The 108,646-nt window shown below is 70.6% G+C and carries 80 protein-coding genes and 4 pseudogenes; 50 read left to right on the forward strand and 34 right to left on the reverse strand.

The window, feature by feature from the left end; all coding sequences use genetic code 11:
• The 3 genes from HLK59_RS04135 to HLK59_RS04145 form a co-directional block, all read right to left on the reverse strand.
• Window positions 1-428 (reverse strand): response regulator transcription factor (locus HLK59_RS04135; RefSeq protein ID WP_171139820.1); only part of this gene is annotated, 428 nt, incomplete at its 3' end.
• Window positions 425-1,633 carry a sensor histidine kinase gene (locus tag HLK59_RS04140; RefSeq protein ID WP_171139821.1) on the reverse strand — a complete coding sequence of 403 codons (1,209 nt, stop codon included), beginning with the start codon at window positions 1,631-1,633 and terminating at the stop codon, window positions 425-427. The genes HLK59_RS04140 and HLK59_RS04135, both read right to left, overlap by 4 nt.
• A gap of 106 nt (window positions 1,634-1,739) precedes the next feature.
• Window positions 1,740-4,145, reverse strand: a complete 2,406-nt coding sequence (locus tag HLK59_RS04145) for an MMPL family transporter (RefSeq protein ID WP_171139822.1) — start codon at window positions 4,143-4,145, stop codon at window positions 1,740-1,742.
• A gap of 230 nt (window positions 4,146-4,375) precedes the next feature.
• On the opposite strand from HLK59_RS04145, the gene HLK59_RS04150 reads away from it, so the two are divergent.
• The 3 genes from HLK59_RS04150 to HLK59_RS04160 all read left to right on the forward strand — a co-directional run bounded on the left by HLK59_RS04150 (window position 4,376) and on the right by HLK59_RS04160 (window position 7,407).
• The gene (locus HLK59_RS04150) at window positions 4,376-5,479 is read left to right on the forward strand and encodes a LacI family DNA-binding transcriptional regulator (RefSeq protein WP_171139823.1); all 1,104 of its coding nucleotides are present in this window, start codon (window positions 4,376-4,378) and stop codon (window positions 5,477-5,479) included.
• A gap of 55 nt (window positions 5,480-5,534) precedes the next feature.
• Window positions 5,535-6,368, forward strand: a complete 834-nt coding sequence (locus HLK59_RS04155; protein WP_346779644.1) for an alpha/beta hydrolase — start codon at window positions 5,535-5,537, stop codon at window positions 6,366-6,368.
• A gap of 154 nt (window positions 6,369-6,522) precedes the next feature.
• A complete protein-coding gene (locus HLK59_RS04160) occupies window positions 6,523-7,407 on the forward strand; it encodes a trypsin-like serine protease (protein WP_171139825.1) in 885 nt (294 codons plus the stop codon).
• A 39-nt stretch (window positions 7,408-7,446) separates the two neighbouring features.
• Here the strand turns inward: HLK59_RS04160 and HLK59_RS04165 are convergent, their stop codons facing one another.
• Window positions 7,447-7,875: a YjbQ family protein gene (locus HLK59_RS04165; protein WP_171139826.1), complete on the reverse strand. Its 429-nt coding sequence runs from the start codon at window positions 7,873-7,875 to the stop codon at window positions 7,447-7,449.
• Window positions 7,876-8,238: 363 nt separating this feature from the next.
• Here HLK59_RS04165 and HLK59_RS04170 point away from each other — a divergent pair, with 363 nt between their 5' ends.
• Genes HLK59_RS04170 through HLK59_RS04185 form a run of 4 tightly spaced genes read left to right on the forward strand, consistent with a single transcriptional unit; the run spans window position 8,239 to window position 12,008 of the window.
• Entirely contained in the window at window positions 8,239-9,114 is an 876-nt protein-coding gene (locus tag HLK59_RS04170; RefSeq protein ID WP_171139827.1) for an ABC transporter permease, read from the forward strand.
• Complete coding sequence (locus HLK59_RS04175) at window positions 9,087-9,827, forward strand: ABC transporter ATP-binding protein (protein WP_171139828.1); 741 nt, start codon at window positions 9,087-9,089, stop codon at window positions 9,825-9,827. The genes HLK59_RS04170 and HLK59_RS04175 overlap by 28 nt, the downstream gene beginning before the upstream one ends.
• A gap of 31 nt (window positions 9,828-9,858) precedes the next feature.
• Window positions 9,859-10,890, forward strand: coding sequence for an ABC transporter substrate-binding protein (locus HLK59_RS04180; protein WP_171139829.1), 1,032 nt, complete (start codon window positions 9,859-9,861; stop codon window positions 10,888-10,890).
• 50 nt (window positions 10,891-10,940) lie between these two features.
• On the forward strand, window positions 10,941-12,008 hold the full coding sequence (locus tag HLK59_RS04185) for an NAD(P)/FAD-dependent oxidoreductase (protein ID WP_171139830.1): 1,068 nt from the start codon (window positions 10,941-10,943) through the stop codon (window positions 12,006-12,008).
• A 12-nt stretch (window positions 12,009-12,020) separates the two neighbouring features.
• Here the strand turns inward: HLK59_RS04185 and mltG are convergent, their stop codons facing one another.
• Together mltG and HLK59_RS04195 are read right to left on the reverse strand one after the other, a co-directional pair.
• Window positions 12,021-12,878, reverse strand: coding sequence for an endolytic transglycosylase MltG (gene mltG, locus HLK59_RS04190; RefSeq protein ID WP_171139831.1), 858 nt, complete (start codon window positions 12,876-12,878; stop codon window positions 12,021-12,023).
• 43 nt (window positions 12,879-12,921) lie between these two features.
• Entirely contained in the window at window positions 12,922-14,733 is a 1,812-nt protein-coding gene (locus tag HLK59_RS04195; protein WP_171139832.1) for an ABC transporter ATP-binding protein, read from the reverse strand.
• 94 nt (window positions 14,734-14,827) lie between these two features.
• Here HLK59_RS04195 and HLK59_RS04200 point away from each other — a divergent pair, with 94 nt between their 5' ends.
• The gene (locus HLK59_RS04200) at window positions 14,828-15,286 is read left to right on the forward strand and encodes a MarR family transcriptional regulator (RefSeq protein WP_171139833.1); all 459 of its coding nucleotides are present in this window, start codon (window positions 14,828-14,830) and stop codon (window positions 15,284-15,286) included.
• Between the two features lie 70 nt (window positions 15,287-15,356).
• On the opposite strand, the gene HLK59_RS04205 is transcribed toward HLK59_RS04200, so the two are convergent.
• From HLK59_RS04205 to HLK59_RS04215, 3 genes are all read right to left on the reverse strand, one after another.
• Window positions 15,357-16,730, reverse strand: a complete 1,374-nt coding sequence (locus HLK59_RS04205) for a cation:dicarboxylase symporter family transporter (RefSeq protein ID WP_171139834.1) — start codon at window positions 16,728-16,730, stop codon at window positions 15,357-15,359.
• 190 nt (window positions 16,731-16,920) lie between these two features.
• A complete protein-coding gene (locus tag HLK59_RS04210; protein ID WP_171139835.1) occupies window positions 16,921-18,540 on the reverse strand; it encodes a peptide-N4-asparagine amidase in 1,620 nt (539 codons plus the stop codon).
• A 57-nt stretch (window positions 18,541-18,597) separates the two neighbouring features.
• Window positions 18,598-19,311 (reverse strand): L,D-transpeptidase family protein, encoded by a 714-nt coding sequence (locus HLK59_RS04215; protein WP_346779645.1) that lies wholly within the window; start codon window positions 19,309-19,311, stop codon window positions 18,598-18,600.
• Window positions 19,312-19,538: 227 nt separating this feature from the next.
• Between HLK59_RS04215 and HLK59_RS04220 the strand changes: the two genes are divergently transcribed.
• The 4 genes from HLK59_RS04220 to HLK59_RS04235 all read left to right on the forward strand — a co-directional run bounded on the left by HLK59_RS04220 (window position 19,539) and on the right by HLK59_RS04235 (window position 24,379).
• The gene (locus HLK59_RS04220) at window positions 19,539-21,353 is read left to right on the forward strand and encodes an ABC transporter ATP-binding protein (RefSeq protein WP_171139836.1); all 1,815 of its coding nucleotides are present in this window, start codon (window positions 19,539-19,541) and stop codon (window positions 21,351-21,353) included.
• Window positions 21,350-23,131, forward strand: a complete 1,782-nt coding sequence (locus tag HLK59_RS04225) for an ABC transporter ATP-binding protein (protein ID WP_171139837.1) — start codon at window positions 21,350-21,352, stop codon at window positions 23,129-23,131. The genes HLK59_RS04220 and HLK59_RS04225 overlap by 4 nt, the downstream gene beginning before the upstream one ends.
• Before the next feature lie 504 nt (window positions 23,132-23,635).
• On the forward strand, window positions 23,636-24,097 hold the full coding sequence (locus HLK59_RS04230) for a DUF5709 domain-containing protein (RefSeq protein ID WP_171139838.1): 462 nt from the start codon (window positions 23,636-23,638) through the stop codon (window positions 24,095-24,097).
• A 15-nt stretch (window positions 24,098-24,112) separates the two neighbouring features.
• Window positions 24,113-24,379 (forward strand): type B 50S ribosomal protein L31, encoded by a 267-nt coding sequence (locus HLK59_RS04235; protein WP_171139839.1) that lies wholly within the window; start codon window positions 24,113-24,115, stop codon window positions 24,377-24,379.
• Between the two features lie 80 nt (window positions 24,380-24,459).
• Here HLK59_RS04235 and HLK59_RS04240 read toward each other — a convergent pair whose 3' ends face one another.
• On the reverse strand, window positions 24,460-25,254 hold the full coding sequence (locus HLK59_RS04240; protein WP_171139840.1) for a metal-dependent hydrolase: 795 nt from the start codon (window positions 25,252-25,254) through the stop codon (window positions 24,460-24,462).
• A 145-nt stretch (window positions 25,255-25,399) separates the two neighbouring features.
• Here HLK59_RS04240 and HLK59_RS04245 point away from each other — a divergent pair, with 145 nt between their 5' ends.
• The gene (locus HLK59_RS04245; RefSeq protein ID WP_171139841.1) at window positions 25,400-27,913 is read left to right on the forward strand and encodes a DEAD/DEAH box helicase; all 2,514 of its coding nucleotides are present in this window, start codon (window positions 25,400-25,402) and stop codon (window positions 27,911-27,913) included.
• 19 nt (window positions 27,914-27,932) lie between these two features.
• Window positions 27,933-28,799, forward strand: coding sequence for an acyl-CoA thioesterase II (locus HLK59_RS04250; protein WP_171139842.1), 867 nt, complete (start codon window positions 27,933-27,935; stop codon window positions 28,797-28,799).
• Between the two features lie 22 nt (window positions 28,800-28,821).
• On the opposite strand, the gene HLK59_RS04255 is transcribed toward HLK59_RS04250, so the two are convergent.
• The 7 genes from HLK59_RS04255 to HLK59_RS04285 all read right to left on the reverse strand — a co-directional run bounded on the left by HLK59_RS04255 (window position 28,822) and on the right by HLK59_RS04285 (window position 35,381).
• Window positions 28,822-29,712, reverse strand: coding sequence for a DUF6397 family protein (locus HLK59_RS04255; RefSeq protein ID WP_171139843.1), 891 nt, complete (start codon window positions 29,710-29,712; stop codon window positions 28,822-28,824).
• Between the two features lie 126 nt (window positions 29,713-29,838).
• Window positions 29,839-30,252 carry a roadblock/LC7 domain-containing protein gene (locus HLK59_RS04260; protein ID WP_171139844.1) on the reverse strand — a complete coding sequence of 138 codons (414 nt, stop codon included), beginning with the start codon at window positions 30,250-30,252 and terminating at the stop codon, window positions 29,839-29,841.
• A 133-nt stretch (window positions 30,253-30,385) separates the two neighbouring features.
• Window positions 30,386-30,991 (reverse strand): ATP/GTP-binding protein, encoded by a 606-nt coding sequence (locus tag HLK59_RS04265; RefSeq protein ID WP_171139845.1) that lies wholly within the window; start codon window positions 30,989-30,991, stop codon window positions 30,386-30,388.
• Window positions 30,992-31,138: 147 nt separating this feature from the next.
• Entirely contained in the window at window positions 31,139-31,552 is a 414-nt protein-coding gene (locus HLK59_RS04270) for a DUF742 domain-containing protein (RefSeq protein ID WP_171139846.1), read from the reverse strand.
• Between the two features lie 23 nt (window positions 31,553-31,575).
• Window positions 31,576-32,010, reverse strand: coding sequence for a roadblock/LC7 domain-containing protein (locus HLK59_RS04275; RefSeq protein ID WP_171139847.1), 435 nt, complete (start codon window positions 32,008-32,010; stop codon window positions 31,576-31,578).
• Window positions 32,007-34,553, reverse strand: coding sequence for a nitrate- and nitrite sensing domain-containing protein (locus HLK59_RS04280; protein WP_171139848.1), 2,547 nt, complete (start codon window positions 34,551-34,553; stop codon window positions 32,007-32,009). The genes HLK59_RS04275 and HLK59_RS04280 overlap by 4 nt, the downstream gene beginning before the upstream one ends.
• A gap of 54 nt (window positions 34,554-34,607) precedes the next feature.
• Complete coding sequence (locus HLK59_RS04285) at window positions 34,608-35,381, reverse strand: MHYT domain-containing protein (RefSeq protein WP_171139849.1); 774 nt, start codon at window positions 35,379-35,381, stop codon at window positions 34,608-34,610.
• Window positions 35,382-35,533: 152 nt separating this feature from the next.
• On the opposite strand from HLK59_RS04285, the gene HLK59_RS04290 reads away from it, so the two are divergent.
• Window positions 35,534-36,133 (forward strand): class I SAM-dependent methyltransferase, encoded by a 600-nt coding sequence (locus tag HLK59_RS04290; protein ID WP_171139850.1) that lies wholly within the window; start codon window positions 35,534-35,536, stop codon window positions 36,131-36,133.
• 27 nt (window positions 36,134-36,160) lie between these two features.
• Here HLK59_RS04290 and HLK59_RS04295 read toward each other — a convergent pair whose 3' ends face one another.
• Window positions 36,161-36,916, reverse strand: coding sequence for an alpha/beta hydrolase (locus HLK59_RS04295; RefSeq protein WP_171139851.1), 756 nt, complete (start codon window positions 36,914-36,916; stop codon window positions 36,161-36,163).
• A 119-nt stretch (window positions 36,917-37,035) separates the two neighbouring features.
• Here HLK59_RS04295 and HLK59_RS04300 point away from each other — a divergent pair, with 119 nt between their 5' ends.
• The gene (locus HLK59_RS04300; protein WP_171139852.1) at window positions 37,036-37,560 is read left to right on the forward strand and encodes a PadR family transcriptional regulator; all 525 of its coding nucleotides are present in this window, start codon (window positions 37,036-37,038) and stop codon (window positions 37,558-37,560) included.
• 20 nt (window positions 37,561-37,580) lie between these two features.
• Here the strand turns inward: HLK59_RS04300 and pgm are convergent, their stop codons facing one another.
• Window positions 37,581-39,221 carry a phosphoglucomutase (alpha-D-glucose-1,6-bisphosphate-dependent) gene (pgm, locus tag HLK59_RS04305; protein ID WP_171139853.1) on the reverse strand — a complete coding sequence of 547 codons (1,641 nt, stop codon included), beginning with the start codon at window positions 39,219-39,221 and terminating at the stop codon, window positions 37,581-37,583.
• Window positions 39,222-39,367: 146 nt separating this feature from the next.
• On the opposite strand from pgm, the gene HLK59_RS04310 reads away from it, so the two are divergent.
• A complete protein-coding gene (locus tag HLK59_RS04310; RefSeq protein ID WP_171139854.1) occupies window positions 39,368-40,015 on the forward strand; it encodes a class I SAM-dependent methyltransferase in 648 nt (215 codons plus the stop codon).
• Window positions 40,016-40,060: 45 nt separating this feature from the next.
• Here the strand turns inward: HLK59_RS04310 and HLK59_RS04315 are convergent, their stop codons facing one another.
• Window positions 40,061-41,416 (reverse strand): FAD-dependent monooxygenase, encoded by a 1,356-nt coding sequence (locus HLK59_RS04315; RefSeq protein WP_171139896.1) that lies wholly within the window; start codon window positions 41,414-41,416, stop codon window positions 40,061-40,063.
• 189 nt (window positions 41,417-41,605) lie between these two features.
• Here HLK59_RS04315 and HLK59_RS04320 point away from each other — a divergent pair, with 189 nt between their 5' ends.
• The 3 genes from HLK59_RS04320 (at window position 41,606) to HLK59_RS04330 (ending at window position 43,676) form a co-directional block, all read left to right on the forward strand.
• Window positions 41,606-42,346 carry a hypothetical protein gene (locus HLK59_RS04320; RefSeq protein WP_171139855.1) on the forward strand — a complete coding sequence of 247 codons (741 nt, stop codon included), beginning with the start codon at window positions 41,606-41,608 and terminating at the stop codon, window positions 42,344-42,346.
• 50 nt (window positions 42,347-42,396) lie between these two features.
• On the forward strand, window positions 42,397-42,693 hold the full coding sequence (locus tag HLK59_RS04325; protein ID WP_171139856.1) for a hypothetical protein: 297 nt from the start codon (window positions 42,397-42,399) through the stop codon (window positions 42,691-42,693).
• Between the two features lie 134 nt (window positions 42,694-42,827).
• Window positions 42,828-43,676: a hypothetical protein gene (locus HLK59_RS04330; protein ID WP_171139857.1), complete on the forward strand. Its 849-nt coding sequence runs from the start codon at window positions 42,828-42,830 to the stop codon at window positions 43,674-43,676.
• 6 nt (window positions 43,677-43,682) lie between these two features.
• Here HLK59_RS04330 and HLK59_RS04335 read toward each other — a convergent pair whose 3' ends face one another.
• Window positions 43,683-47,051 (reverse strand): hypothetical protein, encoded by a 3,369-nt coding sequence (locus HLK59_RS04335; protein WP_171139858.1) that lies wholly within the window; start codon window positions 47,049-47,051, stop codon window positions 43,683-43,685.
• A 293-nt stretch (window positions 47,052-47,344) separates the two neighbouring features.
• Here HLK59_RS04335 and HLK59_RS04340 point away from each other — a divergent pair, with 293 nt between their 5' ends.
• Window positions 47,345-48,730 (forward strand): tannase/feruloyl esterase family alpha/beta hydrolase, encoded by a 1,386-nt coding sequence (locus HLK59_RS04340; RefSeq protein ID WP_171139859.1) that lies wholly within the window; start codon window positions 47,345-47,347, stop codon window positions 48,728-48,730.
• A 10-nt stretch (window positions 48,731-48,740) separates the two neighbouring features.
• Here HLK59_RS04340 and HLK59_RS04345 read toward each other — a convergent pair whose 3' ends face one another.
• On the reverse strand, window positions 48,741-48,923 hold the full coding sequence (locus tag HLK59_RS04345; RefSeq protein WP_171139860.1) for a hypothetical protein: 183 nt from the start codon (window positions 48,921-48,923) through the stop codon (window positions 48,741-48,743).
• 246 nt (window positions 48,924-49,169) lie between these two features.
• Here HLK59_RS04345 and HLK59_RS04350 point away from each other — a divergent pair, with 246 nt between their 5' ends.
• The 3 genes from HLK59_RS04350 to HLK59_RS04360 are packed head-to-tail and all read left to right on the forward strand — an operon-like array spanning window position 49,170 to window position 53,839.
• Window positions 49,170-52,052 (forward strand): DEAD/DEAH box helicase, encoded by a 2,883-nt coding sequence (locus HLK59_RS04350; protein ID WP_171139861.1) that lies wholly within the window; start codon window positions 49,170-49,172, stop codon window positions 52,050-52,052.
• On the forward strand, window positions 52,049-53,281 hold the full coding sequence (locus HLK59_RS04355; protein WP_171139862.1) for an SWF or SNF family helicase: 1,233 nt from the start codon (window positions 52,049-52,051) through the stop codon (window positions 53,279-53,281). Before HLK59_RS04350 ends, HLK59_RS04355 begins: the two co-directional genes overlap by 4 nt.
• Window positions 53,282-53,287: 6 nt before the next feature.
• A complete protein-coding gene (locus HLK59_RS04360) occupies window positions 53,288-53,839 on the forward strand; it encodes a GNAT family N-acetyltransferase (protein WP_171139863.1) in 552 nt (183 codons plus the stop codon).
• Here the strand turns inward: HLK59_RS04360 and HLK59_RS04365 are convergent.
• Window positions 53,826-54,230 carry an NUDIX domain-containing protein gene (locus HLK59_RS04365; protein WP_171139864.1) on the reverse strand — a complete coding sequence of 135 codons (405 nt, stop codon included), beginning with the start codon at window positions 54,228-54,230 and terminating at the stop codon, window positions 53,826-53,828. The two genes, HLK59_RS04360 and HLK59_RS04365, sit on opposite strands and share 14 nt — an antisense overlap.
• A 125-nt stretch (window positions 54,231-54,355) precedes the next feature.
• On the opposite strand from HLK59_RS04365, the gene HLK59_RS04370 reads away from it, so the two are divergent.
• Entirely contained in the window at window positions 54,356-55,696 is a 1,341-nt protein-coding gene (locus HLK59_RS04370; RefSeq protein WP_171139865.1) for an esterase-like activity of phytase family protein, read from the forward strand.
• Here the strand turns inward: HLK59_RS04370 and HLK59_RS50785 are convergent, their stop codons facing one another.
• Together HLK59_RS50785 and xylA are read right to left on the reverse strand one after the other, a co-directional pair.
• A complete protein-coding gene (locus HLK59_RS50785; protein WP_240982193.1) occupies window positions 55,697-56,293 on the reverse strand; it encodes a hypothetical protein in 597 nt (198 codons plus the stop codon). It lies immediately after the preceding gene.
• A gap of 440 nt (window positions 56,294-56,733) precedes the next feature.
• A complete protein-coding gene (gene xylA, locus HLK59_RS04380; protein WP_171139866.1) occupies window positions 56,734-57,900 on the reverse strand; it encodes a xylose isomerase in 1,167 nt (388 codons plus the stop codon).
• Window positions 57,901-58,062: 162 nt separating this feature from the next.
• Between xylA and xylB the strand changes: the two genes are divergently transcribed.
• The 6 genes from xylB (at window position 58,063) to HLK59_RS04410 (ending at window position 65,741) form a co-directional block, all read left to right on the forward strand.
• Window positions 58,063-59,517 carry a xylulokinase gene (gene xylB, locus HLK59_RS04385; protein ID WP_171139867.1) on the forward strand — a complete coding sequence of 485 codons (1,455 nt, stop codon included), beginning with the start codon at window positions 58,063-58,065 and terminating at the stop codon, window positions 59,515-59,517.
• A 112-nt stretch (window positions 59,518-59,629) separates the two neighbouring features.
• Window positions 59,630-60,838 carry an ROK family transcriptional regulator gene (locus tag HLK59_RS04390; RefSeq protein WP_171139868.1) on the forward strand — a complete coding sequence of 403 codons (1,209 nt, stop codon included), beginning with the start codon at window positions 59,630-59,632 and terminating at the stop codon, window positions 60,836-60,838.
• A gap of 203 nt (window positions 60,839-61,041) precedes the next feature.
• Entirely contained in the window at window positions 61,042-62,055 is a 1,014-nt protein-coding gene (locus HLK59_RS04395; RefSeq protein WP_171139869.1) for an acetamidase/formamidase family protein, read from the forward strand.
• A 43-nt stretch (window positions 62,056-62,098) separates the two neighbouring features.
• Complete coding sequence (locus tag HLK59_RS04400) at window positions 62,099-62,701, forward strand: peptidoglycan recognition family protein (RefSeq protein WP_171139870.1); 603 nt, start codon at window positions 62,099-62,101, stop codon at window positions 62,699-62,701.
• Between the two features lie 82 nt (window positions 62,702-62,783).
• Complete coding sequence (locus HLK59_RS04405; RefSeq protein WP_171139871.1) at window positions 62,784-64,100, forward strand: GAF domain-containing protein; 1,317 nt, start codon at window positions 62,784-62,786, stop codon at window positions 64,098-64,100.
• Between the two features lie 117 nt (window positions 64,101-64,217).
• Window positions 64,218-65,741 carry an aldehyde dehydrogenase family protein gene (locus HLK59_RS04410; RefSeq protein ID WP_171139872.1) on the forward strand — a complete coding sequence of 508 codons (1,524 nt, stop codon included), beginning with the start codon at window positions 64,218-64,220 and terminating at the stop codon, window positions 65,739-65,741.
• Window positions 65,742-66,188: 447 nt separating this feature from the next.
• Here the strand turns inward: HLK59_RS04410 and HLK59_RS04415 are convergent, their stop codons facing one another.
• Complete coding sequence (locus HLK59_RS04415) at window positions 66,189-69,452, reverse strand: hypothetical protein (protein ID WP_240982194.1); 3,264 nt, start codon at window positions 69,450-69,452, stop codon at window positions 66,189-66,191.
• Window positions 69,453-69,698: 246 nt separating this feature from the next.
• Between HLK59_RS04415 and HLK59_RS04420 the strand changes: the two are divergent.
• The 10 genes and pseudogenes from HLK59_RS04420 to HLK59_RS04465 form a co-directional block, all read left to right on the forward strand.
• Window positions 69,699-69,977 (forward strand): annotated as a pseudogene (locus HLK59_RS04420) (transposase); the annotation flags it as partial.
• Window positions 69,978-69,994: 17 nt separating this feature from the next.
• Entirely contained in the window at window positions 69,995-70,867 is an 873-nt protein-coding gene (locus HLK59_RS04425) for an IS3 family transposase (protein ID WP_171139874.1), read from the forward strand.
• 77 nt (window positions 70,868-70,944) lie between these two features.
• Window positions 70,945-71,121: a hypothetical protein gene (locus HLK59_RS04430; RefSeq protein ID WP_171139875.1), complete on the forward strand. Its 177-nt coding sequence runs from the start codon at window positions 70,945-70,947 to the stop codon at window positions 71,119-71,121.
• Window positions 71,122-71,382: 261 nt separating this feature from the next.
• Window positions 71,383-72,057, forward strand: a complete 675-nt coding sequence (locus HLK59_RS04435) for a VWA domain-containing protein (protein WP_171139876.1) — start codon at window positions 71,383-71,385, stop codon at window positions 72,055-72,057.
• Between the two features lie 33 nt (window positions 72,058-72,090).
• Window positions 72,091-73,512 (forward strand): lipopolysaccharide kinase InaA family protein, encoded by a 1,422-nt coding sequence (locus HLK59_RS04440; RefSeq protein ID WP_171139877.1) that lies wholly within the window; start codon window positions 72,091-72,093, stop codon window positions 73,510-73,512.
• A gap of 23 nt (window positions 73,513-73,535) precedes the next feature.
• On the forward strand, window positions 73,536-76,922 hold the full coding sequence (locus tag HLK59_RS04445) for an AAA domain-containing protein (RefSeq protein WP_171139878.1): 3,387 nt from the start codon (window positions 73,536-73,538) through the stop codon (window positions 76,920-76,922).
• 76 nt (window positions 76,923-76,998) lie between these two features.
• Window positions 76,999-78,351, forward strand: coding sequence for a hypothetical protein (locus HLK59_RS04450; RefSeq protein ID WP_171139879.1), 1,353 nt, complete (start codon window positions 76,999-77,001; stop codon window positions 78,349-78,351).
• 115 nt (window positions 78,352-78,466) lie between these two features.
• Window positions 78,467-80,719 carry a hypothetical protein gene (locus tag HLK59_RS04455; RefSeq protein ID WP_171139880.1) on the forward strand — a complete coding sequence of 751 codons (2,253 nt, stop codon included), beginning with the start codon at window positions 78,467-78,469 and terminating at the stop codon, window positions 80,717-80,719.
• Window positions 80,720-80,775: 56 nt separating this feature from the next.
• The gene (locus tag HLK59_RS04460; RefSeq protein ID WP_171139881.1) at window positions 80,776-82,653 is read left to right on the forward strand and encodes a DUF2357 domain-containing protein; all 1,878 of its coding nucleotides are present in this window, start codon (window positions 80,776-80,778) and stop codon (window positions 82,651-82,653) included.
• A 290-nt stretch (window positions 82,654-82,943) separates the two neighbouring features.
• Window positions 82,944-83,943, forward strand: a pseudogene (locus HLK59_RS04465) (metallophosphoesterase); the annotation flags it as partial.
• 324 nt (window positions 83,944-84,267) lie between these two features.
• Here the strand turns inward: HLK59_RS04465 and HLK59_RS04470 are convergent.
• Both HLK59_RS04470 and HLK59_RS04475 read right to left on the reverse strand, forming a co-directional pair.
• Window positions 84,268-85,506, reverse strand: coding sequence for an IS256 family transposase (locus tag HLK59_RS04470; protein ID WP_171139882.1), 1,239 nt, complete (start codon window positions 85,504-85,506; stop codon window positions 84,268-84,270).
• A 245-nt stretch (window positions 85,507-85,751) separates the two neighbouring features.
• Window positions 85,752-86,390 carry a TetR/AcrR family transcriptional regulator gene (locus HLK59_RS04475; RefSeq protein ID WP_171139883.1) on the reverse strand — a complete coding sequence of 213 codons (639 nt, stop codon included), beginning with the start codon at window positions 86,388-86,390 and terminating at the stop codon, window positions 85,752-85,754.
• Window positions 86,391-86,531: 141 nt separating this feature from the next.
• Here HLK59_RS04475 and HLK59_RS04480 point away from each other — a divergent pair, with 141 nt between their 5' ends.
• The 8 genes and pseudogenes from HLK59_RS04480 to HLK59_RS04515 all read left to right on the forward strand — a co-directional run bounded on the left by HLK59_RS04480 (window position 86,532) and on the right by HLK59_RS04515 (window position 99,992).
• Window positions 86,532-88,868 carry an MMPL family transporter gene (locus HLK59_RS04480; RefSeq protein WP_171139884.1) on the forward strand — a complete coding sequence of 779 codons (2,337 nt, stop codon included), beginning with the start codon at window positions 86,532-86,534 and terminating at the stop codon, window positions 88,866-88,868.
• Between the two features lie 455 nt (window positions 88,869-89,323).
• The gene (locus tag HLK59_RS04485; RefSeq protein WP_171139885.1) at window positions 89,324-89,728 is read left to right on the forward strand and encodes a GntR family transcriptional regulator; all 405 of its coding nucleotides are present in this window, start codon (window positions 89,324-89,326) and stop codon (window positions 89,726-89,728) included.
• Window positions 89,729-89,767: 39 nt separating this feature from the next.
• The gene (locus tag HLK59_RS04490; RefSeq protein WP_171139886.1) at window positions 89,768-90,715 is read left to right on the forward strand and encodes an ABC transporter ATP-binding protein; all 948 of its coding nucleotides are present in this window, start codon (window positions 89,768-89,770) and stop codon (window positions 90,713-90,715) included.
• A complete protein-coding gene (locus HLK59_RS04495) occupies window positions 90,712-91,728 on the forward strand; it encodes an ABC transporter (RefSeq protein WP_171139887.1) in 1,017 nt (338 codons plus the stop codon). The genes HLK59_RS04490 and HLK59_RS04495 overlap by 4 nt, the downstream gene beginning before the upstream one ends.
• A gap of 178 nt (window positions 91,729-91,906) precedes the next feature.
• Window positions 91,907-95,203 carry a S8 family peptidase gene (locus HLK59_RS04500; protein ID WP_346779646.1) on the forward strand — a complete coding sequence of 1,099 codons (3,297 nt, stop codon included), beginning with the start codon at window positions 91,907-91,909 and terminating at the stop codon, window positions 95,201-95,203.
• Between the two features lie 104 nt (window positions 95,204-95,307).
• A pseudogene (locus HLK59_RS50790) lies at window positions 95,308-96,082 on the forward strand (SWIM zinc finger family protein); the annotation flags it as partial.
• A complete protein-coding gene (locus tag HLK59_RS04510) occupies window positions 96,079-98,811 on the forward strand; it encodes a DUF6493 family protein (RefSeq protein ID WP_171139889.1) in 2,733 nt (910 codons plus the stop codon). The pseudogene HLK59_RS50790 and the gene HLK59_RS04510, both read left to right, overlap by 4 nt.
• 866 nt (window positions 98,812-99,677) lie before the next feature.
• Window positions 99,678-99,992 carry a hypothetical protein gene (locus HLK59_RS04515; protein ID WP_240982195.1) on the forward strand — a complete coding sequence of 105 codons (315 nt, stop codon included), beginning with the start codon at window positions 99,678-99,680 and terminating at the stop codon, window positions 99,990-99,992.
• A gap of 353 nt (window positions 99,993-100,345) precedes the next feature.
• On the opposite strand, the gene HLK59_RS04520 is transcribed toward HLK59_RS04515, so the two are convergent.
• Both HLK59_RS04520 and HLK59_RS04525 read right to left on the reverse strand, forming a co-directional pair.
• On the reverse strand, window positions 100,346-100,828 hold the full coding sequence (locus HLK59_RS04520; RefSeq protein ID WP_240982196.1) for a PASTA domain-containing protein: 483 nt from the start codon (window positions 100,826-100,828) through the stop codon (window positions 100,346-100,348).
• Window positions 100,829-100,881: 53 nt separating this feature from the next.
• Window positions 100,882-101,403, reverse strand: a complete 522-nt coding sequence (locus tag HLK59_RS04525) for a SigE family RNA polymerase sigma factor (RefSeq protein WP_171139891.1) — start codon at window positions 101,401-101,403, stop codon at window positions 100,882-100,884.
• 1,257 nt (window positions 101,404-102,660) lie between these two features.
• Here HLK59_RS04525 and HLK59_RS04530 point away from each other — a divergent pair.
• Window positions 102,661-103,566 (forward strand): hypothetical protein, encoded by a 906-nt coding sequence (locus HLK59_RS04530; protein WP_171139892.1) that lies wholly within the window; start codon window positions 102,661-102,663, stop codon window positions 103,564-103,566.
• Between the two features lie 92 nt (window positions 103,567-103,658).
• On the opposite strand, the gene HLK59_RS52315 is transcribed toward HLK59_RS04530, so the two are convergent.
• The 4 genes and pseudogenes from HLK59_RS52315 to HLK59_RS04545 form a co-directional block, all read right to left on the reverse strand.
• A complete protein-coding gene (locus HLK59_RS52315) occupies window positions 103,659-104,312 on the reverse strand; it encodes a hypothetical protein (protein WP_346779648.1) in 654 nt (217 codons plus the stop codon).
• Window positions 104,313-104,681: 369 nt separating this feature from the next.
• Window positions 104,682-104,921 (reverse strand): annotated as a pseudogene (locus tag HLK59_RS52320) (helix-turn-helix transcriptional regulator); the annotation flags it as partial.
• A 146-nt stretch (window positions 104,922-105,067) separates the two neighbouring features.
• Window positions 105,068-107,281, reverse strand: a complete 2,214-nt coding sequence (locus HLK59_RS04540; protein WP_171139894.1) for a bifunctional serine/threonine-protein kinase/ABC transporter substrate-binding protein — start codon at window positions 107,279-107,281, stop codon at window positions 105,068-105,070.
• A gap of 52 nt (window positions 107,282-107,333) precedes the next feature.
• Window positions 107,334-108,404: a branched-chain amino acid ABC transporter substrate-binding protein gene (locus tag HLK59_RS04545; protein ID WP_346779647.1), complete on the reverse strand. Its 1,071-nt coding sequence runs from the start codon at window positions 108,402-108,404 to the stop codon at window positions 107,334-107,336.
• Window positions 108,405-108,646: the final 242 nt, after the last annotated feature.

Below are 108,646 nucleotides of genomic sequence, written 5' to 3' on the forward strand. Positions count from 1 at the left end.
GCGGTGAGGAAGCGGGTGATGAGGGCGCGGGTGGCGGCGGGTGAGAGGAGGGCCTCGCCCGCGGCCACCGTGCGGATGCCGGCGAGGAGGGCGTCGGTGGTGACGTACTTGCCGAGGAATCCGCTGGCGCCGACGCGCAGCGCCTTGGCCACGTACTCGTCGGTCTCGAACATGGTGAGGACCAGCACCCGGGTGCCGGCCAGTCCGGGGTCGTCGCAGATCGTGGCGGTGGCGGCGAGGCCGTCCGTGCCGGGCATGCGGATGTCCATCAGGACGATGTCGGGGCGGTGGGTGCGGGCGAGGTCCACCGCCTCCTGGCCGTTGGCGGCCTCGCCGACCACCTCCATGTCCGCGCAGGAGTCGATCAGCAGCCTGAACGTGCCCCGCAGCAGGGCCTGATCGTCGGCGAGCAGGACGCGGATGGTCACAGGATTGCCTCGTTCTCGTCCGGGGCGCGGGGGTGCAACGGCAGCGCGGTGGCGACCTCGAAGCCGCCCTCGGGGCGAGGGCCGGCGTGCAGATCGCCTCCGATGGAGTGGGCGCGCTCACGCATGCCCATCAGACCGTAACCTCCGCCCGGGACCGACGACGTGGTGGCCACCGCCTCGTTGGTGACCGAGATCAGCACACGGGAGTCCGAGTAGGTCAGCCGGACGCTCGCCCCGGTGCCCGCGCCGTGCTTGGTGACGTTGGTGAGGGCCTCCTGGATGATCCGGTATGCCGTCAGGTCCACGCCGGGTGACAGCGGCCGGGGCTCGCCCTCGGTGACGACGGTGACCTCGACGCCGGCGCTCTCGCAGGTCGCGATCAGCTCGGGGAGGCGGTCCAGGCCGGGGGCGGGTTCCAGGGAGTCGGCGTCGCAGTCGTCGCCGATCTGACGCAACACCCCTACCGTGGCGCGGAGTTCGAGGAGCGCGGAGGACGTGGTGGCGGTCAGCTCGTCGAGCAGTTTCATCGCCTGTTCGGGATGGGTGGGGGCCAGGTGGCGGGCGGTGCCGGCCTGGGCGTTGGCGACGGCCATGTGGTGGGCGACGACGTCGTGGAGTTCGCGGGCGATCCGCAGCCGCTCCTCGGCGACCCGCAGCCGGGCCTCCTCCTCGCGGGTGTGCTCGGCGTACGCGGCGCGTGCGTGCACGGACTCCAGATAGGCGCGGCGCAGGCGGTTCCGGCTGCCTCCGACCAGGGGCAGCATGAGCCACAGCACGGGTCCGACCGTGCGCAGCACGATCATGTCGGTGGTCGGCTGGTCGGCCACGGAGGTGGTGACCACCACGGCGATGGTCGCGGCGCCCCACGCGCACGAGGTCCTGGCGTCGGTGCCGGTGGCCAGCCAGAACAGGGAGATCATCAGCGGGGCGAGCAGCAGCGGTGTCAGCACGAAGCCCAGGGCCACGGTGGCCACGGTGCAGCCCGCGCAGACCACCAGGGCGGCCCGCGGATACCTGCGCGCCCTCAGCTGGACCAGGCAGGAGACCGCCGCGAGGGCGACGGCGGGCCAGTCCTCCTCCGGTTGGCTCAGGCCGGGGATGGTGATCGTGGCGCCCAGCGACACACAGCCGACCAGGCCCAGGACCAGGAGGATGTCCGTGGCGGTGTGCCGAAGCCCCGCGGGGCGCTCCGGGCTGGTGGTCATCTGTCTCTCCGAGGGTCGGGGCCTGAGCCCATGGTGGACGACGTACGGCGTGCGGGCTGCCCGTGACCTTCGCCACGGGCAGCCCTGGGAGGGACGGTCGTCCCGGTCAGACGCGCGCCCCGACCGGTTCGTCGTCCGGGTCGCAGTCCCGGTCCGCCGTCTCGGGAACCGGGTTCCGGGTGAGGGCCTCGCCCTCCACGTCGACCCGGGGCAGCCACCGGTCCAGCCACGTCGGCAGCCACCAGGCCCGGTCGCCCAGCAGGGCGAGGACGGCGGGCACGATCGCCATCCGGACGACGAAGGCGTCCAGGAGCACGGCGGTGGCCATGCCGAAACCGATCATCTTGATCATGGAGTCGCTCTCCCCGATGAAGCCCGCGAAGACGGCGATCATGATGAGCGCGGCGGCCACGACGACGCGGGCGCTGTGCCGGAACCCCGAGACGATCGCCTGGTCGGCCGGTTCGCCGTGGACGTACGCCTCGCGCATCCGCGAGACGAGGAAGACCTCGTAGTCCATGGCCAGGCCGAAGACGATGCCCACCAGGAAGATCGGCATCAGGCTCATGATCGGACCGGTCTGCTCCACCCCGAACATGCTCGCCCCGTGCCCCTGCTGGAAGACCAGGACGACCGCGCCCAGTGCCGCGAGGACCGAGAGCAGGAAGCCGAGCGCCGCCTTGAGGGGGACGAGCAGGGACCGGAAGACCACCAGCAGGAGGATGACGGCCAGACCGACGACGGTGATGAGATACGGCACCAGCGCGGCCTGTACCTTCGTCGCGATGTCGATGTTCAGCGCGGTGGTACCGGTGACCTCGAAGGACGCGCCGGTCGCCGACTCGATGCCCGGGCGCTCGCCCCGGATGGTCTTGACGAGGGTCTTGGTCCTGTCGTCGGTCGGGCTGGTGGCCGGTGTCGCGGTGAACACGGCCGTGTTCCCGGCCTCGTTGAAGCGGGGCGCGGCGACCGAGACGACGCCCTTCGTGTCGGTGATCTCCTGGTGGACGGCGTTCACCGCGGCCTTGGCGTCGTCGGTCCCCTGGGCGTCGACCACGATGGTGAGCGGCCCGTTGAAGCCGGGGCCGAAACCTTCGGCGAGGGCGTCGTAGGCGCGGCGCTCGGTGGTGGACGTGGACTTGGCCTCGTCGCCGGGCATGCCGAGCTGCAACTGGGTCATCGGGATCGCGAGGGCGCCGAGGCCCACGACGCCCAGCAGCAGGACGGGGATCGGGCGGCGCAGTACGAACCGGGCCCAGCGGGTCCCACGGTTGTCGCCGGATCCCGTCCCGGCCCGGGCAGCCGCGTCGGATGCCGTGGTCCCGGCCGGAGCAGCCGCGTCGGGCGTCCCGGTCCCGGCCGGCGTCGGGCCGCCGGTCGAGACCCGCCGGCCCGCGACGGTCCTCTTCCCGGCGACGACGCGCTTCACGAGCAGGACCCTGCTCCTGTTCCCGCTCCGGGCCCGCGGCTTCGCGGCCCGCCCGGCGCCCTTGCGGGCCGCGCCCGACAGCACGGCGTTCGGCCAGAAGCCGACGAGTGCGGGCACGACGGTCAGGGCGATGACCACGGCGACGACCACGGCACCGGCGGCGGTCAGGCCCATCTTCGTCAGCATCGGAATGCCGACGACCGTCAGGCCGGCCAGCGCGATGACGACGGTCAGGCCCGCGAAGACGACCGCCGAACCGGCCGTACCGACCGCGAGACCGGCCGCCTCCTGCGGCGCGTGTCCCTTGTCGCGCTCCTCGCGGTAGCGGGAGACGACGAACAGCGCGTAGTCGATGCCGACCGCGAGGCCCAGCATCATCGCCAGGGTGCCGGTGCTCGTGGACAGTCCGAACGCCTCGGCCAGCATGGTGATGGTGAACATGCTGACGCCGACGCCGAGGATCGCCGTCAGCAGCGGCAGTCCGGCGGCGGCCAGCGAGCCGAAGGTGATCAGCAGGACGAGGGCGGCCACCGCGATGCCGATGATCTCGGCGACCCCGCCGGGCCCGCCGCCGCTGTCCATGGCGCTGCCGCCCGTCTCCACGGTCAGGCCGCTCTCGCGGGCCTGGTCGGCGGCCTTGTCCACCGCCGTCCGGCTGGCGTCGGTGACCTCGGACGACGTCACCTTGTAGGTGACGGTGGCGTAGGCGGTCGTACTGTCCTTGCTGACCTCCTTCGTCTCGAAGGGATCAGCGACGCCGGCCACCTGCGAGCCGTCACCGAGGGCGGTCACCGTCTCCTCGATCGCCTGCCTGGTGGCGGTCGCGGTGACCTTCTGCCCGTCGGGGGCGACGAACACCACCCGGGCGGTGGCGCCGTCGGCGGCGGCTCCGGGGAAGCGCTCCTGCATCAGGTCGTACGCCTTCTGCGACTCGATGCCCGGCATCGAGAACTCCTCGTCGGAGGCGCCCGGCGCCTGGAGGGCACCCAGGCCGACGGCGGTCAGCACCGCCAGCCATATCAAGGCGACGTAACCGCGCCGCCGGAAGGCCAGCCGGCCCAGTCGATACAGAAAAGTAGCCACGTCAGGGAACTCCGCATCTGCTCTCGTTTACCCGATCAGGCTGTCGTGGCGGACCCCCTCCCGTCGTCGTGCGGCTACTGGCACTGCCGACCACCGCATCCGGAGGACCCTCTACTGAAACCGCAGTACATGTCCGGGCCGCCGGGTCCTCCGCCGGTACGACGTCCACGCGGTCGGGCGAGGGCGTCTGACATCATTGCGGCTCGATCTTGTGGTCACCGGGAGACACCATGAAGCGAGGCACGGGACGGAGCGGCAGCTCCGCGGCGCCGAACAGTGTGGATGTGGCGCGTCTCGCCGGGGTCTCCCAGAAGACGGTGTCGAGGGTCTTCAACGAAGAGCCCTATGTCTCCGCCGAGGCGCGCAGACGCGTCCTCGAAGCCGCGGAGCAGCTCGGTTACCGGCGCAACAACGCCGCCCGGGCGCTGGCGTCGGGACGGACGCGCTCGATCGGTGTGATCACGCTCGGCACCGCGCTGTACGGGCCCGCGTCCCTCCTCATGGGCGTCGAACGGGTCGTCCGGGACACGGGGTACGCGCTGCGCGTGGTCAACACCGTGGAGGGCGACCCGGGCGGGCTCGCCGGTGCCGTGGACTCGCTCCTCGACCAGGGCGTGGACGGCATCGTGATCTCCGAGCCGATCGACGAGCAGGGCGGCGGCGAGGCCGAACCCCTCCGTGTCGACGTCCCGGTCCTCGTCATCGGCGCTCCGCCGCCGCCGCTCAGCTCACCGGCGGTGCTGACCGCGGGCCGGGGTGCCGATCTGATGGCCGGCGCCGCCACCGAACACCTGCTGGGACTCGGCCATGTGACGGTCCATCACCTGGCGGGCCCGCAGCGGTGGTTCGCCGCCCAGGACCGGCTGGAGGGGTGGCGGACCACCCTGACCTCGCACGGGAGGGACGTACCCCCTGTCGTCGAGGGCGACTGGTCGGCCGCGTCCGGATACGCCGCCGGACGGGAGTTCGCCCGGATCCCCGACGTGACCGCCGTGTTCGCCGCCAACGACGACATGGCGATCGGGCTGATCCGCGCGCTGGCGGAGGCCGGGCGGCATGTGCCCGACGACGTCGCCGTGGTGGGCTTCGACGACATTCCGGTCGCCGCCTACGTCACTCCGCCACTGACCACGGTGCGGCAGCCCTTCGACGCCGTGGCACACGAGGGCCTGGAGCGTCTGGTGCACGCCATCGAGAACCCGGGCGCCGCCCCTTTGCCGACGAGCGCCCCGCCGATCGACCTCATCGTCCGCGCCTCGACGGCGCCCCCGCACTCGACGACGACCTCGCTCCCGCCCTCGCCCTCGCTCCCGGGCGAAGGCCCTCGGTCTTGACATTCCGGCTCCACGACAGAAGGCTGACCGACCAGTCGGTATGAAGGAGTCGGCCGTGACCGAGCTGAGCATCCCCACTTCCGCGGGTGCGTTCGACGCCACCGTGGCGGGGCCGCCGGACGGTCGCCCGGTACTGCTCCTGCACGGCTTCCCGCAGACGAGGCTGGCGTGGCGGCACCAGATCACGACGCTGGCCGCGCACGGCTACCGCGTCGTCGCGCCCGACCAACGCGGCTACTCCCCCGGGGTCCGCCCCGAGCGGCCCGAGGACTACCGCGTCGACGTCCTGGTCGACGACGTCGTCGCGCTCACGGAGCGACTGGGCTGGACGACGTTCGACCTGGTCGGCCACGACTGGGGAGGCGCGGTGGCCTGGTGGACCGCCGATGCCCACCCCGCCCGTGTACGCACACTGACGGTCGTCTCGACCCCGCACCCCCGCGCCCTCGCCGACGCCCTGCGCACCGACGAGGACCAGCGCACACGGTCGCGCTACATGCTCGACTGGCGCGAGACGCCCGCGACCGAGAACCAGATGCTGGCCCATGACGCCGAGAGGCTGCGCGCCTTCTACGCCGGCAAGGTCCCGCAGACCAGTGCCGAGGCCTACGTACGGCAGCTGTCCCGACCGGGCGCGCTCACGGCGGCGCTGAACTGGTACCGGTCCGGCCGCCCCGAACACGCCATCGGTGTCGTCGACGTACCCACGCTGTACGTCTGGAGCACGGCGGACACGGCGTTCGGACCGGCGGCCGCGCGGGAGACCGCGCAGTGGGTGAAGGGGCCGTACCGGTTCGAGACCCTCGTCGGCGTCAGCCACTGGATCCCCGAGGAGGCGCCCGAGGCGCTGAACCATCTGCTGCTCGAACACCTCACCGACTCCGCCTGACACCCCGGCTCCAGGTCGGCCGACGACCGTCTGTCCTCGCCGGGCGCCGCCGGGCACACTGGGGCCGCGTCCCACCACGGCACGGAAGTACAGCACGCCCGATGACCCTTCGGGCCCGCTGCGAACCCCACCTACCGACCTCGGGGAGACTTCGGTGATCAGAGCACGCCGTACCACGAACAGACGTCCACGGCTGATCGCCTCGGTGCTGAGCCTGCTCGTCGTGACCGCTCTCGCGGTGTCCGACGCCGGCGCGGCCGCAGAGCCCACGGCCGCCACCACGGTGTCCGACGCGGCCTCGGCCGTCGGTTCCCTGGGAATCGCGGGGACGAGTTGGGCGGTCGACGAGCGCACCGGGACGTTGCGGGTTCTCGCCGACTCCACGGTCGCCGAGGCCGACCTGGCCCAACTCCGCCGCGCCACCGGGCGTTTCGCGGATGCCGTGAGCCTCGAACAGCTCGACGGCCGGCTCCGCACGCTCCTCTCGGGCGGCGACGGCATCTACACGGCCGGTTGGCGCTGCTCGGCCGGGGTCAATGTGCAGAGCGGATCGACGTACTACTTCGTCACCGCGGGCCACTGCACCGAGGGCGCGACCACCTGGTACACCGGCTCCGCCCTGACCACCACGATCGGTTCCACCACCGCCACCAGCTTCCCCGGCGACGACTTCGGGATCGTCCGGTACACCAACCCGGCCGTACCGCACCCCGGCTCCATCGGATCCGTCGACATCACCGGCACCGCGACCGCCTACGTCGGCCAGAGCGTCTGCCGTCGGGGAGCGACCACCGGCGTCCACTGCGGCAGGGTCACCGCGCTCAACGCGACCGTCAACTACGGAAGCGGAGACGTCGTTCACGGTCTGATCCAGACCAACATCTGCGCCGAGCCCGGCGACAGCGGCGGCCCCCTCTACGCCGGCGACAAGGTCATCGGCATCCTCTCCGGCGGCTCCGGCAACTGCACGGTGGGCGGCACCACGTTCTACCAGCCGATCCAGGAAGCCCTCAGCGCCTACGGGCTGTCCGTGTACTGACCGGGACCTGCGGCGGACAGGCGAAGACCGGCACCGGCGTCAGGAGCCGGCCAGAAAGGAGAAGCGGACCTTTCGCTGCGGGTTGTCCTTGTTCGTGTCCACCAGACACACCGACTGCCAGGTCCCCAGTTCCAGCCGCCCGCCCACCACCGGCAGCGTCGCGTGGGGTGGTACGAACGCGGGGAGGACGTGGTCGCGGCCGTGGCCCGGGCTGCCGTGGCGGTGCTGCCAGCGGTCGTCGGAGGGGAGGAGGGTGTGCAGGGCGGCGAGGAGGTCGTTGTCGCTGCCGGCGCCCGTCTCGATGATCGCGATGCCCGCGGTGGCATGCGGGACGAAGATGTTGAGGAGGCCGTCGCGGTCGGCGGCCGCCTCCCGCAGGAAGGCCTCGCAGTCGGCGGTGAGGTCGACGACCCGCTCCGTGGAGCCGGAGGCGACGTTCAGGACCCGTGTGGTGAAGGCGTCTGGCATGCGCCCATCCTCGCCCATGCGCACGGCGCCACGCGCGACCGGCCGCCCGGTGGCTGATACGGATGGTCCACTCCGCGAGACGCCATTGACCATGGCCACGCCATCTCGCTACTTTCGGCCGCATGTTGCGTTCAGCCCTGCTCACCACGCGCGGTCACATCGACCTGCTGCGGGTGGCCTCCGCCGCGTGTCGCCGCGGCTGCTGACGCCCTTTTCCCGCACCCCCTCGCGCCCTGCGCTCCGCCCCTGCCCGCACGTCTGATCCGCGCGCACCCCTGACCCCGGTGCACGCCTGAGGCGGCGGCACACGGTCGCGGTCCCCCCACTCCCCTCAACGGCCGTCCTCCCCTCCGTGGAGCACTCATGAGCATCAGCCATGCCCCACCACACCCCCACGAACCCGATATTTCGGTTAACTCCGAGTCGGATGCCCCACTGGACCTCGAACCCATCGTCCCCGCCTCCTCCCGACGCACCCGCGTCCCCCGCTGGCTGCGACGCACCACCGGCCCGCTCCTCCTGCTGCTCCTGTGGCAAGTCCTCAGCGCCACAGGTGTGCTGGCATCCGACGTACTCGCCTCACCGGGCCGTATCGCGCAGGTCGCGGGCGATCTGGTCTCCAACGGTTCGCTCGCCTCCGCCATGACCGTCTCGCTCCAGCGCGTCGCCGCCGGTCTGGTCCTCGGCACCCTCGTCGGCACCGGACTCGCCCTCGTCTCGGGCCTGTTCAGGATCGGCGAGGACCTCGTGGACGCCCCTGTGCAGATGCTGCGGACGGTGCCGTTCGTCGGTCTCATCCCGCTGTTCATCATCTGGTTCGGCATCGGCGAGGCGCCCAAGGTCGCGATCATCACGCTCGGTGTGACCTTCCCGCTCTACCTCAACGTCTACGCCGGTATCCGCGGCGTGGACGCCCAGCTGATCGAGGCCGGTGAGTCCCTCGGCCTCTCGCGCTGGGGGCTGGTACGGCATGTCGTCCTGCCGGGGGCGCTGCCCGGCGCCCTGACCGGCCTGCGCTACTCCCTCGGTATCGCGTGGCTCGCGCTCGTCTTCGCCGAGCAGGTCAACGCGGACTCCGGGATCGGGTTCCTCATGGTGCAGGCGCGGGACTTCCTGCGGACCGACGTGATCGTGGTCTGCCTGATCGTCTACGCCTTCCTCGGCCTGCTCGCCGACTTCATCGTCCGCTCCCTCGAAAGGCTGCTGCTGCAATGGCGACCGACGTTCACCGGCCGGTGACGGCCGCACACGCGGTGCGCGTCGAGGGGCTGACCCGCTCCTTCGACGGCCGTGCCGTCATCGACCGCCTCCAACTCGACGTCCGTCCCGGCGAGTTCGTGGCCCTTCTCGGCCGCAGCGGCTGCGGCAAGTCCACCCTGTTGCGCATCCTCGCCGGCCTCGACCGGGAGATCGAGGGCACCGTCCTGGTGCCGCGCCGCAAGGCCGTCGCCTTCCAGGCACCCCGGCTGATGCCGTGGAAGAAGGTGTGGCGCAACGTCCTGCTCGGGCTGCCGGGCAAGCCCGGACGCCAGGTCGCCGACAAGGCCCTGGAGGAAGTCGGGCTGAGCCATCGCGCCGACGCCTGGCCCAAGACCCTCTCCGGCGGCGAGGCCCAACGCGCCTCCCTGGCACGGGCGTTGGTCCGCGAACCCGATCTCCTGCTCCTGGACGAGCCGTTCGGCGCGCTGGACGCGCTCACCCGCATCAAGGCCCAGCGTCTGGTGGGCGAGTTGTGGCAGCGCCGCGGCTGCGCCGTGCTGCTCGTCACGCACGACGTCGAGGAGGCCGTACTGCTCGCCGACCGCGTCCTGGTGATGGACGACGGGGTCATCGCCCACGAGGAGCGGATCGACCTCGACCGGCCTCGCGACATCACCGACCCGCGCTTCGCGGAGATCCGCGGCGCCCTGCTGGAACGGCTCGGCGTCGACACCGCCGCCGAAGCCGCCTGACCGACCTCGCGAGAAACAGAAACGGACCCCCATGCGACGACGCCGCGTCCCCGCCGCCCTGCTCCTCCCGCTCGCCCTTCCTTTCGCCCTGCTGCTCACCGCCTGCGGCGGGAACTCGTCGGCCAGCACCTCCACGGACACCGACGGCAAGGGCTCCCTGACGCTCGACGTCGGCGACCAGAAGGGTGGTTCGGAGGCGATCCTGCGGGCCGCCGGTGAACTCGACGACCTGGACTACAAGATCAAGTGGTCGACCTTCACCTCCGGTCCGCCCCTGCTGGAGGCCGTCAACGCCGAGGCCGTCGACATCGGCGGGGTCGGCAACACGCCGCCCGTGTTCGCCGCGGGCGCCGGGTCGAAGATCAAGGTGGTCGCCGCCTTCCACGGCACGTCCAAGGGCGACGCCCTCCTGGTGCCGAACGACTCCGAGCTGACCGAGCCCGAGCAGCTCAAGGGCAGGTCCATCGCCGTCGCCCAGGGCTCCTCCGCCCACTACCAGCTCGTCGCCTCCCTCGAAGCCGCAGGCCTGAGCCTGAGTGACGTCGACGTCAAGTACCTCCAGCCGGCCGACGCGCTCGCCGCGTTCACCTCCGGCAAGGTCGACGCGTGGGCGGTCTGGGACCCGTACACCTCCCAGATCCTCCAGGCGAAGCAGGGCCGGGTCCTGACCACCGGCGACGGGATCACCAACGGGCTCGCCTTCCAGGTCGCGGCGCCCGCCGCGCTGCGGGACAAGGAGAAGACCGCCGCGATCAAGGACTATCTGGAGCGGCTGCGGCGGGCCACGGCGTGGGTGTACGACCATCAGGAGGAGTGGGCCAAGGTGTGGGCGAAGGACACCGGACTGCCCTACGAGGTCGCGCTGGCCTCGGTGAAGCAGACCAACTCCACGCGGATCTCGGTCGCGGTGGACAAGCCGTTGATCGCCTCCGAGCAGGAGATCGCCGACACCTTCACCGAGCTGAAGCTGATCCCGAAGAAGGTCGACTTCGCGGACTTCGTGGACACGCGCTTCAACGGTGACCTGCCGCCGTCGACGACGTCGGCACGCGGGGAGGAGTAGCGGGGAGGGGCGGCGGGAAGATCCTGGGCGCGACCCCTGTTGGTAGAAACGTGAACAACACCGAGGTCGTCGTCATAGGCGCTGGTCAGGCAGGTCTCTCCAGCGCCTATCACCTGCGCCGCACGGGTTTCGAGCCGGACCGTGACTTCGTGGTGCTCGACCACTCCCCCGGCCCGGGCGGCGCCTGGCAGTTCCGGTGGCCCTCGTTGACGTACGGGAAAGTGCACGGGATGCACGCGCTGCCGGGCATGGAGCTCACCGGCGCCGATCCCTCACGGGCGTCCTCCGAGGTGATCACCGAGTACTTCGACACCTACGAGCGGACCTTCGGCCTGCGGGTGCGGCGGCCGGTCGATGTGCACGCGGTGCGGGAGGGCACGGACGGACGTCTGCTCGTCGAGACCTCCGACGGGACCTGGGCGACCCGGGCGCTGATCAACGCGACCGGCACCTGGGACCGGCCCTTCTGGCCGCGCTATCCCGGTCAGGAGACGTTCCGGGGGCGGCAGTTGCACACCGCGCAGTACCCCGGGCCCGAGGAGTTCGCCGGGCAGCGGGTGGTCGTGGTGGGCGGGGGTGCGTCGGGCACCCAGCATCTGCTGGAGATCGCCCCGTACGCGGCCTCCACCACATGGGTCACACGGCGCCCGCCGGTCTTCCGCGAGGGTCCGTTCAGCGAGGACGTGGGCCGGGCGGCCGTCGCGCTCGTCGAGGAGCGGGTACGGCAGGGGCTGCCGCCGAAGAGCGTGGTCTCGGTGACCGGGCTGCCGCTCAACGACGCGATCCGGCAGGGCATCGAGGACGGGGTCCTGGATCGCCGGCCCATGTTCGACCGGATCACTCCGGACGGTGTGGAGTGGAGCGACGGGCGGCGCGCGGACGCCGACGTCATCCTGTGGGCGACCGGATTCCGGGCCGCCGTCGACCATCTGGCGCCGCTGAAGCTGCGCGAGCCGGGCGGCGGGATCCGCGTCGAGGGGACGCGGGCGGTCGCCGACCCCCGGATCCACCTCGTCGGCTACGGCCCGTCGGCCAGCACCATCGGCGCCAACCGGGCGGGCCGTGCGGCCGTACGGGACATCAGGCGGCTGCTGGAAGGGGAACCGGTCGCCGTCTGACGTCCCGCGGGGTCACTTCGCCGGCTGCGGTGAGGCGGCTGAACTGCCGCTCTTCTGCTGGGCGTTGAACTCGGCCACGTTGCGCAGGTGCTCCTCGTAGCTGGCCGTGAAGCGGGTGTCGCCCGGCTTGACCGTGACGAAGTACAGCCAGTCACCGGGCGTCGGGGTGATCGCCGCGCGCACGGCCTCCTCGCCCGGGTTGTCGATCGGGGTCGGGGGCAGGCCCATGCGCTGGTACGAGTTGTAAGGGCTGTCGATACGGGTGTCCGCCTCGCTCGTCCTGAGCGTGGAGCGGTTGAGGGCGTAGTTGATGGTGGAGTCCATCTGGAGAGGCATCCCGCGTTCCAGGCGGTTGAAGACGACCCGGGCCACCTTGCCCATGTCGGCCTTGGAGGCGGCCTCGGCCTGGACGATGCTCGCGATGGTGACGGCCTGGTAGACGTTCATGGCGTTGCGCTGGGCACCGGCGGCGATCGGGGCGCCGTTGAACTTCTGGTGGGCCGTGTCGGCCATGAACGTCAGCAGCGACTCGGGCGTGGTCTTGTCGTTCAGCGGATACGTCGCCGGGAAGAGATAGCCCTCCGGGTTGCCCTCGGCGTCGTTCGGCAGCTTCAGGTTCGCCTTGGCGAGGGCCTTCTTGGTGGTGCCGGCCGGGCGGACGAGGACCTTGTCGACGGCGTCGTAGATCTGGCTCGCGCGCCAGCCCTCCGGGATCACCAGCGAGGTGGGCTTGGCGTCCTTGTCGCTGTCCAGGCCCAGCAGCGGCACCGCCACGGCGGTGCCGGCCACGACGGCCCCGGTCGCGATGAGGACGAGGCGGCCCCGGCGGGTCAGTCGAATCGAGCTCCGTGACGGAGTGTTCTGGTACATGCGGGCACGGTAACCCCCATATCATGCCAAACCCGGCATATTTTCAGCTTGTCGGTTCCAGTTGAGCATCCCGGCGTACGAGGGCGGCGTACCGTCCGTCCTTCTCCAGCAGTTCCTCGTGTGTACCGCGCTCGGCCACGCTCCCGGAGTCCAGGACCACGATCTGGTCGGCACCGCGGACGGTGGACAGCCGGTGCGCGATGGTGAGCGTGGTGCGGTTGGCGGACAGGGCGTCGATGGCGTCCTGGACGGCCGCTTCGGTGCGGGTGTCCAGGGCGCTGGTCGCCTCGTCCAGGATCAGGACCGGCGGGTCGCGCAGGATCGTCCGGGCGATGGCCAGGCGCTGCTTCTCGCCACCGGAGAAGCGGTGCCCGCGCTCGCCGACGACCGTGTCGTAGCCGTCGGGCAGGCCGGCGATGTGCTCGTGGATCTGGGCCGCCTTCGCCGCCGCGTGCAGTTCCTCGTCGGTGGCGTCGGGCTTGGCGAAGCGCAGGTTGTCGGCGACGGTGGCGTGGAAGAGGTACGTCTCCTGGGAGACGACCCCGACCGCGCGGGCGAGGGTGTCGAAGTCGAGGTCGCGCACGTCGATCCCGTCGAGGGTGACGCGGCCGCCCGTCACGTCGTACAGCCGCGGGACCAGGTGGCCGAGCGTCGACTTCCCGGCGCCGGTCGGGCCGACGACGGCGAGGCTGCCGCCCGCGGGGACGGTGATGTCGATACCGTCGAGGATGGCGGCGCCCTTGCCATCGTTGTTGTCGTATCCGAACTCCACCTTTTCCAGGCGGACTTCGCCCTTGATGGTGTCGAGGTGGACCGGGTTCTCGCGCTCGGTGATGTCGATCGGCAGGTCGAGGTACTCGAAGATGCGCTGGAAGAGCGCGAGCGAGGCCTGGATCTGGACGCCGGTGCCGAGGAGGCTGACGGCCGGGCGGAACAGGCCCTGCTGGAGCGAGACGAAGGCGACGATCGTGCCGATCGAGACGTCCGGGCCGCCCGTCTGGAGGGCGAGGCCCGCGGTCCAGTAGATGACGGCGGGCATCGCGGCCATGACGATCGTGATGACGGCCATGCGCCAGCGGCCGGCCATGTTCGCGCGGACCTCGAGGTCGACCAGGCGCTCGGACTCGTCCGAGAAGGCCTGGGTGAGCGAGTCGGAGCGGCCCATGGTGCGGCCGAGGAGGATGCCGCTGACCGAGAGGGACTCGGTGACCGTGGCGGCCATCGCGGCCATCTGCTTCTGGCGCTGGGTGGTGATCTTCTTGCGTTCGTTGCCGACGCGGCGGCTGATCCACACGAAGACCGGCAGCAGAAGCAGGGACACGACGGTCAGACGCCAGTCGAGGGCGATCATCGCGACGATCGTGGCGACCACGCTCGTGGCGTTGGAGACCAGCGAGGTGGCGGTGGAGGTGACGGTCGCCTGCATACCGCCGATGTCGTTGGCGATACGGGACTGGACCTCGCCGGTGCGGGTGCGGGTGAAGAACGCGAGCGACATGCGCTGGAGGCGGTCGTAGACGGCGGTGCGCAGGTCGTGCATGACGCGCTGGCCGACCGTCGTGGAGATCAGGGTCTGCAGGACGCCGAAGATGCTGGTCAGCACGGCGCTCAGGATCATGCCGAGCGCGAGCAGGCTGAGCAGCCCGGTGCGGCCCTCGGGGATCGCGACGTCCAGCGTCTCCTTCAGCATGAAGGGCGTGGCGACCGAGACCAGCGACGCGGCGCCGACGAGGACGCCGACGACGGCGAGGCGGCTGCGGTAGGGGCGGAAGAGTTTCAGGATGCGGCGCACCTGCCGGGGCTGCTCCTCGGAGCCGCCGGGCGATGGCCGGGTGGGTGCGTTGTCGGGGTGCATGGGCTCCTTCGGGAGTCTCGTCGTGAGGGACTTACGGACCTTAGCTCATTGTTACCTATACTCACAATGAAGATGGTCCTGTTATTGTTCCCGTATGACCACCCCCGATTCCGACGGCCCGCTCGCCGAGCAGCTGCTCCGGTTCACTCGGCGTGTGCACCGCATCCAGAAGCGGCACATCGAGCAGAGCGGCCTGGGCGTCACCCCTGCCCAGTCGAGGCTGCTGCGCACGCTCGCGCACTACGGCTCGCCGCCGCGCATGGCCGATCTGGCCGAGCGGCTGGAGGTCGTGCCGCGCGCGGTGACGTCACTGGTCGACGGTCTTGAGGCGAGCGGCAAGGTGCGGCGGGTGCCGGATCCGACCAACCGGCGGGTCATCCGGATCGAGCTCACGGACGACGGGCACAAGGCGCTGCGGGAGCTGCGGGGGGCTCGGAGGTCTGCCGCTGCGGAGATTCTGGCGCCGCTGACGGTGGAACAGCGGGAGGTGCTGGGCGGACTGCTGGACACCTTGGTGGACGGGACGGTGCCCGAGCCGGGGAAGCCGTGTTGAGAGCGTGAAAGTGAGAGCATGAAAGAAGGCTGCGGCAAGGAGCCGCGGCCTTCTTCTATGGGTGCTGGGGTCAACTCGCCTCGGAGGCGGTCTCCTTGGTCTTCTGGGCAGGGACGGTTGCGTCTGCGTCTTCAGGCCCGGACTCGGACTCGGGCTTCCCCTCGTCCAGTACCTTCTTCGCCTTGTCCAGGTCCAGCGCGCCCTCCCAGCGGGACACCGCGAAGACGGCGACACAGTTGCCGAGCAGGTTCGTCACGACGCGCATCGAGTCCATGATGCGGTCCACGCCGAGCAGCAGGGCGACGGCTCCGGCCGGGATCGCGCCCAGCGAGGAGGCGGTCGCGGACAGGGCGAGGAAGGCCGAGCCGGGGATGCCCGCCATGCCCTTGCTGGTCAGCATCAGCACCAGGATCACGGTGATCTGCTGGCCGAGGCTGAGGTCGACGCCGACCGCCTGGGCGATGAACAGCGTGCCGATGGACAGGTAGAGCGAGGCCCCGTCGAGGTTGAAGGAGTAGCCGGTCGGCAGCACCAGGCCCACGGCGTCGTCACGGGCGCCGGCCTTGCGCAGTTTCTGCATGACACGCGGCATGACGGACTCGGTGGACGCGGTACCGAGGGCGAGCAGCATCTCCTCGCGGATGTAGCGCAGGAACTTCCAGAGGCTGAGCCCGGTGACCACCTTCAGGGCGACGGCGAGAAGGGCGATGAAGAACGCCGCGGCCGCGTAGCACAGGATGATCAGCTTGGCGTAGGTCTCGATGACACCGAGCCCGTACTGGCCGATCAGGACGGCCATCGCGCCGAACACCGCGATCGGGGCGAGGCGCATGATGAAGCCGACGACCGCGAAGATGATCTCCTGGGCCTGCTCGATGGCGGGCAGTACCTTCGGCACCTTGGTGTGGCCGAGGTGGAGCAGCGCGGCCCCCACCAGGCAGGCCAGGATGAGCACCTGGAGGAGTTCGTTCTCGGCGAAGGCGCCGATGAAACTGGTGGGGATCGCGTTGACGACGAACTCGGTCGTCGAGGGCAGCGAGCCGCCGCCGGTCTTCGCGTCGACCGCCGCGCTGTTCAGCGTGGCCGGGTCGACGTTCATCCCCGAGCCGGGCTGGACGACGTTGGCCGCGAGGAGACCGATGATCAGGGCGAGGGTGCTCGCGACCTCGAACCAGATCAGGGCCTTGAGCCCGATCCGGCCGAAGGCCTTGAGGTCACCGGCCTTGGCGATACCGACGACGACCACGCAGAACACGAGCGGCGAGATGATCGTCTTGATGAGCCGGGTGAAGCCGTCGCCGAGCGGCTGGAGGTCGGAGGCGAAGTCGGGCCAGAGCTTTCCGACAACGATGCCGAGGACCAGGGCGACGGCGACCTGGGCGAAGAGTGAGGTACGCAGTATGCGTGCGACGCGTCGCGGCAGGGACGGGACGGACGGCGGCACGGGCACTCCTTGTGGGGGACGTCGATGCACAGAGGCCTCAAGGGGACGATCTGAGACTTCTGCGATACGGAAAGCGGCTTCCGTGGCGATCACTGGCGATCACTGTGAAGGCGCCGTTGATCTCCCGCGAAACCGACGTGTTTCAGCCGCGTAAATCACTCCCCGAGTGACGCATCGCACACAACTCCCCTCAGTGGCCTCTGCAGCCTCGGCGGTCCTCGGTGAGCACCCCCTGCACGGTGGTCAGGGAGCGGTCGTGGCAGCCGTCCGATCCGTACAGCCGGTAGCGCTCGCTCGTCGTACCGACCGCGTGCCGTTGGTCGCGCGGGACGTTGACCGTCCAGGTGGCGTCGCCGGTGTAGGTGTCGTCGAGCCGTGACCAGGCTGTTCGGCGGCCGTCGTGCGTGACGGTGGCCGTGGCCCGGTCGCCGAGCGTCAGCACGGTCCGCAGCCGGTCGTCCGTACCGAGCGTGGTGGTGCCGTCCATGGTGTACGTCCGCTGGGTGCGCGTCGTGCGGGCCGGGCCCCGTCCGTCGACGGTGACCGACTCGTCGTCCCCCCAGTCGGCCCGGAGCGCGTCGAAGTTCTCGCCGTCGGTCCAGCGGTGCGTGGAGGTGTTGGTGAGCGCGCGCCGGACGGTGGTGGTGACACGGCCGTGCGAGGTGTCGACGTATCCGGCGACGGTGAGCCGGTGCGCGCCCTCGGTGTCCAGGCGGTGCTCCGAACCGGGGGTGTACGCCGAGGAGTTGGCGAGGTCGCCGACGGTGTGCGTGGTGAGCCCACCGGTGACGTGCTCCCTCTTCGCGTCCTGCCAGACGAGGACGTTCACGGGGGCGCTCCAGCCGGTCTGCCCCTCGGGGACGCCGACGACATCGACCTCGACGCGGTGGGGCCGGCCGTCGTTGAGGATCCCGGCGAACGGCGTCAGGTCGTATTCGATCGGCTTGATGTCGAAGGCGCGCGGACCCGGAACGACGTACCAGAGGAAGGGGTTGGACCAGCCGCCGGTCCACACGTGCGGGAACGGCACGGCGATTCCGGCGAGTCGGCCGTCGACCTTGATCTGCACCTCGCGGTACGGACCGCCCGTCGCCTTGCAGGAGTACGGCGCCTCCTCGGGCACCGTGAGATACCAGTACTCCTCGCAGCCGCCGCCGGATCCGGTGGCGTACACCTCGGCGACGATGCGTTCGCTGTTGCGCGGGGTGGTGAGGGTGCCGTCGGTTGGGGTGAGGACCCGGTCGGGGGTCGTGGCGGGGCGGCCGGCGTAGAAGGTCAGGGTGACCTTGACGTCGATGACGCCGGTGTACGTGTCGTCGACGACGTTCCCGATGAGCATCTCGACGTCGTGGCTGCCGCGGAGGGTGTCGCTGTAGCGCGTGACGTCCTTCTCGACCGACCACTCGATCCCGTCGGGTGACGGCTGCGGGGTCGACGTACGGAAGATCTCGATCCCGCCGACGTGCAGATAGCCGAGCCGGTCGTACTGACGTCCCTTCACCTTGCCGTCCAGCCGCAGCACGACCTTGCTCCAGCGGTCGCCGCAGCCGTCGGGCGGGGTGTAGACGCCCTTGTACGGGGTGAAGTCACGGAACTGCGCCTCGGCGAGGGTGACTTCGCAGGACTTGCCGGAGGGCTTGGTGACGGGCGGGGCGGCGGTGACGGGGTCGTGCCAGTCGGAGCCGAACTCCGCCGGGACGTCGGCGGACGAGGCCGGCCCGTCGGCCGATCGGGCGGGTGCCGCCCCGAGGAGGGTGCTCGCCAGGAGGGTCGCTCCGGCGAGCATGGACATGATGATCCGTCTCTTCATGGCCGGTGTTCTACGGCGAGTTGGGCGCCCTCCGCAATGAGGCCTCCCCCGCGAGTGCTAGCTCGCCAGGTCGGCCCTGTCCCCCATCACCACCACAGGATGCCGGTCCGGGTCGAGCGTGCGCAGCAGGTACCGCATCGCCGGTCTGGACAGGCTGACGCAGGCGGACGTACCGCTGCCGTGGTCCATGTGCAGCCAGATGCCGCCGCCCTTGGCATCGCCCCCGGGCCGGGTGGGGTCGTTAGGCGGGGTGCCCTTGACCCGGTTGTAGTCGATGGCGATGACGTAGTCGAAGTCGTGCCAGTGGGACTCGGCCCACCAGCGCGGGGCGGCGAAGGCGGCGGAGCGGGTGTAGGGGAGTTTCGAGCCGGGGTCCTTCAGGACGCCGCCCGCGTCGGTGAGGGTGAACACACCGACGGGGCTGCGCCGGTCACCCTCACGGTGATCGGTCGTCCAGCCCTTCTTGCCGTTGTGCGCGGGCCAACTGCGGGTGCGTTCCCAGACGGAGCCGCGTTTCGTGAAGAGGACGACTGTGGAGTCGGGCGAGTTCCTGCCGTCGCCGTAGACCGCGACGACCTGGCCGGAGTCGTCGGGGATCAGCCGCCGGAGACGGTCGCCGACGTCCGGGACACCGGTGGGGGCGGCGGCCGTCGCGGGCCTCGCGGCGGGTCTCTCGGCGGATCTCACCGGGTCGGTCCGGGGGCTCGCGCAGGCGGCCAGGGCCGCCAGGAGGATCCCGCAGGCCACCGCACGTCGTACATCGCTCGACACCCCGCCATGGTCGCATCCGGACAACCGGCGCGGTCGCATCCGTCCGGCCGCCACGGTCACATGCGGACAACCGTCACGGTCGCATCCGGACAACCGTCACGATCGCGTCCGTCCGGCCGGAAAACCGTTTGCCTCCGACCACGCGATGACGCGAACCTTTCACGGTTTGCTACCGCCGTCCGCGGTCCCTCCACCCCCTGACACGAGCCACTGGGACGTCATCCGTCATGCAGATTCACGACCTTCCGTATCCCGACCCGGGTGTGCCGGACGCGCGCTCGGGTCCCCGATTCCTGTGGTGGCTCTTCCGGAATCAGCTGGGCGGACAGCTCAAGTCCCTGGCCTGGGGACTGGTGCACTTCGTGTCCGTCTCCGCCCTGCCGTTCTGTGTGGGCGTCGCCGTGCAGGCCGTCGTCGACCGCTCCGGCAGCCGGCTCGCCCTCGCGGGCGGGCTGCTGGCGCTGGCCTGCGCCGGCAACGCGATCGGCGACACCTTCCTGCACCGCACCGCCATCACCAACTGGATCACCGCCGCCGCCCGTGTCCAGCAACTGCTGGCCCGCAAGGCCTCCTCGCTGGGCTCGGGGCTCACCCGGCGGGTCTCGGCCGGTGAGGTCGTGGCCGTCTCCACGGGCGACATCGAGAAGATCGGCTGGTTCGTGGAGGCCGTCTCCCGGTTCACCGCCGCGGCGCTCACCATCGTGATCGTCTGCGTGGGCCTGGTGGTCTACCAGCCGGCGCTCGGCGTCGTGGTCGCCGTGGGCCTGCCGGTCCTCGCGGTCGCCGTACTTCCGCTGCTGCCCCGCGCCACCCGGCGTGCCGACTTCCAGCGGGAGAAGGCGGGCCGCGCCACCGAGCTGGCCTCGGACACGGTCGCCGGACTGCGGGTGCTGCGCGGCATCGGCGGCGAGGAGCTCTTCCTCGACCGCTACCGCAGCGCCTCGCAGGAGGTGCGCCATGCCGCCGTGCGCAGCGCCCGCATGTGGTCCCTGATCTCGGCGATCCAGGTGCTGCTGCCGGGGCTGCTGCTGATCGCGGTGGTCTGGTACGGCGTCGGGCTGGCCCGCGAGGGCCGGATCACCATCGGCGAGCTCGTCACCACCTACAGCTCGGTCATGATCCTCACCTATCCGCTGCGGCACTTCGAGGAGATCGCCATGGCGTACTCCTTCTCGCGTCCGTCGGCCCGCCGGGCCGCGCGGGTGCTGTCGCTGGAGCGCGCCACGTCCGAGGAGGGTTCGCTGGCCGGTGACGCGCCGTCCGGAGACCTGTACGACCCGGTGACCGGTCTGCTCGCGCCCTCCGGCCGACTCACCGCCGTGGTGTGCGGCGACCCGGACGTGGCGGGACAGCTGGCGGAGCGTCTCGGCGGCCACCCCTCCGAGGAGGCGACGTCCGTACTGCTGGGCGGGGTACCGCTGGACGAGCTGCCGCTCTCCGTCGCGCGGACCGCCGTCCTCGTCCAGGACAAGGACCCGGTCCTGCTGTCCGGCACGCTGCGCGAACTGCTCGACGTGCCCGCCTCGGGTGACGTCGACCCTCGTGGCGCGCTGGACGCCGCGCAGTGCGGGGATGTCCTGGCCGCCCTGGTCCAGGGCTCGCTCGGCGCCGAGGACCCGATGGACGCCCGGATCACCGAACGCGGGCGCTCCCTGTCGGGCGGCCAGCGCCAGCGGCTCGCCCTGGCCCGGTCGCTGATCACGGACCCCGAGGTGCTGGTCCTGGACGAGCCGACCTCCGCCGTCGACTCGCACACCGAGGCCCGGATCGCCGACGGCGTACGCGCCCTGCGTTCCGGCCGCACGACCGTGGTGTTCACCTCGTCGCCGCTGCTCCTGGACCGCGCGGACCGGGTCGTGCTGGTGCACGAGGGCGAGGTCGTGGCCGTGGGTGTGCACCGCGAACTGGTGCACAAGGAACCCCGGTACCGCGCGGTCGTGACCCGCGAGACCGAACCCACCGAACCCACCGACGACACCGAGGACACCCAAGACGACCACGCCCTGTCGGGCGTACTGGAAGAGATCGAGGAGACGGCATGATCGGCGTGGCGCCACCGGCGTACGACCCGGCGGCCCCGACGACGGCGAACACCCTGCCCGTCGGAGGCGCCTCGACCGTACGCGCCTATGTGACCGAGCTGTTCCGCCGGCACCGCCGTGCCTTCCTGCTGCTCATCGCCGTCAACACGGTGTCCGTGGTGGCGTCGATGGCGGGGCCGTGGCTCCTCGGCGGGCTCGTGGAGCGGGTCTCGGAGGAGGCCCGTGACCTTCATCTGGAGCTGACCGCCGGGCTGTTCGTGCTCGCGCTCGTCGTCCAGGCCGTGTTCGTACGGCAGGTACGGCTGCGCGGCGCGATGCTCGGCGAGCGGATGCTGGCCGACCTGCGCGAGGACTTCCTGGTGCGGTCGGTCGGGCTGCCGCCGGGCGTCCTGGAACGGGCCGGCACGGGTGATCTGCTGTCCCGGATCACGACCGACATCGACCGGCTGGCCAATGCGATGCGCGAGGCCGTGCCCCAGCTGTCGATCGGTGTGGTGTGGGTGGTCCTGCTGCTCGGCGGGCTCGTCGTCACCGCGCCGCCGCTGGCCGCCGCCGTGCTGCTCGCTCTGCCGGTGCTGGTGGTCGGGTGCCGCTGGTACTTCAAGCGGGCGCCGTCCGCCTACCGCTCGGAGGCCGCCGGGTACGCGGCCGTCGCCGCCGCGCTCGCCGAGACCGTGGACGCCGGGCACACCGTCGAGGCACACCGCCTCGGTGCGCGCCGCGTCGAACTGTCGGAGCAGCGGATCAAGGAGTGGACGGCCTGGGAGCGCTACACGCTCTACCTGCGGTCGGTGCTCTTCCCGTTCATCAACGTCGCCCACGTGCTGATCCTCTCCTCGGTCCTGATGGTCGGCGGTGTGTTCGTCCTCAAGGGCTGGATCGACGTCGGTCAGCTGACGACCGGTGCGCTCATCGCGCAGATGCTCGTCGACCCGGTCGGGCTGATCCTGCGCTGGTACGACGAGCTCCAGGTGGCCCAGGTGTCGCTGGCCCGGCTGGTCGGCGTCCGGGACGTCGAGCCGGACGCCGGTGACGACTCGGTGCGTCCCGACGGGCGCGAGGTGCACGCGGACCAAGTGCACTTCGGCTACCTGGAGGGCGTGGACGTGCTGCGCAAGGTGTCCCTGGAGGTCGCCCCGGGCACGAGGCTGGCCCTGGTCGGCCCGTCCGGGGCGGGCAAGTCCACCCTGGGCAGACTGCTCGCCGGGATCTACGCGCCCCGGGACGGCCGCATCACCCTGGGCGGTGCGGAACTGTCCCGGATGCCGGCCGAGCGGGTCCGCTCGCATGTGGCCCTGGTGAACCAGGAGCACCACGTCTTCGTGGGCTCGCTCCGCGACAATCTGCTCCTTGCCCGTACCTCCGCCGTCGACGCCGAGCTGTGGGCGGCGCTGGGCGCGGTCGACGCGGACGGCTGGGCGCGGGCCCTGGACGAGGGGCTGGACACGGAGGTCGGCTCGGGCGGGCTGGCCCTCACCCCGGCCCAGGCCCAGCAGATCGCGCTGGCCCGCCTGGTGCTGGCCGACCCGCACACGCTGGTCCTGGACGAGGCGACGTCCCTCCTCGACCCGCGCGCGGCCCGGCACCTGGAACGGTCCCTGTCCCGTGTCCTCGACGGCCGCACGGTCGTCGCCATCGCACACCGGCTCCACACCGCCCACGACGCCGATGTCATCGCGGTCGTGGAGAACGGCCGCATCAGCGAGCTGGGCAGCCACGACGAGCTGGTGGCGGCGGACGGGGCGTACGCGTCGCTGTGGAGGTCGTGGCACGGGTGACACCGCCGTCCGGCGGTCCGGGAGCCGTCGTACTTCGGTACGGCGGCTTCCGGACGTCGGGGGCGGGGGGGGCCGCCTGCCGGTCGGCCCGGGCGGGCCGGCGCCGCGGCTCCGGTTCGGTCGGTGGATGGGGGCGGCGGCACCCGGACAGCCGGTCCGCGTGTCCGCCACTTTTCGGGACGGTCGTCGTCGGGGTCCGGGATGGCCCGACCCACGGCGCACCGGATTGCTCCGCCGACCGCCTGGTGAGGCGCTGATCAGGAGCCGGCGGTCCTCGCTGTCCGGGGGCCGTCCGACTGGCCGCGTCCCCGCTCCGGCCCTCCGCTCGGGGCCCTCTCCACGGTCCGTGCCGTTGCGCGGTGCCGAAAGGGGGTGGAAGGCTGGAGAGCGGCACCGGTTCGGGGAGCGTCCGGACACCACGCGTTTCGCGCCGGACGCAGCCTGTGCCCGCACCGCGGACGGCCGCGGTGGCCACGGGCCCGGCCTCACCACCTGGAGGTATCCGTGAACAGCGCCGACGGATGGGGAGACGACGTCTACCAGCCCGACGGGTCCGAGGTACAGGACGACGCGGGCCTGCTGGACGCGGAGGACACCCTCGACGACGACGGTGTCGGCGACCCCCTCGACCGGGGCTGGTCTCCTCCTGAGCGTCCCTGGGCGGTCGAGCACACCGGGGTGACGGCGGGCGAACGCGAGACCCTGGACCAACGGCTCGCCGAGGAGCTGCCGGACGCCTCCGTACCCGACGGTGACGGCCTCGGCGACTGCGACGGCAGTGACGGCGAGCTCCTGGACAACGAGGTCGGTGCCCGCCGCTCCGGCCGGCTCGTGGCCCCCGACGAAGGCGCCCACGAGGACGACGAGAGTGGGCTGATCGCGACGGATGTGGGCATCGACGGTGCGGCGGCGTCGGCCGAGGAGGCCGCGATGCACATCGTCGACGAGGACGCCCTGTCCGGCTGACCCCGAGGAGTACACATGCCGCAGGACAAGCACCCCGACTACCGCGAGGTCGTCTTCCGCGACCGCTCCGCCGGTTACGCCTTCCTGACCCGGTCCACCGCCACCAGCGACCGGACCATCGAGTGGGACGACGGCGAGACCTACCCCGTCGTGGACGTGGAGATCTCCTCGGAGAGCCACCCCTTCTACACCGGCAAGGCCCGGACGGTGGACTCGGAGGGACGGGTCGCCCAGTTCGAGCGACGGTACGGAGGTGGGACGGGGCCGGGCACCGAGGGGTGAGCGCCGGCCGAGGCGGGCCGGGGCGGCATCGGGCGAGCGCCCCTTGAGGCCGTCCCGGTCACCCGCTCCCGGCCGCTTCCTCAGATGAAGTTCAGCGCCGCCGCGCAGCCCACCCCGCCGAGCAGCATGAACGCCGGCATCAGCACCTTCAGCTCGACCCAGCTGCCCGCCCGGAACCGCAGGGCCTTGGGCGGCCCGATCGGGTACCAGCGCTTGCGGCCCACCGGGATCGGCCACAGGATCGGGCAGCCGGAGACCGTCAGCGCGTCCCCGATGTCGTGCACCAGCGCGCCCAGCAGAACGGGCAGCCCCAGCCACAGGTACTCCTGGCCCGGCGCGGTGAACAGCCAGTCCGAGCCGTTGCCCGGCTTGTCCAGGACACCGGCGATGATCCACGAGCTGGTCGCGGCCAGCAGCCAGACCAGGATGTCGGCGCTGGAGCCGCGGGTCGCCCGCCACAGCAGTCCCTCGATGGCCAGCACCATGTGCACGAAGAGCAGTGCGAGGACCGCCCAGCGCCCGCCCGTGATCGCCGCGACCGACGCGCCCGCGCCGATCATCACCGCCCACAGCCAGGTGTGGGTGAGCGTGCGGTGGCCACCGGAGCGACGGGGGTCGCCCTGCTTCTTCGTCGCCTTGTAGACGGCGTACGAGAGCTTGTCGACGATCTCGCACAGGCCCCGTGAGATGGGGCCGAAGGCCCGCGAGATGGTGGCCGCCTTGTGGTCGAGGTCGGGAGCGAGCGCCGCCCCGGCGCAGATCAGGGCCCCGGTCAGCAGGACCGGCCAGGGCATCGTGTGGCCCGCCGCGGCGGCCGCGGCTCCGACGCCGAGCCAGGCGGCGGCTCCTGATAGTGAGTGTGCTGGTCCCATCATCGCCGTTGCCCGCCCCATTCCTCTTGTGCCGCTGTCCAGTTGACCGGCCGTGCTGACGCTCTGTCGGCGACACAGCGTACTGCTCGTGATCTTCGCATCCGCATCCGATTCCCCTCTGGGGCAGGAGGGCAGGCAAGATGGGTGGGTGACCCTCATCGATCAGCTGCCGAAGACCGCAGACCCCGACGCCCTCTACGAAGCCTTCGAGTCGTGGGCCGGGGAGCGCGGGCTCACGCTCTACCCCCATCAGGAGGAGGCGCTGATCGAGGTGGTCTCGGGTGCGAACGTGATCGTGTCGACGCCCACCGGATCCGGCAAGAGCATGATCGCCGCGGCCGCGCACTTCGCCGCGCTGGCCCGGGACGAGGTCACCTTCTACACCGCGCCGATCAAGGCGCTGGTCTCGGAGAAGTTCTTCGAGCTGTGCAAGATCTTCGGCACCGAGAACGTCGGCATGCTGACCGGCGACGCGTCCGTCAACTCCGACGCCCCCGTCATCTGCTGCACCGCCGAGGTGCTCGCCTCGATCGCGCTGCGCGACGGCAAGCAGGCGGACGTGGGCCAGGTCGTCATGGACGAGTTCCACTTCTACGCGGAGGGGGACCGCGGCTGGGCCTGGCAGATCCCCATCCTGGAACTGCCCCAGGCGCAGTTCATCCTGATGTCGGCCACGCTCGGCGATGTCTCGATGTTCGAGGAGGACCTCACCCGGCGCACCGGCCGTCCCACGGCGGTGGTCCGCTCGGCGGTCCGTCCGGTGCCGCTGTCCTACGAGTACAAGTTCACCCCGCTCACCGAGACCCTGACCGAGCTCCTCCAGACCAGGCAGGCGCCGGTCTACATCGTGCACTTCACGCAGGCGCAGGCCGTGGAGCGGGCGCAGGCGCTGATGAGCATCAACATGTGCTCGAAGGAGGAGAAGGAGCAGATCGCCGAGCTGATCGGCAACTTCCGCTTCACCACCAAGTTCGGCCGCAACCTCTCCCGTTACGTGCGGCACGGCATCGGCGTCCACCACGCCGGCATGCTGCCCAAGTACCGGCGTCTGGTGGAGAAGCTCGCGCAGGCCGGTCTGCTGAAGGTCATCTGCGGCACGGACACGCTCGGTGTGGGCGTCAACGTCCCCATCCGCACCGTGCTGTTCACGGCCCTGACCAAGTACGACGGCAACCGTGTCCGCACCCTGCGCAACCGTGAGTTCCACCAGATCGCCGGCCGCGCCGGGCGGGCCGGCTTCGACACGGCGGGTTTCGTCGTCGCGCAGGCGCCCGAGCATGTCGTCGAGAACGAGAAGGCGCTCGCCAAGGCGGGCGACGACCCGAAGAAGCGGCGCAAGGTGGTCCGCAAGAAGGCTCCGGAGGGCTTCGTCGCCTGGTCGGAGAGCACCTTCGACAAGCTCATCGCCTCCGACCCGGAGCCGCTGACGTCGCGTTTCCGGGTCACGCACACGATGCTGCTGTCGGTGATCGCCCGTCCCGGCAACGCCTTCGAGGCGATGCGGCATCTGCTGGAGGACAACCACGAGCCGCGCAAGCAGCAGCTCAAGCACATCCGGCGGGCCATCGCGATCTACCGCTCGCTGCTGGACGGCGGCATCGTCGAGAAGCTCGACGAGCCGGACGCCAGCGGCCGCATCGTCCGCCTCACCGTGGACCTCCAGCAGGACTTCGCGCTCAATCAGCCGCTGTCCACCTTCGCGCTCGCCGCGTTCGAACTCCTCGATCCCGAATCGCCGTCCTACGCCCTGGACATGGTCTCCGTCGTCGAGTCGACGCTGGACGATCCGCGCCAGATCCTCGTCGCCCAGCTGAACAAGGCGAAGGGCGAGGCCGTGGCCGCCATGAAGGCGGACGGCATCGAGTACGAGGAGCGTATGGAGCGGCTCCAGGACATCAGCTACCCGAAGCCTCTGGAGGAGTTGCTCTTCCACGCGTACAACACGTACCGCAAGAGCCACCCCTGGGTCGGCGACCATCCGCTCTCCCCGAAGTCCGTCATCCGTGACATGTACGAACGGGCCATGTCCTTCACGGAGTTGGTGTCCTTCTACGAGCTCGCTCGCACCGAGGGCATTGTCCTGCGATACCTCGCCAGTGCCTACAAGACGCTCGACCACAACATCCCGGACGACCTCAAGTCGGAGGATCTCCAGGACCTCATCGAGTGGCTGGGCGAGATGGTCCGCCAGGTCGACTCCAGCCTGCTCGACGAGTGGGAGCAGCTCGCCAACCCGGCGGAGATGACCGCCGAGGAGGCCCAGGAGAAGGCCGACGAGGTCAAGCCGGTCACCACCAACGCGCGCGCCTTCCGGGTCCTCGTCCGCAACGCGATGTTCCGCCGTGTCGAGCTCGCCGCGCTGGACCAGGTCGAGGAGCTGGGCGAGCTGGACGCCGAGGCCGGCTGGGACGCCGACGCCTGGGGCGAGGCGATGGACAAGTACTGGGACGAGTACGAGGACCTCGGCACCGGTCCCGACGCCCGCGGCCCCAAGCTGCTCCTGATCGAGGAGGAGCCGGAGAACCGTCTGTGGCGGGTCCGTCAGATCTTCGACGACCCGAACGACGATCATGACTGGGGCATCAGCGCGGAGGTCGATCTGACGGCCTCCGACGCGGAGGGCCGTGCGGTCGTCCGCGTCACCGACGTCGGCCAGCTGTGAGCACAGGAGAATCCCACCCATGACGAACCCGGCCGAGAGACTGGTCGACCTGCTCGACCTGGAGCAGATCGAGGTCAACATCTTCCGCGGCCTGAGCCCCAACGAGTCCCTGCAACGGGTCTTCGGCGGCCAGGTGGCGGGCCAGGCACTGGTCGCCGCCAACCGCACCACCGAGGGCGACCGCCCGGTGCACTCGCTGCACGCGTACTTCCTGCGTCCGGGCCGGCCGGGTGTGCCGATCGTGTACCAGGTCGAACGGGTGCGGGACGGCAGGTCGTTCACGACCCGTCGGGTCACCGCGGTGCAGCAGGGCCGCACGATCTTCAATCTCACCGCCTCCTTTCACAAGCCTGAGGAAGGTCCCTTCGAGCACCAGCTGCCGCCGGCCCGCGAGGTCCCGGACCCGGAGTCGCTGCCGTCGGTGACGGACGAGATCCGGGAACATCTGGGCGCGCTGCCCGAACAGCTGGAGCGGATGGCGCGTCGCCAGCCCTTCGACATCCGCTATGTGGACCGGCTGCGCTGGACGCCCGAGGAGGTCAAGGACGCCGAGCCGCGCAGCGCGGTGTGGATGCGCGCGGTCGGACCGCTCGGCGACGATCCGGTCGTGCACACCTGCGCGCTGACCTACGCCAGTGACATGACCCTCCTGGACGCCGTCCGCATCCCGGTCCAACCGCTGTGGGGCCCGCGGAGCTTCGACATCGCGTCGCTGGATCACGCCATGTGGTTCCATCGGCCGTTCCGCGCGGACGAGTGGTTCCTGTACGACCAGGAGTCGCCCATCGCGACGGGCGGCCGGGGGCTGGCCCGCGGGCGGATCTACGACGTGCGGGGGCGACTGCTGGTGTCCGTCGTCCAGGAAGGGCTGTTCCGGGCGCTGTAGGCCGGTCGGCTGTCGGTGCGGCTCATACGCTTCTGCGGCGCAGCCAGCCGAGCAGGCCGCGGGACTGCTGCTCGGGGGTGGTCGCAGCGGCGGACGGCTGCTCCGGCACGGGAGTCGCTTCCTTGGCAGCGGGTCGTGGCGCGGGCCGGAGCCCGCGGGCGTCCGCCAGGGTCCGGGTGAGGGCGGACCTCAACCCGCTGATCTCGTCCGGGTCGTCCGCCGTCATGATCCTCTCGGCGAGGTAGGCGGCGGGTGAACCCTGGGCGCCCTGGGCCGGCGGGCCCGGCCGGAAGCGCGTGAGGTGGGAGCGCTCATAGGGGTCGGGGACGATCTCCGAGATCTGTACGGGGTCGAGGAAGGCGGCCAGGGCCCCGGCGCTCTCCCAGGGGCCGTCGGCCACTCGCAGCAGGAACTCCCGGTGGCGTCCACGCCAGTTGCGTGCCCGCAGGTCCAGCCCCGCGTCCAGCAGGTCACGCATGCCCTCGGGCGTGCGACGGGCGTTCAGCAGAGGGAAGTTCTCCTCATCGGCCGCGAACTGCCGGACTTCGTCGGCCAGATACAGCCAGACCACCGCCCGGTACCGGTTCAGATAGAAGCGCACCGGCGCCACCACGCCCAGTCGCGCCAGGCGTGTGAACCTGCCGACGGGCACATCCATGACGGCCGCGCCCTCGGTGGTGCCCACGACCCGCACACGTTCCTGCAGCGCGTCGGGGAAGCCGTCCTCCGAGCGCAGCCGGTCGATCTCGGAGCGGGAGACGCGGCGGCCTCCACCGCCTTCGTCGGGGACGGTCCAGATGTGGCCGAGGTGGACGGCGAGGTCGAACTCGCTTCGCTTGAGACCCAGTTCCCGTGCCGCGCGGCTCGGCGCGCAGGAGAGCTGGTGGGATGGGGTGATGGTGCTGCCTGACATGGTCGTACTCCCCCGTGGAGTCGGTCGCTCACGCTGTGTGCGCTCGCCGTGAAAAAACCGTAACCGGTTCGGCGCGGCACCGCCCGAGCCTGTGGATAACTCCACGGGGGATGGACAATCAGCAGGTCAGAGGTCCATGGCCGAGCTCTGTTCAGGGCGGCGGACGTCCACGCCGAGGTGCTCGCCCACACGATTGACGAGCAGGGTCATCTCGTAGGCGATCTGCCCGATGTCGGCCTCCGCGCCGCTGAGCACGCACAGACAGCTGCCGGTCCCCGCCGCGGTGACGAACAGCACCGCGTCGTCGAACTCGACCATCGTCTGCCGCACTCTGCCGGCGCCGAAGTGGCGTCCGGACCCCTTGGCCAGGCTGTGCAGTCCGGACGCGACGGCGGCGAGGTGCTCCGCGTCCTCGCGGCGCAGCCCCGTGCTCGCTCCCGCCACCAGCCCGTCGTTGGACAGAACCAGTGCGTGTCGTACGTGGTCGACGCGCTCCGTCAGATCGTCCAGCAGCCAGCCGAGTCCCTGGTTCTGCGCCATGTCTCCGTCTCCCCGTGTGACGTCTCCCCCTGGCCGGAGGATCTCCCGGCCACCCTTCCCGACGGCCGGTGTCCGGGCAAGGAGGACGGGCCAAGCCGCGGAAGATGGCCGAACCTTTGCACGAGCACCGGCGTCAGCCCACCGAGTCGAGCAGTCGGGCGGTGTGCATCCGTCCCGCGTACTCGACGAGCCGGATCAGCACTTCCTTGCCCGAGTCGCGGTCCCGGGCGTCGCAGAGCACCACGGGGGTGCCGCGGTCGAGGTCGAGGGCGCGCGAGACCTCACTCGCGCCGTAGGTGCGGGCGCCCGTGAAGCAGTTGACGGCCACGACGAACGGGATGTGCCGGTGCTCGAAGTAGTCGACCGCGGGGAAGCAGTCCTCCAGGCGCCGGGTGTCCGCGAGGACCACGGCCCCCAGGGCGCCTTGCGACAACTCGTCCCACAGGAACCAGAACCGGTCCTGGCCGGGGGTTCCGAAGAGGTAGAGGGAGAGACCGGACCGGATGGTGATGCGGCCGAAGTCCATGGCGACCGTGGTCGTGACCTTCTGGTCCACGCCGTCGGTGTCGTCCACCAACTGACCGGCCTCGCTGAGGAGTTCCTCGGTGCGCAGCGGCCTGATCTCGCTGACCGCGCCCACCAGGGTGGTCTTGCCCACGCCGAATCCGCCGGCGACCAGTATCTTCAACGCCAGCGCGGTCGAATCGCCGCCCTGGGCATCGGAAGTCTCGGAGACCATTGATCACTTCTCTCGGGGGTACCGGTAACGGCCGACGGTGCAGGTGTGCGAAGTCAGCATGATGACAACTGCGGTACCCCTTCGAGGAGTTAGACCGCTATTTGACCCATGTGGCCGGTTCGCGCGCGTTCGGTTGCGAAGTTTCATCTACAGTGCCCGCAGCCCTTCGATCACCTCGCGCAGAATCCGTTCGTCAGGAAGCTGCGCGGGCGGTACCGGGCGGCTGACGGTGACGCAGCCGAGTTCCAGGAGGTCGCCGAGGAGCACCCTGACCACGCCGACGGGCAGGTCGGCGCCCGCGGCGAGTTCGGCGACCGACTGGGTCTCCACGCGGCACAGTTCGAGCAGGGCCCGGTGCTCCGGTCCGAGCGCGGTGTCGTCGTCGACACCGGGCGCGGCGACGTCCAGCGTGACCAGGGCGATGAGGTCGAAACGCACCCCGGTGGGGCCGGGTCTGGTGCGTCCGCCCGTCATGGCGTACGGGCGGACGAGAGGCCCGGCCTCACCGTCGTACCACTGACTGCCCTGCTCCCGCGGGGCGTCCGTCATGTCCTGCGTCATGAGCGTGGACCGCCCTTCTCGTCTCATCCGGCGGGAGGCCGCGCGGCGACGCGCGGCGCCGTGTACAGGTGCTCGCCGACGCGCTTGACGAGCCGTGCCATCTCGTAGGCCACCAGGCCTATGTCGGCGGTCACGGCGGTGAGCAGGGCGAGGCAGGAGCCGTCACCGGCGGCCGCCACGAACAGGAAGCCGTCGTCCATCTCGACCATGGTCTGGCGCACTCCGCCCGCGCCGAAGTGACGGCCCGCGCCCTTGGCCAGACTGTGGAAACCGGAGGCCACCGCGGCCAGGTGCTCCGCGTCCTCGCGCCGCAGGTCGGTCGACGCCCCCACGGCCAGACCGTCGTTGGACAGCACCACGGCGTGCCGTACCTCGCTGACGCGCAGCACCAGGTCGTCCAGCAGCCAGTCGAGTTCTCCGGACCTCTGAGCGGCCCTCATGCCGGGATCCTGGATCATGCGGGGTCTCCTTCGCTGCTGTCGCTGACCGCGGGGGAATCCGGGGTGGCGCCGCGGCCGGGCCGGCGTCCGCCGCCGCGTGCCCAGCCGTCTCGGTAGGCCGCCATCCGGTCCCGTACGAGCTCGGGGGTGCGCCGGTCCTCGCCCCGTGGGTCGGAGTGCGGTTCCGGTTCCTCCGCGCGTGGTTCTCGCAGCTGAGGGGCGAGGTTCGCCTGGCGGACGCGGCGCGGGAGGTCGTCCGACTCCTCGGAGTCGTCCGGGGGACGGTGCAGTCGCAAGGTGGTGACTCCGGGGGGTGGGGTGTCGGACCCGGACTCGGCCCTCGCCGGCGCCGCGACTTCCCTCCTGGCCTCCGCGGCGACCGGTGCGGGGGCCACCAGTGCGGGCCGGTCGGCCGAGGCGTGCACGGACTCCTGCGACCGGGCGGCGCCGGGCACCCGCGCGTAGGCGTGTTCCTGCTCCACGGTCCTGCGAGGGGAACGTTCCTCCGCGCCGCTGTGCAGCAGGGCGGTGGGCAGGAGGACGACGGCCGTCGTACCGCCGTAGGGCGAGGTGCGCAGGTGGACCTTGATGCCGTGCCGGGCGGCGAGTCTGCTGACCACGAAGAGTCCGAGCCGGTCGCTGTCGAACAGGTCGAGCGCCTCGGACTGCTCGATGCGGTGGTTGGCCTCGGCGAGGGACTCCTTGCCCATGCCGAGGCCCCGGTCCTCGACCTCGACGGCGTAGCCGTTGCCCACGGGTTCGCCGGTGATGCGCACGCGTGTGTGCGGGGGCGAGAACTGCGCGGCGTTCTCGACGATCTCGGCCAGCAGGTGGGTGACGTCGGCGACGGCCCCGCCCACGACGGACGCCTCGGGGAGCTGCCGGACCTCCACGCGCGCGTAGTCCTCCACCTCGGAGACGGCCGCGCGCACCACGTTGGTCAGGGAGACCGGCATGCGCCAGGCGCGGCCGGGTGCCGCTCCGGAGAGGATGATCAGGCTCTCGGCGTGGCGCCGCATCCGGGTGGTGAGGTGGTCGAGCCGGAAGAGGTCGCTGAGCTCGCCCGGGTCCTCGGAGCGGCGTTCCATGTTGTCCAGCAGGCTCAGTTGGCGGTGCACGAGGACCTGGCTGCGGCGGGCCAGGTTGACGAACACCCCGGAGATGCCGCTGGCGAGTTCGGCGCGTTCCACTGCGGCCCGCAGCGCGGCGCGGTGCACGGTCCCCAGGGCCTCGGCGACCTGCCCCGTCTCGTCCTCCGAGGGCGGTCCGGGCGGGGCCTCCGCCTGGACGTCGATCTCCTCGCCGGCCCGCAGCTTCCGCATGGCCTCGGGGAGTTTGCGGCGCGCGATCTCCAGGGCGCTGTTGCGCAGCCCCTCCAGCTCGATGACCAGGCCGCGTCCGATGCGTACGGAGATGACGAGCGAGGCGGCGACGGCGGCGAGGCCGAGCAGGACGGCGGCGCCGGCCGGGGTGAGCAGCCCGCGGGTGAACGGGTCCGCCTGGTCCGCGACGCCGCGTCCGGCGTCCTCCTCGATGGTCCGCATCCCGTCCTGCACGCGTGCGTGTGCCTTGCTCCAGGTGGCCTCGGGTGCCGCGGCGATGGCCGCCACGCCCGCGCGGCTCGCGAGGACCTTGTCCTCGACGGTGCCCACGGCGGCGTAGTCGCTGCCGTCGGCGAGGTCCTGCCAGACGGCGCGTTCGGGGCCGCGCAGGTCGGCGACGGCGGACTCGGTGAGGGTTCGGCGGGTGTCGACGGCTCCGGTGAACAGCCGCAGCCGCTCGCCGTCGATGCGTCCGGCGAGCCGGGCACCGGCCAGCAGCACGTCCTCCTGGGCCAGGGCCTCTCCCGCGCGGGAGAACTCGAGCAGCACGCGCGCGTCGGAGCCCAGTTCGGCGTCCTGGATGCCGGTGAGGGCGCCGCCCACGCCGAAGGCCGTGGCGATGGTCCGTGTGTAGCGCCCGTACGTCTCGTCCCAGCCCGCGCGGCGGTCGAGCACCGCGGTGCGCACGGAGCGCAGTTGCTCGGCGCCGGTCACGAAGGTCTCCAGGCGCTGGGCCACTCCGGCGGGCAGTTCCTCACCGTCGGCGACGGTGTTGTCGTCGCCGAGCCGGAGCTTCGCCAGGGCTTTGTCCGTGCCTTCCGCAAGGGCCTTGAGGTCTCCGCCGCGGCCGCCGGTCGGGTCGGTCGCATAGCGCACGGCGGCCGCGCGTTCCGCCTGGAGGGCCGCGACGGCGGCCGCGACCGGGGACCGGATCTCGGCGTCCACCCGCTGCAACTGCCGTAGCCGGGAGATGTCCTGGGCGGTGCTGACGGTGGCGTACGCCCACAGGGCCAGCAGCGAGACGACCGGCACCATCAGCAGGCAGACGATCTTGGCGCGCACGGTGCGCGGGCGTATCAACCACCGTCCCGCGCGCGTGAGCGTCTCCTCCGGTACGGCGCCCGTCGGCTCGTCCAGGTCTTCGTCGGCGGGTGGTCCGGCGTGCGCGCGGCGGCCGCGGGCGGGGGGCGGGGCCGCCGCCTCGGCGCCGTTCGTGGGGGTCCTACGGGGTGTACGCATGGCCTCCTGCCTCGGGAGTGGTCGGTGGGCGGGCCCGGCGGCCCGACGGGTACCTCAACCGGTGACGCTCTGGACCGGCCGCTGGGCCGAGGCGGACGCCTCGCGCTCCCCCGACGTCGGTGACAGCGCGACGAAGGCGGAGGTCAGGAAGAGATAGGACCCGAGGCCGACGGCGAGGGGGAAGATGAACTGCATCGCCGTGGCCCCGGGCAGGGCCGCGCCGGAGGGGCTGACGTGCACGCTCACCGAGAACATCCCGGTGTAGTGCATGCTGCTCACCGCGGCTCCCATGATGAGTGAGGCGACGGTGACGGCGACCGGCGACTTGATGTTGAGCGCGGCCCAGAGGGCGGCCGTCGCGGCGACGACGGCGATCAGCACGGACAGTCCGACGAGGACCGGGTCGTAGTTCACGTCGCCGTGCAGGCGGACGGCGGCCATGCCCAGGTAGTGCATGCTCGCCACGCCGAGTCCGGTGGTGAGACCGCCGAGGAAGAGCGCCCGCGCGCGGTCCTTGCCGTAGCCGACGGCGAAGACTCCGGCGCAGACGACGATCATGGCTACGAGGAGGCTCACGATGGTGAGCGGTACGTCGTAGCGGATGTCGGTGCCGCTGACGCTGAAGCCGAGCATGGCCACGAAGTGCATGGTCCAGATGCCGGTTCCGATCGCGGAGGCGGCGGTGATGAGCCAGTTGCGGCGTGAACGCCCCGTGGCGCCGAGCGCGCGGACGGTGCAGCGCAGCCCGAGTGCGGCGCCGATGCAGGCCATCACGTACGACAGCACGGGGGTCAGCCAGCCGAGTGCGGCGTGGTCCAGGTGTCCCATGGGTCCGGGACGCTAGTCGGGGCATGGACGCACAAAGGGGGCGCAGTTCGAAAGGTGTTGGAATATGACGCAGAGATGTACTTGAACGATCGCGTCGCGCTCGAACGTGTGCGCAGGAGCGTCATCCTTGTCGGTGGGAGATCATGCGGACCATGAGCGACGACCACACACATGTCCAGGAGTTCTTCGGTGCCCGGGCCGCCGACTGGGACGCCCGCTTCCCCGACGACGGTCCCGCCTACGCCGCCGCGGTCGCCGGCCTCGGACTGCGCGAGGGGGATCGTGTGCTCGACGCCGGCTGCGGCACCGGACGTGCCCTGCCGCCCCTGCGTGCGGCCGTGGGGCCCTCGGGAGCGGTCCTCGGGGCCGATCTGACCCCGGCCATGCTCCAGGCCGCCGTACGGGCCGGGCGGGACCGGGACGGGCAGTTGCTGCTCGCCGACGTGGCCGCGCTGCCGCTGCGCGCGGAGTCGCTCGACGCGGTGTTCGGGGCGGGGCTGATCTCCCATCTGCCCGATCCGGCCGAGAATCTGCGGGAGTTGGCGCGCGTGGTGCGTCCGGGCGGCGTGCTGGCGCTGTTCCACCCGATCGGCAGGGCGGCGCTCGCGGCACGACAGGGCCGGCGGATCACGCCGGACGACCTGCGCGCGGAGCCCAACCTCCGGCCCCTGCTGGCCGGTTCCGGGTGGCGTATGACGTCGTACGTCGACGAGGACACCCGGTTCCTGGCACTGGCCGTGCGGGACGGCTGACCGGGAGAGCCCGGCCGCTCCGCCCCTTCAGCCCCGACCGGCGACCGCCGCCACGAAGGCGTCGGGATTGTCGAACATGACGTTGTGGCCGGCGCCGGGCACGGTCACCACGCGCACCCCCGCGGCCTCCAGGCCGGCCCTGCCGTCGAGTTCACCGCTCGACTCGCCCTGCAGATACACGCGCTCGATGGCGAGTCCTTCGAGGATCGTGCGCATCACGGGCTCGGAGCCACGCCTCAGCCCGACCGCCGAGCGGTGCAGGGCACGCGGGTCGGCCAGCCGCATGGTCGCCGCCCACAGCGGGCCGACCTGTTCCAGCACGCGCGCGTAGGCACCGTCGACGAAGGCCTCCTCCTCGTGGGAGGCGATCCCGCTGCTGCCCGCGGCGGGCGGCGGGAACGCGTCCAGGTTGGCCTCCGTGAGCACCAGACGGGAGACCAGTTCGGGGCGCCGGTGGGCGAGCACCAGGGCGACGGCGCCGCCCATGCTGTGCGCGACGAGCTCGGCACCCCTGACACCCGCCGCGTCCAGCGCCGCCGCCAGGGCGCCCGCGTGGTCGTCGAGGGTGTAACCGAAGTGCTCGGGCCGGTCGCTGATGCCGTGTCCGGGCAGGTCCACGAACAGGCTTCGGTTGCCCGCGAGTTCGGGCCGGGCCGCGATGTGGGCGTGGTAGACGGACGAGACCGACCCCAGTCCGTGCACGTACACGCGCGTGGGTTCCTCGCCGGGCACCTCCGTCCACCGGATGCGGCTTCCCTTGCCGTCGAACTCGGCCTGCTTCATCGCGTCCTCCCTCGGAATCACCACCAGGACCATACATCGGTTCCGATGTATTGATAAGCCGAAGTATTCATCATCCGATGTACACCAGGCGCGCACCGGATGTACGGCAGAATGCGGGCATGCTGGAGCTCGCCATCCTCGGATTCCTCTACGACGCCCCCCTGCACGGCTACGAGCTGCGCAAACGCATCACGGCGCTGACCGGTCACGTGAAGCCCATCGCGGAGAGCACGCTCTATCCGGCGATCAAGCGCCTGGAGAAGGCCGGGCTGTTGGAGCGCGCGACGGAGCCCGGTTCCGTCGCCGCCCCACGACACGTCCTGACGCTCACCGAGGACGGCCGCCGCGATCTGCGCCGCCGGCTCGCCGAGCCCGTGCAGCGCGACATCACCGACGAGAACCGCTGGTTCACGCTGCTCGCGTTCCTCCGGCACCTGGACGACGCCGCAGCGCAGGCGGCCGTGCTGCGGCGCAGGCTGGCGTTCCTGGAGGAACCCGCGAGCTTCTTCCACGAGGGTGACCGGCCGCTGCGCGCCGAGGAGCTGGACGATCCCTTCCGGCGCGGAATCCTGACGATCGCGCGCGCCACGTCCCGCGCCGAACTCACCTGGCTGCGGGACACGCTCACCTCACTGGACGGCTGATCCGAACGGTGCCGGCCGCGTCACGCGCCCAGCGCCGCGAGCACCACCGACCTGGCCTCCTCCTGGACCTGCCGCAGGTGGTCCGCGCCGAGGAAGGACTCCCCGTAGATCTTGTAGACGTCCTCCGTGCCCGAAGGCCGGGCCGCGAACCAGGCGTTGGCGGTGGCGACCTTGATCCCGCCGAGGGCGGCACCGTTGCCGGGGGCCTCGGTGAGCACCTGGGTGACCGGCTCGCCGGCGAGGGTGTCGGCGGTGACCTGGCGCGGGGACAGCTTGGCGAGCAGGGCCTTCTCCTCGCGGGAGGCCGGGGCGTCCACGCGCGCGTAGGCGGGGGCGCCGAAGCGGTCGGTGAGCTGCGCGTAGTGCTGCGAGGGGGTCTTGCCGGTGACGGCTGTGATCTCGGAGGCGAGCAGCGCCAGGATGATGCCGTCCTTGTCGGTGGTCCACACCGAGCCGTCCCGGCGCAGGAAGGACGCGCCCGCCGACTCCTCGCCGCCGAAGCCGAGCGAGCCGTCCGACAGGCCGTCCACGAACCACTTGAAGCCGACCGGGACCTCGACCAGCGGCCGGCCGACGTCCGCCGCGACCCGGTCGATCATGCTGGACGACACGAGGGTCTTGCCGATCCCGGCACTCGCGGGCCACTGCTGACGGTGCGAGAACAGGTACGAGATCGCCACGGCCAGATAGTGGTTGGGGTTCAGCAGGCCCCCGTCCGGCGTGACGATGCCGTGCCGGTCGGCGTCGGCGTCGTTGCCGGTGGCGATGTCGAACCGGTCGCGCTGCTCGATGAGCGAGGCCATGGCGTACGGCGAGGAGCAGTCCATGCGGATCTTGCCGTCCCAGTCCAGCGTCATGAAGCGCCAGGTGGGGTCGGTGAGCGGGTTCACCACCGTCAGGTCGAGCCGGTGCTGCTCGGCGATCCGGCCCCAGTAGGCGACCGAGGCGCCACCCAGCGGATCGGCGCCGATCCGCACACCGGCGGCCCGGATCGCCTCCAGGTCCAGCACGTTCGGCAGGTCGGCGACATACGTGCCGAGGAAGTCGTAGCGGCCGGTGCCGGGTGCGGCCAGGGCACGGGCGTAGGGGATGCGCCGTACGTCCTTCAGGCCGCCGGTGATGATCTCGTTGGCGCGGTCCTGGATCCAGGAGGTCGCCTCGGAACCCGCGGGGCCGCCGTTCGGCGGGTTGTACTTGAAGCCGCCGTCGGCGGGCGGGTTGTGCGAGGGGGTGACCACCACGCCGTCGGCGAGGCCGGAGGCGCGGTTCCGGTTGTGGGTGAGGATGGCGTGCGAGACCGCCGGGGTGGGTGTGTAGCCGTCGGCCTGGTCGACGAGGACGGTCACGTCGTTGGCGGCGAACACCTCCAGGGCCGTGATCCGCGCGGGCTCGGACAGGGCGTGGGTGTCGGCGCCGAGGAAGAGCGGGCCGTCGGTGCCCTGGGCCGTGCGGTACTCGCAGATGGCCTGGCTGGTGGCAGCGATGTGGTCGTCGTTGAAGGCCGCCGCGAGCGACGAGCCGCGGTGTCCTGAGGTACCGAACGCCACGCGTTGCCCGGGCTCGGCCGGGTCCGGGTGCAGCGCGTAGTACGCCGTGACCAGGCGGGCCACATCGATGAGGTCCTCGGGCCCGGCGACCTGTCCCGCTCGCGCGTCCTGCATGTGCCCGCTCCTCCGCAAGAGTCGACCGTGGGGTACGGCCCTCATTCTCCCCTGTCCGGCCCGCCCGGACGCGCACCGGGCGGGCCGTTGTGGCTTGTGTACGGCGGGTGCGACGATGCGGGTCCGCGAGCGAAGGGGACGCCGACGTGAGCCAAGAGGACGAACGCCCGCCCGCCGCCGTGCTGTTCGACGCGCTGGGCGCCGACTACGAGAAGGCGTTCGCGCACGCCCCCGCGCACCTGTCCGCGCTGGAGTGGCTGACCGAGCGGCTGCCGCCCGCCGCGCGGACGCTGGACGTGGGCAGCGGCACCGGGCGGCCCACCGCGGCCGCGCTCGTCGAGGCGGGACACTCGGTGCTGGGGGTCGACGTCTCCCCCGTCATGGTCGAACTCGCCGCCCGTCAGGTACCCGGGGCCGAGTTCCGCTGCGCCGACATCCGGGACCTCCCCCTCGGCTCGGACTCGTTCGACGGTGTGTGCGTGTTCTTCTCCCTGCTCCAGATGACCCGCGCCCAGCAGTCGGCCCTGATGCGACGGCTGGCCCTGGCCCTGCGGCCCGGTGGGCATCTGGTGCTGTCCACCGTGGCCGCGGACGTGGAGGACGTCGAGGTGGTCTTCCTGGGCCGGGAGGTCCGCGCGACGAGCTTCGCCGAGGACGACGTGATCGCCATGGTGGAGGCGGCGGGGCTGACCGTGCTGTCGCGCCACAGCCCCACCTTCACCCCGGACCACCCCGGTGCGGGTCCCGAGCCCCACCTCTTCCTGTACTGCCGCCGCGAGGAGACCCGGGGCTGAGGCCCGAGGCACCCGAGCCGGCGTGCGAGGCGCTGCCGGCCTTGCTCAGCGCGCCTGTTCCTCCCGCGTCTCCGGCGGCTCGGCGGGCGTCGGCCCCGGCCGGCTGAAGAGAACGGCCCGGGCGACGGACGGGGCGAACAGGGCGGTGACCGGCTCGGCGAGGACCAGCACCGCGCGGAAGGCCCGCCCCACGACGGGGTCGCCCGGCGAGCGTTCCGTGACCCGGCGCAGGTACCACCCCGCGACGCGGTCCGCGGGTCCGGCGGCGACCGCGGTGCCGACCGCGCCCGGCATCCCGCGGTCCGCTCCGGCCGAGATGTCCCACGCCTGCCGCGATGCCGCGAGCAGCGCCCGCTGCACCCGGCGCGTGGTGGGGGTACGACGCCGGTCGGCGAGCGCGTCACGCAGGGCGACCGCGCTCATCGCGGCGATGGCCATGCCCTGCCCGTAGATCGGGTTGAAGGTGCACAGCGCGTCGCCGGTGGCGAGGAATCCGGCCGGGCGTCGACCGGGCAGGTCGTAGCGGCGCCGGACGTTCGCGGTCCGCCGGTAGCCGAACGCCGGTGAGAGCGGTTCGGCCTCGTCCAGCCAGCGGTCCAGGAGCGGATGCGCCAGTCGCTTGGTGTACGTCTCGAACTCGTCGTCGCCCGTGGGCGGTTCGTCGCCGCGCAGCCCGGAGACGATGACCAGGTGGCTGCCGTCCTCCAGTGGCAGCGCACCGCCGCCGTTGACCTGGAGGGGCCCGGGGTAGACGTAGTGGCCGAGGGTCTCGCCGTCGAGGGTGCCCTTCCTGCCGCGGTAGACGCGTGAGGCGTAGGCGAGCCCGGTGTCGATGGTCTCCTCGTGCGCGGTCTCGGCGTCGATCGCCGCGAGCCACTGCGGCGCCTTGGTGCCGCTGCCGGAGGCGTCGACGACCAGGTCGGCCTCCAGCGGCCGGGGTTCCGCGCCCGTGCCGCCGGAACGTTCCCGCAGAAGGACGCCCCGCACACGCGAGGCATCGCCGAGGAGCCCGACGGCCTCGGCCCCCTCCGCCACACCGATCACCGGATCGGCGAGAACCCGCCGCCGTACGATCTCCTCCAACTGCGCGCGGGAGCCGGTGTATATGTGCGTCGACGCGGGCCATCGGCGAAGCCAGCGACCGTTCTGCCACAGCGCCATGTCCGACGGCATCCCCACCCGCGGCGCCCCCGCCTCCCGCAGTTCCGTCAGGAAGCCGGGCAGCAGCGACTCCAGGGCCGTCTGCCCGCCCTCCAGCAGGACATGGGGATGCCGGCCCTGGGGCACGCCGGGCCGTGACTCGGTGGCCTCAGGGAACCGGTCGCGCTCGACGACGGTCACCCGGTCGCAGTGCTCGGCCAGCACGTGCGCCGCGAGAAGCCCCGCGAGGCTGCCGCCCACGACGACCGCATGCCGCTCGCCCCGGCCATCGCCATCGCCCCAACGGCCCGTTCCTACGGCGGAGTTCACCGATCAGCTCCCTTGGTCGCCTTGTTGTGAGAAGACACAAGTATCCTGCGCAGAAGGGCGAGTTGACCGCGTTCCGGTCCTTCGGCGCGTCTGGAACCCGCCATCCCGGGAGGAAGCCGCATGAGAAAGAAGCGCCTGCCTCAGGAATCGCCCGCCCTGCCCGAGGAACTGCGCCTTCAGCGGCAAGACCTCGTCGAGTACTGGACGCCGGAGCGGATGGCCGCGGCGCAGGGCGCGCATCGCATCGTGCCCGCGACGCATCCGTACGGCGGCTGGGCCGCGTACCACACCCGTGAGGCGGTCCCGTTCGACCCCGACGCCCCACCCGTGCACCGGCCGTCGCACACCGACGGACCGGACCTGTGGTTGCTCACGGCTGCGCAGCCGGCCCACGACGGACTCCGCCGACTGCTGGCCGCCCGCACGGGAAGGGCCCCGAAACACATCGACGTCGTCACGCGCCCGTGCCCGTCGTGCGACCTGCCCCACACTTCGGCCGTCGACACCGATCCGCCGCTGTACTACGCGTTCGTCTCCCACGGCGACCTGGCGCTCTGCTCGGTCTCGACCACCCCGACCGGCCTCGGGCTGGCCCTGCCCGGCAGCGAGGAGGCGGCGGACAGGAAGGCGTACTCGCAAGCACGACGCGGCGCGCAGTGGGCGGCGGGAGCGCGCTGCCGCCTGACCGGGCAGGTCCACGTGTGGAAGACCGCACACGTCCTGCTGGACACCCCGCACCTTGCCGTCGTCGTATGGCGGGACGACACCGTTCCGCCTTCTCCCACAAATCACCGGGAGGCGGCGGCGCGCTTCCACGCCGGCCCCCTTCTGCCGCCGGAGCCTGAACCCTACGTTGAGTAGGGGGAGATGAACGATCGGTCAGCCAACCACGCAGGGGGAAGGTGGTCAGCATGCTCGGCAAGGTCCGCAAGTCCTTCGCCAGATTCTTCGACACCGTGCGCACCGGTACGGACGACGGGCGGGACAAACGCACGCACAACCTGTTCGAGGCCGCGGCGGCCTACGTCTCGGCCTGCGCCGAGGACGACCAGGACCGGATCGACGAGGCCGTCGGCTGGGTGTCGCCGGAGGCGTTGTCGTTCGGGGTGAGCGAGCTGGCGTGCCGCGCGGTCATCGCGCTCGCGCGGGAGCGCGACGAGTCGCCGCAGACCGTGGCCCGTGACCTTCTGGGGCTTCCGGCGGCCTGATCGACGGCCCGAAGCGGTCGATTCGCCCCGTCCGGCCGGAAAACAGCAGCTCCGGGTGGGCTGGGGAGTCGTGACAAGCGGCTTCCGCGCACACTAGGGTGCGCGCCGTTGGACATACCGATGGGGAGGCTGGGATGGCCGGGACGGACGAGGACACCGTCGCCGCCGAGGACGACGCGCTCTACGTGCTCACGGCGGTGCTGCTGACGCCGGCGAAGTTCCCGAGCGTGCTGGGCGACGACTATCCGGAGGCCTGTGCGGCGCTCGGTCTCGCGCCGCTCGCCGACGGATACGGTCTGGTGCTCGGCCAGGACGGCGACGGCTCCCGCTGGACGGTCGTCGTCGACGACGTCTCGCTGGTCGCCGTCGCCATCGCGTCCTGGGACTGCGGCATGGAGTACGACCTTTCGCCCGACGAACGCTCGGTCGTCGCCGGCCTGCCGGGCTGGCCCCTCGCCGTGGCCGTCGCGGCTCCGGGTGTGCCCGCGCCGCACGATCCCGAGCCGGAGGCCGCGGACGGCCCTGCGCTGGCGCCGCCCGACACCAGCGTCTGGGGGCCGGCCCAGCGCCGGCTGGGGGCCGACGAGATCGCCCTCCAGTGGGCCACGTGGCGCGAGCAGATCGACGACGCCGACTTCCCGGTGCCGGAGGTGCCGGAGCCGGTCGAGTCCTCCGAGAAGGGCGAGGAGGACGCCTCCAGGGACACTCCCAGGGGCCACAGCGGCATCCGGCGGGTCCTCGCGGAGGCCCGCGGCTACGTGGACTCGCCGCCGCCCCTGGGCCGGGTCCGGTCGTCCTTCGCGCCGGGCGACGCCCGCACGCTGCGCGCCGACGGCCCCGGCTGGTCGCTCGTGGCCAGGACCGACGACATCGCGTTCGTGCTGCTCGACGACGAACCCGGCGAGGTGCTGCCGGTCGGTCGTGGCCCGGAGCTGCCGGGGCTGCTGGAGGCGCTCGACAAGATGGCCGTACGTCCCAGCTGAACCGGGTCATCGACGGGCGCGGCCGTCCGGGTCGACCAGTAGGGCGGCCACGACGGTGTCCGCGTCCTGGTGGGCTCTGAGCGCGTCGAGTTCGGCCCGCCAGGGTTCGTCCCAGGACGCCGCCCGGCCGCCGGCCCGGACGAGGTCCAGCGCGAGGCGGCCGGCCACGGCGGTGCCCCGGGCGCGTAGGGTCCGCGCGGCGGCGAGCAGGGCGCCACGCACGCGTGGCCGGTGCAGATCGGCCGGTACGGAGTGCCGCGCCGGCATCCGTCCCGCTCCCGCCTCGCACTGCCGCGCGACCGTCTCCCACCGGTCTTCGTCGTGTTCGCCGTCGCGTACGAGCACCATGGCGCTGTCCCAGCTCACGCGTGCGGCGTCGGCGTGGAGTCCGACGGCCTCCAGTGTCCCGGCGAGCGCGTCCAGCACCCTCGACGGCTCTCCGCCACCTCCCGGGTCCGAGTACTCGGCGCACGCGTGCAGCCGTCGCAGTGCGTCGGCACGCGTGTGTGGGTCGGCGGTACGTGCGGCCAGGGCGTCGAAGGCGTCACGGAACGCCGACTCGGTCGCCGGACCGGGCGGCAGCCGGACGAGTTGGCGCGCGACCGCGTCCCACACCGTGCGTGGACGGGCCGGGGCCGCGAGGGCGTCCGCGAGCGCGCGGAGCCCGTCGGCTCCGCCGGACCCGGGCCACGTCGCAAGCACCTGGCAGGCGGCGACCACGGTGTCCTCCGCGCCCGTCTCCACCAGCCGTACCAGGAAGGCGGCGTACGCCTCCCTCGGAACCGTGGCCCCGAGGCCCACGCGCGCGTGCACGACCTCGTCGCGCACGGCGGTCTCATCGACGGCCCCCACGAGACGGTCGGCCACGTCCCGCCGGTCGATCGCGGGCAGCAGGGCGCGGGCGAGGACGACGCGCACGTCCCGATGCTGGCGCGGCGCGTCCCAGGCCGCCAGCAGGGCTTGGAAGGCGTCCCGCCGTGGGAGGTCGGCCAGTGCCCGTACGGCTTCCTTGCGGGCGCCCACCGGGCTGTCCACGGCGCATGCCACGGGTGCGAGCAGGGGGACCGCGTCGTCGTCCGGGAGCCGTGCGATCAGCCGCCGCACCGAGGCCATCGCGGCCCGGCCGCGCACTCCCCCGGTTCCGGCGTGCCGCAGCAGGAGGGCCACGGCATCGCGGTCCTGGACATCGCCGAGGGCCACGAGCGCCGCCGCTGCCACCGGCTGCGGGGCGTCCTGAGCGAGCGCCCTCAGGCGTTCGGGGTCCCTCAGCAGCCGCGCGGCGTCGGTCCGCACGCGCAGCGGAGCCGATTCGTCGAGCACCACGCGCGCGTGATGTTCCTCCCAGGCGTCCCGCTGGACAGGCAGCCACCGTCCGGCGACGCCGGGCGCGAGGCATGGTGTCCAAGCGCCCCGGCGGGGCCGCAGCCGGCCCGTGAGTCCCTCGTGTACGGCGGCCAGGACAGGGGCGAGCAGATCGGTGCGGCGGGTGGTGACGGTCCGCAGGACGACGGGAACGGTGACGAAGGTCGGGTCCAGGGCGATGAGTTCGGCACAGCGCTGTTCGCGCAGCCGCGGCGGCCGGACCCATACCGCCGCGGCGCGCGCCGCGAGGTGCGGATCGTCGCACTCGACGGCGAGCCGTCGCGCCTCGGCGTCGAGTTCCGGCAGCAGGGTGAGACGTGTGGCCAGGAGTTCGGCGACGACGGTGCCCACCTCGGGCCGGCGCAGGGCCGTCGGTGCGATCGCCGTCCAGACGGCCCGGGCGGTCGTCTCGTCGACGTGCAACGGGGGCAGCGCGTCGGGCTGCTCCGGTCCCGTGCCGAGTTCGCCGAGCAGTCCGGCCGCGCGGGCCGCCCGGTCCGGACGGCCGGTCGCCGCCGCCCGCTCGACGACCCGGTGGAGCAGCCGTCGCGCGGCCCTGACGGTGCCTTTCGTCGAGTCGCGCGCCTGGGCGGTGGTGAGGACGGCGTCACGCAGGACACGTTCCGGCAGTGCTGCGATCAAGTGGCCGGCGGCGCCCGCGAGTTGTTCGAGTGCGGGGCGGCGCACGGCGTCCTGGTCGTGCCAGGCGCGTTCGCAGTCGGCGGCGATGCGGGCGAACTGTTCCGGATCGCCTTCGAGTTCGGCGCAGACCAGCAGGGCGGGCCAGGCCAGGGAGCGCTGTTGGACGCGGTGGTTGTCGGCGAGTGCCTTCAGCAACGGTTCGCCTTCGGCGAGCGGCAGGGCCTGTGCCGCTCGGGCCAGGGTCCACGGGCGGCGTTCGCCGCTCACCGCCCAGGGGCGGACCAGATCCGCGCGGTCGGCGGGTTCGAGTGCGGCGAGCACGTTGACCAGGGCCGGGACGGGCCGTGGCGTCGCGCTGGTGTCCTTCTCGACGATACGGCGCCGCTCGGCGGGCGGGAGGAGACCGAGCAGACCGTCCGGGGTGACGTCGGTGCGGCCCGACGCGGTGGGCCGGCGTCCGGTACTGCGGCAGTGCTCGGCGAGTTCCGCCAGGTCGCCCGCGGGCAGGGCGAGGAGCTTCCGGCGCAGCGAGGGCGGCAACGGCCCCGCGGGCACGAGGCGCTCACGGCCGCGGTCGCCCGGGGCGGAGTGGGGTGTGCGCAGCACGGCCAGTGCTTCGGCGGGCCGGGACAGGGCGGAGAGGACGCCCGCGGGAGTGAGCAGCAGCGGTGTCCGTTCCAGCAACAGGAGCGCCGCGCGCGGGTCGCGCCGGGCGGCGAGCGACGCGACGGCACGGTACCGGCGGGTCGAGTGCTGGGGCAGTCGCGCGCATTGAGCCGTCACATGGACGGCTACGGCGTAGGGGGCGGTGCGGGCGAGGGAGTTGAGGATGCCGGGTGCCGGTTCGACGCGGGGCAGCCATTCGGCCACGGTCTCGGGAGGGCAGGCGGGCAGGAGCGCGGCCGCTTCCCGGGCGCCGTGACGGGCGTGGACCTGCGGCAGCAGTCCGGCCGCCAGTGCGGTGCGGCGGCTCAGCCTGAGGAGTCGATAGGTGTCGTGGCGTACGGCCCTGATGTCGCTCAGGGCCACGCGTTCCAGGGCCTGTTCGGGTACGGGCAGTCGGATGGCCGCCGAACGGGCCCGGCGGCCGAGCAGCGGGTCCGCGAGGGCCTCCGCCACCCGTTCCAGGTCGCGGCGGACCACCGCGAGGAACAGAGCCGTGTGCCGGTCGGCGGCGTCGCCGTGGTCGAGGACCTGGCGGAGCGTCTCGTAGGCGCCCGGAGCGAGGGTGCGGGCGTACCGCGCCAGGGCGCTCGTACGGGCCGGGAAGGGCAGGCTGTCGAAGTGAGCCCTCAACCAGGCGGGCGTCAGGGGCGCCGGCGGGTTCTGGGGCTGTCGGGACGGCGTCGGGGACGCCTCGTATGTGGCCATCAGCGCTCACCGAGGAGTCGCTGGGCCCCCTTTCCGGAAGTCATGTGGGCCATGGTGGGGTGCCGCTGATCAACTGCGCAAACGGATTTCCCGCGCCCCTCCGATCACCGCTCTCCGATCACCGCACTCCGCTCACCATTCCTCGTTCGCCATTCCCCGCTCTCCGCACGGCACTTCACATACGGCCACCTCATTCCATGTGGCCCCGAACCATGGTTGGCGCCGTACACCGCTCGCACCATGAGGCAGCCCGCGACTCCCCGACCCGACACGACCCGTCCCCGGAGGCCCTCATGCAGCTGTCCCGAGGCATCCCGCTCCTCGCCGCCACGCTGGTGGCGACGGCCCTCACCTGGCCGACTCCGGCCGCAGGCAGGCCAGATGGGCACTGCGCACGTCAGCAGCGCGTCCACGTGCCGGGCGCGGCCCTCCAGCAGAGCGCGTGCCTCGGGGACCTGACGACCACCGGGCTGGCCGGCACCCCGTACACCGACATGGCCGACCAGGCGGGGCTGACGGCCAAGGCGACCCGCACCCCCTCCGGGGTCCCCGGTGTGCAGATCGACGGCTACTTCCCTGACTCCTCCCGTTTCAACGCCACCCACGGCCGGCGGCATGACGCCCAGTTCGTGATCCGGCTGCCGGACCACTGGAACGGCGGCCTCGTCGTCACGGGCGCACCGGGTACGCGCAGGCAGTACGCCACGGACACGGCGATCTCCGACCAAGTGCTCGCGCAGGGCTTCGCCTACGCCGCGACCGACAAGGGCAACAACGGCGCCGACTTCTACCGCGACGGCACCCGTCCCGGTGACGCGGTCGCCGAGTGGAACGCCCGCACCACCCAGCTCACGCGCGCGGCCAAGCGTGCGGTCGCCCAGCGTTACGGACACGCGCCGAGGCGCACGTACATGACGGGCATCTCCAACGGCGGCTATCTGACGCGCTGGCAGCTGGAGAACCATCCGGAGCTGTACGACGGCGGCGTGGACTGGGAGGGCGCGCTGTGGACCGCGGACGGCCCGAATCCGCTCACCTCGCTGCCCACGACCGTGGCCCGTACGACCGGCTCGGCGCGGGACGAGGACCTGTACTCGGTGGGCTTCGCGCGCGGCTCGGAGTTCCTGTGGCCGTACCACGAGAAGGCCTACTGGGGAGTCACGCAGAAGATCTACCGCGCGGAGTTCGACCCGGCCTACGACCCCGCCTGCCCGGGCCCGACCGCCGGAACCACCACGGAGCAGGTGCTGGCGCCCTGTGTCACCGACGCGGCCTACGACTACGCCTCACGCCCGGCGTCCGTCCATCGCGCCGTGGCCCGAGTGGCGCTGACCGGACGGATCGGCCGACCGCTGATCACGCTGCACGGCGACCTGGACGCGCTGCTGCCCGCGGCCACCAACTCCGACGTCTACGCGCGCATGATCGACGCGAGCGGGAGGGGCCGTCTGCACCACTACTACACGGTCGAGGGCGGCACACACGTCGACGGCCTGTACGACACCTATCCGGACCGGCTGCGGCCGATCCTGCCCTGCTACCGGTCGGCCTTCGACACACTGGTGTCGTGGGTGGAGCGGGGCACCCCGCCGCCCGCCGACCATGCCGTGAGCAGGCCCGCGAGCGGCGACGTGGTCGACTCCTGCACCCTGGCCGACCGGGCCGAGGCGGCCCGGTAGCCCGAGCGTCTCAGCGACCGAGCTCCTTGCGTGTGACACGGCGCAACCTGCGCCGCTGCGAGGGGTCCAGCGTGAAATACGCGGCGGCCGGTACTCCCAGGACTATCAGGAGCGCGGCCCACCACGGCAACCAGATCAGCAGAAGGATGCCGACCGCCACGCCTCCTGCGGCGATCTTCGCGTTCTTCGACATGTGTCGCCTCCTTCGCGGCCACTGCCGCTCTCTGTCCTGAAAACGGGCCCGCGCTCCCCACGGTTCCCCACCACGACCCTGAGACGTCCCTGAGGCGCTACCCCTAGGCATCCCTGAGACAGGGATACCCATCCCCTCGACGAGGTGACCCAGGTCACGGCCCGGTCATTCCGGGTAGGCCGGACAGGTGCTGTACCCTCGGCCACTCCGCGTCGAGTAGTCAAGTTTGAGGAGTGTCGCATTCCTGTGCCGAGGATTCCCGCGGCAACACCGTCCGAGATCTCTGAACTGGCACGTTGCTGTGCCGTGTTCGTCCCCGGCGACCCGGCCCGCACCGGAGGCGTCGCCTTCTGGGACCCCGACGGCGACGCGCCGCCGGCCGTCGCCTCGGGGTCCGTCGAGGACCTCACCGTCGTCGTGCCCCGCGAGGAGGGCGTGGGGACGGTGACCGTGCCGGCCGTGCTGCTTCCGGTGCGGGCGGCCCTGCCCGTCCTCACGCGTGCGCGTGCCGTCGCGCACGGCCACCGGGCGACCGTGTTCTGGGGCACGGCCGCCGTGCACGCCCTGCAGCTCGCGGCCCGTGGGCTGCTGCTGCCCGGCCTGTCCGAGGGCGACCACGACGCCTGGCGTGTGGGTCCGCTGCGCCCCGAGGACGTCGAACGCGTCCGGGCGCTGGCCGCGGCGATGCCGCCCGAGGCGCACGCCGTACCGCTCGACGACGCCGCACCGCTGCGGCTGCCCGACCCCGAACGGCTGCTGCGCGCCTTCCTCGACGCGATCGCCGACACACTGCCCCGCTCCCCCGCCGCGTCGCTCGTGACCGGCGGTGCCCCCTACGCGACGCGGGAACCGCGGCATGTGCCCGGGCACCGGGCCTGGGCGGCCGATGTGGCCGCGGGCCATGACGCGGGCGTGCGGCTGTCGCTGCGGATCGAGGTGTCCGGTCTCTCGCCCACGGCGTGGGACGAGGATCGCTCACCCGTGGCGCAGGACGAGGCCGCCCCGGCGTTCCGGGTCGTGCTCCAAGTGCACGACGTGAGCGATCCGGCGCTCGTCGCGGACGCCGCCGAGGTGTGGGCAGGGCCCGGCGGGGCGTTCGGCCCGCGCGTGCGGATGGATGCCCTGCTCGCGTTGCGCCGCGCGGCCCGCGCCTGGCCGCCGCTCGCGCCCCTGCTCTCGGCGGCCGTGCCGGACGCGCTCGAACTCGCCGACGAGGAGGTCACCGATCTCCTGGTCGCCGGCGCCCGGACCCTCGCCGTCGCCGGTGTCGACGTGCACTGGCCCAAGGAGCTCGCCCGCGAACTGACGGCCCGCGCGGTGGTCGGCCCGCCGGACGACGCGTCGGGACCCGGCAGGCTCTCCTCGGACACCCCGTCGTTCCTCTCCGCCGACGCGCTGCTGGCCTTCAACTGGCGGTTCGCACTCGGCGATCAGCAGCTCACCCGCGAGGAGCTCGACCGACTGGCCGAGTCGAACCGCCCGGTCGTGCGGCTGCGTGACCAGTGGGTCCTGATCGACCCGCAGGAGGTGCGTCGGGCCCGCGCCCAGCAGGACCGCAAGATCACCCCCGTCGACGCGCTCGGCGCCGCTCTCACGGGCTCCACGGAGATCGACGGCCACCGGGTCGAGGTGCACCCCACGGGCTGGCTCGCGGCCCTGCGGGAACGGCTCGCGGACCCCGAGGCGCAGGAGCCGGTCGAGCAGCCCGCCCAGCTCGCGGCCACGCTGCGGGACTACCAGCGGCGCGGTCTCAACTGGCTGGCGCGGACGACCTCCTTGGGGCTGGGCTGCTGTCTGGCCGACGACATGGGGCTCGGCAAGACGATCACGCTCATCGCCCTGCATCTGCACCGGCAGACGGACGCGGCGACCGCCGGTCCCACGCTCGTGGTGTGCCCGACGTCCCTCATGGGCAACTGGCAGCGCGAGATCGAGAAGTTCGCCCCCGGCACGCGCGTGCGCCGCTTCCACGGGCCGCGGCGGGACCTGGGCGCCCTGGCCGACGGGGAGTTCGTGCTCACCACGTACGGCACGATGCGGCTCGACGCCGGCCGGCTGGCCGACGTGTCGTGGGGCATGGTCGTGGCGGACGAGGCGCAGCACGTCAAGAACCCGTACTCGGCGACGGCACGGCAGCTGCGTTCCATCGGCGCACGCGCACGCGTGGCGCTCACCGGCACCCCGGTGGAGAACAACCTGTCGGAGCTGTGGGCGATCCTCGACTGGACCACTCCCGGCCTGCTGGGGCGCCTCGGCACGTTCCGCGCGCGGTACGCGCAGGCCATCGAGGGCGGCCGGGACCCGAGGGCCGCCGAGCGGCTGTCGCGGCTGGTGCGCCCGTTCCTGCTGCGCCGCCGCAAGTCGGACCCCGGCATCGCTCCGGAGCTGCCGCCGAAGACGGAGACGGACCGCGCGGTGTCGCTCACCAAGGAGCAGGCGGGTCTGTACGAGGCCGTGGTGCGCGAGACGCTCGCGGAGATCTCCGGCGCCGACAGCATGGCGCGGCGCGGGCTGATCGTGAAGCTGCTGACCGGGCTGAAGCAGATCTGCAACCACCCGGCGCAGTACCTCAAGGAGGACCGGCCGAGGATCGTCGGACGGTCCGGGAAGCTGGAGCTCCTGGACGAGCTGCTCGACACCATCCTCTCCGAGGGGGCGAGCGTGCTGGTCTTCACCCAGTACGTGCAGATGGCCCGCCTCATCGAGCGGCACCTGGCCGCCCGCGCGGTGCCCTCGCAGTTCCTGCACGGCGGCACGCCCGTCGCTCGGCGGGAGGCGATGGTCCAGCGCTTCCAGGACGGTGAGGTCCCGGTGTTCCTGCTGTCGTTGAAGGCGGCGGGCACGGGGCTGAACCTCACCCGGGCCGAGCATGTCGTGCACTACGACCGCTGGTGGAACCCGGCCGTGGAGGCGCAGGCCACCGACCGTGCGTACCGGATCGGGCAGAACCGGCCGGTGCAGGTGCACCGGCTGATCGCCGAGGGCACCATCGAGGACCGTATCGCCGACATGCTGAACCGTAAGCGGGAGTTGGCCGACGCGGTGCTCGGTGCCGGGGAGGCGGCGCTCACGGAACTGACGGACGCGGAGCTGGCGGATCTGGTCGAACTGCGAGGGGGCACACGATGAGTGACGAGCCGGAGCGCACGTTCGCGGCGTTCCCTCCCGCGCAGGGGAGGGGCTTCGCGCAGAGCTGGTGGGGCCAGGCCTGGCTGAAGGCGCTGGAGGACGCGGCGCTCGACTCCCAGCAGGTGAAGACCGGCCGCAGGCTCGCGCGCGCGGGGGCCGTCGGCGCGGTGTCGGTAAGGCCGGGGCGCATCACGGCGGTCGTCCAGGACCGCGACCGCACCCCGCACCGGGCCGATGTGCTGCTGGAGCGGTTGTCCGACGACCAGTGGGACCGCTTCCTGGACATGACCGTCGAGCGTGCCGGCCATGTCGCGGCTCTCCTGGACCGCGACATGCCGCCGCACCTGGTCGAGGACGCGGCGGCCGCGGGCGTCGAACTCCTGCCGGGCATGGGCGAGCTGGAGCCGGAGTGCGACTGCGGCGCCTGGGACCACTGCGGGCACACGGCGGCGCTCTGCTACCAGGTGGCGCGGCTGCTGGACGAGGACCCCTTCGTCCTGCTGCTGATGCGGGGCCGCGGTGAGCGCGCCCTGCTGGACGACCTCCAGGACCGCACCGCCGTACCCGATGAGGCGCCGACTCTCCGGGAGGGCGTGGACGCCGCCGAGGCGTTCGCGGCCGGGGACATCCTTCCGCCGCTGCCCGCCCTGCCCGAACTCCCCGAGGAGCCCGGTGTACCGCCTTCCCTGGACACCGAGACGCCGGCCCCCTCCGGTGTCGATCCGGCCGCCCTGGAGTACCTGGCCGCCCGGACGGCGGCGCGGGCACACCGCCTGCTGGCCGAGCGGGACGCTGTGGACGACGAGTTGACGGTCGCCCAGGATGCCGTCCGGCTCGCGGTGGGCACTCCCGACAGGGCCGTGCTGGAGCGGCTGTCGGAGGGCTCGGGGCGCACTCTGGAGGAGCTGTCGCTGGCCGTGCGCGCGTGGCGGGACGGAGGCGTGGCCGCGCTGGGCGTGCTGGAGGAGGAATGGGCCGTAGGGGGTGAGACGCTCGCACGCGCGCGTGCCGCCCTCGACTCGGCGTGGGACGAGGAGGAGCGGCCGTCGTTGCGGGCGAGGGGCAACCGGTGGACGGTCGTGGGCTCTTCGAGCCAGTTGCGCCTGGGGCGTGACGGCCGCTGGTGGCCGTATCGCAAGGAGCGGGGCCGCTGGGTGCCCGCGGGGGGTGCCGTCCAGGATCCCGCGACCGCGCTGGCCGCGGCTCAGGAGGCCGCGGAGATAGGTTGACGTGCCATGAGGCACTTCGACCAGGACATCCTCGGCGTCGCGGACGAGCTCACCGAGGCGTATGTCGAGATCTTCACCGCTCCGCCCTGGGAGCACCGGAACGCCGAGGAGACCCGCTCGGCGTTCCGGGAGCGGCTGGAGACGGACGTGCGCCGCCCCGGTTTCCGTGCCGTCCTGGCGCTCTCGGACAGCGGTGGGGTGGACGGCTTCGTCACGGGCTGGACCACGCCGTCCCCCTTCCGCAGTGACCGCGCGTACGGCAAGGTCACCTGTCGGCTCGGCGCCGACCGGGTCGACGAGCTGCTGGTCGGGGCCTTCGAGATCGACGAGCTGGGCGTACGGTCGCACGCCCGCGGCACCGGTCTGGGCCGCCGGCTGCTGTCGGCCCTGACCGCGACGGTGCCCGGGGGCCGGGCGTGGCTGCTGACCTGGGACCAGGCGCACGACACTCTCGCGTTCTACCGTCGTACCGGCTGGACGGAGCCCGAGCCGCTGTCCGGGCAGGAGACGGACGTGGTCGTGTTCCTGGCGCCCTCCAGGGCCGCTACGACTCCGTGAGGAGGCCCTGCCAGAGCATCGGCAGGACGTGGTCCCTGACCGCCGGCGCGATCCGGATGTCGTCCTCGTGTCCGGTGATCCAGCGCAGATGCGCCAGTTCGGCGGCGGGGCGGGGCACTTGGGTGAGGCGTGCGCCGTAGAGCGTCATCCGCATGGGTACGCCTTCGAGGGCCGCCACGGCCTCGACATCGGCCAGGAACCGCGGTTCCCGGGGCCGTACGCCCAACTCCTCGTCCAGCTCGCGGTACAGGGTCTCCAGGGGTGCCTCGCCCGGGTCCGGTTTGCCGCCCGGCACATAGAAGACCTCGGGAGCCGCCTGCTTGCTCACGACCAGGAGCCGCCCCTTGCGGACGATCGCGGCTGCCACGACTTCGAGTACCTCTTGTGTCATGGGCCCCATCCTCACCCACGCTCGACGAGGCACTGCCACACGTCGTTCACCCGCCGGTCGCACGGCGTTCGACACGAGGCCCAAATCTGGCCGCTGTCACCGAACTTGTTCACCCAGGAGGCCTGATGTCCCCGTCTGCCACCGGCCGGCGCCGCGTCCACCGTTCTCTCGCGGCGGGTGTGCCCTTCGCCGTGCTGGCCGCACTCGTGGCCGCTGCCCCGGCCGAGGGCGCCTCGTCGGGCGAGCCGCATGTCACCCGCACGGCGACGCTCGGGGACATCCCGCTGGGCACCTTCAGCAACGCGCTGCTGCCCGGCACGGTGGCTGACGACCGGGGCGTGGACCTCGGCGGCATCGGCAGCGACATCTACCCGGCGGGCCGCAAGGGCGAGTTCTGGACCGTCACCGATCGTGGGCCCAACGGCCAGATCAAGGTCGGCGGCACGAAGCGCCGCACGTTCCCCGTGCCCGGATTCGACCCGGCGATCGTGAGGATCAAGGTGTCGGGCGACACCGTGAAGGTGCTGGACGCGATCCCGATCACCACCTCCTCCGGCAAGCCGGTCACCGGACTGCCGAACCAGGCAGGGCGCGACGAGACGCCGTACACCTATGACGCGCAGACGCCTCTGTCGTACGACCCGAACGGGCTGGACACCGAGGGCATCGTGCGGGCCGCGGACGGGAGTTTCTGGCTCGTCGACGAGTACGGGCCGTCGCTGGTCCATGTCTCCGCGCGCGGGAAGGTGCTGACGCGCTACGTCCCCGAGGGGCTGAACCTCACCGGCACCGGCTACCCGGTGGTGGAGGCGCTGCCCGCCGTCCTGCTGCACCGGAAGATCAACCGCGGCTTCGAGGGGCTGGCCCAACTGCCGGGCGGCGACCTGGTGCTGGCGGTGCAGAGCCCGCTGTCCCTGCCGGACACCGATGCCGGAGAGGCGTCGCGGACGGCCCGGCTGCTGCGGTTCTCGCCGAAGAAGAAGGCGGTCACCGCCGAGTACGCGTACCGCTTCGACCCGGTGGATGTCGTCGACCCGAGCGAGGACGACACCTCCGAGCTGAAGATCTCCTCGGTCGTCTCCGTGGGCGGCGACCGCCTCCTGGTCGAGGAGCGCACCGACAAGGCGGCACGGCTCCAGCTCGTCCACCTGGACCGCAGGGCGAACATCCTCGGCGGCCCCTACGACGACGACTCGACGTCCCCGTCGCTGGAGCATCTCGACGATCCGGCCGCCTCGGGGGTGCCGGTGCTCGCCAAGCGCCTGGTCGTCGACCTGGGCACGGTGGACGGGGTGCCGGGGAAGATCGAGGGCGTCGCGCGCGTGGACCGCGACACGCTCGCCCTGGTCAACGACAACGACTTCGGGATGACCGACGGCACGGGCGCGTTCGACGCGCGGGGCCGCCTGGTCGACAGCGGGGTGGAGACGACGGTGACGTACGTGCGGCTGCCGCGCGGCATCTGATCACGCCAGGGGTGCGGTGAGCTTGCGGGTGCCCTCGGTGTCGGCGGCCAGGCTGCACGCCACGTTGTCGATGCCGAGCCGGTAGCCGGCCGGGTCCGGATACTGCACGAGGATGCCGCGGACGGTCCCGCCGGGCTGGTCCGCCGCCTTGCTGTCGAGGGTCTGCTCGCACAGGTCCGACGCGGCCTTCTTCAGGGCCGTGTCGGTCGTGTAGTCGCCCTCGAGTTCCGCGATCTTCACGACCTCGGCGTCGTGCGGCTTCCCGCAGGAGCGCTTGGCCGCCTGCCCGGGCCGGTCGCCGTCGGTGTCGAAGCAGTCGCCGGTCCGCAGCATGTAGTAGGGCACTTCGTCGGACGCGAAGGACGGGATCAGCGATTCGAGGCCGCTCGGGAACTCGCTCGGCAGGTCGGTGGGGAACTGCGAGGGCAGTTGGGTCGGCAGCTTCGTGGGGAGCTTGCTGGGCAGTTCGGTCGGCAGGCTCAGCGTGGGGCGGGGTGAGCTGCTCGCGCTCGCGCTGGGTTTGTCGCCCGGCGAGTCGTCGTCGTTGCCCGATGCCATCAGCACGATGGCGGCGACGGCGGCACCGACCACGAGCACGGTGAGGAGGATGAACAGCGGATTGCGGCCCCGGCCCGGGCCACCGGGCGGTTCGGGCGGCGGAGGCGGGTCCCATCCCCCGTACGAGGGCGGCCCGTCGCCTCCGGGAGGCGGACCATAACCGCCGGAGGGCGGGCCGTAACCGCCGGGAGGCGGGCCGTACCCTCCCGGAGGCCCGTAGCCCCCTCCCGAGGAGGCGAAGCCTTCAGGAGGGGGGCCGAAGCCGCCGCCGTAGGGCGGCGTGTCGTCCGGCGGCCCGGGCGGCTGAGGCGGTACGGGCGGCATGGCCATACCGTCCAGGGTCGCCGTGTGCGGGGCACGGCGCGACCCCCGCACGGAAGTTGATACCGGTTCATGCCATGGACGGCATCGTTCCGGAGCATTCCGCGCGGGGGTCGGTCACACCCGGAGGCCGATCACGCAGGCACGCACGCGTGCGTTCAGCCGCGGGCGCCCAGCAGGTGGTCCATCGCCAGCTGGTCGAGCTGCTCGAAGGCCATACCGCGCGCGGCGGCCGCCTCCACGTCGAACTCCTCGAAGGCCGTACGGTCCGCGAGCAGCGACTTCAGGCCGTCCGCCGCCGTGGGCTGGGCCAGCTCGTCCAGGCGCGCGGCACGCAGCGCCTCCTGGACCTGCGGGTCGGCACGGAAGGCGGCCGCACGCTCCTTGAGGACGAGGTAGTTGCGCATGCAGCCCGCGGCCGACGCCCAGACACCGTCGAAGTCCTCGGTCCGCGGCGGCTTGAAGTCGAAGTGCTTCGGGCCCGCGTAGCCGGCGCTCTCCAGCAGGTCGACCAGCCAGAAGGCGGACCGCAGGTCGCCCGCGCCGAAGCGCAGGTCCTGGTCGTACTTGATGCCGGACTGGCCGTTGAGGTCGATGTGGAAGAGCTTGCCCGCCCACAGGGCCTGCGCGATGCCGTGCGGGAAGTTCAGCCCGGCCATCTGCTCGTGGCCGACCTCCGGGTTGACGCCGTAGAGCTCGGGGCGCTCCAGGCGCTCGATGAACGCCAGGGCGTGGCCGACGGTGGGGAGCAGGATGTCGCCGCGCGGCTCGTTCGGCTTGGGCTCGATCGCGAACTTCAGGTCGTAACCCTGCTCGGTCACGTACTCGCCGAGGAGGTCGAAGCCCTCCTTCATGCGGTCCAGGGCCATGCGTACGTCCTTGGCGGCACCGGACTCCGCGCCCTCACGGCCGCCCCAGGCGACGTAGGTCTCGGCGCCCAGCTCGACCGCCAGGTCGATGTTGCGGACCGTCTTGCGCAGGGCGTAGCGACGCACGTCACGGTCGTTCGCGGTGAACGCGCCGTCCTTGAAGACGGGGTGCGTGAAGAGGTTGGTGGTGGCCATCGGCACCTTCATGCCGGTCGCGTCGAGGGCCTCCCGGAAGCGCTTGATGTGGCCCTCGCGCTCACTGTCCGAGGACCCGAAGGGGATCAGGTCGTCGTCGTGGAAGGTCACACCGTGGGCGCCCAGCTCGGCCAGGCGCTGCACGGTCTCGACAGGGTCCAGGGCACGCCGCGTGGCGTCGCCGAACGGGTCCCTTCCCTGCCAGCCGACGGTCCACAGGCCGAAGGTGAACCTGTCCTCGGGGGTGGGCTGGTAGTTCATGTCGCGGCTCCTTGCTCGCTTGCGACTATTTCGTCATGGCCGTTTACAAATTAGTATGCGATCGCGTCTCTGGGAAGAGACAAGATGTCTCCGACGGTCTTCGGACGGAGACACGAGCCGCTTGAGCACGCAAAACTTGAGCCCGCAAAAGGGGAGAGCCCGATGTCAGCTGCCGAGGGTCCGCTCGTCGTCGGTGTGGACACGTCCACGCAGTCCACCAAGGCCCTGGTCGTCGACGCGTCGACCGGAAGGGTGGTGGCGAGCGGACAGGCCTCGCACACCGTCTCCTCCGGGGCGGGGCGCGAGAGCGACCCACGCCAGTGGTGGGACGCGCTGTCCGAGGCACTGCACCAGTGCGGTGCCGCGGCCCGGGAGGCCGCCGCCGTGTCGATCGGCGGGCAGCAGCACGGCCTCGTCACGCTGGACGCGCAGGGCGAGCCGGTGCGCCCCGCCCTGCTGTGGAACGACGTGCGCTCCGCACCGCAGGCCACCCGGCTCATCGAGGAACTGGGCGGACCGAAGGCCTGGGCGGAGCGCACCGGCAGCGTGCCGGGCCCGTCCTTCACGGTCACGAAGTGGGCCTGGCTCGCCGAGAACGAGCCGGACGCGATCCGCGCCACCAAGGCGGTGCGCCTCCCCCACGACTACCTCACCGAGCGCCTCACGGGCCAGGGCACGACCGACCGCGGCGACGCCTCCGGCACCGGCTGGTGGGCCTCGGCGACCGAGGCGTACGACGACGAGACCCTGGCGCACATCGGCCTCGACCCCGCCCTGCTCCCGCGCGTGGTCCGGCCCGGAGAGATCTCGGGGACCGTGCGCGACCGCCACGACCTGCCGTTCTCCAAGGGCACCCTGGTCGCCCCGGGCACCGGCGACAACGCCGCCGCGGCGCTGGGCCTCGGGCTGCGTCCCGGCACGCCCGTGCTGAGCCTGGGCACGTCGGGCACGGTGTACGCGGTCTCCCGGCGGCGCCCCGCGGACCCGACCGGCACCGTGGCGGGCTTCGCCGACGCGCACGGCGACTGGCTGCCGCTGGCCTGCACCCTGAACTGCACGCTCGCCGTCGACCGTGTCGCCGCCCTGCTGGGCCTCGACCGGGAAGCCGTGGAGCCCGTGGGCCCCGACTCCGGCGTCACCCTCCTGCCCTACCTGGACGGCGAGCGCACCCCCGCGCTGCCGGGCGCCTCCGGCCTCCTGTACGGCCTGCGGCACGACACCACCGGCGGCCAGCTCCTCCAGGCCGCCTACGACGGTGCCGTCCACGCGCTCCTCGGCGCGCTCGACCTGGTCCTCGACGAGGACGCGGACCGTTCGGCCCCGCTGCTGCTGATCGGCGGCGGCGCCCGGGGCCGGGCCTGGCAGGAGACCGTACGCCGGCTCTCGGGCCGCCCCGTGCAGATCCCCGAGGCCAAGGAACTCGTCGCGCTCGGCGCGGCCGCCCAGGCGGCGGGCCTGCTGACCGGCGAGGACCCGGCCGCGGTCGCCCGGCGCTGGAACACGACCGCCGGACCGGTGCTGGAGGCCGTGGAGCGGGACGAGGCGACGATGGCGAGGATCTCCGGGGTACTCTCCGACGCGGCTCCGCTGCTGGACAGGCCGACGGAGACCGGCTGAGACCTTCGCCGCCGGTCAGGCGGGCCGCGGCTCCTCAGGCCCCACCCGCTGAGGTCGCCGCCGCTCGACCGGCTCGCGGAGAACCGTTTCGATCAAGAGGACTGACGGAGGCATGACCGCACCGCTGCACGACGCCCACCCGGCCGGACCGGGGCGCGCGCTGCCCGACACCCAGCAGGGCATGCGCCGCCGCAACCTGGCCCGGGTGATGCACACCGTCAGCGCCGAGGGACCGCTCTCCCGTGCCGCCGTCGCCTCGCGGATCGGGCTGACCCGTGCGGCTGTGTCGACCCTCGTCGACGAGCTCATACGCTCGGGCCTGCTCGACGAGCTCGGCCCCGAGCGGCCGGGCCGGGTGGGCCGCCCCGGGTCGGCGCTCGCCGTCAGCGCGCGCGGTCCCGCCGGGATCGGCGCCGAGGTCGGCGTCGACCACCTCGCGGTCTGCGCGGTCGACCTGCGCGGCCAGGTGCGGGCCCGTGCCGTACGGCACGGCGCGAACCGTGGCCGCTCCCCCGCGCCGGTCGTCGAGGAACTCACCGAGTTGATCGACCGGGTCGTCGCCGAGGCGGAGGGCGAAGGCCTGTGGCCGGCGGGGCTCGCCGTGGCCGTGCCCGGCCTGGTGGCACGCGACGACCGTACGGTCGTGCGCGCCCCGAACCTCGACTGGCACGACACGGACCTGGGCGCCCTGCTGGCCACTGCGTTCCCGCTGACCGTGGACAACGAGGCCAACTTCGGTGCCCTCGCCGAACTCTGGCTCGGTGACGGCACCCCGCTCGACTTCCTGCATGTGTCGGCGGAGATCGGCATCGGCGCGGCCGTCGTCGTGGCCGGCGGTCTGCTGCGCGGGACCCGTGGCTTCGCGGGTGAGCTGGGACATGTGCCGGTGGAGCCGGAGGGGCCGCAGTGCCCGTGCGGTGGGCGTGGCTGTCTGGAGCAGTACGCCGGTGAGGAGGCCGTACTGCGGGCGGCCGGTCTGGAGCCGGGGGGCGACCGGGTCGGGCTGCTCGCGGCGCGCGCCGCCGACGGGGACGAGGACGTACGACGTGCCCTGCGGGACGCGGGTCGGGCGCTCGGCGTCGCACTGACCGGGGCGGTCAATCTGCTGGACCCCGAGAACGTGGTGCTGGGCGGTGAGCTGTCCGGGCTCGCACCGTGGCTGCTGCCTTCGCTGGAGGCCGAGCTGGCCCGGCGGACGGCGGGACCGCCGTGTCCGGTGTCCGTGTCGCGGCTGGGTCCCGAGGGGCCGTTGCTGGGGGCCGCGCACTCGGTGGTGCGGGCTGTCCTCGACGATCCCGCGGCTGTGGCCGAACGGGCCTGACGCCAGGGTGGTTTCAGTCCGGTCCGCCTGACGCCAAGGCGACTTCGGTCCGGTCCGTTCGGCTTGTTCCCTCGGCCGGGTGAGCGAGTTGTCCACAGGTCCGGGGCCGTCCACCGAAACCCGTCGCGCCCTACAGCCCGATCCGTCCGCGCCGTACCGTGATGCACACGAGACGCGACCGCCTTGAACGGAGCAGTGCAGCCATGAGCGACCCCCGGATCCTGACCGTGCGGCCCGAACCGGGCGAGTACGCCTGGACGTTCGGCGGTGCGCCACCCGTGGCGCGCATCGCGCCCGGCACGGTTCTCGACCTGTACACCGAGGACTGCTTCGCCGGACGGGTGCGCTCCGAGAAGGACCTGGTGTCCCAGGTGTGCGAGTTCCCTTTCCTGAACCCGCAGACCGGCCCCTTCCATGTGGAGGGCGCCGAGCCGGGCGACACCGTCGCCGTGCACTTCGTGTCGATCGAACCGGCCCGGGACTGGGCCGCGTCCACCACGGTCCCCCTCTTCGGCGCGCTCACCTCGACCCACACCACGGCCACCCTCCAGCCGCCCCTCCCGGAGACCGTGTGGATCTGGCAGCTGGACCGGACCCGCCGCACGGCACTGTTCCGGGCACGTGACAGCGACTTCGAGGCCGAGCTGCCCATGGACCCGATGCACGGCACCGTGGGCGTGGCCCCCGCCAATCTGGAGGTCCGCTCGGCGCTGGTGCCCGACGCGCACGGCGGGAACATGGACACACCGGAGATGCGGGCCGGCGTCACCTGCTACCTCGGTGTGAACGTCGAGGGCGCGCTGCTCAGCCTCGGCGACGGACACGCCCGGCAGGGCGAGGGCGAGACCTGCGGGGTCGCCGTCGAGTGCGCGATGAACACCGTGGTGATCGTGGAGCTGCTGAAGGGCATCGCGACGCCCTGGCCGCGCATCGAGTCGGACACCCACATCATCTCGACGGGGTCGGCGCGCCCGCTGGAGGACGCGTTCCGGATATCGCAGCTCGATCTGGTGCGGTGGCTGGTGCGCGACTACGGGTTCAGTGAGTTGGACGCGTACCAGTTCGCGACCCAGGCCGTCGAGTCGCCGCTGGCCAATGTGTGCGACACCAACTACACGTGCGTGGCGAAGATCCGCAAGGAGTGGCTGCCCGCGCGTGAGACGCACCGTGGTGTGCACGCGCGGCTGAGGGAGACCGCGGCAACCGTCCGTCCCTGACCCGCGTCTCGATCAACACGGCACCTCCGAAAGGCGATCGGGCATGGAACGGGCAAGACCGCTGCCGAGCAGGCGACGGCTCCTCAAGGGCGCCGCCCTGACCGCCGTCCCCTACGCGCTGCTGCCGGACGCGCGCGCCGGAGCGGAGACCCACCCCGTCGACCACCCGCTCGCCGAGTGGCAGCCCGCGACACCCGCCAACCGCACGGCGGCGAACCGCCCGACGAGCCACCCGGTCGACCTCGTCATCATCCATGTGACGCAGACGAGCTACCGCAAGACCCTGGGTGTCTTCCGGAGCCCCGAGAAGCAGGTCTCCGCCCACTACGTGGTCCGTTCCCGGGACGGCAACATCGCGCAGTGCGTGCGTGAGGCCGACATCGCCTGGCACGCGGGGAACTGGGAGTACAACACGCGCAGTATCGGCATCGAGCACGAAGGATGGGTGGACCGTCCCGCGTACTTCACCGACGTCCTGTACGCACAGTCGGCGCGGCTGACGGCCGACATCTGCGCCAAGTACGCGATCCCGAAGGACCGGGCGCACATCATCGCGCACGTCGAGGTGCCGGGTTCGGACCACACCGACCCCGGGCCGCACTGGGACTGGGAGCGCTATATGAAGCTGGTCGAGCGTGTGTGGTGAGGCTGGTCTGGCGTGCCGGGCCGTGACGTCGTTCGGGTGACGGCGGTCGAAACGGTTGTCCGCGCGCGTACCGGGAGTGACGATGTCTCCAGCCGCATCACCTTTCGGGGAGGCCCAGTTGAGCGATCCGTGGGTGGCCCTGGAGCCGGGGGCCGACCCCGCCGAGCGTGCGCGGATGCTGCGCCGCGCGCACGAGACGTTCACCGAGGCGGGTACCGTGCCGCGGCCGGTGCGGCCGGTGGTGGCGGATTCGTGGCGGCGTTCCGCGCGGGCCGGTGTCGGGCCCGACGGGAGCGCGAGCGTCGAGCTCATGGACGGTGACCTCGGTGTCTATCGGGCCGAGCATCCGCTGGCCCGGGTGATGCCGCTGTTCCGTGAACTGCTGGGCACGTTCGCGTCCGACGGGGAGCATCTGCTCGCGGTGTGCGACGCGCACGGCAGGCTGCTGTGGGTCGAGGGGCATGCGTCGACCCGGCGACAGGCGGGGCTGATGAACTTCGTGCCGGGGGCGCGGTGGGCGGAGACGGCGGTCGGGACCAACGCGCCGGGCACGGCGGTCGCCCTCGACCGGCCGGTGCAGGTGTTCGCCGCCGAGCACTTCATCCGGCGGGTGCAGCCGTGGACCTGCGCGGCGGCTCCGGTGCACGATCCCCGCACCGGGCGGGTGCTGGGTGCCGTGGACATCACCGGTGGGGACGGGCTCGCGCATCCGCACAGTCTGGGCTTCGTCCAGGCGGTCGCGCGGGCGGCGGAGTCCCATCTGGCGCTGCTCGCCCCGGAGATGCCTGCGGCCGATCTGCCCGAGCTGACCGCGCTGGGCCGTGACGAGGCCCAACTGCTCACCGGAGGGCGTCGGATCAGGCTCAGCCGCCGGCACAGCGAGATCATGGTGCTGCTGTCCCGCCATCCGGAGGGGCTGACCGGCGACGAGCTGCTGTGCGCGCTGTACGAGGACGAGTCGGTGACACCGGTGACGCTGCGCGCCGAACTGGCCCGGCTGCGCAGGGTGCTCGGCCCCGGCCTGCTGGCCTCGCGTCCCTACCGGCTCACCGTGCCGGTCGAGTCCGATGTCACCGTCGTGGAAAGGCGGCTGGAGACCGGCGCGGTCACGGCGGCGGCGACGGCGTACTCCGGACCGCTGCTGCCCGCTTCCCAGGCCCCGTCGGTGGTGCGCCTCAGGCACCGTCTCGCCGACGGCCTCCGTACGGCGCTGATCGCCCGCCGCGATCCGGACCTGCTGGCGGACTGGGCGCACGCGCCGTGGGGCGAGGACGACTTCGACGTGTGGCGGGCGCTGGCGGCGACCCGTCCGACGGCGGCGGTCCGCTCGCGGCTGGCGGCCCTGGAGGCGGAGCTGGCGGCACCGGGCGTACGGCGCCGGGGAGTTACCACACCGTAGAAGCACCGCCCCTGCCCCCTGAAGCCGACGGCAACGTAGTTGCAACGTCCCCTTCCCTAGCCTCGCGCAGAGAGCTGCCCAACGGCGGGCAGCGCTGCTGCAGGGAGGCAGACCAGGATGACCCGTTACGCGGCGCCCGGCACCGAGGGCGCGATCGTCTCCTACCAGGCGCGCTACGACCACTTCATCGGCGGCGAGTACGTTCCGCCGGCCCGCGGGCAGTACTTCGAGAACCCGTCGCCGGTGAACGGGCAGCCGTTCACCGAGGTCGCGCGCGGTACGGCGGAGGACGTGGAGCGGGCGCTCGACGCGGCACACGCCGCCGCCCCGGCCTGGGGCCGTACGTCGGTGACCGAGCGCTCCGACATCCTGCTGAAGATCGCCGACCGTATGGAGGCGTATCTCGAACCGCTGGCCGTGGCGGAGAGCTGGGAGAACGGCAAGCCGGTGCGCGAGACGCTGGCGGCCGACATCCCGCTCGCCATCGACCACTTCCGCTACTTCGCGGGGGCGATCCGCGCGCAGGAGGGCTCGCTCGGCGAGATCGACGACGACACGGTGGCGTACCACTTCCACGAACCGCTCGGCGTGGTCGCGCAGATCATCCCGTGGAACTTCCCGATCCTGATGGCGGTGTGGAAACTGGCCCCCGCCCTCGCCGCGGGCAACGCGGTCGTCATCAAGCCGGCCGAACAGACCCCGGCGTCCATCCACTACTGGATGAGCCTGATCTCCGATCTGCTGCCGCCGGGCGTGGTGAACATCGTCAACGGCTTCGGTGTGGAGGCGGGCAAGCCGCTCGCGTCCAGCGCGCGGGTCGCGAAGGTGGCGTTCACCGGCGAGACCACGACGGGGCGGCTGATCATGCAGTACGCCTCGGAGAACATCAAGCCGGTCACCCTCGAACTCGGCGGCAAGTCCCCCAACATCTTCTTCGACGACGTGTGGGCGCAGGACGACGACTTCCGCGACAAGGCCCTCGAAGGCTTCACGATGTTCGCCCTCAACCAGGGCGAGGTCTGCACCTGTCCGTCCCGTGCCCTCGTCCAGCGCGGCAACTACGCCGAGTTCCTCGAGGCGGCGGTCGCCCGCACCGAACTGATCAAGCCCGGCCACCCTCTCGACACCGACACGATGATCGGCGCCCAGGCCTCCAACGACCAGCTGGAGAAGATCCTCTCCTACCTCGACATCGGCCGCCAGGAAGGCGCGAAGATCCTCACCGGTGGGCAACGTATCGAGTACGACGGCGAGTTGAAGGGCGGCTACTACGTCCAGCCGACCATCTTCGAGGGCGACAACCGTATGCGGATCTTCCAGGAGGAGATCTTCGGCCCGGTGGTCTCGGTGGCGTCCTTCGACGACTTCGACGACGCCGTCAAAATCGCGAACGACACGCTGTACGGCCTCGGGGCGGGCGTGTGGACCCGCGACATGAACACCGCCTACCGCGCGGGCCGCGCCATCCAGGCCGGCCGCGTCTGGACCAACTGCTACCACGCGTACCCCGCGCACGCGGCCTTCGGCGGCTACAAGCAGTCCGGGATCGGCCGCGAGACACACAAGATGATGCTGGAGCACTACCAGCAGACCAAGAACGTTCTTGTTTCATACAGTCCGAAGAAACTTGGGTTCTTCTAGAGTCTCAAGTCGGTTGCCTGGAGGGAGCTTTACCTTTCCAGGCACCCCACAGGGTTCAGTCACTATCCGTGACCGCTCAGCAACGTTCCGGACCCGTTCACTATGAAACTGCGCCCATCCCGGACCAGCCACGGACCAGCTGGGGGCACTACGTCACGTCGCCCCCGGCGGGGCAAAGCATCCGAAGAAGTGCGGACGACGTCGGGTGACGGGTGTGGTCACACGGTAGTGGGCTCTCGGGTTGTCTAAAGGTCGTTGAGCGCCACGAGACTGGCCCTCAGCACATGCCGACGGTGTCGCGGTCCGAGATGACGCCACGTTCTCGCTATTTGCGGAGGTGCACGAATCTTCGCTACTCGCTTTGCGCCCACGACCTCGGTCTGTGGGCGCGGGCGGAGAAGGCGAGGCAGCGGCCGTTGCCGCAAGCTCGTTGGGGGTAGGAAGGGATCAGCTAGGCCCTCCTGGCTTCTGGTACTGCGCACCGATGGAGGCTGCGCGAACGCTGTGCCGGACGTCGCGGGAGAGGATTTGCAGGACTTCCGCGGATAGTTCGGCTGCTTCCGGGGCCGCCAGAGCTGCCGCTTCCGCCAGGACGCGGCGCACACGAAAGTCACCGTCCCGCGCCAACTGCAGGATCGTGTCTCTATGGTGAGCGGGATGACGCATGCAGAGGACCGCACCCGCCTGGCGGACACCGACGTAACCGTGCGCGGCAAGGATGCCAAGGTCGATCCGAGATGTAACGTCGTGCGGGAGTTGAGACAGCGTCACGGATACATCATGAAGGATCTCGGTGTCCTGCTCGGAGAGCAGACTGATTGCCTGGTGGCGTACCCAGACGTGGTCCTCAGGGTCAGTGGCGGACACCTCAGCCAGCCGTAGCCCCTTTCCGCGGAGCGACGCCGAACCGCCGGAGATCTTGAACGAGCTGAGCGGGTGGGGACTACCGGTCACTTCTTCGTCCAGGTAGCTTCCATCCCGCTTCCCGAGTGCGTACTCCTTGGCTAGCAGGAACGTCTGCCGATGGACTTCGACCGGCAGGTCGATGACCAGGTTGCGGGCACCGGTGATGGCGTCCTGCCGTGCCATAGCGATCTCGCGGGGGTCGGCCGCGATGTCCATGAGCCTTTCGAGGCACGTCTTGCGCGCATTGATGTGGAGGCTGCCAACCAAGTAGGAGTCTTCCACCAGCCTCGTGCCGAGGTCGGCGCGGCCTGGGTCCGGGGCGGGCCGTCGCAGGATGCGGTCGCGTGCCTGCTCGGCATTTCCCTGTACTGCTGGATGCCCAGGGTCGATGGCCATCCGTGCGACGTCAGCCAAGTACAGACCTTTGTCGTCGAGTTGAGACACCCGTGCACGAAGAGCAGCGAGATCCTCCCGCTCCGTTAGCAGTTTGACCACCTCATCTTCCACGACCAGTTTCAGTGCCTTATCGGCCCCGCCGTCGGCCAGATCGAAGAGTCGCGTGAGGGCATTTGCCGTGAGGCTGGAGTGGACCCTGGCGATGGCGACACACGCCGTTGCGTGTCCGTCGTCGGAGAAGTGGTATTGGTGGGGTCCTCGTGGCACATCGGCGGCAAGCAGGTCGAGGAGAGTCTGGGCCTGAGTCGGCGTTCCTCGCGCCCCAAGAGCACAGGCGCTGCGTGTGGCCTGATGCGTGAGGTGGCGAAGTGGGGATTCCATCAACTCACCCGTTCTGCCGCGCTCGGTGAGAGCCAGCAGTGCGGTGAGGTGAGCAGCAGCCGTGTCGTCATCGAGTAGATCCGCCTGCGCCGCAATCAGTGCCGCGCGAGCGTGCAGCGTCCACCACGGTGCATCGCTTAGGGGGCCCACTGGCAAAATGTGATCGCCCTTGGCAGCGATCTTCTCCAGCTTCTTAGCCCGGCCCGCGCGTTGGAAATGCTGGGCAGCCAGATCCAGTTCGCCACTGTCACGATACAGGTCCCCGAGGAACGTGAGGGCCTCGGACTCGCTTGCCCAGTTGCCCGTAATCACTGTGTCGGTGAGCCAGCGCCGGGCGGACAGAGCCGCTTCGACAGGCTTGCCTGCGACCACAGCCGACAGGGCCTGCTCCCTCGGAGAACGGACCCGGCTAAGAAGCCGGCCGCGGCCGGTGGTCCGCAGAGCTTGAGCCAACCTATGTTCGTCGTCGATGTCCGTTGTGAGCGGACCGTACTGGACGTTCACGGCCCGTACGGCATACAGCCAGTCAGCGGCGTCCTCGGGGAGTCCAGCGTTGATGGACTCGTGAACCGCGTCTCGCCAGCACTCCACTGCTGATTCGGCGCGCCCTTCAAGAGCGCAACGGCGTGCCTCTCGTGCATTGATCAACGCCGCGTGACGACCCGGGACTTGGTGGTACCGGGCCAGCTTCCTGAGCGCAATGCGCTCAGCATCGTCGTACTCGGCGCGCACCAGACGCAGGCGCATGACGGCATCCTCCGTAACGCGTTCGATCTGTCCCGAGCCCTCCGAGCCTGCGCGCTCGATCGCGGCGTCGATGATGGGGCCGAAGCTCTTCAGACTGTCCGAGTCTGCGGCCAGGAGGTTCTCGGCCGCCAGCAGGACGAGTAGGGGCTGGTTCGCAGGCTCGTCAGGCGAGGTTTCGCGCAACGCCTCGATCAGAGTCGCGACGTGGCCAAGGGGGTGGAGGGCACTGTCGACGGCGGCGCACACCAGTTGGATGTGGCGCTGCACTCTAGCGCCCGGCGGTGTTTCGGAGGCCGCATCGCCTTGGGCCAGCCCGCGGATCCGATGGATGAGTCTCCTCGCCTCATCCCGAATTCCGTAGTGCAGCGCAGCGACCGCGAGCTCCGCTGCTAGAACGACGGCTTCATCCGTGCGCTCGGCAGCAACGAGCGCATCGAGTTGCTTGCCGCGCAGGGTGTCAGCATGTCCACGGAAACCTTCGTCGTCGAGTCGCTGCGCCAACTCGCCATAGAGCCGGGCGGACTCCTCTGGTGTCGTCGACAGCTGTTCGTCGGCTCGTCGCAGGACGGACAGGACATCGTTCGTCCGCAGTGGGCCGACGAGGATCCTCTCTGCCCACTCCTGACGGTCCGGCAACGGCACGGGCACCCCCAGCAGAGGCGCTCCAGTGCAGAAGTTCTCCGCGGTCTCGCGGGTCCAGAACCGGGCGACCACGTCGCCGAGATAGCGCAGGTACTCATTGATCTGTTCGGAGCCCCACAGCTCAAGGTCCAGGTCGGCATGCGTGTTCTGAAGCTTGCCGAGTTCGTCCTCCAGCTGGGTTGTGCGGGTCTCGGCAGAGGTGGCAACGATGAGTCGTCGGGCGTCGAACGGACGCTTGCCCTCAGTGAACTTCTTGACGGCCGCCCGCAGGTCAGCGGTGGTGAACGTCTGGTAGTCCTTGCACTGGACGACTGTGTAGCTGCTGTCCGGTTCCCGTCCGGCCAGGTCAATGCCGTGCTGGGCCTGTCCCTCGACGCCGTAGCGGCGAAACTTGGTTTCCCTCAAGCCCCGTACACCACGGCACACCGCGACGAGGAGCTTCTCGAAGCGGTCCCAGCCGATGTGTAGATCGAGGTCTTCGCCTGGCGGAGTATTACCCGGGTGTCCCGACGATGGCGGGGTATTGAGCTCGGGATCTGCGGCGCAGACTTCCCAGCGCTCCTCTACGGCGTCGGCCGCTGTTGCAGGGTCCAAGCCAGGGGCGTGCGGTACGTGGTGATGCTCATCGGAGTGGGACACGCAGATAAGTGTCGCGTGTGCCACTGACATCAAGCGCCAGCCGTACGCGGATGACCTCATCCAACGCGTCCACGCCCTGGGTATACACGCAAATGAAGTCCACCCACACTGAACCACAGGCTTCCACCGGGATGGCATCCAGGGGTGCGCAGCGGACAGTCAGGCTTCGGCCCCTGGGGTTGATCCGCTTTGACAGACATTCGAGATCAGGGGTTCTGCCCCGGGAGGATGTCCATCATGGAGAGCATGGGGAAGAAGAAGCCTCGCCCTCGCCGTTCGTTCACGCCGGAGTTCAAGGCCGAGATCGTCGAGCTGTGCCGACGCGGTGACCGCTCGGTCGGCCAGATCGCCAAGGACTTCGACCTGACCGAGACCGCGGTGCGGCTGTGGGTCAGCCAGGCCGAGGTCGATGCGGGCGAACGCGACGGTCTGACCAGCAGTGAACGTGAGGAACTGGCCGCGCTGCGGCGGGAGAACCGCCGGCTGCGTGAAGACGTCGAGGTCCTCAAGCGTGCGACGGCTTTCTTCGTGAAGGAGACCCGGTGACGGTGCACCCGTTCATCGAGGCGGAGAAGCGTGCAGGTCACAGCGTGAAACGGGCGTGTGGGCTGCTGAAGGTCTCCAGGACCGCCTTCTATGCCCGCCGCGCTGCCCAGCCTGGTCCCCGCGCGGTCCGTGACGCCGAGCTGGCACAACAGATCGCCGACGTCCATACGAGATCGCGGGGCACCTACGGCGCCCCGCGCGTGCATGCCGAGCTCAAGCGGGCAGGCGCCGGATGCGGCCGCCGACGTGTCGCCCGGCTGATGCGGGCTGTCGGCCTGCAGGGCCGACACCGCGGACGACGGCACCTGACGACGATTCCTGATCCACGAGCCGCCCTGCGGCCCGATCTCGTCCTGGGCAACTTCCAGCCCGATGCTGCCGGCCTGGATGCCCGCTGGTGCGGCGACATCACCTACATCGCCACGGACGAGGGCTGGCTCTACCTGGCCACCGTCATCGACATCGCCTCCCGTCGCGTGGTCGGCTGGGCGACGGCCGACCACTTGCGGACCGATCTGGTCGCCGATGCCCTTAGGCCCGCCTGCCGAAAGCGCCGCCCCACCAGTTCGGTGTTCTTTCACTCGGATCGCGGCTGTCAGTACACCAGTCACCAATTCGCCACGCTGGCAGACCAGTTGGGGGTGTGTCTGGCGGTCGGCCGCACCGGACAGTGCTGGGACAACGCACTCGCCGAGTCGTTCTTCGCCACCATCAAGAGGGAACTGCTCGGCACCAGCTCCTGGCCCAGCCGGGCCGCCGCCCGCACCGCGATCTTCGATTGCATCGAGGGCTGGTACAACTTGCACCGTCTGCACAGCAGCCTCGGCTACCGCAGTCCCGCCGAATACGAGACCGCACTCGCAGCCTGACCACCACACCGATGGTGTCCGTCAAAGCGGAACAAGCTCACCTGGTCGTAAATGGCTGGACGTGGCCGGACCGGTCTATGTGCTCAAGGCATGGGAGGAGACACATCGGCGAGCTCGGCCCGAACTACCCGCTGCTCCCCGACATCGACAGCGTGGACCAGGTGCTCAAGTTGATCGCAGCCGACGAGGGTACGGAACCGGGGCCGTTCGTCTGGAGCTTCCGCAGGCTCGTCGTACGGGAAGGGGCGGCATAGCGCCACAGCAGGGGCACATCAGAACCTCCACCGATCCCGGCGCGCTCCAGTCATACCACCGCCGCCTACGGGGCCGGTCGCTACCGCTTGGCCGTGAACTTTCGACGCTTCTCCGTCACAACGACCAACATCCCCAGCTGTCACGGACTGCACGCAAGATGCGACACGTAGTACCTTTGTCTGCCTCAGCGTCAGGAATGACCTTGCCGCAACTAGGCGTGTCGGTTTGCAGCCACTAGTGCGGTGCGATGGGGGGACATCGTGGGTGCCGCGCCGCGTTTTATGGCCGCGAAGGCACGTCCGTTGCCAGTACTCGTACTGGCGGACGTGAGTGGGAGCATGGGAGAACCGCGGGAGAAGATCGATGTGCTCAACGAGTGCATCCGTCGCATGCTCGACGATTTCGCTACGGCCGACATCGGGCGAGGCACCATCCACGTCGGAGTGATCGCCTTCAGCCGTGATCGGGCTGAACTGCATCAGGACATGGTGCCCGCAGCCGATGCGTCCTGGACCGACATGGAGGCCCGAGGCGGCACCCCGCTCGGTGCCGCCCTCGAACTCGCTGATGCGGTGCTGCGTGATGAAGCGGCCGTCCCAACCAGGTCCTTCTCTCCCACACTTGTTCTCGTGTCCGATGGAATGCCCACCGACGAGTGGGAAGAGGCCCTCGACCGGTTACTCGACTCCCCGAAGGGTTCTAGAGCCAACCGGCTGGCGGTCGCCATCGGTCCCGACATGACCGAGCAGGCAAAAGCCGTGCTGCGCCGTTTCGTCAGCGACGAGGCCAACGGCGTGTTCGAGGCACAAGACGTCGGACGCATCCAGCAGTACTTCCGCTGGGTCACGGTCACGGTCACCCAGCAGGCTCGAAGCACTCGTCCGGACCGGGCACCGGTACTGAGCCCCGACGATTTGTCCGACTTCGGCGCCTGAACCGGCGAGACACGGCGAGAGGAAAGGCACCCCGTGGCATCGCGCTGGGATCTCGGCGGCCTGCTGCGGCCCGTCGAGGACGAGTACCACCAGCTGTGGTCACTGTCCCACTCGATCGGAGCCGGCGGCCAGGGCGAGGTATGGCTGGCCCGAGGCGGACGAACCGCCGTAAAGATAATCACTGCTCCGACTCACGAAGCAGCAGAGGCTGTTCACGTTCGGCTGCGCCGCATCCAGCGGCTTCCGTTGGAAGGTGTCCCGCTGGCTGGCGTACTCGCCCTGCTCGCCCCGCCGAAGCTCGGTTACGTGATGGAACTGGCCGATGAGATGGTCCCATTAGACACCTTGTGCGTCCCCGACGAGGAGGACCTGGCAGCCTGGTATCTGCGCACCGGGGGTCTGGAACGCCGACTGCGGCTGCTGGCCAAACTCGCAGAAGCCGTCGCCCGGCTCCACGCGCGTGCCATCGTGTACCAGGACCTGTCACCCTCCAACGTGCTAATTTCCGCCGCTACCGAGCAACAGGAAATCCGTCTCATCGACGTGGACAACCTCGGTCTGGCCTCGACCGTCGGATCCGCGCCGGTACACACGCCCGGATACGGGGCACCGGAAATCGTGTCGGGTCACAGCGGAGCCACCACTCTGGCCGATGCACATGCACTCGGCGTTCTGATCTTCGAGACCCTCACGGCCAGTCACCCGTTCCGGGGCGACGAGGTCCTGGACTCCGACCCCGCGTACCAGGAGGAGTACGCAGACCGTTTCCGCCTTCCATGGACCGACCACCCCACCGACCGCACCAATGATTGCACTGTGGGTATCACACCACGGCAGGAACTCCTGTCCGGTCAGCTGTGGGACCTGGCCTCACAGTGCTTCGTGGACGCCGTAGCCAATCCCCTCCTCCGGCCATCGGCTGCCCGGTGGGCCACGGCCCTGCACTCCGCTGCGGGGCAGACCGTCGAATGCCCGGAGTGCGGATGGACCTACCGTGCCTTCGCCCCCTCCTGCCTCGCCTGCCGGAGGCCCCGCGACCGTGTCTGGGTGCTGCGCCACGGACTGACTGGTCCGGTGGGTACCGAGCCGCAAGACCGATCGGGGAGCACTGACGACACCCCTGGTATACAGCTCTCGGAAGTCCCTCTGCCCGACTTCACCGCGCTGCGTCCCGGCGGCGAGACGACTCTGACCGCCCGGCATACCTCACCCGCCCCGGATCGACCCGACTCGGTGGTCGCGCAGTTGCGGCTTCACAGCCAGGACGCCACCGTGCTGAACCTTTCGCGCGACAGTCTCTGGCTGGACCATCAAGACGGTCGACCATGGCGGGAGATCGGCCAGGGAAGCCAGGCAACCGTGCCGGTCGACGGCCGCGCCTGGACGCTTCACTTCGGGAGGCAGGGTGCGATCCACCGCTGGGTACGTCTGATGGCTGTGGAGGCGAGCAGGTGAGCGTTCGCCCCAGGGGACCAGTCATGCCTGCCCGTATGCCGGGAGAGCCGGTCTTCGTGTCTTTCCTCTGGCACCGAGTGCCGCAGGAGTTCGTCGGCCAGATCATCCCCGATGGCAGCGAGGTCCGCCTTTACCGTCGACCCACAGGCCAACTCGACCTGGTCACCGACTCCGCCACGTTCGGGATCAAGCCGGCGAGTCCCGAGGACGAACGGAGGCTCACCGAAGTCGAGGCAGCCGGGACCAGCTGTGTGACGGTCACTGCGCATCCTGCCCGGCCGAAGCCGCCCACGCCCGCTGCACCGCCCCGGCGCCGTACCGGTAATCCGCATCCGCCCGCGGCGCCAGCCGACGAACCCTTCACCTTGCGGGTGCACATCTATGCCCCCGCGGTAGGACTCGCTGTGCCGCTCAGCACCAGCCTGCTACTCGACGTCGATGACGCCGTCCTGGAGGATGCCACCAAGTACGCGGACCGCGCGGACACCGTCAACGTCGCTTCCGTCATGGAGTTCATGAGGCGAGAGCTCTTCCTGGAACCCCGCCCTGGGGCTCAAGCTAATGCCAGGCGCATGGTGGTCTCGGCCGGACCAGCCGGTGGCTTTGCAGTCGGCTTCCGGGTGCACGGACCAGGGCTCATGGCCGACGTCGAGAAAAACAGCACCGGCTACCGCATCGTCCGGCTACTCAGCTCGGTCCACGATCAGCGCCGTACCAGCCACAAGGCACTGGCCGTCGGGTCAATTGACTTCCGCGACATGACCGCCAGACAGCGAGACCGGGAGAGAATACAGCAGGGCCTCGACCTGGTGGCCAACCAGAACGGCTACCTGGCCATGTGGGACAGATACCAAGAGCTGGAGGCCCGCCACATCAGGGGCCGGATTCGCAATTTCGGGACCATCCGCTACACCAAGGTCAAGGTCGAGTCCGATGGCCGCTGCGTATTCACGGTGGACCTCGACCGGGCACTGCCCCGCACGCGAGCCGCTCTGGAGAACACGACAGCGGCCGAACGCCTCGAGATCGAGGCCGCAGCTGAAGTTCCGGCCTCGGTGACAGACACCGCGATGACCGACCGGGAGTGGCTGGTCGCTTCCCGTGCGCAGAAGGTACGGGCCTGGATTGGTGAACCGCTCGGGTACGACAGCGTCACCGCGACCCTGCGGCTCGCCGCAACCCTCAACGACCAAAAGGACCCACCGCCCCAGGGCTGGCTCTACCTGGCACACCGGGGAGATCAGCGCCGGCTCGACCGGCGCGAGAAAGCCATGCAAAAGCTACGCACCGACGGGACACACATTCCCGCGCTGCCGACTCTGCTAGAGGGGCGTTCCTGGCCCCAGCCGACAACACGTCGGATCACAAAACTCTCTCCTTCCGCGCTCAACTGCTTCGCTCCCCACGGCCCGACGCCCGCCCAGCGGGAGGCGGTGCTCACCGCGCTCAACACCCCCGATGTGGCGATCATCCAGGGACCGCCGGGCACTGGCAAAACGCAGGTGATCGCTGCTCTGGTCAATCAACTGGGTGATCTCGCTCAGGGCGGAGAGGTAGCCGGCAGCACCCTGTTGACGAGCTTCCAGCATGCGGCGGTGGACCATCTGGTCACGCGCGGCTGGGTCTTCGGGCTGCCGCCGCTCAAGGTGGACTCCCGCGGCCGGGGCAGCAAGGTCGCGCTGGACACCTGGCGCATCGACTCCGCCCGCGCCGCCGACCTGCGGCTACGTGAACGCCCGGTGGGGCAGCATCTCGCTGCTCGGCGTGCCGCCGCCGAATTGGCCGCCACTTACCGGGCGGCACCCGTCCCGCCCGAGTTCCTGCCCCAATTCCTCGACCAAGCACTCGCCCAGCTCGGAGACATATCGGACCCCACACTGGTCGGCGAACTCTGCAGCCTCAGAGACAGAGCTGAGAGGCATCGCATTCGGGCCGCCGCCATGACCGACCCCGACCTGCGCGCGGACCTCCTGCCCTACATCCGGTCGCTGCGCTGCACGGTGACCGGGTTCGAGGACGACGGGCCACGCACGGCTCGAGCATTGCTGACACGGCTCGACCTCGCCGACTCCCCGCTCTTCGACGGCATCTCGTACCAGGAGTCGCTGCGTATAGCGGCCAGTACCGCTTCACCCCAGCCTGAACTCCTCAACTCACTGGCCGCGCTGCGCGACGCCCTGCTCGACCGTCTCACCGCGCGCATTCGGCTGCCAGAGGTAACCGTGGCTGATCCCACGATCGCCGCCCTCCTCGACCGGTTCGCAGCACAACTTGCGGAAGCGGTGACCCGGTCACCCGACGCCATAGCCGCGGCACTGCTCGATTACCGAGACGATCTGCGCAGCGATCCGGAAGGTGTCGACGACACCCTCCGCGCCTACACCGTCTCGCTGGCCTCGACCTGCCAACAGGCCGTTTCCAAAGCCATGGTTGACGTCGGCCGTCAGGATGGAGCTTTCGAGTCGGTCGTCGTCGACGAGGCGGCCCGAGCCAACCCGCTGGATCTCCTCATCCCCCTCGCCCAAGCCCGCCGCCGGATTGTGCTGGTCGGCGATCACGCCCAGCTCCCCCATATGCTGGAACCCGACGTGGAGCGCGAGCTGAGCTCGCTCGGCGACGACGTCCGCGACCGGCTGCAGGAAAGCCTGTTCCAGCGACTGGCACGGCAGTGGGAGCACGGTTCGTCCGACGGACATACCCGGTTCGTCCGTCTCGACACCCAGTTCCGCATGCACCCGGTGCTCGGGAGCTTCGTCAGCGACAACTTCTACCAGGGGACACTGCGCAACGGCCGCGAAGCGGCCGACTTCATTCACGGAATCGACCGCTACGGTGAGGTCCCCGCGGTGTGGCTTCCCGTGCCGCTGTCTGCAGGCGGTGAAGCGCAACGGGGGACGAGCCGCACCCGGCACGCTGAAGCCACTGTCATCGCAGCGGAGATAGCCGCGCTGATCGAGCGGCACCCGAGTATGACCTTCGGCGTCATCTCGTTCTACGCCGCGCAGGTCACCGAGGTGTGGAAGGAACTGAAGAAGGCCGGGCTCGCCGAGTTCACCGATGCAGGTGGATGGCGCCCCGTGCCCCGGCTGTGCCGTGACGAGGACGGCGCACCGCTCGACCGGTTACGAGTCGGCACCGTCGATGCCTTTCAAGGCATGGAGTTCTCCATCACCTATCTGTCCACCGTGCGCAGCTGCGCACCGGCCGCGCGGACCGACGTCAAGCGCGCTTACGGACACCTGACCGTCGCCAACCGACTGTGCGTGGCGATGAGCCGCCAGCAGCGGCTGCTGGCCGTCGTGGGTGACGACGACATGTTCGGGCCTGACAGTCCGAAGGTGATCGGGCCCCTCGCCGCGTTCCTGGAACTGTGTCGGAAGGGGGCGGACGGCCGTGTCGTTCGACCGTGAGACACCCGTCTTCCAGCTGGCCTTTCCGCCCCGGAAGCGGTACCGGCCCGTTCTGCTGCCCGTGTGGGTTCACCAGGTGACGGCGCCGACCGGCTACTCCCGCACACTGGACGTCTTCCAGACCGTGGTGCTGCGTCTGTGCGCCGCCGGAGTGCGGGACGTCGGTGACCTGTCCCGACTGATCGGCCTGGACACCGCCCTGTGCCGCACGGCGATCGCCCGACTTGTAGAAGGACGGCTGATGGAACCCGGGCTGAAGCTGACCGAGGCAGGGCGGCGTACCGTGGCCGAGGGGGAAGTGGCGGAGACGGATCCCCAGCTCGTCCGGGTATTCCAAGAACCAGCCACCGGGGGGCTCCTGCCTCGCATCCTGGTCGCCGATCCAGTACGTGCCGATCTGCGGGAGCATCGCGGCCGCTGGGTCACCATCCAGTTCGGCACCGCCGGAGCCTCCCGAGAGGTCAGTGCGCTGAGGCTACGGGCCGGCGGTTCCTCGATGCGTCCGTCGGAACGAAATGTGCTGGAAGCCTGCAGGAGCCACGACCTGGCCGCTCGGGGGCTTCGTGGTGCTTCCCGCGGCCCGTCCGACACCGTGGTAACGGCTCGCCGGATTGGCTTCCAGGGCACGGCGAATCCCGCCTATGTGGTGTGTTACGTCGTAGAGGACGACGACGGGTCCGGGCGCACGTGGACCGTCGAGGACCCGTTCGCAGTGGGTGACGGGCGCTTCTTGGCGGATCTCCTGGCCGCCCGCTCCGAGAGCGACGAGCCGTTGGGCCGACTGATCGACGACTTGCTCGGCGGGAACCGCCGCGACCGGACCGCCACCGCGCGCAAGATCGACCAGGAACTCGCCGAGGAGGCCCGCACCGACGTCATACGCATCCTCGGCGAGGAGATCCGGGATCACCCGGAGGTGCTGGCCCACCTCGCGGACATCGAGTTGGCTCTCCTCAAAGACACTGCGCGAGAACGCGAGAATGCCGCACGCACTGCGATCCGTGTCTTCGAGTGCATACTTCCCGGGCTCAACGAACGCTTCCCTGCCCGGCTGCCGCCATCCAGGGAGCCAGGGGTACGGGAGCGCGCGTTCGTACTGACCGCCCAGCGCCTGGGCGCCACCTCCGTGCCGCCAGAGATGCGCAAAATATGCAGAAATCCGAAAACCGGGCTGGCCGGAGACATCATCAGGGCCGTTTGGGCGGCCGGGGAGAATCCGCAGCATCCGTTCGTTACGTTCATCCGGCAGCGCCCGACACTCCTGGACGATCTCGACCGGTCGCGGATTCTGCGCAACAACGCGACGCACGGACCAACCGGCTCCCCGGCCTCCGATGAGCTGGAGCACATCCGGGCTCTCGCCTACGAAGCAGCCCGCCACTTGCTCGGTCTGAGCGGTGGTTCCACAAACAGCAAGAAGGTGAACTGACGCCATGGGGAAGAGGCAGACGCGATCGCGTCAGAAGGGTAAGGGAGCGGTCTGGCCAGGACAGCCGACTGTTTCCCAGCGTACCGAGACCACCCGTGCGCGTCAGTCGGCTGCTGTGGCGTCCAGTACCACTTCAGGGAGCAACGACAACGCCGCGCTGCTGACGGAGATACAGCAGGTGGCGAGCGAGGCGCAGGTGGTCCTCGCGGCAGGTGACGAATCCGTCGACCCGAACTCCGGCCTGGAACACGCGTGGCAGCTCTACCGCGCTCTCGCCAAGCGCCAGGAAGACGCGGCGAACGCACTGACGGTACAGGCGGAGCAGCTTCATAGCGAGTGGGAGGAGCTCACTGCCGCAGCCGCCCGCCAGGCGGAGGACGCGTCCTCCGTGCAGGAGGAACGCGCTGCGCTGGGCACCCGCACGAAGCTCCTGGACCGCAAGGAGCGCGATCTGTCCGACCGTGAGCGTTCGGCGGAAGTACAGTTCGCCGAACGCCGTCTGGCTGCAGGCCGTGAACTGGAGAGCTGGCTGGCGGAACAGCGGCGGACGGCCGTGGCCGCCCTCGATGGCGAACGCCAGGCCCGGCATGCTCAGTGGAGCGAGGAGCAGCGTCGCCTGGCCGAAGCCCAGACGGCTCTGGACCAGCGGGAGAGCGAACTGTCCCAGCGCGAGAGGGACCTTCGCTCCGCACAGCTCCGACTGGAGGACGATCATGAGGATATCGCCCACCTCAAGGCCGCGCTCAAGGAGCAGCAGGCCGGCCGTGCGGAACGGCTCGAGCGTGAGCTGACGAGCCGAACCGGCCAACTGCTCCAGCAGTTGGAGGAGTATCGGCAGCGGGCGGCAGCCCTCGCCGAGGGCAATGAGCGTCTGAGCGCTCGGCTCAACGAGTACGACAGCGCTCTGGCGTCCCTGGGCGGCATGACCTTGGAGCAGGTCGTCGAGCGCATGGCCGAACTCCGCACCGAGAACGCCCGCCTGCTGGAGGAGAACGCCACGGCTCCAATGGCGGACGCGCGCATGCTCGAGCAACTGCAGCAGCAAGTCGCGCAACTCGCCGCCGACAATGAGGAACTGGTTCGGGAGCGCGGAGAACTGGAGTCCGCGCTGCAACGTGACCGCATCGCGGTCAACGAGCGCCAGAACTATCTGGAAGCCAACAACTGGTTGCGCGCCGCCAACGGCCAATTGCAGCAGCTCCTCAACGAGGAAGCAGCCAAACTCAACGCCACGGCCCAGGCTGGCAAGGAAGGCCACGTGTTCCCGGTCTGCTCACGCATGGACCAGGAGTTCAGCGCTCCTCGGCCTTCCGACGCGCCCATGCCGGACATGCCCGATCTGGTGCGCCAGATGCAGGCCGTCATCCGACAGAACGCTGGCCTTTCTTATCGTCTGTCGGACCTGCGCCTGGTCCTGGCGGGCATGGCGATGAGCCGTCTCCATCTCTTCCAGGGCATCAGCGGCATCGGCAAAACCGGCTTGGCCCGCGCGCTCGCCACCGCCTTCGGCAGTGACACCAGTGTTGCCGTGGTTCCCGTCCAGGCCGGCTGGCGCGACCCCCAGGACCTCATGGGTTACTACAACAGCTTCGACCGGATCTTCTATGAATCCGAGTTCACCAAGGCCCTGTACCGCGCGCAGTGTCCCGCCTTCAAGGACCAACCATTCTTCATCATCCTCGACGAGATGAACCTCTCCCATCCCGAACAGTACTTCAGCGGAGTGCTGTCGGCCCTCGCCATCAAAGACCGACCCAAGCTGGCACTGACCACAGCACCGGTCAGAAACCCTGCCGACCTGATCATCGACGGAACGCACATCGCCATTCCGGAGAACGTCTGGTTCATCGGGACGGCCAACCATGACGAGACGACCGTCGGGTTTGCCGACAAGACCTATGACCGAGCCTTCGTTCTGGAACTGCCTTGGCGGCACCCGGACCTGCCTGTGACGGCGAGCGCACCGCCGGAACCCCTCGGGCTCCGACGTATCAGCCATGCTTTCGGCGAGGCTCAGGCCACCTACGGCACACAGGCCGACGGCATCATCGAATTTCTCGACACTCACTGGCGCAGTCGCTTCGCGGAGGAGCTGCGCATCGGCTGGGGCAATCGGCTCGAGATGCAGATCAAGGAGTTCGCACCCGTCGTGGTGGCCGCCGGAGGCAGTCCGGGGGAGGCACTGGACCACCTGCTGGCCACACGCATCCTGCGCTCCGTCCGTGGGCGGTACGACATCCATGCTGACACCCTCGACACACTGCGCACCGACCTTGTCGAAAGCCTGACACGGTTCGACAGCGCTCACGAGCCGACGGCGACACAACTACTGCTGGACGACGAGATCCGCTCGCGTGGTCGGCGATGAGCCGGGGGGCGGCCGAGCCGGAGCTCGGCTCTCTCCTCGTCCGCCACCTCCTAGCGGTGTCGGCCCGTCTCGCCGAGGAGGCCACTACGCTCGACGACTGGCTGGCCATGTCGCCGATCATCCTCGACGTCACCGATGAGACGGAAATCCTGCCGGTGGAGGACGCTTTCGAGCGGGAGTCCGGGGCGCTGCGCACGGTTTGCCACCGCCCGTACACGCGCCTGCGTACGGTGGAGGAAATCCTGCCGACGTCCCGGGTGCGCTCGATTGCCGTCGGCGCGACGGCGCGTTTGGCCGCCCGCCCCGAGGACTGGGCCTCGCATACGCTCGCCGGTGTCCGGCCCAGCCGTCTGCTGGCCCGGCGCAGTGAGGAAAACGCCGACATCTACGAGAACCGAGTCGCGATCGCCGTCCTCAACGTGATGCGATCGCATCTGCAGCAGCGCATCGCCAAGCTCAGAGACCTGAGCAGGATGGTGGACGATGTACACGGCCTGCTCGTGCCCTCGCAGGAAACTTCTTGGCGGGCCCGACGAGACCTGGCCGGACTACTCAGGAACATCGAGGAATCTGGTCGGCACCAGGCGGCCGCGGAGGTGCGCCAGCGGGCACTCGAATCCTCCCTCACGGCAGTGGAGGTGATGCTGGGCTCGCCGCTGGCACGCGCGGTCGACCACCGCTCCGCACCGCCGCGCGCACTGCATCCGACGAACCTGCTGAGCAGTGATCCGCATTACCGCAGGGTGGCTCTGCTCTGGCAAGCCTGTACGGCAATCGAGACCCCGCGTCTCGGAGAAGCCGAAACGGCCCGTCGGCGACAGGAGATCCTCTTCGCCTTCGGGCGTTTCACCAGCCTCCTTCTGCTGCTCGCCTGCAAGCTGCTACAGGCAGTCCCGGACTCTGGCCAGCCGGTTCCTTCCCCCGGCTGCACCACCCGCTTCCACATGCGAGGCGAGTCGCTGACGGTCACCTGGTCCCAGACGGGCGACTTCATCCTTCACTGGCGCAAGCGGCAGGTGCTCCGCGTCGTACCGATCACAACCGACCTGTGCACGGCTCCCGACGCCTCCTCGGTCGCTGCGGCGATCACGGAATCCCGCCGCGACCGGCCGAGTGCCGTGTGCGACAACGACCTGATCGTCTATCCAGGACTGCTTCAAGCACGTCAGGACGCAGAGACTGACGTCGTCCGGGCCGCGTATCGGATCGGTTATCGCTACAGCGACGCGCCCGAGCCGCAGGTCGACGTCGCTCCTTTGTCCCCCCTGGACATTTTCAGCGTCAGCCGCCTGCTGCGAGCAGTCCAATGGGCGACACTGGGTGCTGACGCGCGCGACTACCCCCACACCGTGCCCGTACCCACAGGCGATCGCTCCGCTCTGGCGGGCTGCGGCTGGCTCGAACCCCGGCCTGACGGTGTCGCGGTCGTGCGCGCCCCGAGCCCGGCCGAGTTGGAGCGCCTCCCCGCACTGCTGAAACAGACCCGCAGGCGGCACGGCAGTGGCCGGGCAACCGAGCACGAGACCCGGCGATTGCGCACCTTGTGTGCGGCGTTAGAAGACGCGGCCGCCAAGACCGAACTGCTCGAAGTGTGTCCGGTGTGCGCCAAGGCCGGCCCTCAGCGCCAGACGGTCTTCGAGCCGCGTGAGGACGGCCTGTTCGCAGCGTCCTGCACCTCGTGCCATACCCGGTGGGAACTCCGTCGCTGCCTGGCCTGTGGCGACACCTTCCCGTTGCTCGATCCGGACGGCCTTGCCGCTACCGGTGCTCCCGAACCTGACCTCGATAGCCGTGTCGGTGGCGTTCTCCTGGCGGTTCCGTGCTGGGCCGCGGACCGCACCGGCCAGTCCGTCTGCCCCACCTGCGGCACCTGCAGTGAGGCGGGACGAGTCGCTTCCTGCCCGCGCGGCTGTTCGACCCAGCCACCGCTCTAAACCGGGAACGGTGCGTCTATCCCGCGAACGGGCCGTGGCCCGGGATGCCTCGCCGCAGCACAGGCAGAACAGGATCGTCGCGGCGTCCGCTGAGCATGTGGTGACACGTCAGTTCGGCAAAATTGGGTCAGCCGTGAGACGACGAAGCCCCACCGGAGCATTCCGGTGGGGCTTCGTCGTCTCACGGTTCCGCGCAAAAGCGCCCTCGGGACGGTTGCCGGCAAGGAACTCTGGTAGGTCAACGCGCTGTTGCGGGAGTGCTTTGGCCGACTTCAGTGGGCCGCACTCGTATGCCGCTCGCGATGGTGCGCGGCCACGGCCGGCCCAACAGGACCGGGCCGCGATCATCGGTGACACCCTGCTCGGCACCTGTTCACTTGGTCCGTTCTGGTCGGCGTCCCATTCAGCCTCGCCCTGACCGTGGCCGACGTCGGCGGGAGTCAGAACCGGGCCCGCATCGTCACTTGGGCCGTCCTCGGCATAACTGCCGTGCTGCTCGCCTGGGGGTACGCCGAGGCCCGCCGCGTGCCGCGCGTGCGCCGACTCGACGTGCAACTCCCGCGGCTGGGTGCCGGGCTGGACGGCATCCGCGTCGTCCTTATCACCGACACCCACTACGGCCCACTCGATCGCGCCCGCTGGTCGGCACAGGTATGCGAGACCGTGAACGCTCTGGAAGCCGACCTGGTCTGCCACACCGGCGACATCGCGGACGGCACGGCCGAACGCCGCCGCGCCCAGGCCGCCCCACTCGGCACCGTGCAGGCCACCCGGGCCCGGGTCTACGTCACCGGCGACCACGAGTACTAAAGCGAGGCCCAGGGGTGGGTCGACCTGATGGACGAACTCGGCTGGGAGCCGCTGCGCAACCGTCATCTGCTGCTCGAACGCGGGGGTGACACCCTCGTGGTCGCCGGCGTGGACGACGTCACCGCCGAGTCCTCCGGCCTCGCGGGCCACCACGCCCACCTCCCCGGAGCCCTGAACGGCGCCGACCCCGAGCTCCCCGTCCTGCTCCTGGCCCACCAGCCCAAGTTCATCGACCGCGCTGCAGCCGCCGGCATCGACCTCCAGCTCTCCGGGCACACCCACGGCGGCCAGATCTGGCCCTTCCACCACTTGGTCCGCCTCGACCAGCCCGCCCTCGCCGGCCTCACCCACCACGGCCCCCGCACCCTCCTCTACACCAGCCGCGGCACCGGCTTCTGGGGCCCGCCGTTCCGCGTCTTCGCGCCCAGCGAGATCACCCTGCTCGTGCTCCGCTCCCCGCAGCAACCCAGCTCGACGTAGCACTCGACGGGCCGATACATCCGCTTGGAGCAGTCCACGAGTCGAGGGATGCGGCGTAACAGATGACCAGGCCCGTCTCGCTGAGGACAAGATCCGGACCATTCCCGGGCCGACGGCTCCAACGAGCCATACGTGGCCACGTTTTACGCAGGTCAGCGACGCGTGTCGCCTGTACCACCAGCAGACGAAGAACGTTTGGTTTCATACAGTCCGAAGAAAATTGGGTTCTTCTAGAGCCTCAAGTCGGCTGCCTGGAGGCGCCGTTACGGGTCACGTCCGCTGGAGTGGTGTATTGACGGCCACTCGGTGATCTCTTCTTTGAGGCTAGGCGGTGAGTTCAGTCGGGAGGACGGTCTCGTCGGTTTCTGACTCGATCGGGTGGAGGCGAGCCTTGGCAAGCAGGTCGAGGCCCATGTAGCGGCGGGCCTCGGTCCATTCGTCGTTCTGCTCGGCCAGCACTGCGCCGACGAGGCGGATCAGGGCGGTGCGGTCGGGGAAGATGCCGACCACGTCGGTGCGGCGGCGGATCTCCTTGTTGAGCCGTTCTTGCGGGTTGTTGGACCAGATCTGCCGCCAGATCTCGCGGGGGAAGGTGGTGAACGCCAGGATGTCGCCCTGTGCGGCGTCCAAGTGGGCTGCTGCTTTGGGGAACTTGGCTTCCAGGGCATCGAGGACGTGGCGCATCTGGGCCTGGACGGCGTCGGTGTCGGGCTGTTCGAAGATGGTCCGCGACAAGGTGGCCACCCAAGGCTGGGCCGACTTGGGCACCTGGCTCAAGAGCGAGCGGGCGTAGTGGGTGCGGCAGCGCTGCCAGCTGGCGCCGGGCAGGGTGGCGCCGATCGCGTTGACCAGGCCCATGTGGGCGTCGGAGATGACGAGTTGGACGCCGGACAGGCCGCGGGCGATGAGCGAGCGCAGGAAGGCGAGCCAGCCGGCGCCGTCCTCGGCGGTGGCCACGTCGATGCCGAGGATCTCGCGGTGGCCATCGGCGTTGACGCCGACCGCGATCAGCGCGTGGACGTTGATGATGCGGCCGCCCTCGCGGACTTTCTGGGTCAGCGCATCGACCCAGACGAACGCGTAAGGCCCTTGGTCCAGTGGCCGGTTGCGAAAGGCGGCGACCTGTTCGTCCAGGTGCTTGGCCATCGCGCTGACCTGGGACTTCGACAGCTGGGTGACGCCCAGGGACTCGGCGAGCTTCTCGACCCGGCGCGTGCTCACGCCCAGCAGGTAGGCGGTGGCGACCACCGAGATGAGGGCCTGTTCGGCCCGGCGTCGTCGTTCGAGGGGCCAGTGCGGGAAATAGCTGCCGGACCTGAGCTTGGGGACAGCGAGTTCGACGGTGCCCGCTCGGGTGTCCCACTCGCGCGGGCGATACCCGTTGCGATGGTTGACGCGTTCGTCGCTGACCTGCCCGTATTCAGCGTTGCAGAGGGCGTCGGCCTCCGCGGACATGAGCGCGTCGGCGAACGTCTTGACCATCGCGCGCAGCAGATCGGGACTCGCCGCGGCGAGGTTGTCTTCGGCGAGGGCGTGCAGGGGCACACTGTCAGGTGCGGTCATCGTGCTGATCTCCTTCGAGGCTTCGACACTTCGAAGATCAGCCGGTGGCCGTTCATCTATGCGGGCACCATCCCGATGCCGGAGCAAACCCCCGGATCAGGTCGAACCCGTACACCACTTCCCTGGACGCAACCCAAACGGCACCCCCGTGGCAGCAATCCCGAGGGGTGCCCCCAGCGCGATTCGGCCAGGAAGCTACGCATCTCGATGGCGAGTTGCGGGAGGCGGTGGACAGGTGTCGCGCTTCAGGTGCGTGCGACGTTGCCGACCGAGGCGCGCAGGTCGTTCTCTCCGATGAGCAGCGGGGGCAGGGGAGTTGCGCTGTCCGGGTTGAGGGAGTCGAAGAGCAGGGCGATGAAGCGGGCGCGCAGCGAGGGTGTGGTGCCCGGGAGTGCGAGGCCGGCGACGGCCATGACGAGGAAGTGAGGGATGTCCTCGGCTGTGAGGTCGGCACGGATCTCTCCGGCCTGCTGTGCGCGCACGAGGAGTGGGTGCAGTGAGGCGCTGAATCGCTGGAGGACTTCCACTGCGACGTCGGCGAAGTTGCCGGCGAAGGTGACCAGGCCCCGCTCCTCGGTGATCAGGTCGAGCAGTTGTGTGGCGATGTCCTGAAGGGCCTGGCGTGTGTGCGGGGAGTCGGCGGCTCGCTCGACGAGAGGGAGGAGGTCGGTTTCGAGGATGTCCTCCAGGACGGCCCGGACGACGGCCTCGCGGTTGGGGAAATGGCGGTAGAGCGTGGCGATGCCCACGCCGGCTTCTGCGGCGATCTGTTCCAGAGAGGCTTCACCTCTGCCCAGCACCGTCCGTCCCGCGAGGGTGATGCGTTCCACGCTGGAGCGGGCGTCGACCCGGCGCCGGGGCGTGCGGCCGTCCGTCGTTGCCATCTGTGACTTCCCTGATCTTCGATGAGCCGCTGCTTCGATAGCATCCTACCGTAGTGATAGTTGACTCTCACTTTGATAGTACCCTCTCGCTTCGTGGTGCGGTCTGGCCTGTCAGGCCGCCTGGACGAGAGGGAGAAGCCTGTGTCCGTTCTGCTGTACCGGCTGGGGAAGTTCGCCTACGGCAAACCCTGGTACGTCATCGGAGGGTGGCTGGCAGTGCTGGCGGCGGTCGTCCTTCTGCTCGTGACCTGTCCGGTCAAGCTCAGCAACGAGGTCCGCATCGACGGCACCCCGTCCCAGGAGGTCATCGACGGCTTGGCCACCTCCCTCCCGGAGGCTTCCGGCGGCCAGGGCATGCTGCTCTTCACCGCTCCGGAGGGGGCCACGATCAACGACGAGGAGGCGCGGTCCGCCCTGGTGGCCGCAGCCGACGCCGTCTACCGCCACGACCACGTCATCGACGCGAGGAAAGTACTGGCCAGGGAGGCCGCCAAGGGCGAGAACAGCCCACTGCTGCGGGCTCAGGCAGCGGTTGCCCAAGCCGCTGGAAGGCCGTCCTCCGACAAGACACCCGTCCCCTTGCAGCAGGGTGGTCAGCCGGTGCCGGGCGTCGTCGTCTCCGCCGACGGCTCAACGGCCCTGATGCAGTTCCAGTTCGACCAGCAGACCTTCGAACTTCCCGCCGGGACGATCGACAGCACCATCCGGGCCGCCGAGCAACAGGCCGCGACCGGCGATCTGGAGGTCCTGCCGTCGGCGGCGATGACGGAGATCCCCGAGATCATCGGCGTCGGGGAGATCGTCGGCGTCGTCGTGGCGGCCCTTGTCCTGCTGATCACCCTGGGATCGGTCATCGCGGCGGGTCTGCCACTGGTCATCGCCCTGGCCGGCGTCACGGTGGGAGTCGGCGGCGCCTTCACCCTCTCCAGCGTCTTCGAGATCCACTCACTCGCAGCGGTGCTGGCCCTGATGCTGGGGCTGGCCGTCGGCATCGACTACGCACTGTTCATCGTCAACCGGGAACGCCGGCTGATCCTCGACCAGGGCATGGACCCCCATGAAGCGACCGCCCGGGCGCTCGGCACCGCCGGCAGCGCGGTCTTCTTCGCCGGCAGCACCGTCATCATCGCTCTGGCCGGACTCCTGGTCATCGGCATCACGCTGCTCAGCACCATGGCCATCGTCGCGGCCGGCACGATCGCCATCGCTGTCCTGCTCGCCCTGACCCTGCTGCCCGCCCTGCTGGGCCTGGTCAAAGGACGCATCTGCCCCGCCCGCACCCGGCGAAGGGAACAGGAACGGACAGGAGGCGCCGAGCACACCCGGGCGGTCCGCTGGGGAGACTTCCTGGTCCGCCACAGGTACGCCGCCCTCGCGGCCTCCATCCTCATCCCCGCGATCCTGGCGGTGCCCGCCGCCGGCATGAAACTGGGCCTGCCCTCCGGCGCGAGCTACAACACCGACACCGGGCAGCGCCGCAGCTACGACCTGGTCAGCGACGCGTACGGGCCCGGCTACAACGGCCCCCTCCTGATCGCCGTCGATTCCACGACGAACGGACAGCCCCTCACCCCCGCGGCCCTTGCCGCGGTGACCTCGGACCTGCGGAGCATCAAGGGCGCCACAGCGGTCTCCCTGGCCGGGATGAACCAGACCGGCACCACCGCCATCCTCAGCCTGATTCCCGACAGCGGACCGAACGACGACGCCACCAAGAATCTCGCCACCGCCCTACGGGACAAGAGCGCGCAGATCCGTGCAACCCACGGTGCCGACATCGGCGTCGCCGGGTTCACCACCCTCGCGATCGACGTCTCCGACCGGCTCGCCGACGTCCTGCCCCTCTACGTGGCCACCGTCCTGGGACTGTCCCTCATCGTCCTGCTCCTGGTCTTCCGCTCCCTCATGGTCCCCCTGACGGCCACCCTCGGCTTCCTGCTGAGCATCGCCGCCACCTTCGGCACCACCACGGCCGTCTTCCAATGGGGCTGGCTGCAGAGCCTGATCGGACTCGACGCCACCGCACCCGTCGTGAGCCTGCTGCCCATCATCATCACCGGCGTCCTCTACGGACTCGCCATGGACTACCAGATGTTCCTGGTGACCTCCATACGTGAAGCACACGTCCACGGCGCCACCGCCGTCAACGCCACCGTCACCGGCTTCGCCCGCGCCGGCTCCGTCGTCCTGGCCGCGGCCACCATCATGGTCTCCGTCTTCGCCGGCTTCGTCTTCAACGCCCAGCCCATGATCAAACAGGCGGGCTTCGCGCTGGCCGCCGGCATCCTCATCGACGCCTTCGTCATCCGCATGACCTTCATCCCGGCCACCATGGCACTCGCCCAGGAGAAGGCCTGGTGGATCCCCGCCCGGCTGAACCGCCTGCTGCCCGACCTCGACGTCGAAGGCGACAAGCTCGCACAGAAGATCCCTCTCCCCCGCCCCACCGGAGCCAAGCAGACAGAGACCGTCAGCTGACCGACAGCACCGTCTCTTCCCGCACCGCCATCAGGCCGCCGGTCAGGAAGAGACGGTGCCAGGCAGACCGCCGTGCCCTGGATCGCCGCCCTGGTGGAGAAGATGGCCCCCTACTGTCCCGTTGACAGCGAAGCCAGCCGGCCGCGAGGCGCTGACCATCTCCCACCTCGGCAACCCGCTCGGAGTCCGATCGCGCACACGGCCACCAGGCCCCGCGCGCACCCGAGTTCTCGACAACAGCAGTCGCGATCTCCCCGGAGCACGTCAAGACGATCAGGCTCTTCGCGACCAGGCGCGTCCTGCCCCGGCTGACGGATTCGTCCGCGGACCGACCGTTCTGCCCGCTCCTGCCGACTGTCGGCTTCGCCCCCATCTCGTTGACCGCTTTGACAGGTCCGCGATCCGTGCCTCATCATCAATTCACTAGTCGACTAGTGAAATGGTGGTGGAAGGGGTTGGAGTACCGCATCAACAGGCGGAGCGGGGTCGCCGCCTATCAGCAGATCGTTCAGCAGACCAAGCTGGCGCTGCGGCTCGGCGTACTGGCGCCCGGGGATCAGTTGCCCACGGCCAAGGCGGTTGCCCAGGCCTCCGCGGTCAACCCCAACACCACGCTCAAGGCGTACCGCGAGCTGGAGCGGGAGGGCCTGGTCGAAGCGCGGCCGGGACTGGGGACCTTCGTACGTCAGTCGCTGGCTCTTCCGCAGGCGGGGGCGGATTCGCCGCTGCGGGGCGAGTTGGCGGACTGGATGGACCGGGCCCGCGAGGCGGGTCTTGAGCAGGACGACGTGACCGCTCTGGTCGCGTCGGTGATGGAGGAGCGGTACGCCGGGACCAGGCCTGCCGCCGCACACGAGTGACCAGCACCAGCAGGAACAACGGGAACAAGGGGAACGCACATGATGAGTTACGAGACGGGTTACGGGGGGTCGGCGGACACGTCCGCGATAGAAGCCCGTGGGGTCGGCCGGAAGTACCGCCGGGGCTGGGCGCTGCGGGACTGCTCCTTCCGGCTGCCGGCCGGGCGGATCTGCGGTCTGGTGGGTCCCAACGGGGCCGGCAAGACCACGCTGATGGCCATCGCCGCGAACCTGCTGGAGCCGACCACCGGCACGCTGCGCGTGTTCGGCGCGGCCCCGGAGTCGGCGGACGCCACTCGGCGGACCGCGTTCCTCGCCCAGGAGAAGCCCCTGTTCCGGCGTTTCACCGTCGCTGAGACCCTGCGCATGGGCCGCGAACTGAACCCCGGCTGGGACCAGCGGGCCGCGGAGAACATCGTCCGCGCGGGCAATGTGCCCTTCGACGCGAAGATCGGCACACTCTCCGGCGGTCAGCGCACCCGGGTGGCCTTCGCCGTCTCCTTCGGCAAGCGTCCCGACCTGTTGCTCCTCGACGAGCCGATGTCCGACCTCGACCCGCTGGTGCGCCACGAGCTGATGGGCACTCTGCTGGCCGAGGCCGCCGAGCGCGGCACCACCGTGCTGATGTCGACGCACATGCTCGCCGAGCTGGAGGACATCTGCGACTACCTGCTGGTCATCGCGGGCGGCGGGCTGCGTCTTGCCGGTGAGGTCGACGAACTGCGCACCGCCCACGCCGTGCTGACCGGGGTCCACTCCGACGGGCGAACACCCCCGGAGCTGGGGTACCACACCGTGGTCGAGACCCGCACCAGCGGACGGCAGTTCACCTCGCTGGTACGCCCCGACGGGCCGGTCACCGGCGGCCCGTGGGAGGCGAGCATCCCGAACCTGGAGGAGCTCCTGCTCTCCTACCTGCGCTCCCCCGAAGCCCCGCCGCTGATCAGCCCCAGTTCCTACGTGGCACCGCAGGGGGTGGCGGCATGAGCACGATGACCAGCACCGGCGGCACGGCACCCGCCGGGGCCGCTGCCGCCGAAGCCGGCCGGAGGGGCGGCCCGCGGCTCAGCGGCATGAACTGGCTCGTCTGGCGGCAGCACCGGGCCGCCTACTGGACCCTGGTGGCGGCCGCCGCGGTGACCGTCGCCGTGATGATCTACCAACGCCGGCAGATGATGACGTACCTCGACGACTACGGCTCCATCAACGGCCTGAAGGCCGGCTGGGAGGAGAAGTTCGACTTCCAGCAGCCGCTCAGCATGGCCTCACGGCTGATCGGGCTCGCGCCCGTCCTGATCGGTGTCTTCGTGGGGGCGCCCCTGCTCGCCGCGGACCTGGAGAACGGCACCGCCAAGCTGGTCACCACGCAGTCCGCCGGCCGGGCCCGCTGGCTCGGCACCAAGCTCGGGACGACCACGCTCATGGTCGTGGTGTGCACCGGGGCGGTCTCCGCCGCGTTCACCTGGTGGTGGTCACCGGTCAAGTCGTCGTCGTACGCCCTGGACTGGTCCGGCGGCGCCTTCGACAGCAGCGGACCCGTGCCCGTGGCCCTCACCCTGCTCAGCGTCGTCGGCGGCGTCGCGATCGGCATGCTGCTGCGCCGGACCCTGCTGTCCATGGTCGTCACCCTGGGCTTCGCGGTCGCCGTGCAGATGGCCTGGTCGTACTTCCGGATGTCCCTCGGGAACATCGTGACCGTCAAGACCGCAAAGGGCGTCGGGGACGGCACCTTCCCGGCCGTGCCCGACGGCGCCCACGTCGTGGACCAGTCCTACCTCACCGCTTCCGGCGACTTCGTCGGCACGGGCAGCTGCACCGAGGCGACGGCGAAGGCCACCGCCGCGTGCCTGGACAAGACACACGTCGTCGGCTGGGCGGTCGAGTACATCCCGATCTCGCAGATGTCCACCATGCAGTGGCTCGGCGCCTCGATCCTGCTGGCCCTGACCGCCGGCATCGCGGCGTTCGTCATCCTCTGGGGTCGCAAGCGCCTCGTCTGACCGTCCGGACAAGCGCCTCGTCCGACCCGATTCTCCTCGCGGTCTTCCGCCCCCCCTACGCGGCCGAGCGGCCACAGTGCCGCTCGGCCGCGCCCTGATGCTGCCGCGAGCCGGCGAGTAAATCGCCGTAAATCATTCTGAAAGGCCTGAGTTGACATCGCACAAGCGTAGGAAACGAGTGGTCACCACCGTCCCGTTGGCGGCCGCCCTGGCGGCGGCGCTCGGCGCCGGGCTGCTGGTCGGCACGTCCGACAGCGCCGAGGCGGCCCGCTCAGGGCCCCCGGCCGGTGCTCCCGCGAGGACCGTCACCCTCGTCACCGGAGACAAGGTGACCCTCGACGCCAAGGGCAAGGTCACCGGCGTGGTGGCCGCCGACGGCCGCGAGGGGATGGCCTTCCGTATCCAGCAGGCCGCGGGCCATGCGTACGTCCTGCCGGGCGACGCCGAACCGCTGATCGCGAACGGGACCGCCGACCGGCGGCTGTTCGACGTGACACAGCTGGTGCGTTCGCGCTACGACGAGGCCCGCCGCTCCGACCTGCCGCTGATCGTCACCTACGACAAGGGCGAGTCCGTATCGGCGAGTACGTTCCGGAGCTCGGGTGCAACCGTCCGCCGGGATCTGCCGAGCATCAACGGCGACGCCGTACGCGCCAGCAAGTCCGAAGGCTCCGCCCTGTGGGAGACGCTCACCGGCGCGACCGGCTCCGCCAAGGTCAGGAAGATCTGGCTGGACGGCAAGGTGAAGGCGACCCTGGACAAGAGCGTGCCGCAGATCGGCGCGCCCACGGCTCACGCGGAGGGATACGACGGCAAGGGCGTCAAGGTCGCCGTCCTCGACACCGGCGTGGACGCCAGGCACCCCGACCTCAAGGACCGTATCGACGCGGTGAAGAACTTCTCCGCCGCCGCGGACACCGTCGACCGCGCGGGCCACGGCACGCACGTGGCCTCGACGATCGCGGGCTCCGGCGCCCGGTCTCCCGCCGGCGCGACGTACGAGGGCGTCGCGCCCGGCGCCCGGCTCCTGGTCGGCAAGGTGCTCGACGACGCCGGCGAGGGCGACAGCTCCGGAGTCATCGCGGGTATGCAGTGGGCCGTCGCGCAGGGCGCGAAGGTCGTCAACATGAGCCTGGGCGGCACCGACACCCCCGGTATCGACCCCGTCGAGCAGGCCGTCAACGACCTGTCGGCCAGCTCCGGTGCCCTGTTCGTCATAGCCGCCGGCAACGAGGGCCCGGACGAGGGCACCATCGGCACCCCCGGCAGCGCGGTCGCCGCGCTCACCGTCGGCGCGGTCGACCGCCGGGACGCCATCGCCGACTTCGCCAGCCGCGGCCCCACCGCCGACGGCTTCCTCAAGCCGGACGTCACCGCGCCGGGCGTGGACATCGTCGCCGCCAAGGCCGCCGAAGGCGACATGGGCGACCCCGCCGCCGACGGCTACGTCTCCATGAGCGGTACGTCGATGGCGACCCCGCACGTGGCGGGCGCCGCGGCGATCCTGGCGCAGAAGCACCCGGACTGGACCGGCGCGCGGATCAAGGCCACCCTCACCGCCTCCGCGAAGCCGACCCCCGCCACCTCCGCGTACACACAGGGCACCGGCCGGGTGGACGTCGCCAGGGCCATCACCCAGCAGCTCACCAGCAGCCCGACCGCGCTGGGCTTCGGGACACAGGCCTACCCTCACACCGACGACCAGCCGGTCGCCAAAAACGTCACCTACCGCAACACGGGCACCGAGCCGGTCACTGTCGACCTGGCCACCGAGGCCTACGGCAACGACGGAAACCCCGCAGCCGAGGGCATGTTCACCGTCTCGCCGCAGCGGCTCACCGTCCCGGCGGGCGGTGAGGCGACCGCCACCGTGACCACCGACACCCGCGTGGGCACGGCCGACGGCAGCTTCGGCGGCTCGCTGACCGCCACCACCGCCGACGGCACCACCACCACGCGCACCTCCCTCGGCGTCGTCCGCGAGGTCGAGTCGTACGACCTGACCATCAAGCACCTCGACCTCAGAGGCAAGGCCGCCGTCGATGCCACGACGAACATCTTCGGCCTGGACAACGAAGTCTGGACGGAGCTCGCCGGCAAGAAGGACGGCCAGTTCACCATCCGTCTGCCGAAGGGCCGTTACGCCCTGGAAGGAAGGTTCTTCACCGACAGCGGCGGACGGTCCGTGCTGCTGCACCCGAAGTTCGCGCTCACCAAGGACACGACCCTGGTCATGGACGCCCGGAAGACGAAACCCGTCAAGATCACCGTGCCGGACGGCGCGGCCAAGCCCGTGGGCGCACTGTTCTCCTTCCATGTCGACGTCAACAACAATCCGTACACCTCCATGTACCCCGCCCGCTCCATGGGCAGCATCCGCGTCGGACAACTCGGCGCCCCGCAGCCGGCCGCCGAGGTGTCCGCGATGTACCACGGCATCTGGACCCACAAGTCGGTCAACTACCAGCTGGCCTGGAACCGTACGGGTGATCTGTCCGGCTTCACCAAGAACGTCAAGCGCTCGCAACTCACCAAGGTCAAGGTCGTCGTCGGAGCGCCCGCAAAGGGCAAGACCGCGACCGTCGCCGCCACGCCCCTGATGCCCGGCGGCTCCTACAACATCTTCGCGACCGGCGGCCGACTGCCGCTGACCAGCACCGACTACGTGCTGCCCAACGGAATCAAGTGGTTCTACCAGGCCAGCCAGTACGGCTCCCCCGACGCCGACGGCGAGCCGACGTGGGAGGGCACGCAGGACAGCGCCCCCAGGGCGTACGCGGCGGGCAAGGAGTACACGCAGCGCTTCAACATCGGCGTCTTCGGACCGTCCCTCCCCTCGGGCCCCCTCGCGGACGACCGGCCCGGAGCGGTACGCGTCGGCGACACCTTCGAGGCGTACCTGCCGATGTTCTCCGACGGCGCGGGCAACGTGGGCAGGACCGTCCACACCAAGGCCAAGAGCTCCCTCTACGCCGACGGCAAGAAGATCTTCGCCGTCAACGACACGCTGAACAGCGAGTCGTACACGCTTCCCGCGGGCAAGCACACCTACAAGCTCGCCGTGGACGCCTCCCGCTCCCCGGCACAGTCCGCGGTCAGCACCCGCACGACCGCCACCTGGACCTTCACCTCGGAGCACGTCTCCGGCGACACCCCCAAGCGGCTCCCGCTGACCGTCGTCCGCTACACGCCCAGCCTGTCTACGGCCAGTACCGCCAAGGCCGGCACGACACTCACCGTGCCCTTCAGCCTCCAGGGCGCGGCCACCAAGGTCGGCACACTGCGCAAGCTGGCCTTCGCCGTCTCCTACGACGACGGCAGGACCTGGGAGAGGACCACCGCCGTGAACGGCAAGCTCCTCAAGCTGCGCAGCCCCGCCGAGCCCGGCCCGGTCTCCCTTCGCGCCACCCTCACCGACGCCGACGGCAACACCCTGAACCAGACCGTCCACCGCGCGTACCGCACCACCAAGTAGGCGTGCGGAGCGCCCAGTTGGCCCCCGCCGGCCGCCCGGCGGGCTGCTCAGCGTCTACCGACTGCCACCCTGCACACCTGGCCTCAACCGGTCGGGGACCTCTGGCGGCCGCCGTGCTGCGGGCGTTGCCCCGGCCCGCCCAGCGGTCCGATGCCCGTACGAACCGTTGGGTGGCGTCCGCAGGCCGCACCCTGCGTCCCACGACCAGGCCTACTCCGGGGGCCGTGTACCTGCTGACCCTCCAGACGGTCCTGCGGCACGCGACGGCCGTACGGGTGTACGCGCCGGCCACCCCGGACGCCGCGGACGGGGCCGCCGCCGTCGCCTGGGAGGTCGAACTACCCGGCATGCGGCTGACGTTGGTCCTCTCGCCGAGTGCTTCGCGCGGCTTCTCCGGCGAGGGCGGAGTGCTGCACGACCTCGCCACCGAGCCCGCGGCAGCGGACGCGGAACGGGTTGCCGAGCTGCTCGCCTGGGAGCCGAGGATCGATGGCACCGAGCTTTCGGCGCAGGCCGGTTCGCCGGCCGGCCGGGTGCGCGCCGCGCTGACCACGCATGGGGACGTCCGACCAGATCGGCCACGACCTCGCCGAGGAGGCGTACTGCCACCGCCATCTGCCCTACCGCGCGGGCGCCGCCGAGACGCACAACCCCCGGGTCGGGAAGGGCGACGACGCCCATGTGGTCCGCACCGACGACGAGTCGGCGCAGCTGAGCTGCACCTGTTTCCGGTGGGCGAAGTACCGGGGCGGGCGCGGCCCCCGCAAGCACATGCTCGCGGTGGGCATGGTGCGCGGCACGGCGGCGGACGCGCGAACGTACGTCACAGGGACAGGGACAGCGGCAGCGACCGCGGCACGATCGGAGACGGCACGATGACACTGGTCCAACTCGCGGAAGCCGGCGACGTCAGCGGAGTACTCAGGGAACTCGGCACTCTGACGCCGGACGAGCGCGCGGCACAGGCCGAGGCTCTGGAGGCCCGGCGGGCGCCGATGGGAGCCGACTGGCGCCATGTCCCCGAGAAGGAGAGAGCCGCGCAGCTCGCCGCCGAACTCGGTTGCCGGACCGACCCCGTGGCCGCAGCCGACTGGATCCTGCGGCCCGGGTACGGTGCCAACCCGCTCTTTCTGCCCCTCCACGGCGTCTGGATGCTCGACGTCGTGAACCTCCACCCCGTGGCCTGGCGGGCCGAGTTGGCCGCACAACTCGGCGAGCGGTCGACGCACGTGCCCGGGATGATCTTCAGGTCCGACCTCGTCGAACACCTCGTCCACGACACCGGCTGTCCCGTCCCGACCTCCGACGGGTTCATCAGCAGCTGGCTGTCCTGGCGCGGCAACGACTGGGGGCCTCCCGCGCACCTGTGCGGCAGGCCCCGGCCGGACGCCACCTTCCTGGAACGGCTGCGCACGGACGACCTGTCACCGATGCTCCTCCCGCTGGCGCTGGAGCGACCGGGTGTGTTGCTCGGCGCGGATTCGTTCCACGAGTTCCTCACCACCAGAGGCCGCTCGTACATCAGGGAAGAGACCAGGCTGGGCGTCTTCATCAGCCTCGCCGAGGAGGGTCTGGTCGACCGTGCCGCGCTGATCCGGCGCGTCTTCACCGACCTGGCCCGCAGCAAATCCGAGTGGAACTCCCCTGTCGCGCTGACGGAACTCGCCCTCACGCCCGCGGAACACGCCTTGTTGACCTGCGAACGCGTCGCGCTCGCCTTGCCGTTGCTCGCCCGGCTGCTCCAGGACGGCACGCGCAGGGAGACCGCGACGCCACTCGCGTACCTGCGCGCCCTCGACCTCACCCAGGCCGAGAACGTACTCGCCCTCCGGGACCATGTGGCACTGCTCGACCGGTCGTCGCCGGTGGCCTCCTACGCCCAGGAGGTTCTGACCGGTCTGGACGAGGCCGGGCTGCTGGAGCCCGACGTGTTCACCGAGACGTGCGAGCGTGTCCTGCTACGACCGGAGAAGAAGCTGGCCCGTGCCCAGCTCGTCCGGCTCGACCGCGCGGCCCGCAAGGACCCCGCACGCGCTGCCCGGACCGTTCTCGACGCGGCGACGGCCCTCGGCCACCGGGACGTCGACGTACAGGAGCGCGCCCTCGATGTGATCGCCCGGCACCTCGAGGCGGCGGGCGACCCGGTACTGCCCGAACTGCGCACGGCCGCCGCACGGATCAGCCCCGGTCTCATGGCCCGGGCCGCCGATCTCTTCGGCACCGCGGCGGACCGTCGCACCGACCAACTCGTGCGACAGTACGCCGACATGCTGCCCGTCGTGCCCGAGCCGCGCCCGGTGCCGGGGCCCATCGAGACGGCCGTAGAGGTCGCCGAAGAGCTCGCGGCGGTCGTCGCGAACGACAAGGACGTGGTGACGTTCGAGCGTGTCCTGGACGGACTGGTCCGCCACGCCCACCTCGACCGGGCCGCGCTGGTCCAGGCGTTGCGGCCGGTCATGCGCGAGGAACCCCGTGAGGTCGTCGACTTCACCCAGTCCGACGTGTACGACGTGGCCAGGGCGCTGCGGGGCGACCAGCCGAGGAAGTGCCTCACCGCCCGCATCTGGCGCAACGACTCCTCCCCGGCGGGGGATCTGCTGCGGGCTCGCCTGGCCGAGGCGATCGACATCATCGACAGTGACGCGCAGCCGTTCCTGCTGTCCGTGCCGACCGATGCCACGGGTGCGCTGGACGCCGCCGTACTCGTGCGGCGGCTCGCGGTGCTCGACGGGCTCGGTATCACGCCCGCGCCGGTCGACCTGGCCCAAGCGCTGTTGCGCGTCACCCCGACCGCCGACGAGACAACGCTGGGCGCGGCCGGGCAGCTCGGGTCCGACGCCGGGCAGCGGTTGGCGCGGTGGCTGCGCGAGGGCGGTCTGCCGCACCGGGATTCCGGCCACGCGGGCTGGCCCGACACCCACGCGGGCAAGCACCCGACGGAATGGCTGAGCCACCTGCCCCCCGGGCCGACCCCCGGCCCTGCGCTGCTCCCGTCCGCCGCGACCCTGATCGGGCCGCACCGGGACAGCGGCCTCTACGACCCGATGGTCCCCTTCTGGCTGGCCCAGTTGCCGCACCACCGCGAACTCGTGCTGGCCCGCGACTACTTCAGGTACCACGTGTCCAGGCGAGGCTGGGCCCACGCCTTGCCGTTCGCCGCGGAATCCGGTGGCCCGGCGGGATTCGCGCTGCACCTTGCACTGGCCGACACCCTCACATACGACCAACAGGGCGAGCGCGACGCGGCGGTGGACGCGCTGCTCGTCCTCGCCGCGCGCGGACAGCTGGACACCGGTCTGCTGGGACGGCAGCTGGCCGAGATGCTGCGCGGCAAGTGGATCGAGGCGAACCGCGTGACCGCCTCCCTGCGGACGGCGGCCGACACCGGCGCGTACGCCACCGTCTGGTCCGTGCTCGAAACCGTCCTGCCTCGTCTGCTGCGCGACCCCGCGGTCCGGGGTACCGGACCACTGCTCGCCCTCGGCGTCGACTGCGCTTCCCGCTGTGCGGCGCAAGGCGAGATACCCGAGGTCACAGCAGCCGCGGGGCGCGCCGGATCAAGCCAGGTGGTGAAGAACGCGCGGCTGCTGCGCGAGATACTGGCCTAAGGGCTCGCAGAGAACAAGGTGTTGCTTCGCACGCTTCGGTTCGTTGGTCTGCTACGGGCGTCTCCGATGAGGTTCGTGGTCAACTCACTGTGACGTTCGGGGTGTTGTTCCCTTATCTGAACGAGCGGCAGCGGCGGCTGTTGACGGGGGCCGAGGCCCGGTTCCTGGGGCACGGTGGTATCCGGACGGTCGCACGGGCGGCCCGGGTCAGGCACCACTTGCCGGTCTCCGCATCCTGTTCCCAGCTCGGCCGTCCTCGGCGGGTCTCGTTGATGCCCAGGACTGTGACCTGCGAGCCAGCTGCGGATCCTGTGCGGCCTGGATGACCGTGAAGCCGGCATCCCGTATGCGGCACCCGGCCGCACCCCGCAGCCGGGCAGTCAGCCCGGCACCGGACGGGATCTGCGGGATCTGCTCGTTGAAGGGCCGGCGAGGGCAGCCGACCTCGCGGCACCTTCAGGGCGCTTGTGCCAGCGGAACTCCAATCCGCTCTCGCCGTACGGGAGATCGCGCGCCCGGGCCACCGCCGATCCCTTCACCCGGGTGGCGAAGACCCCCGGAGGCCGGGCTGGCCCTGGCTGTCTCGTCGGCCGTGACCAGGTGGACCCTGCGTCCTCCGTCGGCCAGCCGGTCAACCCGCGCGACGGACACCCCGTAGAGGTCGAGCGGCAACGTCGCATAGTTGACCGAACCCTTGGCTCCTGCATCATCGTTCGGCGGCAAGAACAGAGATGATCACTCTGGCCCACGGGCATCCCCCATCCGGGGCCGTGCCGAATGCCTGATGACAATCCGCCGAGGCATTCCAGGCACGGCTCGGCGAGAACCACGCCGACTCGCCCAGCATCTGGCTCAAGCTTCGCGAGATGGGCCCCGGAATCGCCGCGCTGGACTGCAACCAGGCGCTCGACGCGGCACTCTGCCAAGGCTGGAACGACGGCCAGAAGGCCAAGTTCGATGACCAGTGGTGTCTCCGGCGGTTAACCCCGCGCAAGCCGCGCAGCAAGTGGTCCAAGGCCAACCGGGACAAGGTGGCCGCCTTGATCGAGCAGGGCCGGATGCATCCGCCGGGAGCTCTGACCGCCGACCCGGCCGCGGCGGAGTTCTTCGAGACACTGGACACTGGACCGGCAGAACCACTACGCGATCCTGTACCGGATCCAGGACGCCAAGAAGGTTGAGGTCGAGCGCGTCGGATCGAAGAGTACGTAGCGATGCTGGCGAAGGGCGCGAAGCCGCACCCGTGGTCACTGAGAGGGACCGCGGCCGTGTGCTGCCCTGGGCTCCTGGCGCGCCTGCGGCCCCGGTAGCAGCCACCAACTGCCCTCGCTGAGCGTAACGAGACGTCAGAGTCCCTGAGCAGGCACACCGCTCAAGATCGAAGACTCGACTAAGTCACCCGGGACCAGCGCAACGCACTCGCGGAGTTGGGCGCCAACTGGGCATGATGTTGCTGCCTGGTCGTGTGATGCTGGTACGGGCGCCCGCCCCTGATTGACGCAGGGGCGGGCGTCTGTACTGGCTCAGGGCCTGGTCAGCCGGCGCAGACGGTGAAGTTGACCGTGTCGCCTGTCTTGACGGTCTTCGGGGCGTGCGGGGACACGCCGAGTACCGAGCCCGGCTTGCAGCCCTTGACGGCCTTCTTCGTGACAGTGCCGAGTGTCGTCTGCGTCTTCTCCAAGTACGTCTTGGCTCCGTCCAGACTCCAGCCCGCGAAGTCGATCGGGACGGTCTGGCCGTCGGGGAAGAGGTACAGCATGGTGGTGGTGTCGGTGTTGGTGGCCGTACTGGTAGCCGCCGGGGTCGAGCTGTTGGTGGCCGTGCTGGTGGCCGCCGAGGTCGAGCTGCCGCCGCCGGCGATCGAGGTGGCCAGGGCCGTGCCCCCACCCGCCGCGATGAGGGCGGCGGCGACGGCGGCGATGCCGACGGTGCGCCTGCGCCGGGTACGGCGCAGGATCTGCGGCGCGTCGAAGTCGGGGGCCTCTGCGGAGTTCGCGAACCGGTTCATGGCGTTCATCAGTTCCTCTTCGAAGGGTGTGCAGCCGGAAGACCGTGCATCGCCGTACGAGTTCATCGGATTCCTTCCGTGTGCTGCCGTGGTGAAGGGGCGGAGAGTACGGGGATCTGGTCTCTGAGCTTCTCGATCCCGCGGGCGAGCTGGGAGCGCACCGTGCTGGGCGATATGCCCAGGTCGGCTGCGATCTCGATGTCGGAGAGGTCGTGGAAATACCGCAGCACCACGACCGTGCGCATCCGCATGGGAAGTTGTTGCAGGGCGCGCACCAACTGGTCCCGGTTGTCCACCTGTCCGAACTCGTCTCCCGGGGCGGCTTTGTCACCGCTTTCCGGATCGGAGGTCGTGACCAGGCGGCGGAACCTGCGCCAGCGGTCGTTGGCCAGGTTCACCATGATCCGCCGCACATAGAGGTCCGGAGCGTCCTTCCCGGCGATGGTGCGCCATTTGCGGCAGGCCCGCTCCAGGGTCTCCTGGACCAAGTCCTCCGCCGCCTCACGGTTGCCCGTCAGGACGAAGGCTCCCCGGAACAGCGCGGTCGACCTCGCGGCGACGAAGGCCTGGAAGTCCGTCTCCATACGCGCCTCCCTTCCTGTCACCTCTCCTCGACGTGAACACCGCCTCATCTGCTGCACGGTCGCACTGAGACCTGGGTCACAGGCGCCGTACCCGACAACCAGCGCCTACGGACTGCCTGCGTCACCACCCGCCGAACCCGCGGACACCTCAGCACCGCTCAACTTTGAAGACCCGAAAACCCACTGGTGGAAACATCGGCAGGACGCCCCGAGTCGACCTCACCGACGGCCCGGTGGCCCTTGAGGCGATCCGTCCCCCATTCGACTGCGTGTCGCTGCTCGTAGTCGTCCTTGTCGAACGGGCGGGGCCGCCTCACGCTGTCGAAGTCAACTGTGGGACCGCGCTTAAACGCTCCCACACCACGCAGAGACAAAATCGCAGGTCACAGCGGTTCGAATGCCACCCTGGGTGCGTACGCGGCAGAGTTCGCTGCACCACTGAGCGGCATTCGCTGCACGCCATGCCCCCTCGAGAACCGCGCTTTTGCAGGTCCCGCAAGGTCCGGTAGGCCAGCCGGAGCCTGCTCTGCCGCCCGTGCACCATGCAACCGGCTCTGACGTCGTCATCGGCCCCTTGATCTTGGCCACCACCTACTGACGTCCAACGGTTCTACGAAGACCGGAAGTTCACCGCCGGCGCCTACGCCGCACCTCGCGTGGTGCGGCGGATCGGCATCGGCCCCACGATCGTCACCGGCTTCCCGTGGTTCAGCCTGTCCCTGCTGCTGGTGCCGCTGGCCGACGGCCCGGGGCAGCTACCTGATCGCTGCCAACTTCCGGGTACGCCCTCTCGGCACGGTGGGCGCCGTGCCGAGCGCGGCTCGGAATCCTCCGCATCGCCACCACCTCCGGCCGCCAGGACCCAGCCCCTCGGCGACAGCCCAGACGTCTTCAGGGGCGAGGAGTTGAGAGACACCTCAACCCCGCCTTCGCCCACCGCAGCTCGTGGACGGACGTCTCAGCATCTCAGTACGGCGTCTCAGGCAGCACGTGTTTCCGCAGCTCAGGGTGGGTGAGACGGTTGCGTCGTCGCGGGTTGGGCGGTAGTGGTTGCGGTGGCTCCCGGGTGTCTTCGAACCTGTGGGTGTCGCACCGACCGAGGCGTATCCGAAAGCGCCGAGGAGTCTGCTGACGACTCTCCCCCATGCCCGCCCACCGGGCATCGGTGTGCCCGTGTCGGGTGCCCGTGCCTGTCGGGAGAGTCGGCGCGGACCGGTAGCGAACCCATAGGGATCACGAGAAGAAGGAACCAACAGCATGAGCAGGAACACCCACGCACGCCGTCGCCCGGGCCGCCGTGCGGCCGTCGCCGGACTCGTCCTGGCCGTTGCCCTCGGTGTGTCGACGCAGGTAGCAGCCCAGGGCGCAGTCACCGCTCCCGCCAAGGCATCCGCGAAGGCGTCCACCGGGCCGCGTTCGGTCACCGGCTTCAACGGTGACGTGGTGACTCAGGTCGCCGACTTCTACGGCGCCTACATCGACTCGCGGGACGACGCCGCGGGCCCGGATGCCAAATTGGCCAAGGCGCTGCGTGCGCACTACCTGACCCCGGCCTTCGCACAGCGGCTGGAGACGTGGGAGAAGAAGAACAACCTGGACGGTCTCCTGCGTGCCCAGAACGTTCCGGTGGACTGGACGGTGAGCGAGGGCCGCAACGGCCTGGAGGCCGTCGTCACCCTCGCTTTCGGCGGCGGGGAGTCTCCGACGACCGTGACCAGGCTCGTGGTGAAGCAGGAGCCGATCGGCGGCATCAGCGACATCCGCACCACGAGCACCACCCCCGCCGCGGTGCGGTCGGTGAGTGGCAGGACTGGTGACTCGGTGACCCGGGTCGCCGACTTCTACGGGGCGTACGTCGACGCCAAGGACGCCCCCGCGGGCCCGGATGCCAAATTGGCCAAGGCACTGCGTGCGCACTACCTGACCCCGGCCTTCGCACAGCGGCTGGAAGCGTGGGAGAAGAAGAACAACCTGGACGGCGTCCTGCGTGCCCAGAACGTCCCCGTGGACTGGACGGTGAGCGAGGGGCGCAACAGCGGCGAGATCGTCGTCACCCACTCCTTCGGCGGCGGGGAGTCTCCGACGGTCACGACCAACCTCGTCGTGGAGCTGGAGCCGGTGTACGGCGACGTCACCGACATCCGCACCAAGAACACCCGCTGACAGCACACTCCCTGACGCCGCGTCCGCGCCGCCTTGCCCGGCCCAAGCCCGGCCCGCCGTCGATCGGAGGCGGGCCGGGCGACGCTGCTTCGTCAGCCGTCGGACGCTTCCATGTTGGCGGCGGGGATCGGGACCCAGCGGCCGGGGCGGTGGTAGATGCGGTCGTACCGGTAGCCGTCCAGTCCCTTGATGCTGGTGCTGCGGAAGGGACGCCCGTGGTCGTCGATGCGAACCGTGCCGGTGCGGCCTTGCGAGGACCACGTCAGATCGAGGTACCAGTCGCAGGTGCAGGACTCGTTGAGTGCCGAGACCACAAAGACCTCGGGCTCCTGAAGAGACACCCGGTAGGGGAAGTCGATCGCGGGGATCTTCGTGCCCGCCCCGTTGTCACCGGGCATCGAACGGGCCTGGGGTTGGTACGCATCGAGGTCCACGGAGAAGTACCGAGGAACGATGCCGGCGCCGCAGCCGTCGCCCAGGGAGTAGACCGTGCCGCGGTCCGCGGCGGGGGTGTCGCGGTTGACCATACGCACGTGAAGAGCGTCAAGGACCACGGCGGCGGAGCCGCGTCCCTGCACGGTGATCTGTACATCGGTGGCGCCTGCGTGCACCGCCCGCTGGGAGGAGACCCACGCCTCGGTGTCCTCCGGGTGCGGCGGCTGCGGGACCTGCCCCGGCGCCTTGGCTACGACGTAGGCCACGCCGCAACCGGTGCGTCCACGGGCGGTCCAGGTGAGGGGAGCCACGGGTCGGACCGTACCCGCGCCGGACCGGTTCGCCTGGGGGCCGCCGCCGTCATGTGTGGCCGACGCGGAGGGAGGCCCGGCGGCGGACGCGGTCAGACCGAGCAACGCGACGACGAGCGAAGCCGCCAGCACCGTCCACCGCACGGATCGCAGCCGGGAACGCCCAACGGCCGATGGGATCGCCCTGGGTGCCGCCACGTCCTGCCTGTCCCCGATGTCGGCAGCGGTCGATGCGACATCTCCAGCGGCGTCGATCAACACCCCTGCGTTCGTGCTGGAGTGGAGCGCTGGAGCCTGCTGGGCGCGGGAAGGTCCTGGTCGTTGGCGCGCGGCGTGGGCCAGGATCCACCGGCGGTGCAACTCCGTGCGCTCTTCGGGGGAGGCACCACAGAGCGCAGCGAACCGCTCGACTACGGCGAAGTCCTGCGGGACCGACTCTCCGGAGCAGTACCGATGCAGGGTGGAGGGGTGCATGTCCAGCCGACGGGCCAGTGCCGCGTAGCTGCGGTCGGTGCCTTCCTTCAAACGCCTCAGCAGCAACGCGAATTCCGCTACGTCATCGTGACTCGAATCCATGTGGTCCGTACTCGTATCCGCTTGTCGACCCATACAGGCCGGTCCCGATGGGGCACTGCGCCCCCGGCGCTCCCCGTATCTGCACGCTGATACGCACGGGACGGTTCCAGGGAAGTCTTCCGGGTCTCGGAAGTACGCATGGGCGTCTCGTCGCGGCCGGTGCCGTCGACCCGGCAGGCTCAGGTGGTGGCGTCCCGGTAGTCGCCCAGGCAGCGGAAGGCGCCCGGCGTCGCGCGGAAGAGGTACATCGCGTCCGTGTAGCGATGGGTGGCCGAGTCGTAGCGCAGCCGCTTGGTGATCCCCTTGTAGTCGGTTTCTCTCAACTGGCCCACGATCGCGCCCCGTTCGGCGTGCGACGCCCCCAGGGCCGCCATGGCGCGGGCCACGAAGTGCGTCGCGTCGTAGGCCTCGGCGGAGTACCGGGGCGGCGCGGTCCTGAAGCGTGCGCGGTAGGTGGTGACGAACGACTTCGCGGCCGTCACCCGGGTGGGGTCCAGGAACGCGGCGGCGAACACCCAGCCTTGGGCCGCGTCGCCCGCCGAGGTGAGGAAGCGGGTGTCGAGGGCGCGCCCGCCGGCCAGCCGTGCGCCGGAATAGCCCACCGCCGTCAGCGCCCTGGCCAGCCGTGCCGCCCGGAGATACCCGCCGCCGAACACCACCGCGTCCGCTCCCGCATCCGTCACCGACCTCGCCAGGGCACGGAAGTCGGCCGTATCGCTCTCGGCGGCGAGAGTGCGCCGGATGACGGTGCGTTGCCCAGTGCGCACGGCCTCGTCGATGCCCGAGCACAGCCGCCAGCTGTAGTCGCCCTCGGCGGCGTCGTCGATCAGCACCGCCTTGCGGGCCGCCACGGTGCGCACGAGGTACGCGACGAGCGGCGCCGCCAGGGTGGAGTCATCGGGGCGGGTGGCCGCGTAGACCCGGTAGGTGGTCGGGGAGACCTCGTCGAGTCCGGTGGACACCGTGACCATGGGGAGCCGCGCCCGCTGGTAGAGGTCGAGAGTGGCCCTGGCGCAGGCGTCCGTGGTCGGCCCGAGCACCGCCAGGACCCGCGCGTCCGCCGCCAGTTGCCCGGCGATCCGTCGCGCCCGGGTGGTGGCGCCCTCGTCGTCGTGCACCTGGAGCGCCAGGTCGAAGCCGCGTCCGGCAAGGGAGTTGAGATGGTCGACGGCGAGCCGGGCGCCGTTCTCCTGAGCCTGGCCGACCTCTTTCTGCTCGCCGCTCAGATCGGCGTGCAGGGCGACGACCAGCCGCGGCAGCGGGCTCGAAGTGCCCTGGGCCGAGGCACGGCCTGGACTTCCGGCCGTCCGCCACAACGCCGTTCCGCCCGCCGCCAGTACGCCGGCGGCAGAGCCGAGCGCCAGGAAGCGGCGGCGTGTGGCACCCCCACCGACCGTGGCACCCCCACCACCCGTGGGGCCCCCACCGCCCGTGGGAGCCGTGTCGACGGCCGTGGTCGCGGTGGACACCTCGGTCGCCTCGACGGCGGGCAGGGCGAGCACGGCCGCCGAACGGCGTGCGATCAGCCGGGTCACGGGCTCCGGCAACCAGCCACCGCCACCGCCATAACCATCTCCACCGCCCTCGCCCTCGCCCTCCAGGACCCGCCGCACCTCGGCCACCCCCGGCCGCGAGGCGGGCTCCTTGTCCAGGCAGCTCCGCAGCAGCGGCAGCAACGACTGCGGTACGCCGTCCAGTAGAGGCGGGTCATGGATCGTGCGCATCAGCGTCTCGGCCGCGGAACCCCGCCCGAAGGGGCGCTCACCGGTCACCGCGTACACCAGCAGACAGCCGAGCGAGAAGACATCGCTGGGCGGACCGATCTCCCGGCCCCTGCCCTGGGCCTGCTCGGGAGAGAGGAACCCCGGGGAGCCCACCACCATCCCGCTGGCGGTGAGCGCGGTGTCCTCCGGCATCCGGGCGATACCGAAGTCGATCATCCGGGGTCCGTCGACCGCGAGCAGCACGTTGCCGGGTTTGACGTCCCGGTGCACGAGGCCCGCCGTGTGCACCGCGTCCAGCGCCACGGCCAGCCGCGCCCCGAGAACGCGGACGCTGTCGTACGGCAGGGGGCCGCACTCCGTCAGAGCCTCGTCCAGGGCGGGACCCGGTACGAACGCCGTGGCGAGCCAGGGTGATTCCGCGTCCGGGTCGGCGTCGAGCAGCGGCACCACCCAAGGGCTCACGACCCGCCCCGCCGTCTCCACCTCACGCCGGAACCGGGCCCGGAACCCCGCATCGCCGGCATACGCCGCACGGATCACCTTCACGGCGGCGAGCGCGCCACCGGGGGAACGGCCCAGGTACACCACACCCATGCCGCCCGCACCGAGCCGGCGCAGCAGCCGGTAGTCCGCGATCCTGGCCGGGTCGGCTCCGCGCAACGGCTCCATCAACGCCCCGTCGGACGAACGCCGTAGTCGGACAGGTGAGCGCCTGATCCCATCAGGCGGACACCTGATACGACGCCACGCCCTGGTAGGCGAACCGGCCACCCTCGACCCGCCACAGGTAGACCCCGCTGCCGTCGATCACCAGCGCCCCCGTCTCCTTGTCGAACGCGAGGTTCCGCGCGATCCCCGTGTACGACCCCGCTCGCAGCGCCGTGGCCAGGTTCTGCCGGGTGCGGCTCTTGAGGCTCAGTGACCGCAGTGTCTTCACGGCGAACTGTGCCACGTCGTACGTCTCCACCGCGTACCGCTCCGGCTCCGCGCCGAAGAGTTCGCGGTGCGCCGCCCGGAACTCCTTCGCCTCCGGCGCCACGGTGGCGTCCATCGCCGGGGCGACGATCGCCCAGCCGTCCGCCGCGTCGCCGGCCGCGGACAGGAACCGTGCGTCGAGCACTCCTTGGGCGGCGGCGCTCGCGCCCCGAAAGTCACGGCGGTGCAGTTCCCGGGCCAGCAGCGCGGCCCGTTCGTGGTAGCCGGCGAAGACCACCGAGTCCGCGCCCCCCGTCAGCAGAGCGTCCAGGGTCGGCCCGAAGTCGGTGCGCAGGGCGCTGACCACCTTGGGCACGGCCGGCAGCGGGACCTTGCGCAGGATGTTGGCGAGGGTACTGCTGATCTCCCAGCCGTAGGCGTCCGCCGCCCGGTCGTCGACGATCCCGACCGTGCGCGACTTCGCCGTACCCCTCAGGTACGCGTCCAGGTAGAAGGGCAGGATCGTGTCCGTCACCCGGGCGTGCAGGAAGGACCGGCTCCCCAGCACCGTCAGCGCGGTGGCTCCTGGCGTGACCGCGATCAGCGGCAGCGACGCGGCGTCGTACGTCGCCAGCGAGGCCAGGGCGGTGGCGTCCGTGGTGGGACCGAGCACCGCCAGCACGGAACGGTCGGCGACGAGCTTCTTGGCCGCCGTAAGGGCCCGGGCCGGATCACCGCCGTCGTCCACCGTCTTCACGGCGAGCGAGAAAGGCGCGCCCGCACGGGAGTTGAACTCGTGGACCGCGAGCCGCAGACCCTGCTCCTGCGCACGCCCGACCTCCTTCTGATCACCCGTCAGATCGGCGTGCAGGCCCAGGGTCCAGCCCCGCCGCGCCCACCGGCTCCCAGCCCCCCTCCCCCCTCGGCCTCCACCCCGCCCTCACGGGTGATCAGAAGGACGGCGGGCCTGCGCCGGAGCCGGCTGTGCGGCCCCCGGTCCACGAGGTCAACACCCGTACACGCCGCCCCTTCCCCCCCGCCGCGACCACCCCGAGCACCGTGGGCGCTCCTCCCCCCGCCCCTACGCTCCCCCAGACCGTCCACCACCCCAGGGCCCTG

Source organism: Streptomyces sp. S3(2020) (genome assembly GCF_013044505.1).
Taxonomy (GTDB): Bacteria; Actinomycetota; Actinomycetes; order Streptomycetales; family Streptomycetaceae; genus Streptomyces.

Excerpts from the sequence above, each read along its gene's own strand:
- HLK59_RS04140 (WP_171139821.1), bottom strand. The coding sequence starts at position 1,633 with ATGACCACCAGCCCGGAGCGCCCCGCGGGGCTTCGGCACACCGCCACG.
- HLK59_RS04150 (WP_171139823.1), top strand. The coding sequence starts at position 4,376 with ATGAAGCGAGGCACGGGACGGAGCGGCAGCTCCGCGGCGCCGAACAGT.
- HLK59_RS04165 (WP_171139826.1), bottom strand. The coding sequence starts at position 7,875 with ATGCCAGACGCCTTCACCACACGGGTCCTGAACGTCGCCTCCGGCTCC.
- HLK59_RS04170 (WP_171139827.1), top strand. The coding sequence starts at position 8,239 with ATGAGCATCAGCCATGCCCCACCACACCCCCACGAACCCGATATTTCG.
- HLK59_RS04175 (WP_171139828.1), top strand. The coding sequence starts at position 9,087 with ATGGCGACCGACGTTCACCGGCCGGTGACGGCCGCACACGCGGTGCGC.
- HLK59_RS04180 (WP_171139829.1), top strand. The coding sequence starts at position 9,859 with ATGCGACGACGCCGCGTCCCCGCCGCCCTGCTCCTCCCGCTCGCCCTT.
- mltG (WP_171139831.1), bottom strand. The coding sequence starts at position 12,878 with ATGTACCAGAACACTCCGTCACGGAGCTCGATTCGACTGACCCGCCGG.
- HLK59_RS04195 (WP_171139832.1), bottom strand. The coding sequence starts at position 14,733 with ATGCACCCCGACAACGCACCCACCCGGCCATCGCCCGGCGGCTCCGAG.
- HLK59_RS04200 (WP_171139833.1), top strand. The coding sequence starts at position 14,828 with ATGACCACCCCCGATTCCGACGGCCCGCTCGCCGAGCAGCTGCTCCGG.
- HLK59_RS04210 (WP_171139835.1), bottom strand. The coding sequence starts at position 18,540 with ATGAAGAGACGGATCATCATGTCCATGCTCGCCGGAGCGACCCTCCTG.
- HLK59_RS04220 (WP_171139836.1), top strand. The coding sequence starts at position 19,539 with ATGCAGATTCACGACCTTCCGTATCCCGACCCGGGTGTGCCGGACGCG.
- HLK59_RS04225 (WP_171139837.1), top strand. The coding sequence starts at position 21,350 with ATGATCGGCGTGGCGCCACCGGCGTACGACCCGGCGGCCCCGACGACG.
- HLK59_RS04235 (WP_171139839.1), top strand. The coding sequence starts at position 24,113 with ATGCCGCAGGACAAGCACCCCGACTACCGCGAGGTCGTCTTCCGCGAC.
- HLK59_RS04240 (WP_171139840.1), bottom strand. The coding sequence starts at position 25,254 with ATGATGGGACCAGCACACTCACTATCAGGAGCCGCCGCCTGGCTCGGC.
- HLK59_RS04250 (WP_171139842.1), top strand. The coding sequence starts at position 27,933 with ATGACGAACCCGGCCGAGAGACTGGTCGACCTGCTCGACCTGGAGCAG.
- HLK59_RS04255 (WP_171139843.1), bottom strand. The coding sequence starts at position 29,712 with ATGTCAGGCAGCACCATCACCCCATCCCACCAGCTCTCCTGCGCGCCG.
- HLK59_RS04260 (WP_171139844.1), bottom strand. The coding sequence starts at position 30,252 with ATGGCGCAGAACCAGGGACTCGGCTGGCTGCTGGACGATCTGACGGAG.
- HLK59_RS04265 (WP_171139845.1), bottom strand. The coding sequence starts at position 30,991 with ATGGTCTCCGAGACTTCCGATGCCCAGGGCGGCGATTCGACCGCGCTG.
- HLK59_RS04270 (WP_171139846.1), bottom strand. The coding sequence starts at position 31,552 with ATGACGCAGGACATGACGGACGCCCCGCGGGAGCAGGGCAGTCAGTGG.
- HLK59_RS04275 (WP_171139847.1), bottom strand. The coding sequence starts at position 32,010 with ATGATCCAGGATCCCGGCATGAGGGCCGCTCAGAGGTCCGGAGAACTC.
- HLK59_RS04280 (WP_171139848.1), bottom strand. The coding sequence starts at position 34,553 with ATGCGTACACCCCGTAGGACCCCCACGAACGGCGCCGAGGCGGCGGCC.
- HLK59_RS04285 (WP_171139849.1), bottom strand. The coding sequence starts at position 35,381 with ATGGGACACCTGGACCACGCCGCACTCGGCTGGCTGACCCCCGTGCTG.
- HLK59_RS04290 (WP_171139850.1), top strand. The coding sequence starts at position 35,534 with ATGAGCGACGACCACACACATGTCCAGGAGTTCTTCGGTGCCCGGGCC.
- HLK59_RS04295 (WP_171139851.1), bottom strand. The coding sequence starts at position 36,916 with ATGAAGCAGGCCGAGTTCGACGGCAAGGGAAGCCGCATCCGGTGGACG.
- HLK59_RS04300 (WP_171139852.1), top strand. The coding sequence starts at position 37,036 with ATGCTGGAGCTCGCCATCCTCGGATTCCTCTACGACGCCCCCCTGCAC.
- pgm (WP_171139853.1), bottom strand. The coding sequence starts at position 39,221 with ATGCAGGACGCGCGAGCGGGACAGGTCGCCGGGCCCGAGGACCTCATC.
- HLK59_RS04320 (WP_171139855.1), top strand. The coding sequence starts at position 41,606 with ATGAGAAAGAAGCGCCTGCCTCAGGAATCGCCCGCCCTGCCCGAGGAA.
- HLK59_RS04325 (WP_171139856.1), top strand. The coding sequence starts at position 42,397 with ATGCTCGGCAAGGTCCGCAAGTCCTTCGCCAGATTCTTCGACACCGTG.
- HLK59_RS04330 (WP_171139857.1), top strand. The coding sequence starts at position 42,828 with ATGGCCGGGACGGACGAGGACACCGTCGCCGCCGAGGACGACGCGCTC.
- HLK59_RS04335 (WP_171139858.1), bottom strand. The coding sequence starts at position 47,051 with ATGGCCACATACGAGGCGTCCCCGACGCCGTCCCGACAGCCCCAGAAC.
- HLK59_RS04340 (WP_171139859.1), top strand. The coding sequence starts at position 47,345 with ATGCAGCTGTCCCGAGGCATCCCGCTCCTCGCCGCCACGCTGGTGGCG.
- HLK59_RS04345 (WP_171139860.1), bottom strand. The coding sequence starts at position 48,923 with ATGTCGAAGAACGCGAAGATCGCCGCAGGAGGCGTGGCGGTCGGCATC.
- HLK59_RS04355 (WP_171139862.1), top strand. The coding sequence starts at position 52,049 with ATGAGTGACGAGCCGGAGCGCACGTTCGCGGCGTTCCCTCCCGCGCAG.
- HLK59_RS04360 (WP_171139863.1), top strand. The coding sequence starts at position 53,288 with ATGAGGCACTTCGACCAGGACATCCTCGGCGTCGCGGACGAGCTCACC.
- HLK59_RS04365 (WP_171139864.1), bottom strand. The coding sequence starts at position 54,230 with ATGACACAAGAGGTACTCGAAGTCGTGGCAGCCGCGATCGTCCGCAAG.
- HLK59_RS04370 (WP_171139865.1), top strand. The coding sequence starts at position 54,356 with ATGTCCCCGTCTGCCACCGGCCGGCGCCGCGTCCACCGTTCTCTCGCG.
- xylA (WP_171139866.1), bottom strand. The coding sequence starts at position 57,900 with ATGAACTACCAGCCCACCCCCGAGGACAGGTTCACCTTCGGCCTGTGG.
- xylB (WP_171139867.1), top strand. The coding sequence starts at position 58,063 with ATGTCAGCTGCCGAGGGTCCGCTCGTCGTCGGTGTGGACACGTCCACG.
- HLK59_RS04390 (WP_171139868.1), top strand. The coding sequence starts at position 59,630 with ATGACCGCACCGCTGCACGACGCCCACCCGGCCGGACCGGGGCGCGCG.
- HLK59_RS04395 (WP_171139869.1), top strand. The coding sequence starts at position 61,042 with ATGAGCGACCCCCGGATCCTGACCGTGCGGCCCGAACCGGGCGAGTAC.
- HLK59_RS04400 (WP_171139870.1), top strand. The coding sequence starts at position 62,099 with ATGGAACGGGCAAGACCGCTGCCGAGCAGGCGACGGCTCCTCAAGGGC.
- HLK59_RS04405 (WP_171139871.1), top strand. The coding sequence starts at position 62,784 with ATGTCTCCAGCCGCATCACCTTTCGGGGAGGCCCAGTTGAGCGATCCG.
- HLK59_RS04410 (WP_171139872.1), top strand. The coding sequence starts at position 64,218 with ATGACCCGTTACGCGGCGCCCGGCACCGAGGGCGCGATCGTCTCCTAC.
- HLK59_RS04430 (WP_171139875.1), top strand. The coding sequence starts at position 70,945 with ATGTGCTCAAGGCATGGGAGGAGACACATCGGCGAGCTCGGCCCGAAC.
- HLK59_RS04445 (WP_171139878.1), top strand. The coding sequence starts at position 73,536 with ATGCCTGCCCGTATGCCGGGAGAGCCGGTCTTCGTGTCTTTCCTCTGG.
- HLK59_RS04470 (WP_171139882.1), bottom strand. The coding sequence starts at position 85,506 with ATGACCGCACCTGACAGTGTGCCCCTGCACGCCCTCGCCGAAGACAAC.
- HLK59_RS04475 (WP_171139883.1), bottom strand. The coding sequence starts at position 86,390 with ATGGCAACGACGGACGGCCGCACGCCCCGGCGCCGGGTCGACGCCCGC.
- HLK59_RS04490 (WP_171139886.1), top strand. The coding sequence starts at position 89,768 with ATGATGAGTTACGAGACGGGTTACGGGGGGTCGGCGGACACGTCCGCG.
- HLK59_RS04495 (WP_171139887.1), top strand. The coding sequence starts at position 90,712 with ATGAGCACGATGACCAGCACCGGCGGCACGGCACCCGCCGGGGCCGCT.
- HLK59_RS04510 (WP_171139889.1), top strand. The coding sequence starts at position 96,079 with ATGACACTGGTCCAACTCGCGGAAGCCGGCGACGTCAGCGGAGTACTC.
- HLK59_RS04515 (WP_240982195.1), top strand. The coding sequence starts at position 99,678 with ATGGGCCCCGGAATCGCCGCGCTGGACTGCAACCAGGCGCTCGACGCG.
- HLK59_RS04520 (WP_240982196.1), bottom strand. The coding sequence starts at position 100,828 with ATGAACGCCATGAACCGGTTCGCGAACTCCGCAGAGGCCCCCGACTTC.
- HLK59_RS04525 (WP_171139891.1), bottom strand. The coding sequence starts at position 101,403 with ATGGAGACGGACTTCCAGGCCTTCGTCGCCGCGAGGTCGACCGCGCTG.
- HLK59_RS04530 (WP_171139892.1), top strand. The coding sequence starts at position 102,661 with ATGAGCAGGAACACCCACGCACGCCGTCGCCCGGGCCGCCGTGCGGCC.
- HLK59_RS04540 (WP_171139894.1), bottom strand. The coding sequence starts at position 107,281 with ATGGAGCCGTTGCGCGGAGCCGACCCGGCCAGGATCGCGGACTACCGG.